Consider the following 112,883-nt stretch of genomic DNA (forward strand, 5'->3'; position numbering starts at 1 on the left):
AGTAAGGCAGTAGTAGCCAGCTTGCGCAGATGACGCTGTTTGTAGTGGCCGAAGGAAGAAACAGAAGACACAAAAGACACAAAAGACACAGAAGAAGGAGAGGAATAAGGCGTGCTAAACACTGGAATTACCTTTCTGAGAGACAGACTTTACATCACTACATTGTAATGTCAAACCAAATTAAATCGATAAAACAATTATGAATTATCGGTGTTGCGTTGCAGCAAGTCCAAAGATATCAAGATTGCACCTGCAAGGTTTTGACCACGCGCATCTCACCTTTTTCACCGGCACCAGAGCCGCTGTTCTTGCTTTCTTTTTTTGTGACAACCAGCCGGTCACCGCTGACGCCATACACCAGCTCTTCTTCATTTTTTGTTTCAAAGCTGATCACGACGAAAGCACGCCCTGAGATAGCCTGATGCATGCGGCTGGCAAGCGGGATACCATCCTGGCCTATCCAGACCTCCAGGCTGCCTTCGAATTTCTTGACGTATTTGCGGTCTTTTTCGCTGAGCTTTTCAACAGGTATCTCGAAACTCAGCAAGCGCGCGGGCTTGCCATTGTAGCTAGCATCGGCTTTTTCACTTTTGAATATGGCTTTCTCAAGAACCCGCGAAAGATTACCCACGGCAGAAACCATGGGGCGCAATTCGGATGAATTGACTTCCTTGATGGCAGCAATAGTGGGGGTTTTGGCTTTGGAGTCTTTTTCCTTGGCGCGCTCTTCGGTTTCGAGGCGCGTCAATAAATCCTTGCTGTACAAAATTTGCAAGCCACGCGGGCTGTCATCAAGGCTGATGCTAGCCTGGCCATTTTGTTCATCAGCGTCTTTACCTTCACCCTGGCGACTCCAGGTTTTGGCTTCAACGACAGCTTTTACTGGTGTTTGCCCTGGCAAGCGTACCAGGGAGGCTTTTAAATCTGCCAGACCATCTGCCTTTGCCGCCTGAGTAAACAAACTAAGCAAACTGAAACACATGCCCGCAAGCAGTAAAAGCATTTTCTTTTTGGCCAGCATACATCCCCTGTCAATATAGCTATCGTGAGCCATCTGACCGTCGGGACGTATTAAAGTTCAGCCTTGCTTTATCCTTGCTTTAGTGCCAGCCACTTTCTATAGACCAGCAATGCCACTTGCGCATCATTGGCGGCATACATGATTTGCCTGTCATTCAGAGCTGGGGTAGCCCAGTTGGAGGTCGAGGTTTTCTTGGATTTTTGCAGTTGCATACCAAAATATTTGGCGACCGCCGCTTTTGCGCCCATGTCGCGTTGCTTGCTCTCACGCATGGCGCGTGCGAGATCAAGCACATGCTGCGGCACAATGCCAAGTTTGATCTTCAGGCGTTTCATGTCATCGCTGAGTCCAAAGCCAACCTTGAGTATGTCTTTCGATTCCAGCAAGGCTTTCACGGCATCGGTATTTTGCACCTTGATCGTGGGGAAGAGATAAGCCTTGTTGTCGGTAGCCAGTTGTATCAGATGCGGGCCATCAGATTGCTGGCCCTTGAAGAATACTGGCTTGGATTCGGTATCGAAACCCAAAATATCGGCTGTCAGCATCTCTGCATAGGCCTGCTCTGCGTCTGCTGACGTCTGTACCAGCAGTATGTCTTTTTCCTGGATACCAGGATAAGGGGGGAGGAGAACTTCCTGATCTTCTGTCATGACAGCATGATAAGGGAAACAGGGTGGATATGTCAGGTGTTGACTTGCTAGCTTAGCTTGTGTGAGGTCAAAAACAGTGAAAATAAGCCACAAACTGCAAGCCTGCCTGATAAACGATATATTTTTAATATTATTTAGGCCTTGAGTTTGTCGGCATGCGTTTCCATCAGCTCAGTCAGCCACTCTACGAATACCCTGACCCTGGGCGATAACTGCCGGTGGTGAGGGTAAAGTATCGATACCGGCATAGGCGGTGGCCGCATCTCCGATAAAACCTCCTGCACGCTGCCAGCCGCCAGTTGGGCAGCAACGTGGAAGCGCGGCAGTTGTATCAGGCCATAACCTGCTTCTGCGCCAGCTACATAGGCATCGACGTCATTGACCGCCAGTTGCCCCTTTAATGGCAATGTCTGTGTTTTACCGTCGACGACAAATTCAAAGTCCATATTCCGGCCCGTCTGTGATGAGAAATAATTCACTGCCAGATGGGCAGGCAGATCATCCAGCGCCTTGGGCACGCCATGTTTTTGCAGGTAAGCGCTGCTGGCACAGGTAATTTGCGTCATCAGCGCTACCCGTTTGGCGATCATGCTGGAATCGCGCAACTCGCCACCACGCAAGACGCAATCGACGCCTTCCCTTACCAGATCAACCAGACGGTCGCTCATGCCGACTTCCAGCTCTATCAAAGGGTATCTGGCACTGAAGCCTGGCAGGGCCGGGACCACAAACGTTTTGCCCAGCGATCCTTGCAAATTAATCCTGAGCTTGCCACGCGGATTGAGCAGGCTGTGGCTGAATGCAGATTCAGTTTCTTCCAGATCAGCCAGCAGGCGCACGCAACGCTGATAGTAAGCATCGCCATCAGCCGTGGTGTTGACCTGGCGCGTGGTTCTTTGCAAGAGGCGCGTGCCTAGATGGGTTTCCAGTTGCTTGATGCTCAGGGTCACGCTGGCCCTGGGCATTTGCAATTGTTCAGCAGCGCGGGTAAAGCTGCTTTGCTCAACCACGGCGATAAAGACTTGCATAGCCTGGAATTTGTCCATAAGCCTCCCTACCCTGATTATTTAGATTTTCTGCATAGTAATGGCAATTTTAACGTATTTATCTAAAAATTCAGTCTAACTACAATGGCTACATCTTCAGCAACCTCGCTGAGGCAACAATGACGAAGGAGTTTCAGCATGGCACAGAACAAAATCGCAATACGTCAATTGGGCAAACAAGGCCCGGCAGTCTCAGCACTGGGTTTGGGTTGCATGGGTATGTCGGACTTATATGGCCCGGCTGACCGTGGCGAAAGCATCGCCACTATCCATGCGGCGCTGGATGCAGGAATAGACTTGCTCGACACAGGTGATTTTTATGGCATGGGCCATAATGAATTGCTGATACAGGAAGCACTGCAAAACCTGCCGCGTGAAAAGGTAAAGATCAGCGTCAAATTCGGCGCGTTGCGCGACCCGGCAGGCAACTGGATAGGCATGGATGGCAGGCCAGCAGCCGTCAAGAACGCCCTGGCTTATAGCCTGAAACGCCTGGGCACTGATCACATTGACGTCTATCGCCTGGCGCGCATAGACCCGCAAGTGCCGGTGGAAGACACCATAGGTGCGATTGCCGACATGGTGAAAGCTGGATATGTACGCCACGTTGGCATGTCGGAAGCTGGTGCTGCCAGCCTGCGCCGTGCGGCAGCAGTGCATGCCATCAGTGATTTGCAAATAGAGTATTCACTGTTTTCTCGCGGCATAGAAGCCGAAATTTTGCCGGTCTGCCGCGAACTGGGCATAGGCATCACAGCCTATGGCGTACTGTCACGTGGTTTACTTAGCGGTCACTGGAGCCCGGAACGCACTACTGGCACCAGGGATTTCCGCAGTGTCAGTCCACGTTTCCAGGATGGCAATCTGGAACGTAACCTGGCCCTGGTAGAAGCCTTGCGCGGCATCGCCAACAGCAAGGGCATCAGTGTGGCGCAGGCGGCAATTGCCTGGGTACTGGCGCAAGGCGAAGATATTATCCCTCTGGTAGGTGCGCGCCGTCGTGACCGTTTGACAGAAGCCCTGGGTGCACTCGACGTAAAACTGGATGCGGCAGATTTACAGGCAATAGCGGCGGCAGTTCCCAGCGATGCAGTAGCGGGTAATCGCTATAATGATCATGCCATGGCTTTGCTCGATAGTGAACATGCGCCTGGTCATTAAACTATTGAATCATTCAGCTTTTATCGATGACATCTGCAAGCTGACCTGACGACTCAACTTTCAGTGGATCAACCCGGCGGCGGCGTGGCCTGCCACTGGGCAGCGGTTCGATGATCAGGGCCTGACCATCGGGCAGGGAAATCGCCAGTTTTTCTTGCCCATCATGCTTGAAATGATAAACGGTCGCCGCGCCGATGGCGGCTGATTTTTCCAAGGTTGCGGCCATCAGCAATTCCGGGATTTCGCTTACCTTACCGGTGCGCCAGAGCAGCTTGTTCATGGTTTTACTCATCGCCTTATTCATTGATGTGCTCGCGATAGCGGGTAACAAAACCGACGGCATCCATAGGGCGGCCAAAATAATAACCCTGTACCTGGCTGCATCCCATTTTGCGCAACAGATCGGCCTGTTCTTTCTTTTCCACACCTTCGGCAACCACACTCAGGCTCAGGCTCAATGCCATGGCAATGATGGCGCTGGCAATTGCTGCATCGTCAGGATTTTCATGGATATCATTGATGAAAGATTTATCTATCTTGAGTTCATCAATGGGGAAGCGCCGCAAGTAGGAAAGACTGGAATAACCAGTGCCAAAATCATCGAGCGATATCGACAAACCCAGGTTTTTCAAAGCGCGCAATGCGACCAGTGTACTGTTGACATCCTGCATGACCATGCTCTCGGTCAGTTCCAGTGTGACATTCGATGGGTCGGCACCCGTCTCGGCAAAAATAGCCGCAACACGGTCAGACAAATCCTCTTGGCGGAACTGGCGAGGTGACATATTGATGGCAATCTTCAAATCAGCCATGCCAGATTTTTTCCAGCTGACTTGCTGGCGGCAAGCTTCAGCCAGTACCCATTCGCCCAGAGGCAGGATGAGGCCAGTTTCTTCTGCCAGCGGTATGAATTCTATGGGGTGTATCAAGCCTATCTGTGGGTGATGCCAGCGCACAAGTGCTTCTGCACCGACTATATGCCCCGTAGCGAGTTCTATCTTGGGCTGATAATGCAAGGTCAACTCGTGCCTTTCCAGCGCACGGCGCAATGCGCCTTCCATATTCAGGCGGCTGATGGCAGTAACGCCCATCTCGGGAATAAACTGGCGCACGCTATTGCGCCCATGTTCCTTGACGCGGTACATGGCAATGTCGGCATAACGCAATAATATTTCGCCATGGTCGCCATCACGCGGGTATAGCGAAATACCTATGCTGGCCGTGACAAACACATCATGGCCATTAATTTCAAACGGGCGGGCCAGCGCCGCCAGGATTTTTTCAGCGACGATATCAACATCGCCAGTCTCAGGTAAATCAGTCAGGATGATGACGAATTCATCGCCGCCCAGGCGCGCTACCGTATCGGTTTCACGCACACAATGACTGAGCCGGTTGGCTACCTGCTTCAACATTTCATCTCCGGCGCCATGACCAGAGGCATCATTGATGAGCTTGAAATGATCAAGATCAAGCAACATCAAACCCACCGACAAATCCTGGCGCTTGGCCCAGGCGATGGCCTGGGTGATGCGGTCATTCAGTAAATTGCGGTTCGCCAGTCCGGTCAGACTGTCATGGGTGGCCTGGTATTCCAGCTCTTTCTGATAATTGACACGCTCACTGACGTCATTGATAACGCTGACAAAATGTGTGGTGGAAGCACCCATCGCATCCTTGACGGGCGAGATATGCAATTCATTCCAGAATTGCGTGCCGTCCTTACGGTAATTGCGCAACAACGCGCAGCCTGATCTTTTTTCACGCAAGGCACTGCGGATTTCTTCCAGATCAGGTTGCGCCAGATCTTCCCTGACCAGGAAACGTCCTTCCCTGCCTATGACTTCCTGTGCTGTATAACCAGTGATACGCTCAAATGCAGGATTCACATAGACAATGGAATGATCGCTGTCATCACTACGGGTAATCATGATGCCGTTGCTGCTGGAGACCAGGGCTTGCTCACGCAAGAGAAGAGCTTGTTCGACTTCCTTCAACTGGAATTTGCTGTCGGTAATATCTTGTTTGACAGCGATCAGATGGGTAATCTGGCCATCTGCATTGCATAGCGGACTGACCATCTGTCTTTCCCAGTAGGCCGTACCGTCCTTGCGATGGCTGAGTACATCGCCCTGCCAGTGCTCTCCAACCTTGAGCGCCTTGATTATGCGCATGATTTTTTCATCAGCGGGATCACCAGAATTCCAGAACACATGCTTGCCCAGCACCTCGTTCAATGCATAGCCAGAAATACGGCAAAAGCTGTCATTGCCATATTCGAGTTCGCCATCTGCATTGGTGATGACTACCGCAAACGGGCTTTGCTGCACAGACAGTGCCAGCATGTCCATATTGTCTTGCAGATCATGGTGTTCATGGGTACTGCTGAGGGAATGGATGGCCTGCGCCAGTTCATTGGCAAAACGACTCAATATGTTGTATGCATCACCAGTTTCACTGAGATCAAAGTCGGCACCTACACGCAATTGTGCCAGCGCATAGCCATAACGCTGCAAGGGCAGAACCAGGTATTTTGTCTCTTTTCCAGCCTGCCTGTCCGCGCGAAAGCGGTAAACTTCTGACTTGTCACCCAGATCCAGTTCCACCTCGGCACACAGATAACCAGCACGCTGCACCAGGATACGACAGAAGCCACGCAGCATCTCAGGCAATTCTGCCGTGTACCACAGGCAATGGGAAAGCTCCCCCAACAAGAGGTACCACTCTTCCAGCCGATGCGACTCGGCATCCAAAGTCAGATCAGGATCAACGATAGCCATTGCTCTGCGGTCTCCGGTTAAACTCGCTATTGAGGGCTTACGCAAAACCGCCCCAGCTGCGTTGCAGCTCCTAGCCGTACTAAAGTACTGTCTTCGTCGCTACGCCTTGCTGGGACAATTTTGCGTAAGCCCTATTATTGGCAGGTGGATTTTTATACCGCGTCGCCAAACGAATTGCAACAAAAACCACCAGAGGCAAGCCGCCTATTTATGCTGCAATTGCGTTGCTGTAGAGGGAATATTTATAGAGAGTCATCAAAAATTTTACAAAAGAACAATTCCTCTAGATTCATCCTTTACTCAGGTTTTCTCCTGAATTTCTCGGTGTCTCGGTGCCTCTGTGGTTAATGGTCTTAAGATTTTCCCGATTTAAGCCGCAAAAATTAACAAAACAACATCAAGCAAATTCGCCTATCCTGCGCAAAAGCCGTTAAAATCTAAGGTTTGGCAAACTTTATTCATCGCTTCTTCAAGAAGTGACAAAGGCAGATAGCACGATGCTCACATTTCAACAAATTATCCTGACATTACAAGATTACTGGGACAAGCAAGGCTGCGCCCTGTTGCAACCTTACGATATGGAAGTGGGCGCGGGTACTTCGCATACCGGCACTTTCTTGCGGGCCATCGGGCCAGAGCCATGGCGTGCGGCTTATGTACAGCCATCACGCCGTCCAAAGGATGGCCGTTATGGCGAAAACCCTAACCGTCTGCAACACTATTATCAATATCAGGTAGTGTTGAAGCCTGCGCCGGAAAATATCCTCGACCTTTACCTGGGTTCATTGAAGGCCCTGGGCCTGGATTTGCAGCAAAACGACATACGCTTTGTGGAAGATGACTGGGAAAACCCTACCCTCGGGGCCTGGGGCCTGGGCTGGGAAGTCTGGCTGAATGGTATGGAAGTCACACAATTCACTTACTTCCAGCAAGTCGGTGGCCTGGATTGCAAACCTATCCTCGGTGAAATCACCTACGGACTGGAGCGTCTGGCCATGTATTTGCAAGGTGTGGACAACATCTATGACCTGGTCTGGACTGAGCGTGAAGAAAACGGCAAGACCGTGCGCCTGTCCTATGGCAATGTATTCCATCAAAATGAAGTTGAACAATCGACTTTCAGCTTTGAATATTCAAACACCGATTTCCTGTTCTCATTGTTCACCAATTACGAAGCAGAAGCCAAGCGCCTGCTGGAAGTGACAGAAAAATCCCTGGCCCTGCCTGCTTATGAAATGATCTTGAAGGCGGCGCATACGTTCAACTTGCTGGATGCGCGTGGTGCGATCTCGGTGACTGAGCGTGCTGCCTACATAGGCCGCATACGCAACCTGTCGCGTGCCGTAGCTGCGGCTTATTATGCATCGCGTGAAGCGCTGGGTTTCCCCATGTGCGCTGCGGATGACAAGCACAAGCCTGCTCCCGCTGCTGTTACTTCAGCATAAGTAATGCATAGCCAACAAGAACATCATTAAACAGATTCTGGCACTGCGCCGGAACGTAGGATAAGAAACATGAGCCAAACACTGTTAGTAGAATTATTTACCGAAGAGCTGCCTCCCAAGGCCCTTGCCAAGCTGGGTGAAGCATTTAGCGCCGGTATCGTCGCTGGTCTGAAGTCACGCGATTTCCTCGAAGCTGAATCTGTTGCCACCAGCTATGCCTCACCACGCCGTCTGGCTGTCAGCATCACTGGCGTACGCTCCACATCCCCTGACAAGCTGATGCGCGAAAAAGTCTTGCCGGTATCCGTGGCACTGGATGCAGCTGGCAATGCGACAGCACCGCTGGGCAAGAAACTGGCAGCCCTGGGCTTCCCTAACCTGCAGGTCAGTGACCTCGAACGTGCGGTGGATGGCAAGGCAGAGAGCTTCTTCTACAGCTATACAGCTGCTGGCACTGCCCTGGCACCGGCAGTGCAAACTGCGCTGGAAGAAACCATAGGCAAACTGCCTATTCCTAAAGTCATGAGCTATCAGCGTCCTGATGGCGAGACTGTGCATTTTGTGCGCCCTGTGCACAAAATCATCGCCTTGCATGGCGCTGAGATTGTGCCACTGTCCCTGCTGGGTCTGAACAGCGACCGCATTACCAAAGGCCACCGTTTCCTGTCCGCTGGTGAAGTCAGCATTGCCAAGGCTGAAGACTATGCCGCCAGCCTGAAAACCGAAGGCAAGGTCATCGCCAGCTTCAATGAACGTAAAGAACAGATACGTGCCGCCTTGCTGGGCAAAGCAGGTGCAGACCAGGTGTTGATGCCTGAATCCCTGCTGGATGAAGTGACCGCCCTGGTCGAATGGCCAGTGGTATATGAATGCAATTTCGAGCAAGAGTTTTTGGCCGTGCCGCAAGAGTGTCTGATCCTGACCATGCAGACCAATCAGAAATATTTTGCCCTGACGGATGCATCTGGCAAATTGCGTTCACGCTTTTTGATCGTCTCCAACCTCGAAACCAGCGACCCGCAATACATCATCCAGGGTAATGAGCGCGTCGTGCGCCCGCGTTTGTCGGATGCCAAATTCTTCTTTGAACAAGACAAGAAAAAGACCCTGGAATCACGCCTGCCCTTGCTGGCAAATGTGGTCTACCACAATAAATTGGGCAGTCAGGCAGAACGTACACAACGCGTTAAAAGCCTGGCAGGCCAGATCGCTGCCAGCCTGAACGGTGATGTCGCCCTGACTGAACGCGCTGCCCTGCTGGCCAAGACTGACCTGCTGACCGACATGGTGGGTGAATTCCCAGAGCTGCAAGGCATCATGGGTACTTATTATGCCCAGCATGATGGTGAGCACGCTGATGTGGCCGCTGCCGCGTCTGAACATTACCAGCCCCGTTTCGCTGGCGATGCATTGCCAGCGACACTGACAGGCACTGCCGTAGCACTGGCCGACAAACTGGAAACCCTGGTCGGTATCTGGGGGATAGGCTTGCAACCTACCGGTGACCGTGACCCGTTTGCCTTGCGCCGCCACGCCCTGGGTATCTTGCGCATGCTGGTTGAAAAACGCTTGCCGCTGTCGCTCAATACTTTGTTGAAGCAAGCGGTTGCACTTTTTGCTGGCAATGCCAATTTCACTGACCCGACCGCCGATGTGCTGAACTTCTTGTTCGACCGTCTGCGCGGCCAGTTGCGCGACAAGGGCTTTTCTCAAAATGAAGTCGAAGCTGTGGTTGCCCAGCAACCAGACACGCTCGATAACATCGTTGAACGCCTGCAGGCTGTACAAGCCTTTGCCGCCCTGCCAGAATCAGAAGCACTGGCTGCTGCCAACAAGCGTATTACCAATATCCTCAAAAAAGCCGAGGGTACGCCAGGTGAAGTCCAGCCAGCACTATTGCAGGAAGCTGCCGAGCAGGCATTAGCCAAGGCCATGGCTGACGTCAAACCGGAAGTGGATGCCGCATTTGCCAAAGGTGACTTCGCCAGCGCATTGAAAACCCTGGCAGCCCTGCGTGCAGCGGTCGACAGCTTCTTCAAGGACGTCATGGTAAATGCAGAAGACCTAGCCTTGCGGAATAACCGCCTGGCCTTGCTGGCCAGCCTGCATGGCATGATGAACCAGGTTGCCGACATTTCCAAGCTGGCAGCTTGAGGCAAGTTAAACAAGAGTGCACCACTAACCAGGATTGCAGATGAAACTCATCATCCTTGACCGCGATGGCGTTATCAACCAGGATTCGGACGACTTTATCAAGTCGCCCGAAGAATGGAAGCCGATACCGGGTTCACTGCAAGCCATCGCCCGCCTTAACCAGGCGGGCTATACGGTGGTGGTCGCAACCAACCAGTCTGGCATAGGCCGCAAACTGTTTGATATGGCCACGCTGAATGCTATTCATCAAAAAATGCATACCAGTGCCCAGCAAGTCGGTGCCACGATAGATGCGATTTTCTTTTGCCCGCACATGGCAGATGACAATTGCGATTGCCGCAAACCCAAGCCAGGCATGCTGCAAGAGATTGCCCGTCGCTATGACACCAATCTCAAGGGTGTGCATTGCGTGGGTGATTCCCTGCGCGACTTGCAGGCTGGCTTTGTTCTCGGTTGCAAGCCGCATCTGGTACTGACGGGCAAAGGCAGCAAGACCCAGGAAAAAGGTGGTTTGCCCCCCGGCACACAAGTTTTTGCTGACCTGGCCGCCATGGTCGACAAACTGGTGGAAAACTCGCCATCTGAATTTAATATCGCGATCTGAGTAAGTTAGCAAACTCAAACAGCATCGCTACAATGGAGACTACATGCTTAGCTTTACCCGTTTTATTCGTTCACTGATTTTCATAGTGGTGATGGCGATAGTCACTATTGTATGGGCGCCCATCAGCATGCTGTTCGCCTTCTTGCCGTACAACCAGCGCTATTACATTACCGCCCGCTGGAATGTCACCATCATCTGGGCAGCAAAAGTAATCTGCGGCATACGTTACCAGACCAAGGGATTTGAAAATTTTCCGGATGGCCCGGCCATCCTGTTGTCCAAACACCAGTCTGCCTGGGAAACCATTTTCCTGTTGATGGCGACACCACGCCCCCTGGTTTTTGTGTTCAAAAAAGAAATTACCTATATCCCCTTCTTTGGCTGGGCAATATCCATGCTGCGCATGATCCCTATCGACCGCAGCAAGGGCAAGGATGCTTTTGCTCACGTCGTCACGCAAGGCCGCAAGCGTCTGGCTGATGGACAATGGATCATCATGTTCCCTGAAGGTACGCGTATCGCTGTTGGCAAAAAAGGCCAGTACAAAGGCGGCGGCGCCCGCCTGGCAGTAGAAACCAATACACCCGTCGTGCCTATCGCGCTGAACTCTGGTGAATGCTGGCCAAAAAATTCCTTTACCAAACTGCCGGGTACCATTACCGTCTCTGTTGGAAAACCTATCCCACCGAACGGCATGAATGCGGTTGAACTGATGCAGGAAGTCGAGAAATGGATAGAAGCAGAAATGCGCGTGATTTCTCCGCAGGTTTATCAGTCTGAATCCAAGTAATCTCAGTCAAGGCAGCGGGCGATTTTCCAATATTTGTTCGCACTTGTCGGGATGTTTGAGGTAGTCATTAAGCCAGTCGAAAACCCGACTGGCTTGGTTTTTAATATCGTCCCCAAAACCGTAAGTGCCAAGTAAACGTATGCCATTCGGGTCAGCCAGGACACCCTCTTTCAATTGCAATTTGGATAGTTCACCCTGCTCTGCTGTCACACATAATGGCGTCAGATAAGCTGTCAATATAGGTGCGAGCACCAGATTGTGTGATGAAACGATCACCATGTTTGTACTGGCCAGGCTTTGCAATACTGCGGCAGCAGCCGAGATGGATTCCTGATGATTGGTGCCACGGAAGATTTCATCAATGATGAACACTGCTTGCGTATCGCTTTCTGCGATATCCAATAATTCTTTGGCACGCCTGAGTTCTGCCTGATACAGACTTTCATTTGCGATCAGAGAATCTTCACTCTGCAGGCTGGAAAACACCGCTGCCACCGGGACGCTGGCAGCGGCCGCATAACAAAAACCAAAGGCGCGGGCGACTATCAGATTCAAACCCAGGGTGCGCAACAAAGTACTCTTGCCTGTACCATTTTGTCCTGAAATAAACGCCCCCTTGCCTTCAAGTCTTATGTCCAGGGCTGTAGCCTGTGTTAACAAGGGATGCACAACTTGCTGCATGTGTAGTTGCTTCTTGCCTGCCACAGAGGGCCAGCAATATAGCGTCAGCGATTGCAAGTGCATGGCCAGTGCCAGATCAGCTTCCAGATTTGCCACATGCGTGTATGCCTTGCGCAGGAAACCTTGATTGTTACGGACAACAATACAGGTCTTGAAAAAATGCCTGACATTATCCAGCAAGAACCAATCCGTGTATTCGCGCATGCCTGGCAGAGCCACCAATCTATGCCTGCGCAATTCGGAATTGATTTTAGTCGCCGTTTGGCGAACTGCAGCAGAGGTTTGAGCATCCGGTGAATAATGCTCAGCCAGCAAATCAAAGCTCGTCAGCAAAGCTTGTAGCGCTTGTACTTTCTTTGCCCATCGTGTCACTGCATCATGGTAACGTGTCTGCACGGCCAGCAAGACCATCCATACAAGCAAGACGGCTATCCAGGCATAAGCCAGCGACGTCAGAGCAAGAACAATCAACATGCTAATGCTGACCGGTAACAGCCACATGAATTTATACCACGCCGCAGGAACCGGAATTGCGTCCGTGAAAATTTGTTCACTGACTTCCGCTTCCACGCCGCGCAAGGGCAGGCAGTGTAGCTGCAAGGTATCCAGCAATGCCGGGTCAGCCATCAAGCTCTGCAAGCGCTGCTTGTCTTGTTCGCCCCCGGCACCTTCACGCAACCGTTTATGCACGATCTGCTGAGCGAAGATACTGCTCCCTGCGGTCAGTTTGTCGGCATAGGTATCAAGAAGCATATCGCGGGCTGTATGTTCGTCAATGTGCTTAACAGCGTCCCCCTTTGCAATGCGATACAACATGGCGACGTCACTGCGAACGAAAGGAAAATCGACCGGCAAGTCGTACTCAGGACCGGGAATTTTGAAGAACGAGCCTATCTTTTTAGTCGTCCTGTTCCAGTGATTATGCAGCGATGTCAGCTTGTTCATCAGAGCCTGTTGAGTAGGTGGCGATTACGATATCCGTATAGACTATCTCTTGCTCAGCCAAGTTGAGCTAGTTGCAGAAAATTCAAGTGAGTTATTGAGAAGTTATAGAGAAATAAAGAAATGGCGATATTGAAAAAACCAGTTTCTGGAGGTAAAAACACGAACTGCAAAAAATAGGTCAAACTAGCGCAATTGCAGCCTGCAAAACCAGACTTCCTTACCTGGAATGTGTTGTACAAGCAGAGTACAAATCCCACTTGCTATTGAATCAGGATTCCCCAAGCATAAATGAAGCCCCGTATTCCCTCGATAGGCAAGGCCATACAAATGGCTTTGCAACTGGATTTATTCAGTGACTTTCTGGTGCCGGACAAACTGCGTCCTGTGCCTGCCAAGACGCCGGTGCCAGCAACAAGCCCGCTCAAAGATATCGTTCTGCGTGATGAACAGCGGCCCGCCGCACCACCCGCTCCCATACCACCATCGTCTGCACCACCACCATCTACCTTCGTCAATACCAGCAACAAGCGTCGTATCCTGATACAGGATTATTTGCTGGAATATGATTTGCAGCGCTCAAAGCGCCGCAGCATAGGTTTTTTGATCAATGAAGATGGCTTGCGTATCACGGCACCGCGCTGGGTAACGATTGCAGATATAGAAACAGCGATACAGGAAAAACAAGCCTGGATCTTGCGCAAACTGACTGAGCGGCGTGAGCGCACGCAGCGCCAGCTGGAACCCACCATGCATTGGCAGGATGGGGCGAAGCTACCTTATCTGGGCGGTGAGATTACCTTGCGGATTGCCCCAGCCTCGATCAGCGGCACGCATTTCCAGAGCGAGCAGGCTGAGTTGATTATCAACCTGCCAGCGGACGCTGGTGAGCAACAATTAAAAGACCGTGTACAAGCCTGGCTACAGCAAGAAGCCAAGCGGGTTTTCAATGAGCGACTGCCGGTATTTGCTGAAAAGCTCAATGTACGTTATCAAAGCATGGCCTTGTCGGCAGCAGCAACGCGCTGGGGCTCTTGCACGTCACAAGGCAAGATACGCCTGAACTGGCGCTTGATCCATTTCTCACCAATGATTATTGATTATGTGATCGCGCACGAGCTTGCGCATTTGCGTGAGATGAACCATAGCCCGCGTTTCTGGGCAACTGTGCAGTCGGTATTTCCTGACTTTGAAGTCGCACGTAATAACTTGCGTCAGCATGCCAGTGCTGATTTGCCGGTTTTCTAGAACTCATTTCATAAATAGGGATGAGTGCGAACAAGACGATTTGGGATGCAGTGCAAGGCGTGGCTTGCAGCTAAGGCTCATGCCTTAGCAAAGGACGCAACGCAGCAATGGCGCCCAAATCGTCAGTTCCCGAAGGGTTTGCCGCATAACACATATCAGATAGCATTGGATTTATTGAACATAGTGCCACTATTGACAACCGCATACGTAGTACTGATCCGTGTTATGAGGCAAACGCACCTCATTCATATTTATGAAATGAGTTCTACATTCAGTGGCAGAGCTTAAATGCAAAACAGGATTTGCCGCCAAGCCAAATCCTGTCTTTACCTCATTACTTCATTACCTTACTTCACAAATCAAACTACCTGACTTGCTCTCATTATTGGCATTATCCTGATTCAGGCTCACAGGGAAATTACCAGGTAGTGAAAACTGCATGCCGGGGTTGTTAGGCAAAAGAATTGGCGGTCTGGTGAAGCTGATCGCAAAACCAAATTGACCCGCGGTGACATCGAGGTTGCCCGCATCGTTTTTCAGGAAGACTGTGCCATCCAGGACTTGCACATACAAACCAGGCGCACGTGGCCCATTCCCTTGGGCGTCTGCAGCACCTGAGCCAGACTGGTTCGCGTCCTGAGGCACGAACTCTGCGATGAAGATAGTGCCGCGTATGCCTATCGATGCCGTTGGCGTATTCAGGCCAAATCTTTCTTTATTGCGCTTGCCGAGTAAACCGGTAACAGCGCGCAAGCCGCCCTTGATCAGGGTCATGGTAAAGCCATCATTATTGGGCTTGTCTTCTTCAAAAGAAAACTGGTCTATCTTGATCTGGGTACTTGGGCGCAAGACGATTTCACTATTATCAGCAAACTTGATGCGGGCATAAGTATCTTTCTCAGCAATCAGGGTGTCGCCCTGCTCTATGCCAGACTGCAGAGACAATACCTTGACCGTGCCATCTGCCTTCTTGGCGATCAATGGCCCGCTGAGATGGGTCACCGTGCCCGCGATTTGCGCAGCAAAACTCAGCGCGCAGCTCAGGCACAGTGCTGCAATAAAGAAAAACTTAATTGCAGTAGAGTTTTTTATCTGTAGCATTTTTTAATACTCCGTTATCCCTGATACCGCTAAAACTGCTTCTTTGCTCAAACCTGGTCTCTCTGCCGGAATCACTGCCACTATCGAAGAAACTGCCGGGATTGCTGATAGCGTTAGTGATGAACAAGGTAGAACTGACAAAGTTATTGAGCGCAAAATTAATCGTGTTGTTCAGGATATTGCCAGTCCTGAGATCACCGATGGGCAAGACCAGTGAACAACCCAGCAAGACTGGATTGATGGCGCACTGTGCCTGGGTTGGCAACACGGCAGCGCAACCTGGCAAACCCGGATTGGCGGCGCAACTGGCCATCGAAGGTAAAACGGCAGAGCAACCGGGCGTCGCTGGATTAGCAGTACATGCAGCGAGGCTAGGTAAGACCGCGCTGCAACCTGGCGTCGATGGTGAGCCTACGCAAATGGCAAGACCAGGCAACACCGCACTACAACCGGGCAGACCAGGATTGGTGGTACAGGCTGCCAGGCCAGGCAAGACGGCAGAACAACCCGCAGTGGATGGATTGGCGGTACATATTGCCAGCGTCGGCAATACCGCGCTGCAACCTGCCTGCGCTGGATTGGCAGTGCAACTTGCGAAGCTGGGCAAGACCGCTGAACAACCTGGCGCAGCCGGATTGGTAGTACATGCACTCAGGCTGGGCAAGACCACGCTACATCCTGGCAGCGTAGGTGTTGCTGTACAGGATGCCAGTGTAGGCAAGACATTGCTGCAACCAGCCAGCGCAGGTGTGGCAATGCAGGCGCTCAGGCTAGGCAAGACTACACTGCAGCCAGGCAGACTTGGAGTAGCCGCACATGCCGCAACCGATGGCAGCACAGATGAACAGCCTGCCAAACCAGGGTTGGCGATACAAGCTGTCAAGCTAGGCAGGATAGACGAGCAACCAGCCAGAGCCGGGTTGGCTGTACATGCTGCCAGCGTAGGCAAGACTACACTGCAACCCGACAGCGATGGGTTGGCAAGGCATGCTGTCAGCGTCGGCAACACATTGCTGCAACCTGCCAGCGTTGGTGTGGCAATACAGGCACTGAGGCTGGGCAAGACAGCGCTGCAACCTGGCAAGCTGGGGCTGGCGGTACATGCTGCCAGCGTCGGCAATACAGCAGCGCAACCAGCCAGGGACGGGTTGGCCACGCATGCTGTCAACGTCGGCAAGACACTGCTGCAACCTGCCAGCGTCGGTGTGGCGATACAGGATGCCAGCGTCGGCAATACAGCACTGCAACCAGCCTGGCTGCTGTTGGCAATACAGGCAGACAGACTGGGCAGGACCGCAGAACAGCCAGGCAAAGTCGGGCTGGCAGTACATGCCGCGACCGATGGCAAGACAGCCGAGCAGCCAGCGATGTTAGGCGAGACCAGGCAAGCTGCCAGTGCAGGCAAGACCACGCTGCAACCCTGGATACTGGGGTTGGCAGTACATTGTGTAAGGCTGGGCAACACTGCACTGCAACCCGGCTGGCTGGAATTGCTGATGCATGAACTCAGACTAGGCAAAATAGAGCTACAGCCAGGGATGGATGGGTTTGCCAGACATGAAGATAAGCTGGGCAATACAGCACTACAGCCAGCGATATTCGGGTTGGCCAGGCAGCTACTGAGGCTGGGCAGTACATTCGAGCAACCAAACAGAGAAGGATTGGCAATGCAGGAACTCAGGCTGGGCAAGACTACACTGCAACCTGCCAGCGTAGGGTTGGCCTGACAAGCTGCGACACTAGGCAAGACCACGCTGCAACCCGGCAAAGATGGATTGCTGACACAGGCAGCCAAGCTAGGCAGCACAGAGCTGCACCCTGGCGTAGAAGGGTTGGTAATACACTGGGGCAATGTAGGCAGCGAGCCCCCGTTCAGGAAAGCTTGCTGCGTCACGCTACCACCACTGACATTGCCTGAAATCAGGATCGCGTCGCCTGCCTTGAGCAAAATACTACCGCTGGTTGTAACTGAACCAGTGCTGCCTACCGTGAGTTTATCGGTAGTGCTGCCGCTGGCACCCGCTTCAAGGGTAATGTTACCGCCATTTGAACTGGCAACAGTGCCATTGACTGTTAATGGGCTATGTGCCACCAGGCTGATATTGCCCGCCTTGCTGCGAACCGCATCCGTGCTGTCCAGCGTGATCGCCCCAATATTGTCGATGAGGATATTGCCAGTACTGCCAGTGCCACTTTGCTGCACATTGCGGAGATTCAGGGCGCCGGTATTTTTGATGTTGATATCAGTGTTGGCACCCGTATTATTCGCCAGCAGAACAGGCACAGTGGTTTTCAAGCCGGTGCCATTTCCTATACCCCCATTGGCAGTCGCATCAAGGGCTCCACCAATGATGGTATTGCCAGCCACCTGAGTAATTGCCCCTGTAGGAGCGGCCAGAGTGACAGTGCCGCTACCACTGTTCACGTTGGCACCGAGCGCGATGTTGCCGGCATTGGCAGTCAAATACAAGTTACCGGTTGTAGCGATACCATCCAGACTATATGAGCCTGAGCCATTGGCGCCGCTTAATGTGCTGACATTAATGCCCTGGGTATTCACAAAGCTCATGCTGGTATTGCTCTTGGCCGCCAGATTGCTAATGACATTCGGGACGTTCAGGGTGATGCTGTTACCAGCGACCAGGCCAAGGTCTTGTACCGTAATCGAATTAGACTGTGTAATATCGCCACCTGTCAGCAAACCTATGCGCGTTGTTGTCAGATGCTTGATATCGGTAGCAGCACTGGTGTTGGTATCTGTGATGCTAACAACAGCAATAGAACCTGATGCATTGCCAGCATCAGCACTGCCAATCGAAATAGTGGGGGCAGTGACTTTATACAAATTGGTCACGCTCAGGCAAGGAGCCACGGCACATGTACCAGAGCCAATGGTAATGGCACGCCCGGTAGTAAATGGACGTACACCAAAATCACCGGCAGTGACGCCGCCAGGGCCGGAGAGGGAAAGTTGATCGGCGATGAAACCGACTTTGCCGGTACCTGCACTGACATTATTCGACAGCGACAATAAACCTGCACCAGTATTCAAGGTGACCGCCTGGTTATTGGTCGTAATACCGACGGTGGAAGAAACCGTGCTCACGGTCAAATTACCGGAAGTAACAGCTGTTAAACTACCGCTACCGAGGCCGCTCTGATTGAGGTCAGCTGCAATCGAGCTGAAGCTGTTACTTGTATTACTCAGATTAACCGAGCCTTTAGCTTGTACCGCCAGACCAGAAGTTGTGATCGCGCTGCCTGCTGCCTGTGTGATACCAGCATCAGAAGTCAGAACAACACTGGATGGCGCATTGATACCATTATAGGTATCTACCGTAGTCACATTGATGGGATTGACCGAGCGATACAAGAAACTGCCGGTACTGGAAGAACCTGAAATAACACCTATCGTATTGGCCTCGGTCAGGCTGACGCTATAACCACGCGCCTGGACCGAACTGGCACCATTGATAGTAGCGCCAGGTTGCTGGGAAATGGTATTGCCAGAATTTAAAGTCAGCGAGGTGCTGACGTTCTGCAAAGCACCACCAGCACCTGAGCCCATGGCACCTTTGATATCGATACTGGCACCAGACATGTTGCCGACTTTAAGGCGAGCCGCGGTAATATTATTCAACTCAGCAGCGGATAGTTCCAGCGTACCCGAATTCAGATTGGTAGCAACAGTTGCAAGATGAATAGTGCCGCCACCATTCATATCCAACGCCACACTACCGCTACCAGCGTTGACCGTGCCCAGCAAATCCATCTTGTCTGATTTGATAGAGACAGCAGCACCAGAGCTATTGATCTGTGTGCCCGATGCAGTACTGGTCATGGCATCAGCGTCAGTTGCCTGCAAAGTGATGGCGCCGCCACCGCTATTAATAGTGCCGCCAGCATTCAGATTGATACCACCCTGACCGCTCACATTAAGCAAGCCATTATTGGTCAGTAGAGGTGCGTTGATTTGCGTAGTAAAGCCGGTAGGAGAACTCAGGTAAATTGCGCCACCTGAAGTTTGCTGTTTAACGCCATAACCGGTTCCGCCAACATCATTGATGACCAGGTTGGCGCCATTGCTGGCGATGCGGATGTCACCACTGCCAGTATTAAGCGCATTCAGTTTGGCAGCCTGCACGCCCATGTTGTCAGTCGAGGTATTACCGTGCAAGCCAGTCACCGCGCTCAGCTTCAAATCTTTGGCATAGATGATGCTGCTGTTTTGCTGCGTGATATCGGCACCGGTAGTCACCGTGACATTGCCATTGGTTGAAGAATTGCCGCGGGCATCAATGCCGCCTGAACCAACATTCACATAGCCCGTACTGTTGATCAGGATATCGCCACCAACGCCAACTGTACCCGGTGTTGTTCGCATTGTTTTGAATATGGTGTTACCACTGGCACTGGTACTGATCTGGCTGCTGTTGCTGGTCAGCCTGGCGACCACGATATCGGCAGTTTGCGGTGAAGCGCCAGTACCTGTTTGCAAGGTAATGGTGCCTGTACCATTGGTCTTGATTTCCAGATTGGGGTCTGCACCCGTCAGGTTAATGCCGCGGGTAGCGCTGACATCGGTAGATGCATTGCGGGTTCTGAGCGTAATGTTGGAATTGGTGGGCAAGGATATCAAACCACCGAAAAAAGTACCACTGGTATTAATATAATTTGTCGCCTCAAGCACGATATTGGTGCCTGGTGTCAAGCCCTGCAATTCTGATTGATAGACAGTAGTCGGGCTACCATCTGCAAAATTGATTGTGCCTATCGCCGAGCCCTGGAAAGTGCTGCTACCGTCAGCTGCACCGTCGCCAGTGCCACCGGCTATCGTAATCGAAGACGGGTCCAGCAACAGGGTACCCGCCTTGCCGCGCGCCGCACCTACATTGACCTTGGCATGAAAGTCCAGGTTTTGCTTGCCCGAGGTTTCTACAAAACCGCCATTCCCACCCAAAGCCCCGCCCTGGGCAGAGATACTGCCATTGACCCTGGTGACTTCATCTGACCAGACAATGACTTTACCACCGTCACCATTCTTGACCGCATCTGCACTGATTTTGGCATCGCTGGAGACAAAGGCACGTTTGGCATTCGTGACAGAGGGATTATCGCCATGGTAATCACCGCCAACCAAAACCTGGCCACCACCTGTGTCGCCGCTGGCATCAACCTGGGCATTGCCGGCCAGCGCCACGCGTTGGCCGAGCACATGTATATCGCCGCCCTTGCCTTTGCCGGTTGACGTGGTTGTGCTGCCAGCATCGAGTATGGTATCTCCACTGGCCTTGAAATAAATCCTGCCGTTTTCACCTACAACGGCACTGTTGGCACTGACCAGGCCACGCTGGCTGATCAGGCCGCCATAAATCCCGACCTTGCCACCCTGGGCAATGACTTGCCCCAGGTTGACTGCCTGATCAGCATTGGCGCTGACTACCACGTGTACGTCCGGGTTGGCTGAATCGACCAGTTTCACCGAACGCCCTGCTGCCAGCAAGACCTCACCCTTGGGTGAGGTGATGATGCCGCTGTTTTCTACATCCGGTGCGATCAGGTAAACCTGACCACCAGACGGTGTTGTGATCGCGCCCTGGTTGCTGACCTTGCCTGCTACGGTACCGGCGTTGAAATTCAGTTTGCCAGCCTTGAAATCGGCATCACTCATGCCCAGGCTGGAAACTGTCAGGCCATTGACATCAACCTGCGCCCCCTTACCAAACAGGATGCCATTCGGGTTAATCAAAAACACCCGCCCATTTGACTGCAAAGTACCCAGGATTTGGGTGGGATTCTGGCCTATGATGCGGTTCAAGACCGTACTGTTGGCACTCTCTTGTATGAAGCGGGTAGTCTCACCGGCATTGATGAAAAAATCCTGCCAGTTGATGATTGCACCTGGTGTATTGGTGATGGTATAGACCTTGCCATCCTGATTGAAGATGACCTTGCCGTTGATGATCTGCGGCCCTACGGGATTTGCATGAGCCAGGCTGGTAATGAAACCCGTACCAAAACATGCTGCCAGCAAAACCGGCATAAGCCGGGGGAGCAGTCTCGGTAACGAGACCTGCTTCAAGTCCGATCGCAATACTGATACAGATTGAGCGAACATATCAATTTCTTTTCTCATGCTCTTCCTCATCCATCATTAATAGTTGATGCCCAGCCTGACATGCAAACGCCTGTCATCTTTGCTCAATTCATCCGGCGCATGCAGCGACTTGCCATAGTCCATCTGCAGCGACATCATGCGCGACATGGCCAGCCTGACACCTATGCCTACACTGGAAAGGGAAGCCGAACTCTGCTCGCCAGGCAGCGCCTTGTTACGCGACAGATGGGCAGCGTCATAAAAGCCAAGTAACTGGCACTGGGTAAAACTGGCACTGAAACCGGCACACAGATTAGGTGTATAAATTTCTGCGCTGATCAGAGTGCCATAGTCATTGGCCAGAGCCCGTTCAGTAAAGCCCCGCACACTGCTGGCACCACCGGCACCGAACTGCTCACCTGGAACCAGGCTGTCCCTCGTATATTGACCACTGAGCATGAGCTTCAATTGCCAGGCCGCTGGCAAGACTTTGCTATAACCAAAGCCATAGCGCAGGATGCTGTAGCCAGCAGTCGCGCCACTGCGCACTCGCTGAAAATCTTCGGTCTTGCCCTTTTCACCGCCGGGCAGGTTGTGCACTGCTGTCACATAGGCATTTGTCTCACCTGCCGTGGAATTCAGGCTGGCGACATAGCTGATACTGATGGGATGGACAGTGACATCATTACCCAGTTGTATGCCTTGCAGGGCCACATTGTTCTTGAATGCCTTGTAGTCCCAGCCCAGGCTCAGCCGAGAATCAAAATCTTCACTACGGCCCAGGTTGAAGTTATAACGCCCGCCTACGACAGAACCACGGCCACTGACATTGAGGTCAAAGATACCAGCCGAGACCGAGCCTGAATCGACATTCGAATAACTCGCATAGACATCCACACTGTCACCACGCTCATAAAGGGGTAAATGGTAACCAACACCAAACACCGCATACTTACTCGGTTTTTGCAGGGTGGTCGTATATTGCAGGCTCAGTACATCATCATGCCCGCTGACATTGGCATGCTGGAACAACAAGCCCAGATGTGACTTGCCGGTATTACTGTCACCGGCATTATCCACAGTTGCCCCAACTGTCCAGGGCTTGCTGTCGGTGACATTCAGGACTGCATTGACTTCGCCTTCCTGATTCGATGTTTCGAATTGCAAACTGGTTTTTTTGGCGGGATTTTCATTTGCTGTCTTCAGGCTCTCAGACAGTTTTTTAATATTGGGCGTATCAGCTGTGCGCAACTGGGGCAGGCTGCGTTTGATATTGTCACTGTCGAAATGACGGTTGCCCTTGACACTGACATTGGCAATGCGTGCCTGCACGACGATGAATTTAACAACGCCCTGGTTCAATTCCTGCTCAGGCAAGACCACCTGCACCAGACTATAACCTTTCTGGCGATAGGCTTTTTCCAGTGCTTCGAGCGCCCTTTGCACATCGGCAAAACTGCGGCCTTTGCCGGTATACGGTGCCAACAGGCTATCGAGTGCAGCAGCACTCAGCAAATTATTGCCTTTGACATCGTAACGGCTGATATCAAAACGCCCTATGACGCTATCGGTGTCCTGCGCTGCCAGTGGCTGGCTAAGCCCCAATGCCATGGCGAATAGCAGGCTGAGGCTAAAACGGGATTTGACGTGCTTGTTCTTCAACGGTCTCATACTAAGATTTCCCAGTTACTGAGTCGTGCTATACCAAATTTTTTGTGTGCGGAGCCTTGCCAGCCTCCGCGATGTACTGATTTATGCTAATTGTGCTGATATTGCTTGTCGACTTCTATTCTTATATCGAATTCTGTGCTGAAGATGCGCGCTAAAAACTGCGGCTGAAATGTCTGGTTACAAGTATCCTGCAATCCAATACGCACTACAAGCACTATGTTGTTAATTCAAACATGCTGTCTTATTTTGCATTCGGGAAATTTAAAACTGATGAGTTTAAGGCTTGTTTACAACGCAGAAATTTGAATGTGAGAGGTTTGAACCTCAGAAACTGGAAAGTGTGAAATTTGAACTTCGTGAAGTTAAACATCAAATTTATGGACGAGTAACACGGCGTGTCACTTTTGCGTCTTTGCTTTCTAGAATGTGATCAAATTCATCGACACTGAAACTGCGGGTGATCGTTAGAGACGGGCAACACATGGCATCACCTGAAGTCATTTCCTTGCCCTTCAGGATGACAGCGCCCTGCTTGATACTCAGGCTGTTAAAATCAAAAGAACGCCAGCCACGCTCACCCAACTTGGTAACTGCGACCAGCAGATAGGGCCGTGTATGTTTGCCAGCCACGTCGAATTGTTCCTGTTCGGTAAAAAACGCGATGAATTCTGCATGATGATTGCCGCCACCATATCCTTCGAGATTGAACAGGACAACGGCGTCATGTTGATGGTCGCCAAACAAATTTCCATAGGCGATACGGGCAGGATTTTCGCTGTAAGTTTCTGCAATGCCATCGCTAAACTGTGCGATCAGCCTGTCGAGCTCAAGCTGCATTGCTGCCTGTTGCGCTGATGACGCCACCACCGCCGCACGAACTGGCGTTGAGGCAGCCTGAACAGCTGTGCAGACAAGCAGCGTGAAGCTGTATAGCAAAGTGGAAAGAAAATACTTCATGCCATCATCAATCATCAATCATCAATCATCAAGCAACGCTGTCAGGCTTGAACTCTTGCCAGGATGGCAGCCCATGCTTGCGTTTGCCATGTGCATAATAGCTGGCCAGGGCCAGGCCAAACAGAACGCCGTCAATCACAGCCGAAGTCAGCATGTTTGTAACAGGAACAGGCGTTTTGGACCAGACAAAAAAGTACATCAATGCGCCCCATCCTGTGGCAAAAAAACAGCCAGAAAACAAGGCGTTTTGCCAGAACTGGGCAAAGTGTGGCGGTGGAACATCAAACCCCATGCGCCACAACAGCCGAAAGTAAGGCGGAGCATAATTGCTGCGCATGATGCCGGTCTTTTCCAGCAACTTTAAGGCTGCCTGGCGTTTGAGCTCTCTACTGTTTCCACGAATGTCTGATTCGGTGGTATTCATCTGTGTGCTTATCAAGAAAAACGATACAAGTGCGTAACTGACTTGTTTGACTCATAAAAACGCATACAATAAAACTGCACTTTAATGTTGGATTATATGCAACTTCAAGCTTGTCTGGAGCTTTTCCGGTATAGATAAACGACAAAAGAACAAATAGTTTTTTGCCTTGCTACCAGGCAGGCTGTTGAAAATATTGATTTACAGAAAGAAAACCAAAACCGGTAAAGGCAACGAATAACCCAGGCTTATATCTGATGAATAAAAAGTCAATCGCAGTTAACTGGTATTAGTGTCTATGATGTATGTAATCCTTCTTTCCTCGTTGGATTAACTCTCATGACTCCCCCAAGACGAACGAGATTTTCAAGGGCGCGCAAGCGCCCTTTTTTTCAGCTGGTGTTACCGATTGCGATGAATAGACCAAGACTACTGTCACTTGATGCATTTCGCGGCTTCACCATTGCCAGCATGTTCCTGGTGAATAATCCGGGTGACTGGGGACACTTGTACCCACCGCTTGAACATGCAGCCTGGTCAGGCTGGACTTTTACTGACTGTATTTTCCCTTATTTCCTGTTCATCGTTGGTGTATCGCTACACATATCCCTGCATCAAAAACTCATGGCTGGCTATGCCCAGTTGCAGTTACTCAGGCAAACCGCCAAACGGGCCTTATGGATATTCCTGATAGGCCTCACACTTAACCTCGTCCCCAGCTTTGATTTCCAGTCAGTTCGCATCCCTGGCGTCTTACAACGTATCGCCCTGTGTACTCTGCTGGCAGCGCCAATACTGATTTATTGTGACTGGAAATGGCAGGCAATCTGGGCTGGCATACTCTTCACTGTGTATTCCATACTCATGTTAGCCGTATCTGTACCGGATGTTGACGGTATCTGGGCACGAGCCGCACTGGAACCGGGGCGCGATGCCGGAGCGTGGCTGGACAGGCTCTTGCTCGACGGGCACTTATGGAAACGCGCAAAAACCTGGGACCCAGAGGGCGTGCTGAGTAGCCTGCCTGCCGTCTGCAGTGTAATCTTTGGTGCATGGGCCGGACGCTGGCTCAGCAGCAGGCAGGATGCGGCTACCAAAACTGCCTGGTTCTTTGTCGAAGGCATGGCTTGCCTGGCAATTGGTGTGGTACTGGATAGCTTGTTCATGCCCATCAATAAAAGCTTGTGGACACCGTCGTACAGCATCTTCATGACAGGCTGGGCACTGATCAGCTTTGCCTGTTTTTACTGGCTGCTGGATGGCAATCCCTCCGCCCTGCTAAAAAAATCCATGGCAAAGCTCTGCCATCCCTTTGTCATGTATGGCATGAATGCCCTGTTCCTGTTCACCCTGTCTGGCCTGATTGCCAAAATGCTGGGATTTATCCATGTAGATCAGGCTGATGGCACTAAGCCCAGTCTGCAGGCACTTATCTATGCGCCGATCAAGGCCCTGCCCATGAATGCAGTCAATGCCTCCCTGCTGTACGCAATACTGTTTAATCTGCTGATGTTGCTGATCGCCTGGGCAATGTGGAAGAAACGCTGGTTTGTCAAAGTGTAATGCAGTAGCATCTCAGGTCTTTCGCTCTTTATTGCATTATTAGTCCGGCTTATCCATGTTTTCGTTACCACCCTCGTCAAGACCTGCTTTTACTTTGTCTAATTTGAAAATTGCTCTTCAAGGTTTCAAGCTGCCTGCACTGGTCACATCTGCGTGTGCACTGATGCTTGCCTGCTCCACCGCAACGCCGCCAGTAAAGCCCCAGCCTAAACCTGTCGCAGTCGATCTGACCATCATCCCGCAAAATGCCTTGGTTAATTACCCTGTGCAAGTCAAAGATGCGCCGCCCTTGCCGCGTGAATTCCGCGCTGCCTGGGTATCAACAGTAGCGAATATAGACTGGCCCTCGCGCCGTGATCTCAGTACAGAAAAACAAAAGAACGAAGTCCTCACGATACTCGACAATGCGGTGCAGTTGAAACTGAATGCCATCGTCTTGCAGGTACGGCCAGCGGCGGATGCAATCTATCCGTCCATGTTAGAACCATGGTCAGAGTTTTTGACTGGTGAGCAAGGACGGCCACCGTCACCTTATTACGACCCTCTGCAATTCTGGGTGGAGCAAGCTCACGCACGCGGACTGGAATTACACGCGTGGTTCAACCCCTACCGTTCCCGCACCGCGCAATCCAAAATGGCGCTGGCGACCAACCACATCAGCAAGCTGGCACCGCAAGTTGTGAAGAATTATGGCGACCTGCAATGGATGGACCCGGGTGAACCGCTGGCAATGCAGCAAACCCTGAATGTCATCAGCGATGTTGTGCGCCGTTATGATGTCGATGGCATCCATATTGATGACTATTTCTACCCTTACCCAGTCAAGGGCAGCAATGGTGCAGAGCAGGATTTCCCCGATGACCCATCCTGGGTAGCTTACCTCCAGTCTGGCGGTAAACTGGCGCGTGCCGACTGGCGCCGTGACAATGTCAACCGTCTGGTAGAAGCAGTTAATCAGCGCGTGCACCTGGAAAAACCCTGGGTGAAATTTGGTATCAGCCCGTTTGGCATAGGCAGACCAGACCGCTTGCCGCCCGGCATTGCCGGTTTCAGCCAATATGACAAGCTGTATGCAGATGTGGAACTGTGGCTAGCCAAAGGCTGGCTCGATTACCTCGCTCCCCAGCTCTACTGGCCTATCAACCAGGGGCCGCAAGCTTTCAAGGTCTTGCATGATTACTGGCTGGCCCAGAACCCCACTGGTAAGCATATCTGGCCTGGTCTCTATACCAGCCGCATAGACAATACAGACAAATCCTGGCCTGCTGATGAAATCCTGAATCAGGTCGATGCGCTGCGTGAAAAAGCCGGGAACGGCCACGTACATTTCAGCATGGCAGCACTGAACCAGAACCGCAAAGACATACGCAAACGACTGGCGAGCGAGAAATACACTTCCCAGTCGCTGGTGCCTGCCAGCCCCTGGCTGGACAGCAGCCCACCTGCCAGCGCTGTGCTGGAAGCCAGCGCCGACAAGAAATCATTACGCGTGCAACTGAGCTATACCAGCAATACCCGCCTGCTGGCGATCTGGAAGCGCACAGACCAGCAATGGCTGTTCTCTGTGGTGCCTGCCCAGAACATGAGCATAGACATCAGCGATGATCCTCAGCTAGGGGCAATCAGGCAAGTCACGGTGTCAGCCATCAGCCGTACCGGTGTAGAGGGCGTGCGCGCAAGTTATAGTCTGCCCTGAAGTCAGGTTGACATAAATTCAAGCAGCAAGTGTGGTTTTTAGATACGTATGAACAGTCTTGTGCATACGTATTTTTCTTTGGCGTATGCGCTGTTTTTCCTCTGAAATCTGCATCCGCACTGGCTGACGGGCTGGTCATGGCAAACCCCATATCTTTTGGTTATCGCCCGTCATGATATTTTCATTTGTCACGTATTGTGACAAAACCCTAGTCTGGAACATATAAACATACACATAAAATTTATATCAATTCAAAGCAGCGACCAGAATTGAGCATAAACAAATACCGAGCTCACAATATCAATGTTGTACGACCCAAGGAGAGACCAGTGAAGTTAAAGACCATAGCCAGGTGCATCGCCCTGATAGGCATTTCTGCCGGTACCAGCGGATGGGTACAGGCGCAGGAACAGCCTGCTCCAGCACCGCAAAGGGTAGAAATTACCGGTAGTAGCATCAAGCGTATTGCCTCCGAAGGCGCTTTGCCGATAGAAGTCATTACCCGCAAGCAACTCGAAGCTGCGGGCATCGTCACTGCCGAACAATTTATTGCCAACCTGAATATCAATGGCAATGGCTCTGACAACCTGGCCAGTAATGCTGACGTTACCTCCGGTGCCCAGCGCGGCAATAACGGTGCATCTTCCGCAAACCTGCGTGGCCAGGGTGCTGACAGCACGCTGGTGTTATTGAATGGCCGTCGCGTTGCCACCCATGGCATGAAGGGCTCGGCAGTCGATCTGAATTCCATCCCCATGGCTGCGGTGGAGAGAATCGAAGTCTTGAAAGATGGCGCCTCAGCCATCTATGGTACAGATGCGATTGGTGGTGTCATCAACTTCATCCTGCGCAAGAATTACAATGGACTGGAAGCCCAGGCCTTTACCGATATCTCCCAGCAAGGTGGCGGCAATATCAAGCGCGTGTCCATAGTTGGTGGCTTTGGTGATCTGGAAAATGACCACTACAATGTCCTGCTGACGGCCACTCATAGCGAGAACGATGCATTGCGTGGCGACCAGCGTGATTTTGTAAATACCTTCCAGCCCAACCGTGGTTTGTCGGTAGATACCCGTGGTACGCCGAACGCGACTGTATTTGCCACTTCGCTGGCGAATACCATACTCAGCAACAAGAGCAATAATGGCCCGGTATTCCCAGGTACTACCCAAGTCATGAACGCCATCAATGTGCTGAACCTGCCGGGCGGTGCAGGTTGCGGCGCGGTAGATGGCATGGCAGCTTATGATGCCAAGCTGTGGGATGTAGCATCTTCCAAATATGCCTGCGCCTGGGACACAGGCCGCGCTGCAGTACTGCAACAGCCAGTCAAGAACGATAACTTTGTCGCACGTGCCACGTTCAAGATAGGCACACACCAGTTGTTTGCCGAAGCAGTTGGCTCTCAGGTTGAAGTATCCAAACGCTTTTCACCCAACCAGGTGTCGCCGGGCACCAACTTCCCTGCGTCTTCATTTTATCCAAGCACAGGTTCTGCCTATAACGATGTATTCAATGCCATCGTTGCAGTATTCCCGAGCATAGAAGCCAATCGCGGCGCACCTATCGCTTATCGCTGGCGTTGCATGGAATGCGGTAACCGTGAAATCTCTACCCGTACAGAAGCTGGACGCCTGCAACTGGGTGCCGATGGACAGATAGGAAAATGGGATTACCGCGTCGGCCTGTCACGTGCCTATAGTGAGTCTGAATCCAAACTGGGCACTGGTTATAACTACACTGTTGCACTGGCAAATGCCCTGGGTACCGGCATCATCAACCCTTTTCTCAAGCCTGGTGAAAAGCAATCGCAAGCTGCGCTTGACCTGATCAATAGCACTTCAGCAGCAGGCGTCACATTGTATGGTGGCAAGACCACGCTGACCCAGGCTGATGCCGCCTTGTCTGGCGAAATCTGGCAATTGCCTGCCGGTGCTGTCATGGCTGCAGTAGGTACTGACTTGCGCAAGGAAGAATATACCTTCAATGGTGATGCCAGGGCAGCCAGCGTACGGCCTGCCATCCTGAATGCGCCATTTGATGACAGCAATGCCTTGCCCAAGGTCAGCCGTGATATCCGCGCAGTATATGCCGAGGTACTGGTACCGGTCTTGAAATCACTGGAAGTCACCGTTGCAGGTCGCCAGGATCATTACTCTGGTTTTGGCAGCACTTTCAATCCCAAAGTAAGCTTCCGTTATACACCGACAGATACACTGCTGTTCCGTGGTTCATACAACACAGGCTTCCGTGCGCCTTCGTTCAACCAGTTGTTTAACGGCATTACCGACTCACCTTATGCTGGTAAAGACCTGGCCGATCCAGCGACTTGCCCGACTTTGAAGGTCGATAGCAGCAAACCTGGTTGTGCAGCCATCACGCCGAACATCCTGACGGGCGGCAAAACCACGCTGGGCCCTGAAAAAGCCAAGCAAGGTACGGTGGGCGTGGTGTGGGCACCAAGCAGCAATTTCAGTGCCAATGCTGATATCTGGGAAATCCGCAAGGAAAATTCCATCACCACCATAGACCTGACCACCATGCTGCAAAACTATGATCTGTTCAGGGATCAGTTCTTGCGTGACAATACTGGCGCTTTGATCTTCGTTGATCAACGCTGGGTCAATGCCGGTTCCAGCATCACCCGTGGTGTAGAAGTTGGCGCCAAAGCGAATGGCGGCATATTCAATGGCAAATGGGCTGCCGGCCTGGATGGTTCTTACCTGCTGGAGAAAAAATCCCGCCCTATGGCTAACGCACCTTATGGCGTAAGCGAAGTTGGCCGCTTCACCTTCACTGGTGACCTGGGTCTGAGATGGAAGCACACTGCTTTTGTCAACTACACCCAGGGTGACTGGACAGGTACTTTCACGCAGATTTACCGTGCTGGCTACAAGGATCAGGTCTTGCCGGGCGTACAAAGTGGCCTGGTCATGCCATCGAACTACAATCCTAACGTCAAAGCCTACATCATCTACAACATGAGTGTCACTTATAGCGGCATCAAGAACCTGACGCTGACTGCCGGTTTGAAAAACATCTTCAATACCGACCCGCCATTTGCCATCACTTATGACAGCAATACAGGTGCAGGCAGCTCCTGGGAACCACGTGTAGCTGATCCACGCGGGCGTGCATTTACTTTGCTGGCGAATTACAAGTTCAAATAAAACGAACAAGTAACGAGCTAAACAAAAAACCCTTGGCATTGATTGATGCCAAGGGTTTTTTTATGCACTGCAACTAAAACATCTATCGCTTAGCTTGCAGCAGGATTCATGAGCTTGCCCATGAAAATGATGAGGCCAGTCTGCCTGTCCCTGATCATGAACAGGAAAGGACGGTCCAGCGTCAGCTTCAAGGGTTGCGTCACATTAATACTGGTGACACCGATCAATACACCCGTAGCAGCGGCAGCTTCTGTTCCTTTCTCATCGACGTTGATGAAGGCTTTGTGCACGACACCAGAAATCGACAATTCGCGGTTACCGCTTATCCCGGAAAAATCTGCCTTGCTTGCATCAAAGGCAGCGCCCATGCCCAGAGTACTCAGACTGGAGTTCATCGCCGGGCTGGCACTGAAGTTAAACTTGGGCATGCTCAAGGCAATGTAATTGTCTTTCAAGCCTGCCGTGATGTCGCTGATGGTCGTACTGCTCAGGCCCTGGATAAAACTGTCAAACTTGCCCGCATCAGGCACGACGACCAGCATGGCCAGTTTGTTATCGATGTACGGCAGCTCCACCGCCTGATAGCCCTTGCCCTGCACATAAGGGAAATTGCTGGTCAGATTCATGAAGGGCAGATTTTTCACAGTGCCTTTACGGTCAGTAAAATCCTGGTTTTTTGTCGCCTCTTTGGTAAATGGCTGCGCCCAGTCTGACTTGAACCAGATCGCATTTGTCAGCACCACGCGGGTCTGTGGTGAAACACCACCGGCAGGTATCAAGTCCTTGATTTTTTGCTGGGTCTGGTCGGCCACCCAGTTATTGATTGTCAGGCGTGAGGGTTCTGCAGCACCAACAAAATCCTGCAAGTTCACGGCAGCGCCAAAATTCACGCTGAGTGCATCCAGGTAGCTGCTTTGCAGACTGTAACCCTGCTGTGCCCACAGGGCATTGGCAATATTCAAATTAGGCAATTGCGCATTTGGTTTGGCGGCAGTCGATGTCTTATCTGCCAGCAGTAAATCAAGGCGATTCAGGGCCGGTTGCAAACGGCTTTGCTGCAGTTGGAAAGCCAGGGCCTTTTCCATGCCAATGAGGGTATCGCCCTTGGCACCGGCTGCTGCCATCTCCAGCGCCAGTGTCAGGCTGTACGGTGAATAGACGAGGTTACTGTCGCCCTGCGCATCCAGCAAAGGCAGGATTTTGAGAGCAAATTCAGTATTTCCTGAAACGGCGGTGGCCAGATCGGCATCGCTGGCTTGTGGGGCAGAGTTACGTGCCAGCGTAGACTTGGCAGTGCTGACAGCTTGCGGTTTGGTTTCAATAGATGTGGCGGTGGCCGCGGTACCTGCGCCACCGCAGGCAGAAATGAGGCTAAGCAGCAAGCATGAGCATAATAATGTAGGGCGCATTTTGAGCTTTCAATTGAGCTGTCAGAATAGAAACACATGACCATCATACGCCCGGCCTTCTGCTGAATCAGCTCAAAAATGTACTCAAATTGTCATCAAATTGTAAATACTGAAAGATATTCTCAATTAAGCAATGTAAGCTCCTTCCCCTTCAAGGGGAAGGCTGGGATGGGGATGGGTTTCTAAAGCAAAATCATTTTCTTTGTCAATCGACTGAAACCCATCCCCACCCTAACCCTCCCCTTGAAAGGGAGGGAATTCATGAGTCGTTTTTGTGAAGCACCTTATTCTGGAAGCTATTGCTCAGGTTTTATTGGCAACTTCAAGCACATCCACCACCGCACCAACACCCACCCGCTCAAACAATTCAGCAATATCTACCGAGCGCATACGTATGCAGCCATAGCTGGCAGGCGTGCCCAGCAGGCTTTCCTGCGGCGTACCGTGGATATAGATAAAGCGTGGATAGGCATTGCGGTTGCGCACTTCGGTGCCCCGCAACCACAGTATACGCGTCACCACAGGATCACGCCCAGGTGCATCTGCAGCCACAATCTCGCCGGTAGGCTTGCGGTCTTTGAAAACTGAACCCAGCGGCACACCAGCGCCGATTTTCTCGGCAATCTGCATGCGGCCACCGGGTGTCATATAGCTGTCTGGCATGTCGCCTATACCGCGTTTGGCGGTAGAAATGACATAGGTCGCGACTGGCTTGCCATCTTCCAGCAACACCATTTTTTGTTCAGGAACTGAGATGAGTAATTGATGGCGGGTATCACCAGCTTGCAGCCAGCCCCACTGGCAGGCCGATAGCAGCAAGCTGGCGGCCAGCATCAATATCAAGTGACGGCGAAGAATTTGCATTGTTTATCTGTGCTTTAACGATAAGCCAGCATAAGCTGATCAAAGAGCATCTGCAAATAATTCATGCAGCCGCATGCATTACCTGAAGTTATGGGCCGGGTATCAGCTTTCATTTGTGCTCTGTCTTCAGAGGACATAAGGTAATGAGAGAAAAGGAATCAAGCCATGCTGAATACAGAAGCACCTAGCGTTAACCACACAGGACTGGATTTATACCCGACCACGCAACTGGTTGATGCCTTCATTGATGATCAGTTCAACGCCATACGTGCAGTCAGCCTGGCCGCGGCACAAATCGCGGCGGCTGTAGATGCCGCTGCGCAACGCATACTCGCGGGTGGTCGCCTGGTGTATGTGGGTGCCGGCACTTCTGGCCGCCTGGGTGTGCTCGATGGCGTCGAATTATTGCCGACCTTCTCTTGGCCAAATGAACGTGCTTTATCCCTGCTGGCAGGTGGCAAGCAAGCCATGTTTGTCGCAGTCGAAGGTGCAGAAGATGATGCTGACCAAGGCGCCAAAGAAATTCAGGAACTGGGTTTGACAGCCAATGATGTCGTGATGCTGATTGCCGCATCCGGTGCCACGCCTTATGTGCTGGGTGCCTTGCAGGCAGCACGCCAGACTGGTGCCTTGACCATAGGCTTTGCCAATAATCCTGGCGCACCTGTGACTTTGCAGGCCGAGATAGGTATCACCCTGGATACCGGTAGTGAAGTTATTTCCGGCAGTACCCGCCTGAAAGCAGGCACCTCACAAAAAGTCGCCCTGAACAGTTTTTCCAGCGCCTTGATGGTGCGCCTGCACAAGGTCTATGGTAACCTCATGGTGGATGTCAAACCGACTAATGTCAAACTGCTCAGGCGCACCGTTGCCCTGACCATGCATGCGACTGGCCGGGATGAAGCACATTGCCGCCGCATACTGGAAGAATGCGATTTCCACGTCAAGACGGCGATACTGGCTATCCTGAGCAACCTGAGCGTGACAGCAGCACATGCCAAATTGCTGGCCTGCGGTGACGACCTGCGCCTTGCCCTGCACAGCAGACCATAAAGCCACAAGCCGCAAGCCACAAACCGCGGCAATAAGCGCGACAACATCCCTAGTCAGGCGTTACAATCAAGCTCGATTTTTTGCTGAATGGATTTTCACCATGCGTTTGCGTCATATCGAAGTTTTTCATGCCATCATGCAGGCGGGCACGATCAGTGGTGCTGCACAATTGTTGAATATTTCACAGCCAGCCGCCACCAAGGTCTTGCAGCATTGTGAAATACAGCTGGGCCTGAAACTGTTCGAGCGCATCAAGGGCAAGCTTCACCCGACACCAGAAGCGCACAAGCTGTTTGCTGAAGTCGATAAACTCAACCGCGATTTGCAATCAGTACGCAGGCTGGCGAGTAATCTGAAAAACCATCCTGACGAAGCAGTCAGGCTGGCATCAACACCGACCCTGTCGATTACGGTAGTGCCTACCGCATTGGCCGCCTGGCGCAAAAAATTTGACAATGTGCATTGCACACTGGCGACCCATCACACCAGCGAGATTGTCAATGCCCTGTTGCTCGGCGACGTGGATTTTGCACTGTCATTGTACGATCCCTGCCACCCGAATATCGCGTCTGAACCCTTGATACGCGGCAGCATGACTGCCATCGCGCCACTGGGTAGCTGGGCAAAGAACCTGGATAATACTGCCCTGCCCGTTGCCGACCTGCCCAAGAACCTGATTGCACTGGATCTTGACGACCATCTCGTCAGCCGCGTCATGGATGCCTGTGAAGAACAGGGCCTGAGCTTTACTTCTTACACCGTGGTACAGACCTACTTGCTGGCTAGGACACTGGTGGAGCTGGGTGCTGGCGCAGCCGTCATCGACCCCTTTACTGCCGCCACATCTGACCATAGCAAAGTGCAATGCCGCCCCTTGTCACCGAATGTGCCTGTGGATTTGTATCTGCTGACAGTAAAATCAACGCCACTGTCACGCTCTGCGCGCGCTTTCGTCGAATGCATCAAGGAAGCCGGGGCTGAGTTTATTGCCCGTACCAGCTAAAACAGGGTGTAAAGCGATGTCTGTATCTGCTCTTCCCAGATACTAAGGCTGGAATAGACACCGGGATTTTTTTCCGGGTCAGCCGCAACACCGCCTATGACATAGATAATGCCATTCCGTGTTGCCGGGTCAAACAGGAAAGCGGATTGCAAACCATAGGCAAAGCCCAGATGACCAACCGGTTTGAAGGCAGGCCGGGCCTGTACCAGCCTGTCGCCAGAATGCGCAGCGCTGGTGTCAGTGAAACGCTGAAAACCCAGCCCCCAGGACAAAAACAGGCCATGGTAATCATCCCCATTGTGAGTCTTTGCATCGTAACGCCATTGCTCTGCAGTCAAAGCCCTGACGCTGGCAGGTTTTAGCAAACGCACGCCATCAAGCTCACCTTCGTTCATCAGCATCTGCATGATGCGGCTCAAACCCTGTACGCTGATGCGCAAGCCACCTTGCGGGCTGGACAAGGTAGCATTTGTACCTGGCCGGTAGTTTTCCAGTTGTCTTTTAAGCAGAGGTTTATTGCGAAAATCATCTGTCTGCGCCACCCACGGGCCTTGCGCATTCCACACTTCATTGGCCTGCTTGCGGTACAAGACAGACAACCGCGACAAGGCATCTGCCGATAAAAGTTCAGGGTGATATGCACCTTCTATCTGCAAGGGTTGCAAGACCAGATTTTGCATGAGCACATCAAAGCGCTGGCCACTGACGGCTTCCATGACGGTGCCCAGCACGCCCCAGTTCAAATTCACATAATGAAAATAAAGACCAGGAGCAAAGTTCTCTCCCGGTTTGGCCTTTGCCGGATCAGCCCATTGCTCACCTTGCGCAAAGTTTTTGCCACCAGGCTGCAGGAAACTTTGCATAGTGACTTCTGCCGGGAAGTTATAGCCACCGTCATCCCGCAGGGATGAAGTATGACTCAGCAGCATGCGGGTAGTGATCACTTGATCTGGATAATGCGGGTTCCTGAGTTTGAAACCCAGGTAGTTGCTGATATCGGCATCCAGATCCAGCTTGCCCTGCTCTACCAGACACATGGCACCTATGGTAGCCACCATCTTGGAGACCGAGGCGACGCGAAACAGGGTTATCTTGTCGGCGGGAAGGTTATTGGCGGGGTTTTGCAGGTCTATATAGCGCTGACCGAACTGTTGCTGATAAACGACTTTACCAGACTTGATTGCAAGTACGGACAGGCTGGAAAGCGCTTTATCAGGCTGCATGACAATCGTAGCTAATTGCTGCGTCACCAGCTGTTCAGTTGTCGGATTGACTTGCGCCATGGCCGTGCTTGCCATCAAGGATAAAAACAATAGCACGTATCGGACAGGATAAGACTTCATCCTCAGTCTATGCGCAAATAAGTTTCACGCACGACCACCGGGTCGCCACAATTGAAATGCCACCATTCGCTATTGATACCTCTGAAACCACCATGCGCCATTGCTGCCCGCAATATGCCACGCTGGTCCAACTGGTGCTGGGTGAGCTGCCCTTCCGCCAGCATTCTTTGTTCCAATGCCGGATGGGATTTTTCTTCGAGGGCGTCAAAGCCACTGCCCATGTCCAGTTCCTTGTCATCAGCATCGATAAGCGTGACATCCACCGCCATGCCAAAGGAGTGGATAGAACCGCGTGCCGGGTCAGCGACATACATGCGCAAGGGTGTGCCATCCAGGTGCTGCCACAGCATTTCCTGCACGCGGTGCGGGCGCAGGGCATCCAGTACCAGGATGCGCAAGTCAGGGTGATGTTCGTGCAACCAGTCTGCCGCAGCCTGCAGCGCCGCTACCGCTTCGCGATGTAGCCAGCTACAGTCAAGATCACCATATAACTCACGGCCGACAAAATTGTCGGCGCCGACATAACGTAAATCGATAACTATGCCGCTGACGGTGTCGAGCCGGCAAAAATCAGGATGATCTGCAATCAATTCACAACGCACACATTCTCCACACAACAGAGTTTTTCATAATCGCAGCATAGGGTGAGTCACCTGCACCTGCCAATGAAAACTTACCGATGACATATAACCAGATGGAATGATCAAGCATTGAACTTCCATCAGGTAATCAATACAAATTATTTTAATACTTTATTACGGGCTGCAACATCCACATCAACATAGCGCCAGCTTGTGAAATCCACCGGATGTCTGTAGAAGTTTTGTAGCCAGGGCTGGGATAAATCTGCCGTTACCGGATGTATGCGCGGCACCCAGGGGCTGTAACCATGCATGAGCTGTGCCATTTGCCGGTAAATAGCCGTTCTCTCCGGGCTATCGCTCAGACGCATGGCTTCTTCATGCAACTTGTTAAAAGCTGGCAGGTTGAAGCGCGAATAATTGGCACGACCAGCATTGGGGCCATACAGGAGCTGATAAAAATTCTCGGCATCGGGAAAATCGGCAATCCAGTTGGCCTCGGTCATCTGCACCTTGCCCAGGCGGGCAGCACGCAAGATTTCAGAATGCTTGTCAGTCTTGAAGCTGACGTGAATGCCAATTGCATCCAGGTTCTTGCGCCAGACTTCATCGCGCAGTCGGCCAGTCGTGCTGGCCAGGCTATGCATTTGCAGATGCAGGGGCTGACCATCAGGCAGATTGCGGTAACCATCTGCCGCGCGCTTATAGCCAAACTTGTCGAGCAAGGCATTGGCCAGCTTCACATCATATTGCACCGGAGTTTTATAATTGGCGTCGTAACCCAGCACATTTGGCGGCAAAGGGGATTGCGCCTGTATCGCCAGTCCCTTCTCCATCAGGGCGATGTCTTCCTTGCTGTCATAACTGAGGGCAATGGCGCGGCGCAGGGCGATTTTCTCCGGGGTATAGCCGCCTATCACCGGGTCTTCCATATTCATCCACATATAAGAAGTTTGCAGCGGCGTGAACAGCGACAGGCGCACCCCCTGCTGCTGCAATGCAGGCTTGAGCTTGCCATCATCGAGCACCATGTTTGACAGTGGTGGTGGCACTTGTTCCAGATAATCGAATTCGTGGTTCAGAAAACCTAGCACGCGCGACTGCTGCTCTTCCATGATCTTGATTTCTACCTTGCTGACACGTGGCAAAGTCTGCCCCGTCAGATTGGCGGCGATTTTCCTGGTGATCTCATCCGTGCCCTGGTCATTGAATACGACTTTGCGGTATTGTGGATTCGCCAGTAACTCTATACGAAAACTGCGTTGCCATTGCCCTAGTATGAAAGGGCCGGTTCCTATGGGGTGATTGCCGACCTGGTTGCCATAAGCCTCGACCACTTCCCTTGCCATGGCACCCGTAGCGGTAGTCGCCAGGATGAACAAAAAATTACTGTCAGGTGCATTCAGGCGCACGCGCAGGGTGTATTTATCCACCGCTTGCAAACCTGGTATGCTGGTTTGCAGATTGAACTCCTGGCCCTTGCCATCTTTGGTGGGCTTGAGTTTTTCATCACCGAGCAACTTGCCTTCAAACATGAACAGCCACGGCGACTTGACCGCAGGGTCATAAATACGCTTGATGCTGTAGATGTAATCTTCTGCCGTTAACTCCCTGGGCTTTCCCTTGAATGCGGGATCAGGTGTAAACATGATACCGGGTTGCAGATGCAGGACATAGGTTTTACCTTGATCCAGTATTTCTGGCATGCTTTTCAGGGTATTTGGCTTGAGTTTGACAGGTCGCGCTAGGTAGTCATAGAGCAGCATGGGTTCAAAAATATTCTCATTGATACTGACGGAGGGTACGTCAGATGCCACTGCCGGGTCGAGGCTGCTCTCTGGTGTCGTCACCAGCACGCGCAAGACTTTTTCAGTGCTGGCTGCAGCATGTACAGGCATCACGCTGACCAGGGCAGACACACCCAGCAATGCGGCACAAAGGAAACGCAAACTCATGCTATCGACTTTCCAGGTTCGGCCAGGGCCAGTCGGGGGTTGGGTTTGGTCAGGTAAAACCATTCTTCACCAGCACTGGCACCTGCGTCAGGGAAGATGATGCGGCCATCCTGATCTGCCCTGACTTCACTACCATCGGCGCGCTTGCCTATCAGCTCGCCTTGTTTCAATTCATCAAAGCTGCGCCACTCGCGCACGAAACTATCGCCATCATGCAATTTGTCGATGACATCATAGATGCGCAGGGCTTCCATCTCTGTCACAGGTTCTGGCGCTGTACCGGCGATCACACCCAGATGGCGCAGGCTGTTGACGATGGCGGCATAAGCCACCGCTGGTGCTTGCGGGTCGAGATGCTGGCCGCATTCCAGCGTCATCGCATAGCCGCCGACTGAGCGCATGTATTCTGTGGTACCCACACCGAACTGTGTATTAGCATTTGCCACGGTTTTGGCATCCGCATCATGCGCCAGCCTCTCCTGTCGGCGTTGCACGCCACGCGCATAAGTGCCCAGCCAGCCATCGACCAGGCGATGTACACCGAGGCGCATGGCCATCGCCAGTTCCTGTTTTTCATGGCTGAATGATTCTATGGGGCCGCGATTATTTTCTGGCCCTATCAGGACAAAGGGCTCACCCTGTCCACGGAAAGAATGCAGATCCAGCAAGACATCATGCTGGGCCATCAGCGGGCACAACCAGTTTGCTACATGGTCTTCAAATTCCTGCACATCTGCTGTCGGTATCAGGCGGCGGTTCAGGTTGCGCTCACCTTCTCTTTGCCCCAGTTTGTAGGCCAGCGGATTGCATACTGGTACCAGCGTCACACGGCCAGCCAGCAATTGCAGACTGCCATCTTCGAGTTCTGCAATGACGCGGCGGATGGCCTGCGTGCCGCAGGTTTCATTGCCATGTACTGCACCAGTGATAATGACACTGCTGCCAGGCTGTGGTGATCTGTAGCTGTTGCTTTGAAAATGATAGGGGTAAGCGGTTTTGTTCATATTTTTTCAGCCTCTATTCAGTTTTTTTGCCAAAGGCCGGATCTACTTTAATGAGGGCGGTCACAACAAAGGTAGGAACGGCAGCGATACATATCCAGACAAAGAAATGGGCATAGCCCAAGTTCTCTTGCAAGCGGCCACTGAACATCCCTGGCAACATCATGCTCAGCGCCATGAAACCCGTACAAATAGCATAATGCGCGGTCTTGTGTTCGCCATCAGCAATCATGATCATATACAGCACATAGGCTGTAAAGCCAAAACCATAACCCATTTGCTCTATAGCGACAGCAGCACCAATCAGATAGATATTGTCTGGCTGCACAAAGGCCAGATAGACATACACCAGATGCGGCACATTGATCGCCAGTGCCATCGGCCACAACATGCGTTTCAAACCAAAACGCGAGATCAGCGCACCACCGGCGAGACCACCTATGGTCAGCGCTATCATGCCCATGGTGCCATACACGATACCAACCGCCTGGGTAGAAAGACCAAGGCCGCCTTTATCGACACTGTCGAGCAAGAACGGTGGTGCCATCTTGACCAGTTGCGCTTCACCAAAGCGATACAACAAAAGGAAAGCTATCGTCAGCAGTATGTTTTTCTTTTTGATGAACTTGCCAAAGATCGTAAAGAAAGTGGCCACTACCTGATTCGGGTCACCATGCGCCGTATCACTGGCAGGACGTGGCAAGGCCCATTTATGGTAGGCAGACAGGCTGATGAACATCACCGCCAGCACGCAAAAGACCACGACCCAGCCAAACCTGGCATCGCCTGTCATGTCACGCAACGTACCAGCCAGATAAACCAGAGCGCCCTGCCCGGTCAGCATGGATATTCTGAAAAACATGCTGCGTACGCCAACAAAAGCCGCCTGCTGATACTGTTCCAGCGCCAGCATATAAAAACCATCCGAGCTGATATCATGCGTGGCCGCACTGAACGCCAGCAACCAGAACACCAGCAGCGTCGCCTGGAAAAAACCTGGCATGGGTATGGTCAGGGCCACCAGCCCAAACATCGCACCTATGACGAGCTCCAGCGTAACAATCCAGAAGCGCTTGGTCTTGAACATATCGACAAAGGGTGACCAGAACGGCTTGATCACAAAAGGCAGATATAACCAGCTTGTATATAATGCAATGTCCGAATTGGAAATATCCAGATTTTTGTACATAATGACGGAAAGTGTCATTACCACGACGTAAGGAATCCCCTGGCTGAAATACAATGAGGGTATCCAGCGCCAGACCCCGCCCGCAGGAACTTCAGGTTTTTTGACTGCAGTAACTGTCTCGCTTGTCATTTTTATCTTTTTCTTGAATGGTAAGGCCTGGATCATCTTCCCAGTAAAATACCGGGATTACGATTGAAATTTTGCTGCTGCTTCATAGCAAAAAGTTATAAGCCGGATGCATCTTTTCATTCGCTGCCAGCGCCAGAAGCGCCCTATGATAAACGAACAACTGCCAGTTATTGCAATTCAGCTCGACGATGTTTCACCAAAATCAACAGAAACCTGTATTCATGTCACCTGACCAGCAAGCGACCTTGGCCCAACAAACCACAGACATTGCGCTAGGCATAGATGCAGGCGGCACACAGACACGCTGGGCTTTGGCGACCCAGGATGAGCAGATCCTTGCCAGCGGCACGGCCGCAGGCCTGACCGCGCTGCAAACAAACAGCCCGGAAGGAAGAGAAGCCGTGCACCAGATATTTGCCAGTCTCGCAGCTGCCACCGGCAGCCATGGCCAGGTAGGCAGCATACGCGCAGGCATCACCGGTTTTGGTGGCGATTCACAAACCCTGCCAGATATGCTGGCTGAGTGCTTTGACTTGAAAAAGCAACATATCCTGGTCAGCAATGATATAGAAATTGCCTATCTTGATATTTTCAAACCCGGCACTGGCTATCTGATCTATGCAGGTACCGGCTCTATCGCGGCGTATATTGATGCCGATGGTGAATTTCATCGGGCTGGTGGCCGTGGTTACCTGCTTGATGATGCCGGAGGCGGCTTCTGGATAGCACGCGAAGCCATCAGCAAGCTCTGGCGTGCCGAAGATGAAAATCCCGGCCAGTGGAAAAATTCAGAAATGGCGATACGTATTTTCAAACTCATCGGCGGCAATGACTGGAATATATCGCGTGACTTTATCTACCATCGCAGCCGTGGTGACATAGGCAAGCTCGCGCTGGCCGTCGCCTCTGCTGCCTACAGTGACCCCGTTGCCATGTCCATCTTGCAAAATGCAGGCAAGGAGCTGGCCCGCCTGGGCATGGCCATGTGTGCCCGTTTTGGCCATAAGCCCATCGCACTTGGTGGCCGTGTGCAAGACCTGCATCCCGCTATCGTAGAATCCCTGCGCCAGAATTTAGCACCCGATATCTCCTTGCGCCAAAGTACTTGCCAGGCACATTTTTCCGCAGCACGGCTCGCTGCCCGACACCTCAAAAACCTACCATGAAAAAAATCACGCTATATAGTTTGTTTACTGCAGTCAGTCTCTTCATCAGTGGCTGTGCCACGGTAGGCCCCATGGGCAAGCTCGATACCACTATTTCTGCCAAGAGCCAGGAAGAACGCGTGCAATTCATCATCCTGCACTACACCGCGCTGGATGAGCCTACCTCCCTCCGGGTGCTCAGCCAGCAAGCTGTCAGCGCCAATTACCTGGTTGGTGATCAAGCCCCAATCAGAGTCTGGCAACTGGTACCGGAAAATCACATGGCCTATCACGCCGGTCTCAGTGAATGGAAAGGCTATAGCCGTCTGAATGCCAGTTCCATAGGCATAGAAATCGTCAATCTCGGTTTCAAGGATACGCCAGAAGGCAGGATTTACTTCCCCTTCCCGCAAGCCCAGATAGACCGCGTGATCGCCCTCGTCAAGGACATCTCGGCACGCTACCAGATACGCCCTGAATACATACTTGGCCATTCCGACATCGCCCCGATGCGCAAGTCAGACCCTGGCCCGCTCTTCCCATGGAAGCAACTGGCCGATGCTGGCCTGATCCCCTGGCCCAAGGCAGACGAAGTTGCACAACGCATGACAGCTTATGAGTTGCAGCTACCGGACATCAAATGGTTCCAGCAAAAGCTTGCGCAATACGGCTATGGCATCCCACAAACCGGACTGCTCGATGAAACCACCCGCAGTGTGCTGGTGGCATTCCAGACCAAGTACAGGCCAGCAAAATTTGACGGCATGCCGGATGCAGAAACCGCCGCCATGCTCGATACCCTGCTTGCTAATCTGAAGGCAAAATAAACATGGTCGTCAGCCAGGCTGCAAACTTCATCATCCCACCGCAACTGCTGGAACAGCGCGGCCTGCTATTGCAGCAAGAAGCCATAGAACTGGTACTGGCAGAAAATGGCGAAGATGGCAGGCAATACCTGCTGACACCTGCCACCAATCTGGCCTGGCAAGCCATGAAGGCTGCCGCCAGCGAGGATGGAATAGCACTGCTGATGATCTCCGCCTTCCGCAGCATCGCCAGACAAACTGAGATCATCAGCGACAAACTGGCTGAGGGTCAGCAACTGCAAGACATATTACTGGTCTGCGCCCCACCCGGCTACAGCGAACACCACACTGGCCGCGCGATAGACATCGCCACCCCAGAAGACCCGGAGCTGGAAATTTCTTTTGACACCACGGCAGCATTTGCGTGGCTGCAAAATAATGCAGGGCGATTTGGCTTTCACATGTCTTACCCGCCAGGGAATACCAGCGGGTTTCAGTATGAGCCCTGGCATTGGTGTTTTCAATCTTAATCCAAAGTCTGCCTGTACCTCTTCAAAGCCACAAACCCCGCCAGCAGCAAGAACACCAGCATCGGCCACAATTCTGGCGTGAGCTGGCCTGCGGTATTGCCTTTCAATAAAATACCCCGCACGATGCGCAGGAAATGCGTCAATGGCAGGGCTTCGCCTATGGCTTGTGCCCATTCCGGCATGGCGCGGAAAGGGAACATGAAACCGGACAGCAGCATCGATGGCAGGAAGAAAAAGAAGGTCATCTGCATCGCTTGCAACTGGTTCTTCGCTATCGTCGAAAAGGTAAAACCGACTGCGAGATTGGCGAGGATGAAAACGCCTATCATGCTCATGAGCAGGCTGAAGCTGCCCATCATGGGCACTTCAAATAACAGAAAGGCGGCGCTGATGATGACACTGAGTTGTATGTAACCGATCAGCACATAGGGCAGGATTTTGCCGACCATGACTTCTGCCGGGCGCACTGGCGTTGCCAGCAGGTTTTCCATGGTGCCGCGCTCACGTTCACGTGTCATGGCCAGTGATGTCAGCATGACCATGGTCATGGTGAGTATGGTGCCGATCAGGCCGGGCACGATGTTATAGCGTGACAGGCCCTCGGGATTATAGCGACGGTGCACGCGCACCTCATAAGCTGGCGTGGCGGTTTGCAGGTATTGCAAAGGGCCTTTGAGATCGTGATGCAAGGCCTGGGTGGCGATGACATTCAGAGCGGCAATCGCATTGCCGGAAGCTGAAGGATCGGTCGCATCAACGGAGATCAGCAAGGCTGGTTTTTCGCCGCGCACCAGTTGCTGGGTGAATTGTGGCGGTATCACCAGCATGAATTGTATTTTGCCGGTTTCGAGCAAAGTCTCTGCCTCTTGTTCACTCTGGCCTACCGAGTCGATACGGAAGTAGCCTGTATTTTGCATGGCAACGACAAAGCTGCGTGCCATGGGGCTGTTGTCTGTACTGACTACGGCAGTTGGCAAACCTTTGGGGTCGGTATTAATCGCATAGCCAAACAGGATGAGTTGCAGGATAGGGATGCCGACTGCCATTGCAAAGGTCAGACGGTCGCGCAACATTTGCTGGAATTCTTTGATAAAGATGGCGAACATGCGGGCCAGCGAAAACTGCTTCATGCCTTCACCTTTTGACGTATTTTCTGTATTTGCTGAATATCATCTTTAGAAAAATTATCAGGTGCACTGGCGATCAGGCTGATGAAGACATCTTCCAGATTCGCAGCACTCGGCGTGATCTGTATATTGGCTTGATGCCTTATGCCGTCGAGTGCCTGCAAGACCAAGTCCTCGTCCAGCCCGGCGACGTGGACGGCATTGCCGAATGCGGCGACACTCAATACCCCAGGTGCCGACTTCAATGGCTCAAGTAAAGTACCCAGTTGCTCACCTTGCAGGGTCCAGACCTTGAGTTTGGAGTCACGTATGATTTCTGCCTCGGTGCCACGAGCCAGTATTTTGCCGTAGGCGATATAGCAAAGTTCATGGCAGCGTTCTGCTTCATCCATGTAATGGGTGGACACCAGCACTGTGATGCCCTGGTCAGCCAGCAAATGAATCTGGTCCCAAAAATCGCGACGCGCCTTGGGATCAACGCCAGCCGTTGGTTCATCCAGCAAGAGCAGACGTGGTTCATGAATCAGGCAGGCAGCCAGTGCCAGTCGCTGCTTCCAGCCACCAGACAATGATCCTGCCAGTTGCTGCTGCCGAGCTGTCAGGCCCAGCCTTTCAAGAGAAAGATCAACTGCATTTTTCCTGTTGGACAGCTCAAACAGGCGCGCCACGAAATCGAGGTTCTGGCGTATCGACAGATCATCATACAGACCAAACTTTTGCGTCATATAACCGACCTGGCGCTTGATCTGTTCTGCCTGTTTGATGATATCCAGACCAAGGCAGGAGCCCGTACCAGCATCGGGCGTCAGCAAGCCACAGAGCATGCGTATGGTGGTGGTCTTGCCGCTGCCGTTTGGCCCCAGAAAACCGCAGATACGGCCTTTGGCAACTTGCAGTTCGACCTTATCGACCACCGCACGACCACCATAGAATTTGCTCAGGCCATGGACATTGATGGCCAGATTTCCCGTATCAACGCCGGTATTCATTGCGGCATTCACTGTGTTTTTCCTGCGCCTGTTACCGCAGACAATAGCGACACGTCCAGAGGCTGACCGGGATGTAGCAAGAGTTTGCCGGGCTGATCAGGCTTGGCCTCGACCATGAATACCAGTTTGGCTCTTTGTGCATTTGAATAAATCACGGGCGGTGTGTATTCAGCCTGGCTGGCGATGCGGGAGATGTGGGCAGGTACAGATGCTGAGCAACCATCGCAATGCAGGCTGACTGCCTGACCAACAGCGATCTTGCCCAACTCAGCTTCCGGCACAAAGAACCGGGCTTTGCGGTTTTCTGGCGGTAGCAGCGACAATACCGGCTGGCCCGCTTGTACATATTCGCCCTGACGGAAAAACACTTCTGCCACCTGCGCATTTGCAGGTGCGTTTTGTGATTTTTGTGCTGAGCGCCAGGTCGTCTGGCGCAAGGCTTCTTTTGCGGCATCGGCACTGGCCTGGGCAGCGGCGCGTTCATCTACGCGTGCTGGCAGCTTGGCGACAATCAATGCGGCGTTCAGTTCTGCTACGCGGGCTTCCGCGAGTTTGACATTGGTTTGCGCATCGTCCATGCGGGATTTGGAGACAAAGCCCTGCCCCACCAGTTGCTGCTGGCGTGCCAGTTCCTGTCTTGCCAGAGCGGCTTGTGCCTGCGCACTTGTCAATTGTGCCTGGGTGACTGCGATCTCTTCTGCGCGCCTGCCTTTTTCTGTATTGCTGGCCTGTGCCTGTGCGCTCGTAAGTCGGGCACTGGCTTCGTCATGGGCAGCATTTTCAGCTTCGGCATCAAGGGCAAACAGCGGGCTATCCTTGTTGACTTGCTGGCCTGCCTGTACTTTGATGCTGTCGAGTTTGCCGCCCAACGGTGCAGAGATATAGACATACTCGCCTTCTGCATAGCCTGACCAGGCGGTGGAGGTATTTTCATTGCAGGCTGCCAGCATGAATACCACTGCAAGTGTCAATGACAATACTGCTGCGGGTTTGCATTTTTTATACACGGCGTAACTCCTCATTCGTTGCAGCCAGGGCATACAGGGCACGATTGACGCGGTCGGCAATGGCGGCATCGCTTAATACCTGGCTTAAAGGTTCTTGCAGCATGGCTGGCACAAAGCCCATATCCAGAGCACGCGGAACGATCACCATGGGCGCGGCAACACTGGCCATCAAGAACGCCAGGGCATGGGTGGGCGGCGCCATGGCAATCTCGCCAGCCTGCATGGCCTGCATCAGCAAACCGGTAATCAGCAATACATGACGAGAACCATTTTTTTCGAGAAACTGCCTGGCGACTTTTTCGCCCATGGCAGCATCGGCCCAGACCCGGCCTATCCAGCCACCATGTTCACGCAATAAACGACCCAGCAAATACAACGCCTCACGCAGAAGCTGTACGGGCGAACCTTCATGGTTCACCTCAGCCTGCAATTGCACAAACACTTCGTCGTACATGGTTTGCAGCAACTGCGTCAAGAAATTATCTTTATTCTTGAAGTGATAATGGAACATGCCTACGTTCACGCCTGCATGCTCCGCCAGCATGCGCAGGGACAAGCCGCCACAGCCATGCTGAGCAAACAGCGTGCGCCCGCTTTGCAATAAAACTTCGTCAAGTTGTTGTGAAGGACGTGCCATATTTCTGTTCGCCAATAATTATTATGCAGTTGACTAATAATTGAAGTTTGCAGGCGCACGAACGCCAAGTCAAGCGTTTTTTGGGCGTTGGCAAATGCTTATTTTTAAATGAGCAAGAAATGTGAGGTCTGAGCAGTGCGATGCGCGGCGATCAATATCTCCCTCGATTCATCGCCTGCAAACGCATTCCGATACTAGAAAATTGCACTTCGTCGCCTGCTACTGGCGGCCAATATGGCGACGGCCTAAAGTGCAATCACTCCCACCCGAATTGAAAGGAAATATCATGAACATCACAGCAAACATGGACGGCGTCGTCATCGCCACTATCGCTCTGGTTATCCTGAGCAGCCTGTTGCGCGCCATCATCGCTTAAGGAAAAATGATGCTAGGCTTTTTGATCTGGATTATCTTGTTTGTACTTTGCTGGCCGCTTGCCATACTGGCCCTGGTGTTGTACCCACTGGTGTGGCTAGTGTTGCTGCCCTTCAGAATATTAGGCATAGCGGTGACTGGCGTATTTGAGTTATTGCGGGCTATCTTTATGTTGCCGGCCAACCTGTTAAAAAGCCGTCCATGAGCGGACGGCTTTTAGCTGGTAAATGAGCAAGCTGCCAACTGTTAGCAGTTAATGCAGGCTAATGCGCATGGTTGAATAATTCGTGCAACTCTTCAAACCTGTCTTCGACTTCATCGGCAGACAAGCCCAAAAATTCACAGGCAGCTGCGCCACCTTTTTCCCACTCACAAGAAAATTCTTGCCCATGGTATTTTTGTATTCCATATTCGGCAAGCAGGGCCAGGGCGATCAGGCTTTTGACTGAATCTTCGGTATTGGCGTCATGCAAAACACTATAGTCATGATGCAAAAGTATCGCCAAAGATACGCTCTCAGGCAAACCCCAGGTACGCGCCATCAGAGAACCTATGGCTGTATGCGAGGTGGTATGACGCTGTTCTTCGATGACAGTAAAGGCTTCGCGTGTTTCCTGATTTGCCAGATCCAGAGTCTCGTTGTAATCAGGGAAACGTTCCAGCAACAAGGGTATGCCTATGTCGCAAAACAGGCCAAAGGTATGGGCCTGATCAGGCGGGCAAACACGCATGCGCCTGGCCAGTTGTGTCATGGCTTGCGCACGCTTGGTAGAAAAATCCCAGAATTTGACGAGGGAGATTTTCTCAACCTGTATGCTTTGCCGGGCAATAATGCCCGTCATCAAATTACCGCACTGGGTAATACCCAACAGATTGACAGCATGCTCGACCGATTTTGCTTTGAGGCGCAAGCCAAAGAAAGACGAATTGGCGAGCTTCAATAATGATGCAGACATCGCCACATCATTGGCAATGATGCCAGTCAATTTGCGAGGGTCAGGATCATTGGCGGCAAGCTCTGCCTGCACGTCGGCCAGCAAGCTGGGACGTGGCGGTATGCGTATCGTCTTGACGAGCGCATCAACGGATTGTTCAGTGGTCAGCCTGGGGGCTGCAGCAGAGCTTGTCATAATAATACGGTTGATACACCAGGAAGAGATAAGACTTACAGGCTGCTATTGTAAGCGTAAATCATTGCTGGATAGAAAAACCCAAACATTTTTTACATATCAAGCCCTGTCTGCTTTCCAGACATACTTCCCGGAATCCCGGACTATTTGACAGGGATGGGTGTACTGCGATCTACTGGAACAGCCGTCACACTATTCTTCGGTGAGCCATCTATCAGTTTGTCGGAATAAGTCAGATACACCAGCGCATTGCGCTTTTGATCGACCATGCGGACTATGCGCAGCTTTTTGAACAGGATAGACAGGCTTTGACTAAAGACTTCATCCTGCTGCTTAAGCTGACCATTAAAACTGATGGGACCAACCTGGCGGCAGGCAATCGAGGCTTCAGATTTGTCTTCTGCCAGGCCCAGGCCGCCGGAAATACCACCCGTTTTGGCGCGTGAGATATAGCAGGTGACACCATTTACTTTAGGATCATCATAAGCCTCCACCACGACCTTATGGTCAGGGCCGATGAGTTTGAAGGCCGTATCGACACTGCCGACGTTTTCTGCCGAGGCAACGGCACTGCATGCGGAGAAAGCGGTAAAGGTAGCTACAGCGGCAAAACTTAAAGATGGCAGTTTCATAATCTCGCTCTTTTCCTGAAGACGCCACAAACCGGGCGCCTCAGGAATATCAGGCTTATTGCTGTTTATTCAAGTGTGAATGGGCTCTGCTGTACAGGAAATAGATCACGATCGCGACCGCCATCCAGATAAAGAACACATGGTAAGTCGTTGCCGACAAATCTTTGAGGATATACAGGCAAGCCATTATGCTCATGCCCGGTATCAGATAAGGGCCGAAAGGCACGCGGAAACCGCCCGCTTCGTCACCCAGCTTTTGCCTGCGTATCACAGGCACGGCAACCGAAACCACCATGAAGGCGACCAGGGTACCCATACTGACCATATCCCACAGGAAGGTCGAATCAACCAGACCAGCCACGATACCTACCAAGACACACACCATGATGGTATTGCTGACAGGTGTACGGGTGCGCGCATGCACACGCTGGAAGGAGCTTGGGATCAAGCCATCTTTACTGATCGCAAACAAGATCCGGCTCTGGCCATAAATAGTCACCAGGGTCACGCTGAATACCGAGATCACAGCACCAGCAGACAATATCAATGCAGGCCAGGCTTTGCCCGTGACGTTTTGCAAGATCACTGCCAGACCAGCTTCCTGGCCTTCAAACATTTTGGCAGGTTGGGCACCAACCGCGGCGACTGCCACCAGCAAATAAAATACCGTCACGACGACCAGCGCCGCCATGATACCGAGCGGAACATTACGCTTGGGGTTCTTGACCTCAGCACCAGCAGTTGCCACCGTATCAAGACCGATAAAGGAAAAGAATACCGTACCGGCAGCAGCCGTTACGCCAGCCATACCGGCCAGCCCCTTGCTGTTGTCAGTATTAAAGAAAGGTGTGAAATGCTCGGCATTAAAACCGGAGAATGCCACGATGGCAAAGAAAGTCAGAATCACCAGCTTGATCATGACCATGACGGCATTTACCGTCGCAGATTCCTTGGCACCGCGTAGCAAGAGTACGCAGCAAATCGCCACCAGCACCATCGGTGGCAGATTAAATTGTCCTGCATGAAACTCGACGCCATTGGCACCCGCAACAATCATGGGTGAACGCAGCATTTCAGGTATCTGCCAGCCAAGGGCATTGGTCAGGAAATTATTCAGATAGGCAGACCAGCCTATCGCCGTGGCACTGGCTGCCAGGCCATATTCCAGCAATAAACAGGCGGCAACAATGAAGGCACCAAATTCACCAACCGTTGCATAAGCATAAGAATACGAAGAACCGGAAGCCGGGATGCGGGAAGACAACTCGGAATAGCACAGTGCAGTCAAGCCGGCTGTAATCGCCGCGATGATGAAAGACAAAATGACCGAGGGACCAGCCTTGGGCACCGCCTCTACCATAGTAAAGAAAATACCTGTACCGATGGTAGAACCCACACCTATCATGGTCAGGGAAAACAAACCCAGTGAGCGATGCAGGCTATGGCCCTGATCGTCCGTCACTTGTTCGCTATGGTCTATGGGCTTGGTGCGGGTCAGTTGCTGACCCAGGCTAACTTGTCTCAAGATCTATCCTTCTGCTTATGCCAAATACCTGTTGAGTAAAGGAGCTGATGCCTGGCTATCATCCGGACCAAGGTCCAGGTTCAGCTGTCTGCCATTGTGCGGCCCAGGCCAGGCTTGCCCCGAAAAACGCCATGATAGCCCCAAATTTGCCTGCCTTGATGTCAGTCTGCTTATTTTTCCTGACTTCCAACAGCAGATTTATAGCAGAACAGAAGGGTGGTACAATTCCGCCCCATGTCCGCCCAACATATTTCCCTGTCGTGTTTTCGCCACCTGGTACGCGCAGTACTTCTTATGTATGTACTGACGCTGGGTGTCGCCATGGCATCTTCTGTGGTGAAATCCGGTCAGCAGGGCATGAATCTGATCTGTACCAGTACCGGCTATAAATTCATCAAAGCGGACGGCAGCGGTGTCAAAGAGACTGGCAAGAGCATGACGCACATGCTTGATTGCTCCATGTGTCTGGCAGCCAGTTTGCCTGCCAGCTTCCCGCAAACCACGGTTTTTGCTGCACCCCACGCTCTTTCCTACGCTACCCGCTCCATACCCGCTGCACGCCTGGCATCAATTGTTGCAGCACCTTTACCTGCACGCGGGCCGCCTGCTATCTAAAAAATTGAATTAGTTCAAACCGGCCATGCCTCCTGCACTGGCAAGTTTGCTTTGCGCATTTACATGCGCGTTCCAATTTTTAGATTATCATATATGTCTCCTTTACGCCCTTTGCGCTTGCGCGCATTGACAGCGGCGCTGACTGCCGCCTTCCCTTTGTCTTTATCTTTATTACCAGCTACTGCCTTCGCAATTGAAGCAATAGAAAATGCCACCCAGGCCGAACGCGTCATCATCAATGGTGACCGCCCATCCTCACTGCCCAAGGAAATCCCTACCACCATAGAAGGCATCAATGCCAAAACCATGGAGCAGACCATCAATGCCATCGATGCAGAAGATGCCCTGAAATACCTGCCCAGCCTGCTGGTGCGCAAACGTTATGTGGGCGACTACAACCATGCTGTACTGGCGACCCGGGCATCCGGGACAGGCAATAGTGCGCGCTCCATGGTGTATGCCGATGGCATCTTGCTGTCTAACCTGCTGGGCAATGGTGCAGCATTCACGCCACGCTGGGGCCTCGTGACACCGGAAGAAATCGAGCGCGTGGATGTGCTGTACGGCCCCTTCTCCGCTGCCTATGCCGGTAACTCTGCCGGTGCCGTAGTCGATTATGTGACGCGCATGCCCAAGCAATTTGAAGCCCATGCCAAACTGGTAGGTTTTAGCGAGAACTTCCAGCAATATGGCACCGACAAAAGCTATAGTGGCAAGCAGCTCAGCGCCAGTCTTGGTAATAAACAGGGGGCATTTTCCTGGTGGCTGAATGTGAACCAGCTTGATAGCGATGGCCACCCTATCGCCTTTGCCAACAAACTGACCTCAACTGGCGTCAGCAGCAACGCAGGCACAGCCGTGACGGGTGCCATTGCCGACAAGAACCCGCAAGGTCTGGACTGGTGGATACTGGGTGCGACAGGTCAATACCACACCACGCAAGACCATGCCAAGATCAAACTGGCATACGACTTTAGCCCGACTCTGCGTGCGAGTTACACCTTTGGCTACTGGCGCAACAATATGAACAGCGGCGTAGAAAGCTATTTGCGCGATGCTGCAGGCAATGCGGTATATAGCGGCGACATCAATATCGCAGGTAAAAAATATACCCTGGCCCCTACCGATATGTCGAACAGCAAAAACCAGCTTGAACATATCACCCATGGCCTGAACCTCAGGAGCAATACCAAAGGCGAGTTTGACTGGGAAGTGGCAGCCAGCCTGTATGACTACAACAAGGACATCGTCCGCGCACCGACAGTGGCGATCCCGCAGGCCAACGGCGGTGGCAATGGCCGGATTACAGATGGAGCAGGCACAGGCTGGAACACCCTGGCATTGAAAGGCATCTGGCGACCGACAGCAGAACACACTGCCGAATTTGGCTACCAGCGCGAGGCTTATCAAATGCGTACCCTGGTGTCGGATACGGATGACTGGATCAATGGCGCTGCAGCCAAACGCTTCTCTGCCTTCCAGGGCAATACCCAATTGCAAAGCCTGTATGCGCAAGATGCCTGGCGTATCAATCCGCAATGGAAAGCCATTGTTGGCGGCCGCTTGGAGCAATGGCAGGCAGATCGTGGAGCCATTTCATCAGCGACCAGCACCCTGCCCTTTGCTGAACGTAAGGAAAATTATTTCTCGCCCAAGGCAGCAATCGCCTTCAAAGCCAATGATGACTGGACCCTGAAGGCATCAGCAGGTCGTGCGGTGCGCATGCCTACCGTCTCTGAACTTTACCAGGGCAGCATTTCCACCACTGCCATCGTCAACAATGACCCCAACCTGAAACCAGAAAAATCCTGGACTACGGAATGGACGGCAGAACGGACGCTGAATGATGGCAAAGGTTTTCTGCGTACTACCCTGTTCCATGAAAGAACCAGGGATGCGCTGTATTCACAAGTGAACACCCTGGTCACGCCGAATGTGACGAATATCCAGAACGTCGATGAAATCCATACGACAGGGCTGGAGCTCGCCTACCAGGCTAGCGATGTATTTACCCGTGGGCTGGATTTGATAGCCAGCCTCACGTATGCCAATTCTGAAATAACGCGTAATGACAAGTTCCCCGCCAGCGTTGGTAAATGGCAGCCGCGCGTGCCAGCCTGGCGCGCCAATTTTGTCATCAGCTACCGCCCTGACGACAAGCTCAGCACCACGCTGGGTTTGCGCTACAGCGGCAAGCAATATGGCTCACTCGATAACAGCGACAGCAATGCCTTTACTTATCAGGGCTTTTCCAGTTTTGTGGTCGCTGATGTGCGCGTGCGCTATCAATTGGCCAGGCAATGGGTGGCCTCGGTTGGCATAGATAATTTGAATAATAAAAAATACTGGGCCTTTCACCCCTACACGCAACGCAGTGTCGTAGGTGAATTGAAGTTTGATTTTTAAACTGAATTAAACCAAAGGCGCTGTGGCTTTATGCTATGGCAATGATGGCCTTATCAATTAGTCAAATGCGCCTTTGCATAAGTTTCCTTGTCAATTTCCAGTACCTCAACACAAAGCTGCACATCCAGCCCATGCGGCCAGGCTTGTGCAGCCTGGATGACGGCCAGCACACGCTCTGACAATTCACATTTAACTTCGGTGCTGCGCCCTTTCAATATCGCCAGCTTGGCATGCAAGAAAGCCCGCGCAGCAGGCGCGGTGCCAATGACCACCTCATCAAAGCGGATTGCCCGGCTCTTGATATCGATCTCCTTGAAATGCCCTGTCTCTGCTAATGAAGTATTGATTTGCAACAGTAATTCCCTGGCTTGCAAGGGCAGATTACTGGAATATTCTACGGTCAGATGAGGCATGTTTTCTTTCTGTTGATAGGAGAAAATGTGGCTGAATTTTATAATGTGACCTGCATGAGCAGATAAGAATTCCTGATACCGGTCTGCACAAAACCGCAGGAAACATACATGCCAGCAGCCGGGTTTTGTGGATGTACAGTAAGAGAAACCTGCTCTATGCCACGCAGGCGTGCTGCATCCAATGCTGCCAGCATCATTAATTTGCCATAACCCTTGTGCTGAAATGCGGGCAAAAGTGCGATGCCGAGTTGCGGTGTATGTTCATTGATATATGCCAGCCCCATGCGGTCTGGCACGAGACGCATCCAGCACGCACCTATGGGAATATCTTCGCCCTCAATGTTGGCAATGATGCCGATATCGCTGGCACGCCCCCAGTCTTCTGCATAGATGCGTACATGGGGCAGTTGCAGGGTTTCCAGCGGACGCAAACCCGCAGGCGGCGGGTCCCAAAGGGCAACGTGCAGAAAATTCCAGAGCAAGTCCTGATGTTCAGGAAGTAAGGGGGAAAAGCGGATGCTCACAAGTGCCAAGCCTGAGTGTGGATTGCTTACGGATTGCTATTTTAAGCAAATACCCGGCTTCTTGCACTTAAGTCCATGCCATGTCTGCAAAATTTTATGAACGAGATACGGCAATCCCGGCAGAAGCACTGGCTTTCTTCAATTCTTCTTCAGCGTTACATCCGCCTACCTGCTCAGTATCGAAGATACGCGGTTCCCATTTACTTTCCATCAGGGATATTTTCTTGGCTGTGAGGTAGTAGCGGGTGCATGGCTGCACATCGAGAGCCAGTGTCTTCTGGGTCGGCACACGTGAACTGGAATGGCGAAGCTCCAGCGTCACCAGATGCTTGCCGGGTGTCACCGACACCGGCCCCTGGAAGTAATAAGTCTGATCGACAGCCACAATACGAACCCGGTATTCATGATCAATCAAAGGGCGGTCAGGTTTGCCGCTCAGATAAGAAAGAGGAGCCGTTGTCTCACAGGCCGCAAGCAAAGTCAGGACTGCTACAGCGGCAAATTTACATAAGGAGTTCATCTATTTTCTGCCACGGAATTGCTGTAAATTACAGTGTAAGAACATTGTAGGCCATGCTGCCATCGCCAGCCATGAACAAAAAGTATCAATTTGTACTTCAAAGCCTGGTCTGACAGTCGCGGTAGCCGGATTTCTGATGCATAATCACTAGCCCAATGACTAGGAGTATTCATGAGCATCACGATGATCATATTTTTCAAGGCCCTGATCGTAGTACCGATCACCTTGCTGCCCATCCTGAACCCCATTGCCATTGCCCCTATCTTCTTGTCCATGACAGGACCGATCGAGCCGCCACTGGCTAACCGGCTGGCAAAACGCATAGCCCTGAATTGTTTTTTCCTGCTCATGGGCGCTATCTTCATAGGCTCTTACGTACTGGATTTTTTTGGCATCTCCCTGCCCATCGTCCGGGTCGCCGGTGGCATCGTGGTTGCCATGGCTGGCTGGAAACTGCTGAACGATCAGGGCCAGGATAATTTGCGTAACTCTGTCGCCGCATCCCATGGTGGCAGCTGGACCCGTGAAGAATTGCGCCGCCGCAGTTTTTATCCTTTCAGCTTCCCCTTGACCGTGGGGCCAGGCACCATCGCCGCTTCAGTCACGCTGGGTACGCAGATGCCGCATAAGCCTGTGGATTGGATCATTACCGGCATCGCCTCACTGATAGGCGTCTTGCTGACCAGTCTGGTCATTTACCTGTGTTATCGCTTTGCCCGCAATATGGAGAGAATACTCGGCGATGTCGGCGCTATCGTATTGCTGCGCCTGTCTGCGTTTATTTTGCTCTGTATAGGCATAGAAATTGGCTGGGCTGGTATTTCTGATTTACTGGGAGATTTGAAGCACTGAGCAGTAACAGAGCACATGACAGGCATCAAGCCAGTCATGTGCTATTGACTTTCCTTTGAACAGTGGGCGGGACTTACTTATTCCGCGTTGGAGACCGGCTCGTTGAGCATCAGGGCATGCTCGACTATCTCGGTTTCGTCACCAATACGGCTATTCCAGGCGCGTACAAAATAATTCTTTTCGGCCTGTGTAGGCGCATCGTACCAGATCACCATCAGCGTGCCTTTGTGATCATGTATCTTGGCCAGCTTGGTAATACACACGGTATTGCCATCAATATCTGCCAGCCCCATCGCATAACCATAGACACGGCTCAGGCGCTCTATACGGTCTGGTTCGGTTTCGCTATTGGTGGCAGAAATTTTTGGGTGGTCCAGATACATGGCGCGTCTCCGTCTTCTGATAATCGTTTTTCATTCTAACTGATAGACAGCACTGTCGCTACCGGGATTTAAGCGCATCGCCCTGCCAGCCTGAAAAACTCAGGGCTTGTTGCGTTTTTCCCATTTGCACTCCTGCCTTGCCAGGACTTTGGACTCAGGATCAACCGTTTCCAGATACACATCAAAACCCCACAATCTGGCCACGTGCTTGAGCATTTCGCCTGTTTGCGGGCTCAGTGGGCGGCGCAGGTATTGGGTATGGCGCAGGGTCAGGGCCCGGTCTCCCTGCATATCGACAGACCAGACCTGGATATTGGGTTCACGGTTGCCGAGATTATATTGCCCAGCCAGTTGCTCGCGCAGATAACGGTAACCATGCTCATCATGAATGGCAGAAATCAGCAATTTATCCTTGCTGTCATCATCAAGAATGGAAAAGAAATGAAAGTCACGCATCAGCTTCGGTGACAGGAACTGGGCAATAAAGCTTTCATCCTTGAAATTGCGCATCGCAAACTGCAAAGTCTTTTGCCAGTCAGAACCGGCAAAGTCTGGGAACCATTCCCGGTCTTCCGCGGTTGGGTCTTCACAGATGCGGCGTATATCGCGCATCATGGCAAAGCCCAGTGCATACGGATTGATGCCGTTAAAGTAGCGGCTGCCTACCGGCGGCTGATAAACCACATTGGTATGACTCTGCAAGAACTCCATCATGAAGCCGTCACCAACGACGCCTTCTTCATACAGTTGTTGCAGTATGGTGTAATGCCAGAAGGTGGCCCAGCCCTCATTCATGACCTGGGTCTGACGCTGCGGATAAAAATATTGCGACACCTTGCGTATGATGCGCACAATCTCACGTTGCCAGGGTTCCAGCAGCGGAGAATATTTTTCTATGAAATACAAGAGATTTTCTTGCGGCTCGACCGGAAAACGCTGCTTGACCATACTCTCAGGTGCTTCATTGCGCCGTGGTATGGTGCGCCACAAATCATTGACCTGAGACTGCATGTACTTCTCACGCTCTTCCTGACGTTCCCGCTCTTCAGCCAGGGAAATACGGGCCGGGCGTTTATAACGATCTACGCCATAATTCTGCAAGGCATGGCAGGAATCGATGATGAGTTCCACCGCTTCCATACCATAACGCTGTTCGCAGTCGGCAACGTAATTCTTGGCGAACAGCATGTAATCAATAATGGCCTCGGCATCCGTCCAGGTACGGAACAGGTAATTCCCTTTAAAAAAGGAATTATGTCCGTAAGCTGCATGCGCGATGACCAATGCCTGCATGGTCAGGCTATTCTCTTCCATGAGGTAGGAAATGCAGGGATTGGAATTGATGACTATCTCATAGGCCAAGCCCATTTGCCCACGCTTGTAACTTTTTTCTGTCGATAAGAAATGCTTGCCGAAAGACCAATGGTTATAGGATACCGGCATGCCGACTGAGGCATAGGCATCCATCATCTGTTCAGCGGTAATGATTTCCAGCTGATTGGGATAGGTATCAAGGCCAAATTGCCCTGCTACGCGGCGTATTTCTTCGTGCGCCTGCTCTATCAGTTCGAAAGTCCATTCTGATTGTTCGGGCAAGGCGCGGGCATGTTTTTTCCTGGGGCTGACATGGTCGTTTTCCATGGATTACCTCATTTCGGCTGCTTCTTGAACAGTTCCCGAAAAACCGGATAAATATCCGCCGGCGTTTCTATTTTTTGCATCGCAAAGTGCGCACTTTGCTCGGCCACTTTTTCATATTCCAGCCACAGGTTTTGCGGCTGACCATCGGTAATTTCTACATAAGCATAATATTGCACCAGAGGCATGATGCTATTGAGGAGCAATTGCTTGCAAGTGGCGGAATCATTGTCCCAGTTATCACCATCCGAGGCCTGGGCCACATATACATTCCAGTCCGATGCGGCATAACGTTCACGCACAATTTGCGAGAGCAGGTTCAGAGCTGAAGAAACGATGGTGCCACCCGATTCACGCGAATGGAAAAAAGCATCTTCATCTACTTCCAGCGCTGTCGTGTGATGACGTATAAAGACAACTTCTATTTTTTCATAGGCGCGTGTCAGGAACAGGTAGAGCAAGATGAAGAAGCGTTTTGCCGTATCTTTTTTTTGCTCATCCATGGAACCGGACACATCCAGCAGGCAAAACATCACACACTGGCTGGCGGGCTTAGGCACCTTGACGCGGTTGCTGTAACGCAGATCAAATGGATCAAGAAAAGGGATGGCCAGCAGACGCATGCGCAGATGATGTATTTCCTCTTTCAGCGCAACGAAGTGAGGCTCTTTGGGATCTACACCTACTTCCAGCAAGACTGTCATTTCTTGTTCAGCATCTTTGAGCCTGCGGGCAGACTTGCCACCCATCGCTATACGCCGGCCCATAGCACCGCGCAAGGAGCGCAGCACATGCAGGCTGGACGCCGTACCCGAGGTTTTGTAACCTGCACGCTGGCTCTTGAAATCGGTCGTTGAAGTGAGCTGGGTCTTGACCATGTTGGGCAATTCCAGATCTTCGAAAAAGTAATTCATGAATTCTTCGCGTGACAATTGAAAAACAAAATCGTCTTCGCTGGGGTCTTCACTATTGCCGCCCTGCCCTTTGCCAGAGCCACCACTACCGCCTTTGGGCCTGGCTACCTGGTCACCGCGCTGATATTGCTCATTACCTGGCTGCACACCTTCCCAGACACCGCCATGGGCATGACCAAAAGTCGGTTCACTGACATCCTTGACGGGGATGGAAATGCGCTCACCACTTTCTATATCAGTGATAGAACGACCTTTAACTGCTCTGGCAACAGCATCCTTGATCTGTCCCTTATAGCGACGTAAAAAGCGTTCGCGATTCGGGGCAGACTTGTTTTTTCCCTGGACACGCCGGTCAATCAGATGAACCAAAATGCTCTCCCGTTTGCCCTGAAATTTCCTGTTTCACTCTTCTATTCATGCTGCGATCAAGAAGATTTCCTTACCCGCAGATACCATTCGCATAACAGGCGCACCTGCTTGGCGGTGTAGCCTTTGGCGACCATGCGTTCAACAAATTCCTGGTGCTTGTTCGAATCGTCGGCACTGGCTTTGGCATTGAAGGAAATGACAGGCAATAATTCTTCTGTATTCGAGAACATTTTTTTCTCGATGACCGTACGCAGTTTTTCATAACTGGTCCAGGCAGGATTTTTACCTGCATTCTGTGCCCTCGCCCTCAGCACGAAATTAACGATTTCGTTGCGGAAGTCTTTTGGGTTGGAAATACCTGCCGGTTTTTCTATTTTCTCCAGTTCATTGTTCAGGGCATCGCGGTCAAAACTCTCGCCGGTATCGGGATCGCGGAATTCCTGATCCTGTATCCAGAAATCGGCGAAGGTCACATAGCGGTCAAAGATGTTCTGGCCATATTCGGAATAGCTTTCCAGATAGGCCGTCTGGATTTCCTTGCCTATGAATTCAGCATAGCGTTGCGCCAGATATTCCTTGATGTACGACACATATTTTTGCTCAATCTCCGGCGCAAATTGCTCGCGTTCTATTTGCTGCTCCAGCACATATAGCAGATGAACGGGGTTGGCCGCCACTTCGGTATTATCGAAGTTAAACACCTTGGACAGAATCTTGAAGGCGAAGCGTGTAGAAAGACCATTCATGCCCTCATCGACACCGGCATAATCAGCATATTCCTGACGTGACTTGGCCTTGGGATCAGTATCCTTGAGGTTCTCGCCATCATAGACTTGCATCTTGCTGAAGATACTGGAATTTTCTGGTTCCTTCAGACGTGACAGCACGGCAAATTGCGCCATCATTTTCAAGGTACCGGGCGCACATGGTGCGGCTGCCAATGAGGAAGTACGTACCAGTTTGTCGTAGATTTTAATTTCATCATTGACACGCAGGCAATACGGTACTTTGACGATATAAATACGGTCGAGGAAGGCTTCATTATTCTTATTGTTCTTGAAGGTTTTCCATTCTGACTCATTTGAGTGAGCCAGTATGATGCCTTCAAACGGTATCGCGCCAAAACCCTCTGTACCTTTGAAATTGCCTTCCTGCGTGGCAGTCAACAACGGATGCAAGACCTTGATAGGCGCCTTGAACATTTCCACGAATTCCATCAAGCCCTGATTCGCCAGGCACAGGCCACCTGAGTAGCTGTAGGCATCAGGATCATCCTGCGCATATTCTTCGAGCTTGCGGATATCGACCTTGCCCACGAGGGAAGAAATATCCTGATTATTTTCGTCACCTGGCTCAGTTTTGGAAACTGCAATCTGCTTCAATACCGAGGGGTAGCGTTTAACCACACGGAACTGGTTGATATCGCCATTGAACTCATGCAAGCGCTTGACCGCCCATGGGCTGGGTATATTTTTCAGGTAACGGCGTGGGATACCAAAATCTTCTTCGAGCAAAATCCCGTCTTCATCTTCGTTGAACAAACCGAGAGGCGATTCATTGACGGGTGAACCCTTGATGCAGTAAAAGGGTATCTTCTCCATCAGCGATTTCAGCCTTTCGGCGATGGATGATTTACCGCCACCGACAGGACCCAGCAGATACAGGATTTGCTTGCGCTCTTCCAGACCTTGTGCGGCATGGCGGAAGTAGGAAACGACTTGTTCTATGACTTCTTCCATGCCGTAAAATTCACGGAAGGCAGGATAGATCTTGATGACTTTATTTGAGAAGATGCGTGAAAGCCGCGAGTCATGCCGGGTATCAACCAGCTCAGGCTCACCGATGGCAGCCAACATGCGCTCCGAAGCGCTAGCATATACCAGCCTGTCCTTCTTACAAAGATCCAGGTATTCCTGCATGGAATACTCTTCTTCACGAGTACGTTCGTACCGCGCGGTGTAGTTGTCAAAGATATTCATCCCGACCTCCATGGATAAGCAGAAAACTTGCAAATACCGAACCGGGCTAGTGACAATTCAAATCAAACTGATCACATCAAATTAATTGCCAGCCAGCACACTACAACTTTAGTGTAGTTGAAATTATCAAAACGTGCAGACGAAATTGTTACTCTGTGCAAAATGTTGGAAATAAGCAAAACGAATTCAGTTACGCTAATTTTGTTAAATGAATTAAGTAAAGCGAATTAGGTTAAACGAATTAAGTTAAACCTGCGCTTGAACATGATCACACACAAAGCATCAATCTACACTATCCAACGCAATTGCGTGGATGACGTTGACAGCGAATGTTAATTTATGTGATGAACAATTCCGCAGATGCACAAATTTTTCTGCGCATTCCATCGCAAATCATTGATGCATATGCGAGAAATATGACATGAAGAATATCAGGCAAGTTTGAATTTATAAGATGGCGCAGCTTCTTTGGCTGGCATTTCAGTGAGCAGCAACTCCAGTGCCGAGACTTCGAGTGGCCTGTAATAATAATATCCCTGGAAGTAATCGCAGCCTATCTCTTTGAGGAATCGTTCCTGCTCTTCGTTTTCGACACCCTCGGCCACCGTGTGACAAGACAGGATATTGGCCAACGAGATAATCGCCTTGATGATCATTTCGCTCTTCTTGTTATTGCCTATCTGGGCAACAAAGGAACGGTCAATCTTGACGCTCTGTGCCGGGAAATGGCTGAGCTTGGACAGCGATGAATAACCGGTACCAAAGTCATCAATCGCGATATTGAAACCACGCGCCTTGAGTTCATCAAGATGGTGTATGGTCAGGGCCTCATTCGCGATCAAGCCGGTCTCGGTAATTTCAAATTCGATATACGAAGGAGCAATATCATAACGGTTGCAACAATTGTCTATCAGTTGCAGCAAGTCATTGCGGGCGATATCTGTGGCTGACAAATTCAGCGCAATCACGGGGCAATCAGCAAAGCGGTTTAGCCAGTCCCTGACCTGGCAACACACCTGGTTCATGACATAGTTGCTGATCAGGCGTATCAGGCCTGCGCGCTCGGCAATCGGAATAAATTCTGCCGGTGCGACATTGCCCAGGCTGGGTGATTCCCAGCGCAGCAAGGCTTCCAGGCCTGCGATCTTGCCATGCTTATCGACCTTGGGTTGATATACCAGACGGAATTCATCTTGCTTGAGACCATTGACGATACCGACTTCAATCTCGACACTGCGACGTATTTGCAGGGCATCTTCTTCATCGAACAAGGTGACACTCTGGTCACTGGAGCGGCGGGCGGTATCAAGCGCCACTTCGCTACGGCGTATCAGGTCATCTGGATCAACATCTTCTGACCTCACCAGGGCGATACCGGCCGAGAACTGTATCAACAAATTCTCACCATTGATTTCCAGCTCTTTGGGTAAATTATTCCTGACTTTCTCTACCAGTTTGATAATTTCACCTGGGGTACGCGAATTCTCGACGACAAATGAAAACACGATGCTGCGCAGGCGTGCGCAAAAACAATTTTTGGGCAAGGCCCGTGACAATTCTTCAGCAAAACGGCGCAGCAGGATATCGCCAGTATGAGCACCAAACTGCTGATTGGCATGACGTATGCTGTTCAGCCGGAAAGACACCAGGGCAGTGACTTTGGTCTCATCATTATTGGCAAACACGCCTTGTAGTTGGCTGCGCAACATGTCACGGTTGGGGAGATTGGTCAGGGCATCATGACGGCTCAGGTAATCTTCACGTTGCAAGCTCAGTTGCAGCGCATGGTGCATGGAATGCAGGCCAGAAACATCGCGCAAGGCAACGATGTAGTGATCGGTAGAAGTCTGAGAAATATTTTCCAGTGCAACCAGCTTGCCATCACGCGTGCGGTAAGCCGACATGCGCATGTTTTCTGATTCTTCGGCGTTCGGGCTTTTCAAGCGCACACTGTTATCCAGCGACAACCAGCCAAACAAGGCGCGGTCGCCATCATCATCTGCCTCTCGTCCAAGCAAATTATTGGCTAGCTGATTCGCCTGCAGGATTTGCCCACTCGCATCAGTTAGCAACAAAGCTGTGCCGGCGTTCTGGAATACTTCTTCATATTGCGCATGGCTTACTTCCAGCGCTGCACTGGCCTGGCGATAGCGCAATGCTGATACGTCGAGTTCGTGCAAAACCCTGAACACAGCCAGCGGTACGCAGGTATTAAAGAACAGGAATAACAGAGACTGTATATAGGTATTACTGGCAGGCAGGGTCACATCAAAACCTGGCACATTGAACAGGGGACGGTTCAGCAACAGTAAAAGAAAAGGCAATACATTGAATGCCATGAGACCCAAGGCGAGCCGGGTACCAAAGAACAGCCTGGCAATAATCGGGGTGGTATAGATGAAGATATAGCCAAACTTGGCTATTTCGAACTGATCGACGAGACAAACAATGGCGAATGCAGACGCGTATACCGTGCCTATCAGTATAGCGGCACCAGCGCGCAGATGACGGGATGAATAGTACAGCCCCAATGCCAGCACAGCATAGAAAAAGCCAACTACCCACAACACCCGATAAGCACCAACTGCGATTGCGTCCAGGGAACTGTGAATCGCTACTGCCGCCTCCAGCACAAAGCCAGACATCAAAATGATACGTAGTGCACTTAATTTCCATGCAGCGTGCTCGGCAGGCGTTAATGCACTTTCATTAAGAAAAAGCCAGCGAAACATGTCATGCAATCAATATAAAAAGCCAGAACCTGTTGCGCATTCATGGAAAAAATACCTGCATTCTTGCGGCAAAACAATTATTTGCCCTGAGGTATCCCTGACCACATTCACATCAACAAATCCCTATGAATCTGTAAAAAAATGTTTCCAAAACAATTAGGCATTCTCTCATAGATTTAATTGATTTCCGCACATATTGTCACAATTAGCCGCATTAAAAATGAAAACTATTTTTCATTTGGTGAATTGAACGGATACTTATATTTCATATTGCGGTTCTTTTGAGGACAAAACATTCCAAACATTGCATTTAGATAATTAATTGCATGGGCTACAAATAAAATGCAGAAACGCCATTTCATTGCCAGAAAATAATGAAATGGCGGCGGCGACGGAGTTTCTGCATGCGGGTGGTTTTAAAGAAACTAAAAACCACCGCTCCCAGCAAATACTGCATTCAGGCAAGTTCAGGCAGCATCATGCACAGGATGTGATTGGCGGTGATACAAAAACTCCAGTACTTCAGTGCGGTAAGCTGCATATTGTGGGTTTTGCGCGAGTGCCACGCGGTCACGTGGCCTGTCCAGATCGACTTTCAAGATTTCACCTATAGTCGCTGCCGGGCCATTGGTCAGCATGACGATGCGGTCTGACAATAACACCGCCTCATCCACATCATGCGTCACCATAACCACGGTGGATTGCGTCTTGGCGACGATCTTCAGCAATTCATCTTGCAGATGAGCCCGCGTGAGGGCATCAAGCGCACCGAAGGGCTCATCCATGAGCAAGACTTTTGGTTCTATCGCCAGCGCGCGGGCTATACCTACACGCTGCTTCATGCCACCGGAAATTTCATTCGGACGTTTTTTCTCGGCATGCGTGAGACCCACCAGTGACAGCGCTTGCATGGTGCGCTTTTGCAACTTGGTCCCATTCTCGGTTGCGCCAAATACCCGCTCCACCGCCAGAAAGACATTTTCATAGCAGGTCAGCCAGGGCAACAAGGAATGATTCTGGAATACCACGCCGCGTTCTGGTGATGGGCCAGAAATTTCCCTGTGCGCGCACAGCAAGGTACCGGCACTGGCATTCGTCAAGCCAGCAATCAAATTCAACAGCGTCGATTTGCCGCAGCCGGAGTGACCGATCAGGGTGATGAACTCGCCCTTTTTGACATTCAGATTGATATCGCGCAATGCATGAAAACTGCCCTTCCTGGTATTGAAGACCATCTCTACCTGATTGATCTCTATGTACTTGTTGTCGATTTCATTCATGATCATGTCCCCACATCTTCATAAGTAAAGGCGCGTGCGATTGCCACCAGGATTTGTTCGAGTATCAGCCCCACCATGCCGATGACGACGATAGCGATGATGATGTGTGGTACGTTCAGATTATTCCATTCGTCCCATACCCAGAAGCCTATGCCTATCCCACCGGTCAGCATTTCTGCCGCAACGATGACCAGCCAGGCCGTGCCTATCGCCAGCCTAACGCCGGTCAGCATATAGGGCAGAACCGAAGGCAGGAGAATGCGGGTGATGATTTTCCATTCAGACAAATTGAGTACGCGGGCGACATTCATATAATCTTGCGGCACACGCTGTACACCGATTGCAGTATTGATGATCATGGGCCAGATTGAACAAATAAAAATAGACCAGATCGCCGCCGGATGAGCCGACTTGAATACCAGCAAACCTATAGGCAGCCAGGCCAGCGGCGAGACCGGCTTCAACAGACTGATGATGGGATTAAACATGCCGGACAAAAACTTGAAACGACCTATCAAAAACCCCAACGGTATGCCTACCGCTGCAGCCAAGCCAAAGCCAACTGCAACCCGTTTGAGCGAAGCAAAAATATTCCAGCCTATACCCTGGTCATTTGGCCCTTTTTGATAAAAGGGATCAGAGAATACCTTGATGGCTTCCTGCAAAGTCACCCATGGTGACGGAAAAGTCGTGTTCTTGATTGCAATGATTTCCCAGATCAAGATCAGCATGCCAACACCAAATAATGGTGGCAACACACTCAGAAAAAATGGCCGGAAAGAACGTGGTTTTTTTTCTGTTTTGGTTTTGATCTCCTTTGCCACGTTAACTTCCGTGACTGTAGTTGCTGCGCTGCTGGTATCACCTGCGGCAGACATTGCACCATGTACCAAGGTATTCATGACGACTCCTCAAGCCTTGATTTTGAAAGAAGCTGCGTAGGCAGCCGGGTTCTTGCCATCCCAGACTGTACCGTCCATGAACTTGCTGCTGCGCATGGGGTCTTTTGGTACGGATACCTTAGCCATGGTCGCGGCGTCCTTGTAGATGTCGATGCGGTTAACCGCTTTTGCCACTGCTAGGTAATCCGGGTCAGCTTTCAGCATACCCCAGCGTTTGTGCTGAGTCAGGAACCACATGCCGTCTGACAGGTAAGGGAAATTCACTGCACCATCATTAAAGAATTTCATGTAGTTGGGATCATCCCAGGTCTTGCCCAGGCCATTTTGATAGCGCCCCAAAATACGCTGATTGATGACATCAACCGAGGTATTGACATAGGACTTATCGGCAATGGTTTCTGCCATCTTGGTCTTATTGGACAGGGACGCATCTATCCAGCGGCTGGCATCAAGGATCGCAGCTACCATGGCACGTGCCGTGTTTGGATATTTCTGTACGAATTCAGAAGTGGTACCCAAAACTTTTTCTGGATGATCTTTCCAGATGTCCTGTGTCGTTACTGCCGTAATGCCTATGCCGTCTGCAATTGCCCTGTGGTTCCAGGGTTCACCTACACAATAACCATCCATATTACCAACCCGCATATTTGCCACCATTTGTGGTGGTGGTACGGTAATGACCTTGGCATCTTTCATGGGGTTGATACCGTGGGCAGCCAGCCAGTAATACAACCACATTGCATGGGTACCGGTAGGAAAAGTCTGGGCAAAAGTGTATTCGCGCTTGTCGGTTTGCATGAGCTTGGCCAAACCTGCGCCATCTACAGCGCCCTTCTCTGCCAGCTTCTTCGACAAGGTAATCGCCTGCCCGTTATTGTTCAACGTCATCAGCACGGCCATGTCTTTTTTATTGCCGCCTACCCCAAGCTGTACGCCGTAGATCAAACCATATAAAACATGGGCAGCATCGAGTTCACCATTGACGAGTTTGTCACGCACGCTGGCCCAGGAAGATTCTTTGCTCGGGATAATCTTGATACCGTATTTTTTATCAAAACCCAGCACTGATGCCATCACGACGGAAGCACAATCGGTCAGAGGAATAAAGCCTATGTGCACCTCTTCTTTTTCTGGTTTGTCTGATCCCGCTGCCCATACCCCACCTGTACTCAAGCCCATGATGCCTGCCCCGCTTGCCAGTGCAGCAGTTTGCAAGAAACTGCGACGATTGAAATTAGGTTCATTTTCTTCCTGGGTCTTGATGAGGTTGTTAGAAGATTCCTGATTTGACATGTCTGCACTCCAGCTAAATTAATTTCTATTAGGACTTACGCAAAACCGCCCTAGCTGCGTTGTTAGCTCCTAGCCGTACTAAAGTACTGTCTTCGTCGCTACGCCTTGCCAGGACAATTTTGCGTAAGTCCCGTCGATAATAAAAAAGGTGTCGTCCCACCACGGATAAACCGTATGGAAAGACACCTTTGTCTTGTGAGGTGACCGCCGTTAGTCAGACTCACATTTTTTCTTAAGCACCAGCTTTGGCACTTTCTTTAACCATAGCAATTGCCGTGCCAGCTCAAATTAAAGGCCTTGGCTCCTCATGCCAATACTATGAAGCGAAATCCTCTTAAAAATACCAGTTGCTGCGCACTCAAATGACGCAACGCACCATTTGCATGCACAAGCTTGGCTCAGCCACCGAGCAAATCCGCCACATCCAGCATGCGCTGCGCCAGATCGACCAGCTTCAGGTTCTTTTCCATGGCTTGCTTACGCATTTTTTGATAGGCCTCGTTTTCTGAGAGATGATGGCGTTCCATCAGCAAACCCTTGGCACGTTCTATGGTTTTGCGCTCTTGCAGCTTGGCCTTGGTATCGGATAATTCGCTACGCAGCTTTTGATCTGCATTGAAGCGCGCCATGGCGACATCGAGCACAGGCTTGATGCGCTCAGACTGCAAACCGGCAACCACATAGGCCGAGACGCCAGCTTCCATGGCCGCGGCCATATTGGATTGATTGCCATCTTCAGTGAACAAAACGATGGGACGCGGCGCATCGCGAGTCAGCATGACCATATGTTCCAGCACATCACGCGAATCAGACTCGGCATCAATAATGATCATCTCGGGCTGCAACTGGGCGATGCGCTCGCTCATATAGATATCGCCAGGGATAACGGCGATGATGTTATAACCCGCTTGCAGCAAGCCTATGCGCAAGGCGCGTGAGCGGGCCAGCTGTGCCTGGGCATGCTCCTGCAATTCGTCTTCGCGCTGAATGACCGTGTTCACCACCACAATCCGCAGACTGGGTGATACTGGTGTTGTCGCTTCGTCAGTATTTGCTTTGCCGCGCATTGATGGCCTATGCCAGATATAATTACGTTTACCAGCAATAGCAAGAATCACACCAATCCCTGCACTGGAATACAGGCGGCCAATCACTTGCATTCTTGCCATGCCTATGTCATTCGCTTGCTTTTCCCTTAATTAGAAACAGATATGATAGTTCTCGGCGTTGAATCCTCCTGTGACGAAACCGGTCTGGCCCTGTATGACACAGAGCGCGGCCTGCTTGCCCATGCACTGCATTCGCAAATCGCCATGCACCAGGAATATGGTGGTGTCGTGCCCGAACTGGCTTCGCGCGACCATATACGCCGCGCCCTGCCCCTGCTGACCGAAGTGTTGACTAAGTCTGGCACAGAAAAACAGGCCATAGATGCGATTGCCTATACCCAGGGACCTGGTCTGGCGGGTGCCTTGCTGGTTGGTGCCTCGGTTGCCTGTGGCCTGGGCATGGCACTGGATAAGCCCGTGCTCGGTGTCCATCACCTGGAAGGCCATTTGCTGTCTCCCCTGCTGGCCAGCAAGCCACCGGAGTTCCCATTTATCGCCCTGCTGGTCTCCGGTGGGCATACCCAGTTGATGCGGGTGGATGGCGTCGGTCGTTACCAGCTATTGGGAGAAACCCTGGACGATGCTGCGGGTGAAGCCTTTGACAAGTCAGCCAAATTGCTGGGTCTGTCTTATCCCGGTGGACCGGCTATCTCGCGCATGGCAGAGTTTGGTGACCCGACTGCCTACCAGTTCCCGCGTCCCATGCTGCATTCCAAGGACTTGAACTTCAGTTTCTCTGGTTTGAAGACAGCGGTACTGACGGTTGTTAAAAACCACCCGGCAAACATCTGTGAGCAAGACAAGGCAAATATTGCGCGTGGCTTTGTTGATGCTATCGTCGCCGTGCTGACCGCCAAGTGCGTCACCGCGATGAAAGAAAGTGGACTGAAGCGTCTGGTGATCGCTGGTGGCGTTGGTGCCAACCAGCAGTTGCGCGCATCCCTGAATGCGGCAGCGGCAAAGAAGCGCTTCCAGGTATATTACCCTGAGCTGGAATTTTGTACCGACAATGGCGCAATGATCGCCTTTGCCGGCGCCATGCGCCTCAAAAACAATCCTGGCCTGGCGACCAGGGATTACGGTTTTAATGTGAAGCCGCGCTGGCCTTTACAGGAATTGATTGCCGCCTGATTTTATCCACGGCAGGGCTATTTATAGATGCCACAGCCGACGATCACATTCTCGAATTTTTCCACATACATGGACTTGGGTTCGATCTGCTTGGTCGTGGGATTAATGAATTTATAATCCTGCCAGGCCTTACCCTTGGCTTTGACCAGTTCTATACGCTCGCGTATAAAAAATTTGCCATCGATATCGGTGAGGTCAAACATTTCCTTGCCTACCATCTTGGGATTCAGGTGAGCGAGATTTTTGCCACTCATGTCATAGACAACGACATATAAGTCACGGTCCTGGTACTGACCATCGCGCTTGTTAATCTCGGCTACAGTCGCCTCGACACCATGCTTTTTCATCGCATCGATGGCTTTTTGCACCATGGCCTTGGCCTCATTGGCGCTGCCATGCTCTGCTGCCTGGGCCGGAAAACTCATCAAGCCCAGAGTGAACAAGCCTGCCATCCAAAGTTTCACAAATCGCGTCAGCATATGCAACCCCTCATTTATGAATAAAAAAGCACGGCGCTTTTTAAGCATAAATGAGGGGTAGCGAATAATCTAGATTTATTTACAATATTTAAGACTTATTTTTTCTTGTCCTGCTTTTTATCTTCTTTCTTGTCGTCTTTCACTGTCGTCTTCTTGCTACCCAGACGGCTTTCCTTGCCTGCAATCAGGTTCGCGATATTCTGACTATGGCGATACACCAGCAAGGCGCTCATGATGGCAATTGCCAGCATTTTGACATCCGGGCCAAACAGCAGGCCATAATAAAAAGGCGCAAATATCGCTGCGACCAAGGCAGCCAGCGAAGAATAACGAAAAGCAAACGCCACCATCAGCCAGCTCGCCAGCGTTGCCACACCCAGCCAGATATCGATGCCGATCAATATACCGGCTGCCGTCGCCACGCCTTTGCCGCCAACGAACTTGAAAAATACTGGCCACAAATGACCGATGAACACTGCTAGAGCAACGATGGCAACGCCGGTGTCACCAAGATCAAACTGATCCTGGTAGTGAATTGCCAGCCATACCGCCAACCAGCCCTTGAAAGCATCGCCTAATAATGTCAACACCGCTGCAGCCTTGTTCCCACTACGCAGTACATTAGTCGCGCCCGGGTTTTTTGAACCATAAGTGCGCGGATCGGCCAGACCAAACAGCTTGCTGACCACCACTGCAAACGACAGTGAACCGATCAGGTAAGCGGCAACTGCCGCCAGTATTGTATTCATCTTATTCCTTCATTTCTTTAAGCTTCGCAAGTATAAGCCAGGCTAGTAGCAGAATGAGCCAGCCTCGCAAAATTCTTGAAACCGGATTCATTCGTCGATGGCACAATCGACTGGCCGTGCCTGCAACAGACTTTCCAGCAAGCCGGGAGCTATACCTATCAGATAGCCGCGCTGGCCACCATTGATATAAATCTTTGGCAGCGCCAGTATGCTGCGCTCCACATAAACGGGCATGGCCTTTTTAGTGCCAAAGGGGGACGTGCCACCAACCAGATAACCAGAATGTTTTTGCGCATTTTCAGGCTTGCAGGGTTCGACTGACTTGCAGCCTATCTGCCGAGCCAGGTTTTTGGTAGAAACCTTTTTGTCCCCATGCATGAGCACGATCATGGGCTTGGCAGCTTCATCCTGCATGACCAGGGTTTTCACAACGTGGTGCTCATCCACACCGAGTTCACGGGCGGACACTGAAGTGCCGCCATGTTCTTCATACGCATACGGGTGCTCGGTAAATTCCACCTTGTGCTTGCGCAGCAACTGAGTTGCCTGGGTTACTGATACATGTTCTTTTTTGGCCAAATTACACTCTCAAAAAACTGGATTTGTAAAAAACAGGCACAGATTATATCGCCTCAGGATGTCTGGCTGGGACGCAAGTGCGTGTTCAACATCATTTAATTTGGGCTCCTGGCAAGAATGAACTTGCAAATCCAGGTATCGATTACGTCGAATGCAAACATTAAAAACGCTCCTGAACACACTTCAGGCAAGCGAGAAACATATTTAAACTACAAAAATTCAATTTCATCAAGATACAAGATGACAAATAAAAAAAGCACAAAATAATGTCAGGAAAATATGGAAATTTTCGAATTCTCAAGCCTCAAATAATGATTTACAAAATTTCATATTTATTAAATGCATAATATTTATTTCCGTAGTTTGCAAGCAACAATTATTAACAATCCTGTTACATCCCATTACATAATACCGCGCAAGCCAGATGGTCACTCTGGCTTTGCCTGCATGGCTAAAAAAATATAACAGGCCATGCAGTTAGCTCTATCGGCGCTGACCAAACCGACCATACAACAGCAAAACGGTTTGATTGCCGCCGATAAAATTAATAACAACTTAAGGTGGAAGTGAAAATATATGTACCTGAAAGAAAAAAAAGCTTCTCAATTGGTGCGTACTGCCCTGTGCCTGATGGCCGGCTCTATGCTCACCATGAACGGTTACGCGCAAGCCGTTACAGAGGAACCTGCAAAACTGCAAAAAATTGAAATTACCGGTTCAAACATTAAACGTGTGCAGACCGAAGGTGCCTCACCGGTACAGATCATTACCAGGGCAGAGCTGGAAAAAACAGGTGCCACCAGTTTGTCATCCGTTATTCAAAATCTTTCTTCAAACAATGCCGGTGCCCTGACCGGTGTTGAATACAACGGTTTCTCTCCAGGCGCAACGACTGCATCACTGCGTGGTCTGGGTAGCGGCGCCACTCTGGTACTGGTCAATGGCCGCCGTATTGCACAATATGGTATTACCGGCTTCCAGTCACAGTTTGCCAATCTTGACGCGATACCTGTGGGTGCCGTTGATCATATCGACGTCTTGCTCGATGGCGCATCCGCAATCTATGGTTCGGAAGCGATCGCAGGCGTAATCAATATCTGGCTGAGAAAAGACTACACTGGCAGCGAAGTCAAAGTCAGTGGCGGCACAACCTCTCACGGCAAGGCAAAATCCAAAGACTTCAATCTCTCCTATGGCATGGGCGATATTGCAGCAGACAAGTTTAATCTGATGGGCTTTTTTGAGCATCACGACTCTGATGCCCTATCCATGCGCGACATCAATGCCTATAACAGCCAGGATTACCGTGGCTTTGGCATTACCAAAGGCGATCGCCGCACAGCTTACTCAGTACCCGGTAATGTCCTGATCAATAACGTCATTACTGCCCTGCCAGGATGCCCTACTGCTAACCTGGCACCAAACGGCCGCTGCCTGCTGGATCGTTTTGACTGGACTGATGCGGTTCCTAAACGCTCCAACGACTCCTTCTTCGCCCGTGGCGAATATCAATTCAGCGCGAATCACAGCTTCTTCATCGAAGCTGGAGTCACACAAATCAAAACCAATTTGCGTTTTGATCCGCAGTTTTATGCGAACGATGATACTGGTACTTTCACGGTAGCTGGCGGCAAGAATTACCTGGTGCGTACTGGCGACCTGGGTGCCCGCACTATCGATGTCAAGGATACTGAAACACGTGTCATCGGCGGTTTCAAAGGCGCATTGGGGGGGTGGGAATACGACACTTCCGTCGGCTATCTACAAAGTAAAGTCAACGTAGATCAACGCGGATTCATCATCACCGATCAGATGGAAGCCGCACTGGCAAATGGCACTTATGTGCCTGGCGCCGCCAACAATGCAGCCGACGTGCGTGCCAGAATCTCCCCTATGTTAAGACGCCAGGGCGAGAATAAAACCTGGTTTGCTGATCTGAAAGTCAGTAATTCTGAATTGTTTGAATTGCCAGGTGGCTTTGCCGGTGGTGCTGCCGGTATTGAATACCGCCGCGAATCCACCAGTGACGTCGATGACCAGTACTTCCTGGATCAACGCGTTTATTCCATCGGTGGTTTGCCAAAGTTGCCATTCTCCAGCCGTAATGTCGCATCTGCGTATGGCGAACTGAACCTGCCTGTATTGAAATCCCTGGAATTATCTACTGCGGTGCGTGCAGATAATTACAGTGTTGGTGGCAACTCCCTGACACCGAAGATAGGTGCAAAATGGAGTGTGCTTCCAACTGTAGTGTTGCGCGGCACGATTGCAAAAGGCTTCCGTGCGCCTAACTTCCGTGAAATTTCTCCATCTGTCTCCGTTGGTTTCTACAACGGTCAGCAAGATCCGGTACTGTGCCAGACTGGTGAAGAACCAGACTGCAATATCTCGCTGAAGGCAAACATTTCTGGTAATGCCAACCTCAAGCCAGAAAAATCCACCAGCAACACCATCGGTATCGTTTGGGAACCTGTCAAGGACTATAGCGTCACCCTAGACTATTACAAGATAGAACGTCGTGATGAAATCAGCTCTCTGGACATCACCTATTTGCTGTCGAACCAGAAAGACCCTAACTTCGCGAAATACATTACCCGCGATAAAGGTGGTCATATCACTGAAGTAAGCCTGCCATACATCAATATCGGCAAGACCCAGGTCAGCGGCTTTGATCTGGACTTCAAGGGCAAACAGAATCTGGGCGAATACGGCAAATTGAACTTCCGTTCAAAAATGTCCTTGACCAGGGAATATCTGACAACGCCATTCCCGGATAGCGAAACTGTCGACTACAACAAGACTTATAGCCAACCTGAATTCCGTGGCTCCCTCGCAGTTGGCTGGGAAAAAGGACCATGGTCACATGAAGCGTCTGGTAACTATATCTCTGGTTATGACTATGTTGGTACACCGGCAGACAGCTGCAAGATCGACATCATCTATGGCGCTCCTGCTTCCTACTGCCGCGTAGCTTCCACAACAACCTGGAACTGGTTTACAGGTTACAAGGGCTTCAAAAACATGGAACTGGCATTGAACATCTCCAACCTGTTCGATACCAAGCCACCATTTGATGCCCGTAGCGCGCTGAATAATGGTTCATTCCCATACAACTCAGGTTATAACAGTCCATTTGGCCGTCGTTTCCAATTCTCTGTTAAGTACGCGTTCAAATAATCAAAGCGATTATTGAAAAAACACGCAGCATTGCATCCATGTACAAGTAAATACAGGATCAAATTTTTGGGGGCCTAGTGCCCCCATTTTTAGGAGTAAACATGAAATTTCGTACAACGCTGCAACATGTGATCGTTGCCGCTTTTGCTGCCTTGCCTATCTACGCTGCACATGCCGGAGCCCCAGCAGAAACCAAGGCGTATCAGAGTGCTGCTGAAATACCGGTAGAAGTTTTCTTCAAGCTGACTGATTACCGTGACTTGTCGATGTCACCAGATGGAAAAACCATCGCCGCCATCGTGCCACTGAATGGCCGTGGCAATTTGGTATTGATAGATCTTGCCTCGCGCAAAGCCAAAGTCATCACTTCATCTCCCCGCTTTGACGTTGCCGAGAGTCGCTGGGTAGGTAATAAATATCTGTTCTATCGCACTGCCGACGGACAAGAAGCAAGGGGCCGTTTTGTCTATAAAGGTTCCTACTACTACGATATAGACAATGATAAAAGCATGGAGCTGGAAAATACGAATGAACGCAAGAAAGGCGACATTCATATTGACAGCATCATCATGGCAGAAGGTAATGATTCGCCAGAAGCCTATGTTTCCATGCGCGGAAGAAGCAAGGAATATGCGGATGTCTATAAATTCAACTTCAAAACCAGGCGCTCGCAATTATTGACGTTTGAATCGCCAGGCCGTACAGAAGGCTGGGAACTGGATACTCACAAACGTCCACGCATCGCACAAAGAGGTGAAATCCGTCCTGCAGCCGGCCAGCCGCAAATGACTGCTTACTATCACCGCCCCATCGACAGCGACAAATGGGAAAAGATATTCGAGCAGTCGAGCTACAACGATGGCACGATGTACGACGTGCTGGGCTTTGACAACGATGACCGCACCTTGTATGTCTCGACCAACAAAGATGGCCTGGATAAAATGGCCGTGTTCAAGTATGACACTGTCACTAAGAAATTTGGTGAACTGGTGCATGCGGACCCTATATTTGATATCAATGGCCAGGGTGCCAGCGCACGCTTGATACGCGAAAGCGATGACGAGAATGGCAAGGTCGTCGGCTTGTATTATGATGCAGCTAAACCAACGCGCATCTGGTTTGGCAATAGCGCGAGAAAATCCCTGTCTGAGCAAATCGATGCCTCCCTGCCGACAACCTACAATGCCTTCAGGCTGTCTTCTGATGGAAGCAAGGCTTTGGTCCATGCCACCTCAGATATTCAGTCTGGCATTTACTATTTGTTTGACACACAAAAGAAAACCCTGGAACCCATAGTGCAAGACCGGGAGTGGGCAAATCCGGCCTTGATGGCAGAGCGCAAATATATAGGCTTCAAGGCACGTGACGGCTTGCCTGTGTATGGCTACCTGACCTTGCCTAAAGGCACTGAAGCCAAGAACCTGCCATTGATCATGAATATTCATGGTGGCCCTATGGTGCGTGGCTATCACTTCTCTTCCTGGGGTCGTTGGCCTGAAGCGCAATTCTTTGCCTCGCGTGGCTATGCCGTCCTGGAACTGGAACCACGCGGTTCTGAAGGTTATGGTCGCAACCATTATGTCAAGGCTTGGAAGCAATGGGGCGGCACCATGCAGGATGATATCAATGATGGTGCCATGTTCCTGGTACAGGAAGGCATCGTCGATAAAAAACGCATGGCGCTGATGGGTGGTAGTTACGGTGGCTACGCATCCCTGCAAGGCATGACCAGAGACCCTGATTTGTGGCGCTGCGCCAGTTCTGTCGTGGCTGTCAGTGATCTCGGTCTCTTACAGAATGTTTCCTGGTCAGATACCTCTGAAAACGCAGATGCTGCAACGGGCGGCTACCTGAACAATGAGTTCAAACTCTGGGTAGGCGATTCCAAAGCCGATGCAGCCTTGTTTGAATTGCGCTCACCAGCCAGGAATGCCGCCAATGTCAAGGGCCCCATCATGCTGACCATGGGCTCCGATGACAAGCGTGTTCCTTTGATTCATGGTGAAAAAATGCGTGATGCCTTGTTGAAAGCTGGTAAAACCCTGGATTACAAGGTCTATCCAGAAGAAGGACATGGTTTTAACAAAGACGTTAACGTATTTGACTTGTACAACCGTAGCGAGAAATTCTTTGCTCAGTGTTTGAAGAAATAATGTTGATTCTTTAGGCAATCCTAGCCAAGTTCACTATGCAAGGCAAAAAATCCCCTGTGATTTCAGGGGATTTTTTTTGTTCTGTCATTTCCTGAAAAAATGAAGCAGGAAGGCACAGTGAATAAAAAAGCGCCAAGAAACTTGGCGCTTTTTCAAGAATCTAGCTCATGCTCACTCTATTTTAGTGATAGGTGGCTGATAAGGAGTAGGGATCGCTCCATTAGGGCGGGGTGGATTTCCTGGCGCCACGACTTCTATCGGGACACTACCAACAATCTCAACTGGTGAGGCAATGATTGGATTATCTGGACTTTCACCGTCACCGCCGGCAATCAGGCTCAATTCTTCATTTGAAATCAAACGCATTTGACACTACTCCATTGTAGGTAAATAAATCATGTCTGTTCAGACATGAGCATTTGCACCATTCCCGGCTTTTTGTGCCTGGAACAGCATCCTGACACGGGACTATGCACTTTCATGCATACAATCACATGCCTGAATTCTTTTTCCGCACTTCTTCACCCAGCCACATATCCAACTGCACAGGCAAATAAAGGCTGCTTTAACTTTAAAAAAGCAACAAGAAACACATATCGATAGCACACTTCTAAGTCAGCATAAGTTGCCAAATTATATTTTATAAAATATCACACAATAAATACTACATCAACAATAAATGGATAAATTTTTTCCCATTTATACATGCATTTGATATCAGAGTAAATCAGCAATGCAATTGAAAAATGCGTTCAATTTAAAACTTGGCATGCATTACTTACTCAGCTTGAGTAAAGGGCAAAACAGTCGCTCGCTATTCTATTTTTTTTCAGCAAACATGAAAAAAGCCCCGTGCTTTTACACGGGGCTTTCCAGCTTGCCAGAAGTCAGTATTTGAAAATGATGCTAATACTGGATGCTGCAAAAAATGACTACATTAAACGACTGGATCAAACGCCAGCCCTTACCAGTGAAGCCTTCAATACTTCATTCAAGGTTGCCAGACTTTCAGACAAATGCGCACGGGATTCCGGGCTCATAGGCTTGCCGACTGCACCACGGATAGCTACCAGCAACTGGTTTGCCTGCTCTCTTTGCAAACTGCGGGCATCAGCCGGGGCAGTGGCAGACGGTTTCAGCAAGGCATTCGACAAACGCTTCAGGTGTTCACGTTGCAGATTGCGGCGGGCCGAACTGATATCTGTACCACTTGCCAGCTCACTCCAGATATTCGATTGCAGGTTTCCGTACAGCTCATGCAGGGACAATACCTTTTTAGGGTCGCGCAATTTCTCTGCATTATTGAGCATGCGTTGTGCCACCAAATCCGACATCAATTGATCCAGAGCCCCAGTTTGCAGGCTCAGCAAACGTGCAGATATTGACACGTCATTACGATTGGCACGCTGGAAGTGATCAACACCCAGGCGACTCAGGAGCTCTGGTGTAAATACAAAACTCTTGGCCGTGAACAGGCTGTCAGAGACCAGCTTCAAAGCCTGGCGCTGACGTTCTACCGCGATAGGCGTGAAAGTGGCGCGGCCAGTACCAGCGTGGTCACGCAAGAAAGTGGTACCGCCGACATATTTCGTCGCCAGAGGTACGGTACGGGCAAACTGGCCAAAACCGTATTCAAAACTACGGCGCAGGGTTTCATAGCTGTCACCCGCTTTTAACTGACGTGTTTGCAACCTGTCCCACAATTCGCGTGAAATCGTCAAACGTTTTTGTATATAGACCAGAGGGTCAGAGCCCAGATCAAACACATTGACGTCAGGATCAGAAACCATGGTACCTGCAGAATCTTCGTCCGTACCATATGCCAGCAAAGGCTCGGTAGAGCGTGAAGCAATGCGGGTCAGCTCATCTTTTTCTTTGTCGGCATCGATAGGCTTGTAAGCGTATTCAATTGCCCAGTAATCATAAGGGCCAAGAGAGGACATGACGTATTCGCCCTGAGGCTCACCCTTGGTCGCCAGGTTGAAAGGCACATAGTCCATAACTGAGCCAGCCATGCCATTGACTTTGGTGAACGCCGGGTCTTGCAATTGCTTCAGGGTATAGATCGTGGAAGAACGGAAGTTATGACGCAAGCCCAGAGTGTGGCCAATTTCATGCATGATGACGTCTTTAACATACGCTTGTGCCAGTGCTTCGGCTTTTGGGCTGTCCATGTCCATTTCACCACGGGCATCCAGCAAGTCCATGGCGAAACCCATTTCCATTGACGCTTCGTGGGCAAAATTACAGTCACCCTGGGCATGCAGCGCATGTGTCTGCGCATCTTCACCTATCATGCGGCGGGCACCGCGGGCGAAGACATCCGACATACCGATATCTGCATCCAGAATTTCGCCGCTGCGCTCATCGACACGTGACGGGCCAATCGCGAAGCCGACGTCTGCACCGACAAACCAGCGTATCGAGGCATGACGAGAATCCATGGTATCAAAAGCGTCTTTTTCAGTTTGCTGTTTGACGACCACGGCGTTTTTGAAGCCTATCTTTTCAAAAGCCTTGTTCCATTCGAGCACGCCTTCAGTGATCGATTTACGATATTTCTCTGGTACGTTCTTATCCAGCCAATACACGATAGGCTGTTTTGGTTCTGACAGTGCTGCTGTCGGGTCTTGCTTTTCCAGGCGCCAGCGATTCACGTAATAACGCGAAGTCTTGGGTTTGAGGTCTTCGGTGAAATCGTAGCTGGTCGTCACAAAATGTCCCAACCTGTCATCTGCGAGGCGTGGTCGCATGGCTTCAGTTGGCAGCGCTGAGAAATTAAAATAAAAACCTACGAAAAAGCTGCGCGGATCAGGTGTCGTTTGTGGGGGCGTAGGCAGAGCTACTGGCGGTGGCACCAATGGAGAAGCAGCAATGCGTGGTGTCATGAAATGTGCATTCACAAACAGGCCTGCCAGAGACTCATCCGTATTCAGCTTGCCGAAGCTGGTATTGGCCTTGTCCAGGATATACATGGTGCGGTAGGCATATTCCAGGCTCGTTGAATAACCGGGGATATCATTAAACAGCAAGGCACTGGCATCGACCAGTATGCCTTTCGACTCTGAATTGGGCGTACTCAATACGCTGGCGCTGGCTAGCAGACTATCTGAAAACGCTTGTGAAACAGCGAGCGCCTGTGGCGTGCCTGGGGTGGCATAAAACTGGGTATTCTTGGCCAGAAGCTGTACCTGGTTACCAATTTTCTTGAACACGGCCTGATATCCACGCCCCATCTGGCTGCCATACAAACCACGCTCACCTATGCTATTCGGGATGTTGTAAGTAAACAGGAATGGTTTATCAAATTGCTCGGGGCGAATTTCCAGCCAGACTTTGTCGTCTTTCTGGTACAAATTAAAAAACCCCTTGAGCTCCTTGGCGTCTTTGATAACATCCTTAAAAGGACGCAATCCAACAGGAGGTGCTGCTGCAGGAGCTGGTGCAACTACTGGTGTAGCTGCCGCGGTGCCATTTGCAACAGGCGCAGCGGCCGGGGTCGCGGGAGGTGTCTGGGCAAGGGCTGCCTCACTCAGTGCACATAACAAAAGGAGTAAGGTCTTTTTCTTAAAATGTACTTCTTTTGACAATTTCATATTTTTTCCTGGTTAGATGAATTGGCCGCAAACTACTCACTGAGCATGGCTTTGCTCTGTTCATAGACCTTGTTTTTCGTTACAAGTTCTTACATATCGCAGGAACTTATTAGCAGGTCAGATTTTTGCAGAAATTCGGAAATTTGAAAATTTTTTCGCATTTCCTGAGTTTATATTAAACCGCTAAATGACGCCAAATCCATCATATTTTCTTGAAACTGATACCTTTTTCCAGTTTTTATAAGCATATAACTGGAATTTATATGAAAATAAATGAATTTCCAAAAAGATACCGAAAATCCAATTTCATGGAAAATTAGAAATTAAATTTTCATTTCTTGTCGTTGTCAAACAACAAGCACTCAAAAAAAAGTAACAAATGCTTTCCCGTAAAGGTATTTTATTTACATAATAAAGTTCTGTTTGATTCATTGCCTTTCACTTCCCGCACGCATTTATAAAGAGGATGGATTTGGCAGCATTTCATCAGGTAGCAGTACAGGATTGTTTGTAAATTTACAAAATTTTAGAACTAAACCTGTCTGCCAAACGGATCCGGCACCCGATTGCATCTGGTCTATCAACAAAGAGGGAACAATAATGATATTTAAAGAAAAAGTAGGCGTGCAGTCCGTGCGCCTGGCGCTCAGCGTATTTGCTGGCTCCATGCTGATCGGGGGTTTTGCCCACGCTCAGACTGAAGCACCACAACGTATTGAAATTACCGGCTCTAACATCAAGCGCACGGATAAAGAAGGTACGTCTCCAGTACAAATTATTACTGCAAAAGAAATCCGTGAAAGCGGTGCTGCGACCGTTTCCGACTTCCTGAAGAAGATCCCTGCGATCGGCACAGGCGGCGCGCTTGACAACGTCGATGGTGGTTTCTCCAAAGGTGTGGCAACAGCATCCTTGCGTGGACTGGGTTCTTCGTCCACTCTGATCCTGTTGAATGGCCGCCGCATGACGCCAGCAGCGTATGCCAATCCAAACGACGGTCAATCCACACTGTATGACTTGAATTCGATCCCTATCTCTGCGCTTGAGCGTATTGATATTTTCAAAGATGGCGCATCTGCGGTGTATGGCTCTGATGCTATTGCCGGGGTCATCAACTTTATTACCAAACAGGATTACCAGGGTGCGCAAGCTTCTGCCTCCGTATCTTCTGATGCACACAGCAAATTTGGCCGTCAAAAAGCCAATATATTCGGCGGCATAGGTAATTTCTCTAACGATGGCTACAATGTTTTTGCAACATTGGATATCTCCAAGCGCGACAGCACCAAACTGCAAGATGCTACCGGTTGGGAAAAAGCAATGTATCAGGACATCAATGCGACATTGATTCCTTACTACAGCTCGATCAGCGCCAGCCCAATCTTCTTCAGAGAACGTACGCCTGGCAGCAATTCCTTCTTCACCAGTGGCGCATTCCCTAATGCGAATATCGTCAATGCGCTGAACTGCCCTACTTCCCAGCAACTGGTGGGTGGCCCTCAGTACAACCTGGCAGCGACCAGCTATCTGACAGGCCGTACATTCTGTAACTATAACGGTAACCAATACCTTGAATCTCAAGGCGCAGCTCAGGATATTAACTTCCTGTCCCGCGGCCAATTGCGCATCAATGACAATATCAGCGCCTTTGGTGAATTCGCTTACTCCAAAACAGAACGCAAATACACTGGCGTATCACGTACTATCGACGGCCGTACAGCAGCGTCTGCGTTCCCACAACTGGGTGCAGCTGCAAGCTTCCAGGCGATCTTGCCTGTTGGCCATCCTGACAATCCGTTCCCTACTTCCCGTGCAGCGATTTTGTACCGCTTTGAAAATATTCCTGGCGGCTCAAAAAATGAAAATGATGCAGCACGTCTGGTAGCCGGTATCAAAGGCAGCAATTTCAACTGGGATTGGGAAACAGCAATTCTCTGGAATAAAGTCAAACGTGAAGAAACCTTGAATGGCTTCATTCAGTTAGACGCTGTTCAAAAACTGATCACGCAAAATAAATCGATTGCTCAAGTAGCTGCTGACCCATCCGTCAGCCGTCCACTGGTCAATCACAATTCCTCTGAAATTACTCAGTGGGATGCTAAAGCCAGTACTGAAATCGGCCAATTGGCTGGTGGTGCAATTGGCCTGGCGACAGGTTTTGAATTGCGCAAAGAAAAAATGCAATTGACGCCTGACCCTGCAACATCTAGCGGTAACGTTCTGGGTCTGGTCAATCAGTTTCTGACAGGTGAGCGTAACGTCAGCTCAGCTTTCGTAGAATTGCGTACACCATTCAGCAAAACTTTCGAAATGGATTTCGCTGGTCGTTACGACAAGTATCCAAATCTGAAAGGTTCTTTCGTACCAAAAGTTGGCGCTAAATGGACTCCAAACGACAGCATTTCTTTCCGTGGTACTTATGCTGAAGGTTTCCGTGCACCGGCATTGAATCAAGTTGTTAAAGGTGGTACTCAGTACTTCACAACAACATCTGATCCTATCCGTTGCCCAGATGGCGTAACAGCGGTAACTGGTGCAGATCAGTCTGATTGCAGCAAGAGCATTTCCGGTGTTGCCGGTTCCAGCCCTGACCTGAAACCAGAAACATCCAAGAGCTTGAGCTTCGGTTTGATCCTAGCACCAACGAAGAATTTTGACGTTGCACTGGATTTCTACAAAATCAGGAAAGAAGGCGAAGTCGCGTTGCTGAGTTCAGATGTCGTGATTCAAAATCCAGCCAAATATCCTGGTCTGGTGATTCGCGATACCAATCCAGGTACATGGATCAAGGATGCAAACGGCAACACAATTCCAAATTCGGGCCCATTGTTCTCTGTATTTACACCTTATATCAACCAAGGTAGTACAGAAACAACCGGTGTGGATATCGATACGACTTTGCGTACCTCCTTGGGTGCCTACGGCAATCTGACAACCAGACTGAACCTGAACTATATCTTCTCTTACAGAAGTGCACTTCAGGAGGGTGAAGCAGAGTACAACGTAGCAGGCGGCGTTACCAACATTACTAACTGGTCATTGAGTAAAAGCTCGATTCCAAAGCTGAAAGCTTCTTTGAGCACAGCATGGACCAATGGCGCGCACGCAGTTAGTGGTACGGTCAACTTCGTTGATTCAGTTTCCTACCTGCGTCGTTATGACGGTAATGTTGAATACCCTGTACCATATTGCTATTATGGTACAGGCCAACCTTCCACAGCGTATAGCCTTGGTGGTCTGCCTAAGTACAGCAATTACAAGATGGATTGCAAAATCGCAAGCTGGACAACCATTGACGTCAACTATACTTACACTGGCATCAAAAACCTGACCGTCAGCGGCAACATCCAGAATCTGTTTGATTCCAAAGCGCCGTATGATCCGGGTGCAGGTACAGTTGGTTACAACCAGTCTCTGCATAACCCGCTGGGTCGCTACCTCACAGTTAGCGCGAATTACAAATTCTGGTAATTATCAGCGAAATGAGAAGCAAACGCAGTCTGTTTGCTTCTCGCTTGCAGGATTAAAAACGCCTCGGTCTGCCGAGGCGTTTTTTTTAAGTCCTGCCATCCAAATACAATACTTTCAAATCTGGAGAAAATATGCGGTCCATCTATTTGCGCATCACTCAACCAGTCATCAAGTTGATGCTTGCCTTGACATGGTCATTGGCTTCCCTGCAAGCAGCACAAGCCGGGGAAACCCCGATTCCGGTAGAAAAATTCTTCAAAAATGCCCAATTCAAGGATGCTCAATTATCCCCGAATGCCGAGTTGATCGCTTTCCTGGCGGCAGACAATGACAACCGCAGCATGCTGGTCATCATGAATTCAAAAGGTGACGCTACCCCAACCGCGATTGCGCGCTACAGCAACCTGGATGTCATTTTTTTTCATTGGGTCAATAACGAGCGTTTAGTCTATGGAATATCAGAAAAAGACTTGGGAGCAGGCGAAAAAAATTCGGGTTCCGGATTATTTGCAATAGACAAAGATGGTAAAAATTCACGTCAGCTAATTGATCGTTTTGTCAAAGCCGGCGCACCAAAATTTCGTCTGCTACCTGCCAGAACCAGGTTTATCAGTACAACTGGCAATGAAAGCTCAGACGACATCTATGTCGGACAAGATTCCACCGAACGCATGAATGCAGGTATCAATTTATTCAGGCTCAACACCAGAACAGGGCAAACAGAGATAGTTGCCGTGCCTCCGCATTCCATTGATTTTCTATTCGATCCATCTGGACAGGTACGTATTGCCACTGCCAGCAAAAACGGCATCACCAGTGTCCATTACAAGGAAAATAAAAATACTGAATGGGTGCAACTTTATCAATTTGATGACACTGTCGAAGATGGTTATTCACCTGTATTTATCAGTACTTCAGGCCAGTTTTATGTGACGGCCCGGAATGGCAAGGACACGGCTGCACTTTATCAATACGATACCAAGTCCAAATCCCTGATACCCAATCCTTTACTGGCGCTGGATGGTTTTGATTTCGATGGTGACATTCTGTTTGACAATCAGAAAAACAAGCCTGCAGGCATACGCTATGAAACTGATGCTCACGCAAGTGTCTGGTTTGATGAGAAAGATAAAAAAATCCAGAGCCAGATTGATGCCCTGTTGCCCAACATGGTTAACCTTGTTGATAAGGGAAGAAGTCAGGATGCCAATGTCCGGCTAGTCAAATCATTCTCGGATACGCATCCGGGAAATTATTCACTGTTCAATGTAGATACGTCCAAACTGACGCAACTGGGCGTAGTCAATCCGGACATTGATCCTGCCAAAATGGCTTACAGGGATTTCGTCCGCTACAAAGCACGCGATGGTCTTGAAATACCAGCCTACATCACTCTGCCCAAAGGCCGTCCGGCGAAAAATCTTCCTCTGATCGTGATGGTGCATGGCGGCCCTTTTCTGAGAGGTGGTCACTGGAACTGGACACCTGCCGTACAATTTCTGGCATCCCGTGGCTATGCAGTCATAGAGCCGGATTTTCGTGGCAGCACAGGCTATGGTAAAAAACTGCACGAGGCTGGCTGGAAACAATGGGGCCTCGCAATGCAGGACGATTTAGCGGACGCTCGCGAGTGGGCGATCAAACAGGGTTATGCGGATCCAAAACGCGTCTGTATTGCAGGCGCAAGTTATGGGGGCTACGCTGTGCTGATGGGATTGATCAAAGAACCCGATTTGTATCGTTGTGGCATTAGCTGGGTAGGCGTATCAGACATCAATTTGCTGTATGACGTTTCCTGGAGTGATACGGCAGGCAACGCTTGGACCAAATTCGGCATGCCCAAGCTCATTGGTGACCAACAAAAAGATGCTGAACAACTGCAGCGCACATCGCCATTGCAACAAGCTTCCCGGCTTAAAAGTCCATTGATACTGGCTTATGGAGGAGCAGATGCACGCGTCCCCATTATTCACGGTACCAAGTTTTACGACGCAGTCAAAGCGCACAACAAAAAAGTGGAATGGATAGTTTATCCAGAAGAAGCGCATGGCTGGGGTTTATTGAAAAACAATGTCGATTTCTGGAGCAGGGTAGAAAAATTCCTGGATGAGAATACGGCAATAAAATAAATCAATACGCTTCATTTAAAAAATCCACGCCGATCAGCGTGGATTTTTTTCTGCCACAAATTTGCTCAGCCACGCGGATGATGTATCGCATGCAACTTTTTCAGACGTTCACGTGCCACATGCGTATAAATCTGCGTCGTTGAAATATCCGCATGACCCAGCAATAACTGCACTACTCGCAAATCGGCACCATGGTTCAACAGGTGTGTCGCAAAAGCATGGCGCAAGGTGTGTGGTGACAAATGGGTAGTGATATCTGCCTGCATCGCATACTTCTTGATAAGTATCCAGAACATTTGCCGGGTCATGGCACCACCGCGGGCTGTGACGAACAAGGCATCGTCTATCTGCCCATTCAGTATGGCTGGCCTGCCTTCACGCAGATAGCGTTCCAGCCAGGCACGGGCTACTTCGCCAAACGGCACCAGCCTGGTTTTGTCGCCTTTGCCGGTGATACGCAGCACGCCTTCGTTCAAGCCGACTTCTATGGAGCGCAAACCCACCAGCTCACTGACACGCAAGCCACAGGCATACAATAGTTCCAGCATGGTCTTGTCGCGCAAGCCGTGGGGATTGGTCTCATCCGGTGCCTGCAGCAAGGCAACGACCTGGGCTTCGCTCAGGGTTTTGGGCAAACGCTGTCCCTGTTTGGCCGAGCGCAATTTGGTGCAAGGATTGACACTGATCAGGTTTTGACGGAATGCCAGCAAATAAAATCGCTTTAGTACGCTCATGCGCCGGTTAGCAGAACTGGCTTTGGATGTACCGTGTTTGGCTGCAATGTAATTGCCTATGTCAGCATGATTGACTTCGTACAGATGTTTGCCTTGATCTGTGTGCAAATACTCGGCAAACAGGCGCATGTCGCGACGGTAAGCCTCTATGGTATTTTTTGCCAGCCCGTCTTCCAGCCATAGTGCGTCGCAAAACTGATCGATTTGTGACGTCAATTTTTCCGGCAAGATGACAGGTAGCGGTTTTACTTCCACAATTTTTCCTGGGTAAAGCGGGCCACGCCCTCATGTGTCAGCAGCCAGCGCTTTACACCAAGGTGGAATCCGGTTTCATCATCATTGTGGGCAAAGCCCCCCAGGCCACCAGCAGCAGTCACGCGGTGACATGGGATAACCAGCGGGTACCAGTTGGCACCGCAGGCCTGGCCAACCGCACGTGGTGCCGAGCGTATATGCTTGGCAATCTGGCCGTAGGTCAGCACCTGGCCGCGCGGTATGGAAGAAATAGCATGCCACACCTTGCGCTGAAATGCCGTGCCGGCCTCTTTCAAAGGCAGGTCAAATTGAAAGTCGGGATTTTCCAGATAAGCCGCTATTTGACTGGCGGCTTTTTCAGCCACTTTGTCTGATGGCGCTTTTTCCTGGAAACGTGGCGGCAAGTAAACCAGTTCACTGATTTTCTGGTCTTCGCAACGTATACCAACGGCCCCAAAAGGGGCTTCGACGATGGCCGAGAAAAAGCCCGTTTCCCTGGATTCCTTAGCTTCTATATTCGACATGGTTTTCCTTTTTGGCAAAAGAAAAAAGGCGCATCATCCGATGCGCCCTTAAAACATCTTTCGCGTTTTCGGCTGTTTAGCGTATGCGATTTTTTTTAATTTATCACATCCACTCAGCTTGTAGTAAAAACGCGCGTCTCCTCAGTGTGTACGGTATCGTTACCGTTATTTTGCACTACCGCCTTTTAAACCTGTGTGCCTTTTTCTTCTTGATCTTAGTCTTGCAAAAATCTGAACTGCCGTGAATATAGCATGACAAGTTTTGGCTTTCAAAACAAAAATGATACAAAACGGTGCATTGTTGCAGATATGTGAAAAACGATCATAAACCTAAAAAATGTGCTAGGCAACACCAATTTAAATTCTGCCAAAATAAAAATTGCCGTATTTCCTTGCGGGAAACACGGCAATTTCTTTTAAACTTTGGTCAGTTTACTTTGTTTAACTTATTTGTAAATCAAATTTGGCAACCACATTGTGATTTGCGGTACGTAGGTAATCAACAAAAGGAAGCCTATCATCGTCAGCAACCATGGCAAAACGGCCACAGTTAACTCTGTAATCCCCATTTTGGTGATTCCTGATGCCACATACAGGTTCAGGCCAACTGGTGGGTGGCACATCCCCACTTCCATATTGACCACCATGATGATGCCGAAATGTACAGGGTCAATGCCCAGTTTCATCGCAACTGGGAACAGGATAGGAGCCATGATCAGTACGATTGATGACGGCTCCATCACATTACCAGCCAGCAGCAAGAGGATATTCACAACCAGTAAGAAACTGATGACGCCAAAACCTTTGTCCATGATCCAGCCAGCCATGGCTTGCGGGATATTTTCGCTGGTCATCAGGAAAGAGAACAAAACAGCATTGGTGATGATGTACAACAGCATCGCTGACATCGCGGCAGAATCCAGCAAGACCTTGGGCACTTTCTTGATGGTCATGTCCTTGTACACAAACACGGCGACAACGAAGGCATATACAGCAGATACTGCAGCCGCTTCCGTAGGCGTGAACATACCGGTATAGATACCACCCATGACGATGACTATCAGCAGCAAACCCCAAGCGCTCTTGCGGAATGCAGCCCAGCGTTCTGCCCAACTTGCTTTTGGCATGCGTGGATAATTATGTTTTTTCGCCAGGAACCAGGTCGTCAGTCCCAAAAAGAAAGCCAGCAACAATCCTGGCACGACACCAGCCATGAACAACTGTCCTACTGATGTATTAGTAGAGACTGAATACATCACCATGACAATAGATGGTGGTATCAGAATACCCAACGCACCTGAGGTAGTAATCACGCCAGCCCCAAAGCCTTTTGGATAACCCTGCTTCACCATCGCAGGCAAAATGATGGAACCAATCGCCACCACGGTTGCCGGAGAAGATCCAGAGACTGCAGCAAACAATGCACAGGCCATGACGCCAGCCAACGCCAGGCCACCATGCCAGTGCCCTACCATAGAGGCCGCAAAGTTAATCATGCGCCGCGCCACACCACCATGTGTGAGGAAATTACCTGCAAGAATGAAGAATGGAATCGCCATGATTTCAAACTTCTCGATTCCGGTAAATAATTTCAGAGCTACCGACTCAATAGGTACCTGGGTCATGGTGAACAGGAAAGTCAGCACTGTCAGGCCCAACGATATTGAAATCGGCATGCCTGTCAGCATGAGGACTAACAACAGGATAAATATAATCGCGGCGTTCATGCTTTCACCTCTTCATCCAGACCTTCAACATGGGCGTGATCGTGCTTGGGCAACTCACCAGTTTTAATGAAATTCCATGTCACTTGCAGGAAGCGGAAACACATCAGATAAGAGCCCAGCGGTATCGCCAGATATACCCACCACATCGGGATCTCCATATCAGCCGATGTCTGGTCTGTATGCGCCATTTCCCAGACAAAACTTGCACCCAGGGTGCCAACGATACCCGTGAACAAGGCACCAGACAGCAAACCAAGTATGACGAACTTGTTACGCCATTGCGGATTCATTTTATTGATGAGCACGTCAACGCCAACGTGGATACCGGTGCGGACGCCGTAGGCTGCACCAAACTTTGCCATCCACACAAACATATAGATGGTCAGTTCCTGGGCCCAACTGGTGTTGAGTGTCAGCAAATAATCCTGCACAACAGGTATAGCGAAGCCTGACAGGTAGCGGTGTACTACCGCAATAAAAATAACAATGGTGGCCGCGCCCATGAGGGTCGCGATCAGCCATTCTTCAAGGTGATCCAGAAATTTCATATAAGCTCCTGAACTGGGTAGCAGAACGCTGACCCGGAACCATGCGCGGACGCGCAGACTGTAGAAGGTGCCACCACGACCATGTCATGGTGGCAGGCAGAATATTATTTGAAGCCGAGTTTGACGGCTTCTTTATTCACGTTGGCAATCAAGTCTTTGCCTATGCGACCTTCCATATCTTTTTGCACTGGCAACAGGGATTTGCGCCATTCGGCCTTTTCCTTGTCAGTCAACACATAGACTGTAGTTTTGCCTGATTTTTTGACTGCTTCCAGTGAATTGTCGTTTTCTTGCTGGGCAATGGCATTGGCGTACTTGGTTGCCGATTTCATTGCTTCATCCAGTTGTGCACGAACATCTGCTGGCAAGCCATCCCAGAATTTTTTGTTGACGATAACGGCATATCCCAGGTAACCGTGATTGGTCACCGTTACATGCTTTTGCACTTCATGCATCTTTTGGGTATACAGATTGGATGGCGGGTTCTCTGTACCATCAACCACGCCTGTTTGCAGTGCCTGATACACTTCAGAGAAAGCCAGCACCTGTGGGTTGGCACCCAACGCGCGCATTTGCGCATCCAATACCTTGGATGACTGTATGCGCAGTTTTTGACCTTTCATGTCCGCAGGCAAGTGCATAGGCTTGTTGGAAGACATGACCTTGAAGCCATTGTCCCAGAATGCCAGACCAGTAATACCCTTGGGCTCCAGCTTTTTCATCAAATCCTTGCCGATTGCACCTTCAGTCACCGCATAAAGCACATCTTTGGATGGGAAAATATAAGGCAAATCAAAGACTTCGAATTCTTTTACGCCCAAAGGACCAAACTTGGCCAGAGAAGGTGCCAGCATCTGCACGGCACCCAGTTGCAGGGCTTCCAGTTCTTCTTTATCCTTGTACAAGGTGCTGTTAGGATACAGCTCAACCTTGACACGGCCTTTGGTAGCCTTTTCAGCCAGTTCCTTGAAACGCTCAGCAGCCTTCCCTTTTGGTGTGTCATTTGCTACAACATGACTGAATTTAATAACAATAGGAGCCTGTGCAAATGCAGCACCACTCACCAAAGAGGCTGCCACCAGAGTAAACAGCAGGGATTTCAATTTCATCTAAGTCTCCAATCGTTATAAGGGTTATTGCACAGATTATTCCAAGCACAGCATCATCTTGCAACTGTGGAAAACCACAAGGCTTAATTATTGTGCGATGGTTGTGTAATGATTATGCAGTGTTTGTGCGATGTATTTGTCGATAAATCACGCTCTGAAGTAAACTAGGGTCATGAAAAGCCTTCACCGTTCCCAATCCTGGCCCAATCAAAAGTGGCGCTGGATTATTCCCATCTTGCTGTTGTTGTTATTCTTGTCCACGCTGATCTGGCTGCCGTGGCAGGCGCAGCGCATGGAAGCCAATGAGCGTCAGGAGCAACTGATCGCTGATTCGCTATGGGTAGAGCAGGCCATACAATTCCAGCTCAACCGCAATGACGAAGTCTTGCGCCAGATAGGCAATGAAATCAAATCGGCCAAGTTGCAAAAAGATGCCGTGCTTGATCGCTTTCGCACCATACTCAAGAACAATCGAGAAATCCAGCGCATCGCCTGGTATGACACCAACAATAAATTGCTGGTCGATACCCGCGAGGTCATACCGGCAAATAATGACAGAGTGCCCCTGCCCAAGTTTGAATTTGGCGAACTTGATGTCACTGAAGAAACGGTGTGCATGAAGCCGGTTTTGGAAATCAATGCCAAGAATGCCTATCTCATGCATTGCCAGATCCCCCTGATCAAAGACGATCACCGGGTAGGCAGCATCATGATCAGTTACCGCATGAATGCCATTCTGGAAGAACTGGTGCCCTGGTGGTTTGCCCAGGATAACCAGATCACCATCACCGACATTGACGACCGCATCCTGGCGGAGCGGAGCGCCGGTGGTAGCGGCAAAAACGTGTATACCCACAGCCGTGCCTGGGAATTGCCCAGCCTGACCCTCGTCTTGCGCACCAATAGCATCAAGACCGAACCCAAGCTTTTGTCGAACTTGCTGGTATTGTCGGTCATCCTGCTTTCTATCGGCCTGATCTGGAGCCTGCTGGCCCTGTGGCGCGATATCAACCGCAGGCTGGCGGCAGAGGGGGCGCTGCGCAAGCAGGTCACCTTCCGCGCCGCCATGGAAAACTCCCTGGTCACCGGTTTGCGCGCGCGTGACATGGAAGGCCGCCTGACTTATGTGAATCCGGCTTTTTGCCGCATGGTGGGTTTCCCGGCAGAAGAAATCATAGGCATGGTGCCACCCATGCCTTACTGGGCACCGGAAGCCATAGAAGAATACCAGCAGCGCTTTACCCAGTTACTGGCGGGTACCGTGCCGTCCGAAGGTTTCGAGACGACATACCAGCATGCCAGCGGCGAGCGCATCCCGGTACTGATCTATGAATCTGCCCTCATTGATGAACAGGGAAAACAGGCTGGCTGGATGAGCTCCATCCTCGACATTTCTGAGCTCAGGCGGGCCCAGGAACTGACGCGTCAGCAAGAAGAAAAGCTGCACACCAGTGCCAAACTGGCGACCATGGGTGAAATTGCTTCGATGCTGGCGCATGAACTGAACCAGCCACTGGCCGCCATATCGAGTTACACCACAGGAGCAGTCAACCTTTTGCAGGCGGGCATGATAGACCGCAGCCTGTTCCAGAGTGCGCTCGAAAAAGTCAATGCCCAGGCGCAGCGTGCAGGGCAAATCATACGCAGCGTGCACGAGTTCGTAAAAAAACGCGAAGCTGCCCGTGAGCCCCTGCAAATTGCCGACCTCATACAAAGTGCCATGCCGCTGGTGGAACTACAGGCGCAGGCCAGCCATGTCGCCCTGCAATGGAAGGTAAGGCCCAAACTGCCACTGGTGCTGGCAGACAGGGTATTGCTGGAGCAAGTCTTGCTGAACCTGACCAGGAATGCCATCGAGGCCATGCAAAGCACGGCACCTGAAAAACGCATACTGCGGGTAGAAGCTGCGCTGGATGAGGCCGCCAAGCAAGTGATCGTCAGCGTGACCGACCGCGGCCACGGCATACCGGCAGAGGTGGCCGAGAAACTGTTCTCGCCATTTTTCACTACCAAGTCTGCAGGCATGGGCATGGGTTTGAACATTTGCCGCACTGCCATAGAATTCCACGGCGGCAAGCTCTCACATCATGAAAACCCTGCCGGTGGTACTATTTTCCAATTCGCTATACCTATACAAGACTATCCGAGCGCATCAAGTTAACAAGAAATACATAATGCGCCACACAAAAAACGGGAGATACCATGCTACATATTATTGACGATGAAGAGGTCATACGTGACTCTTTATCATGGCTGGCCAGGTCCAGGCAAATTGCCGCACACAGCTATGAAAGCGCAGAAAAATTCCTGCTGGCTCTCGACAAACCCCTGATCTTTGACAGCCAGGGTGACTGCATCCTGCTGGACGTGCGCATGCCCGGCCTGACCGGCATCAACCTGTTTGAAATGCTGGCAGCCCGGCAATTGACCAAACGCCTGCCCGTGATTTTCCTGACTGGCCATGGCGATGTACCGATGGCAGTAGATACACTGAAGCGTGGTGCCTTTGATTTTTTTGAAAAACCCTTTAATGACAACAAGCTCATGGACAGAGTGCAAGAAGCCCTGGCCATCTCGCGCCAGGCAGGTTCTGCCGCGCTGGTCCATGACCGTCTTGCCAGCCTGTCTGCCCGGGAAAAAGAAGTACTGGACCTGATCCTGCTCGGAAAAATGAACAAGGTCATCGCCGACCAGCTCGGTATCAGCATGCGCACGGTGGAAGTACACCGTGCCCATATCTTTGACAAGATGCAGGTCAAGACTGCGGTAGAGCTGGCGGGCTTGCTCAAGTAAATAATTGAAGTAAAGCCGATGTCCATCTTCACCCTGCTCTTTCCCGACTTCAGCCTGATATTGATCGGTTTTCTGCTGGCACGTCATGCGCACTGGGGTGGACATTTTTGGGCCGGGGTGGAAAAGATTGTTTATTTCATCATGTTTCCGGCGCTGCTGTTTTATACCACCTCGCGCACCCGTTTTGATTTTCATTCAACGGGGCACTTGCTACAGGTCGCTGTCATCACTACCGGCTGTGGCATGCTGCTGGGCTGGCTGGCCAAGTTCATGTTTACCACAGCGCCCAGGATATTTGAATCAGGCGTGCAAACCGCATTTCGTTTTAATTCCTATATCGCGCTGGCGATTGCCTCACGTCTCGCAGGTGATGAAGGTACAGCACTGATGGCCTTGTTGATAGGCTTTCTGGTACCGCTCTGTAATATGGGTGCGGTATATGCGCTGGCCCATAATAGCGGCAGGCTAATGAAAGAAATCGCCAGCAACCCGCTGGTCGTTGGTACCGCCAGCGGTGTCTTGTTCAGTGTGCTGGAAATACCCATGCCTGAAGGTATTGCCGCTACCCTGTCGCGGCTGGGCAATGCCTCAATTGCGCTGGGCTTGCTGGCAGTGGGTGCCGGGATGCGCCTGTCTGGCTTGCGCGAGGCCAAGGGTATAGCCGCCTATTTTTTATCGGTGAAACTGCTGGCCCTGCCGTTCATCGCCCTGCTGCTCGGTCGCTGGCTGGAACTGCCGCCGCTGCAATTGCAAATCGCCGTCGTCTTTTGCGCTCTGCCTACCGCATCCAGTGCTTATGTGCTCGCAGCACGCATGGGCGGCAACGGGCCATTCGTGGCATTTCTGATTTCTGCCAGCACGGTGTTGTCGGTGCTGACTTTGCCGGTGTGGTTGAGTTTGGTGCGGTGATCGTCAAGGATAAATGAAAGCAACAATATAGCGAGCGGTCGCTTTGACGTTGCCGTTGACTTTGGGGTTGCTGTTGACTTTCAGCAGTTCCCATGTGTAGCCGCCATTTGTGCAGTACAGAAAATGGAATAAGAAGAGCCGCTGTTTGAGCCGCAGGCGAGTTTCGGATCTTCCCATTTTTTGTACTGCACAAATGGGCACCCCGAAGGGGCGGTTACGCCTGGGTCGCCTTTCTTTGAATTCTTTCTTTGGCGACGCAAAGAAAGAATTTCGGCCGCCGGGCCGAGACCCGGCTTGTATCCACGAAGGGCAATCGCTTTAATCAAAGTACGGCAAAACAACGAACGCCGCTGGGCTCCAGCGTTCGCTGGAGCGACGAAATTAAGGACACGGTTTATCAATCTGCATTCGATGAACTCACGGAATCCGAAAAACTAAACCGCCTCCACTCCATGCCTCCCCAAAGCCCAAACCACATGCTCCCTCACCATCTCAGAAGAATGCCCCAGCCGTGCCTGTAAAGCTGCCACGATTTCAGCATCTCCCCGCATGCTGACCGCCGCATTTCCCAGCCCAACTGCAATATTCCGCAACCACCTCTCATGCCCTATGCGCCGTATCGGGCTGCCCTCCAGCACGCGCAGGAATTGCTCTTCAGTCCATGCAAACAAGTGCACCATGCGGGCATTGTCGAGGCCATTGCGGACAGAAAAATCATCCACGGCTGCCGCCTGGGCAAATTTGTTCCAGGGGCACACCAACTGGCAATCATCGCAGCCATATACCCGATTACCTATCAGGGGACGCAATTCCACCGGTATGCTGCCGTGCAATTCTATGGTCAGGTACGACACGCACAAACGCGCATCGACGGTATAAGGTGCGACTATCGCCTTGGTCGGGCAAACATCCATACAGGCGCTGCACTGGCCGCAGTGCTGGCCGACTGGTTCATCAACAGGCAAGGGAATGTCAATCAGGATTTCACCGAGAAAGAACATTGAACCAGCCTCGCGACTGAGTAACAGACTATGTTTTCCGCGCCAGCCCAGGCCAGCCTTGGCTGCCAGCGCCACTTCCATGACGGGGGCAGAATCGGTAAAGACCCGGTAACCGAACGGGCCTATGGCTTTTTCTATGCGTTCGGCCAGTTGTTGCAGGCGGGTACGCAAGACTTTATGGTAGTCGCGGCCACGCGCATACAGGGAGATCACAGCCTTGTCTGCCGCCTGCCCCTGCTCTTCAGCACGCCAGCTGTCAGTCTTGGGCAGATAATTCATACGGGCAGAAATCACCCTGACCGTGCCCGGCACCAGCTCAGCCGGACGGGTGCGTTTGGTACCGTGGCTGGCCATGTACGCCATTTCGCCGTGGTAACCGGCATCCAGCCAGGCCTGGAAGCTGCCTTCTATATGCGACAGATCGACGTCACCTATGCGCAGCTCTGCAAAGCCCAGCTCCTTGCCCCACAGGCGTATTTGCCCCGCCAGGTCGGCCAGGGCTGTACTGTCCAGACTCACGTGCCCGCCCCTCTGTAGTACACAGATTGAGGGTGTTGTGCTATGTTAGGCAGATTCATGAATAGGAACTTTGCAGGAAATGTCACATTATAAGACCACACTCGCCGATGAAGCAGCTACCCAGGCACTGGGTAAATGCCTGGCGCATGCGCTGACGCCGGGCATGAGTATCTTTTTGCATGGCGACCTGGGTGCAGGCAAGACCGCCCTGACCCGCGCCATGATTCATGCCGCAGGCCATAGCGGCAACGTCAAAAGCCCTACCTATACCCTGGCCGAACCTTACCAGGTCAGCATCAAGGGTCAGGCTGTCACCATCATGCATTTTGACCTGTATCGCATGATCAGTGCAGATGAATTTGCCGAAGCGGGCTTCCGCGAAGAGTTTAATGACAGCAATATCTGCGTCGTGGAGTGGCCAGAGAAAGCCGATGGTGTGCTGCCAGAACCTGATTTGAATGTATTTTTGCGCGTCGCCGGCGACGGTCGTGAGGTAGAATTGCACGCGTTGTCTGCTAAAGGTATCGCATGTCTCGCATCACTCAAGTTCGCCCCGAATCTGTAAACGCTGAAAAACCTGAAAGTACGTCTGGTACTGATACAGCGCGCACCCAAAAACGCCGCGTCCTGCTCAAGGCAGGCGGTACCCTGCTGCTCTCTGTCCTGGCACCTGCTGCCAGGGCGGCGCAGATACTTGCCGTGCGCGTCTGGCCAGCAGAAGACTATACCCGCGTCACGCTGGAAAATGACAGTGAGCTCAAAACCAATCACTTCGTACTGAAAGACCCGTATCGCCTGTTTGTCGATATCGAGGGCCTGGAGCTGAATGCAAAGCTCAAGGAACTGGTCGCCAAGATCAAGTCAAACGACCCCTACATCAAGCAGGTACGCGTAGGCCAGAACCGCCCCAACGTCGTGCGCCTGGTGTTCGACCTCAAAGAAGAAGTCAGCCCGCAGGTATTTACCCTGCCACCGGTAGGCAATTACAAGCACAGGCTGGTATTCGATCTTTACCCCGCCAATCCAACAGACCCGCTCGCTGCCTTGATAGAAAAAGGCGAATGGAACAAGGAACCCGGTGCCATCAACCAGGCACCGGTAGCTACGGCAAACCCTGCCGATATACTCGCGGGCAAAACCGAACCCAAACCAGAGCCCAAGCCAGAAATCAAGCTTGATCCGCAACCAGAAGTCAAACCCGGTGCGCCTGCCATAGAAAAGCAGGAAAAACCGGTACAGCTGACGCGCATGATCACCATCGCCATTGACCCTGGTCATGGCGGTGAAGACCCAGGTGCCATAGGCCGTGGCGGCAGCCGTGAAAAAGATGTGGTGCTGGCAATTGCAAAACGCCTCAAGGCCAAGATAGAGCAGCATCCGAATATGCGCGTCATGCTGACCCGTGACTCTGATTATTTTGTGCCTTTGAATGTCCGGGTGCAAAAAGCCCGCGCAGTGCAGGCTGATCTGTTCATGTCGGTGCATGCAGATGCCTTTGTCAATTCCAGCGCACGCGGCTCATCTGTATTTATCCTGTCAGAAAAAGGGGCGAGTTCGACTGCCGCACGCTGGCTGGCAGACAAAGAAAATGCTGCCGACCTGATTGGTGGCGTCAATATCAAGACCCATGACAAACAGTTGGCTAGCGTCTTGCTCGATTTATCGACCACCGCACAAATCAATGACAGCCTCAAGCTGGGCAAGGTCGTGCTCAGTGAGATCAGCGGCATCAACAGACTGCACAAGGGCTCAGTTGAACAGGCTGGCTTTGCGGTATTGAAAGCACCTGACATCCCCAGCATCTTGATAGAAACCGCCTTCATCTCCAACCCGGAAGAAGAAGCCAAGCTGACCGACAATGCCTACCAGGATCAACTGGCAGATGCAGTCATGAAGGGTATCAAGAAATATTTTTCCAAGAACCCGCCGCTGGCTAAAAACCGTATGACCTGAGAATATCCATGGGTGAAAACAATTGAAATCACTTATTCTGTCCGTGCTGATGTTGGCAATTGCTGCACCTGGCCGGGCCGAAGATATAGCCAACATTCCCGCTTATGTGGAAATGAAAGTTCTCAGTTGCTCCTCGGCCCTGCCATTGATAGAGCAAAAGGTAAAAGGAGAGGGTTATTCCGCAAAAGAACTGGAAGAAACCCGCATCTCGGCCAAGTATTTTAGTCTGTTCACTGCCCAGCCCTTACAGGAAGTCGAATACATACGATCCTACTATGATCATGGTGTAGACACTTACAAAGGACGGATAAAAACCCTGGACAAGGCAGTTGTGCGCCAATTCATGTCACCGGGGCATGATCTCGATTTTTGCAATACCTACTATCTTGGCAAGACGCAGGTTTTTGAGACCACTAAAGGCCTGTCCTGCGGTGAAACCAAAGCCAGTCAAAAACATGTCACTGTCGCGCAATGTCTGACCGACTTACCAACAGGACATGGTCTGCAAGTGAAAATTAGCGATATGAAGAAGTTCCCGGCACGCTGAATCACACATGGCGAACGTGCTTGGAACTCACTAAGGCCAGCATGCCTCATTTATCTTTGTCAGTACCTGTTCAAGTACATCCAGCGGAACCGATCCTATCGCCAGCCGCAAAGCCTGTGGCGCAGTTTTTCCAGCGTTAAAAGCATCGGCGGTTGCCACCATAATGCCCTGCTCTGCCAACGCTGTGGCGACTTGTTCCGCTCTCAAAGTATCAGGCAAACTCAACCACAAATAATAAGAAGAGGGATGGGCTGTCAGCATGCAAGCATGCAGCGCTGCTCGCGCCAGCTTCTGCCTTTGCCTGGCATCCTTGCGCTTTCTTGTTTCCAGTTCATCGACAACACCAGATTCTATCCAACGGCAAGCCAGGGCGATCATCAATGAGGGTGTATTACCTGAGCTGACACGTATCGCTGTTTCCAGCGCTGGTATCAACGCTGGCGGCGCAGCCAGCATGCCTATGCGCAAACCCGATGCCACACTTTTTGACAGGCCGGAAATATACACCGTCTGTTCAGGCGCATAGGTAAACACCGGCTTGGGTGCAGGTTCTGCCAGAAAGGCATAGGCCCCATCTTCGATGATCAGGAATTGATGTTTTTTTGCCAGTTGCGCGAGTTGCTGGCGCTCTGTATCTGTCATCACCGTACCCATGGGATTATGCATGGTGGGCATCACATACACGGCACGCACTGGCCGTCGTTTGCACAGCGCAGCCAGGGCTGGCAAGTTCAATTTGCCTTCTGCCAGTGGCAAGGCTTCCACGTCCAGCCGCGCTGATTGCGCCAGGGTTTTCATGCCGGGGAAAGTCAGCGCATCCATGACCAGAATATCGCCGGGTGCCAGCAAGGCCAGCACCGTCACCGCCAGCGCCTGCTGTGCACCATTGACGATCAGTACCTGCTCAGCAGGCAGGCGCAAACCACGATTGCGCAGATGCCGGGCAATGATTTGCCGCTCATGCGGACGGCCACCTTGTGGCGCTGCATGGAGCAAGGCATCCAGGTCACCCGAGCTGGCGATTGCACGCAAGCCTTCGCGCAGCATTTCATCCTGACCTGGCAGACAGGGATAATTGAAAATCAAATCTACCGCACCAGTTTGCAAAGTCTGCTGTTCCAGCCCCAGGCGACGCGGCAAGCTGGTGTCGCGTACAAAAGTCCCGCGCCCCATCTCGCAAGCTACCAGGCCATGCGCTTCCAGTTCTATATAAACGCGTGAAGCTGTCGCCAGGGCAATACCATGTTCCTGCATGAGCTTGCGCAAGGTTGGCAACTGCATACCAGGCCGCAATTTGCCACTGCGTATGCGGGCAGCATAATCATCAACGATGGATTTATAACGGGCGAAAGCCATAAGATAGTATCTAGAACAATTTTTTTACTGTATCAGGTCAAGAGACTACACTGCCTGCATCTTTTCAGCAATCACCAGGAAGCCACCATGATCAGCCTGAGTACTTTCGCCACCTTCAGCATTGCTGTCTTGCTGCTGCTATGCTCACCCGGCCCTAACATGGCCTTTGTCATGACTTGCGGCATGCAATACGGTGTACGTGGCGGCGCTGCTGCCGCCCTGGGCATAGGTGCAGCTGACATCCTCCTGACGCTGCTGACTGCCTGCGGCATCACCGCCATCATCACAGCATGGCCACCATCGTTTGACTTGATACGCTATGCGGGCGCAATGTATTTGCTGTGGATGGCTTACAAGGCCCTGCGTAATCCTGCTTCAGCAATACCAGCTACGGCTCAGGCAGTGGCGTTACGCACAGTTTTTGCCCGGTCTTGCCTGAACAGCCTGCTCAATCCCAAGGCCTTGTTATTCTTCATGGTGTTCTTGCCGCAATTTGTCGATGTACAAGCAGGGATGGTCACGCAGCAATTATTGCTACTGGGTTCGACACTGACCATCATCAGCACTGTCTTTCATACCCTGCTAAGCAGTTTTGGCCATGTGATACGCCAGACCCTGATGCGCCATGCCAAAGTCGCCAAATTGCAGGCGCGCATACTGGCGGCGATATTGTCCCTGCTGGCCTTGCGTTTATTGCTGATGACACGCTAGTGGCAAAGCATTTCAGGGGGCACTGTTATCTGTATGCTATGATTTACCGCCATAGACTAACCAATGAGGGCAATTCTCGCCCTCTTACAGGAAATATCCGCCCCTGTGGCAATCAAAACCATCTTGAATGTAAGCGCCCTGGCTGGCGTAAAGATCACTTCCCGCCTCATAGGATACACAGCATTCGGCGTATTTCTGAACCTGGTTTTATTGCTGTTTTTTACCAGCTGGGCTGGCAGGGGTCACAGTGGCCTGCCCCTGCTTGTGCTGTGCGTAGTGACCTTACTGGCACCCATTTTGTATTTTTTGATGGGTAAAAAACAGGGCATAGCCGCAGCCCTGCACTTTTTGGCAGAGCGCCATGGCTCTGACCTGAGCCAGTTTGTCGTCAGCAAACTGACTGACAACTACCCACAACTGCTGGACAAGGCCCACTCCGCTGGCAGCACCAGCGCCGTCATCCATGAAAAAATTAGCGCGCAACTCAATAAGATGAGCGAGCAATCCACCGTCAACAAAATGGTGTTTGGCACTCTGCTGCAAAAGTTTGATTTTATTTCTGTGATAAGCCGGGTATTGGAAAACAATCCCGCCGCAGGCTCAGAAAGCCGTGAAGAAACTGCAGACAGGATAGCCAGGGCCCTGCAAGAAAAATTGAATGCCAATGATTTGAAACCGGATTTACAGGCACCAGCCAGGCTGGTCGCTGGCAATATTGCAGCGGCATTGTTTTGTGCGAGTATATTGCCTGTTATATTCAGGTAGGGAGTGAAGAGCTTGGATAGTGCGTAGGTTGGGCCGGATTCGTAGGTTGGGCTACGCTTCACCAGCCCAACACTGGGCGATTAAATAACGTATGCGTTTATGGAAGCCGAGTGTTGGGCTGATACCCCGTAGCCCAACCTACAATCCGTAGTCCAACAACATGGCCCAACCCATAATATTACCCACCCACACTCGCATCCGAATCACAAGCCGTGCCCGCCGCTATCCAGCGTTTTACCCGTCTCGCAAACCAGCTCTGCCACGAAATCGGCAGCAAACGCACATAATTCGCAGGCTGCACTAACATCCCGCAGCGATATTGCTGCACATCCGCATGCCACTCCAGCGCCTGGCAACTGCCACGAAATTGCAATAAGAACACCCGCGCCACCGGGCAAGGCTCAGCCGCGCAGCACACCCCACAACCATTGCAAGACTGACCCAGGGCAGGCTTGGCTGGTGCACTGGCTTGCAACCAGATAACCGTGGATGAAGTCTGCCGGGGCTTCAAGATAAGAACCCGCTTTCAAGAAGGTTTGCGTTTGCCCCTGAAGAGTCGCCACAGGCCACCCAGCACGACCGGGATGACTGCAGCACCAACGCCAACCAGGACTACCGTATTCAAATGGTCACGCAGAATAGGAATATTACCAAAATAATAACCAGCAAGCACCACACTGAACACCCACAGCAAGGCACCCAGCACATTGTAGAGCTGGAAAGTCTTGTGCGTCATCTCGGAGAAACCTGCCACAAAAGGCGCAAAGGTACGTACCAGAGGAATAAAACGTGCCAGCACCACCGTCTTGCCGCCATGCTTTTCATAAAACATATGCGTTTTCATCAAGGCATTGCGGTCTATCCAGCGGAAATCTTTTTCCATGACCTTGTGCCCCAGCAGGCTGCCTATCCAGTAATTGATGGAGTTACCAGTGATGGAGGCAATCACCAGCAAGGCGATCAGCACCCAGACATTGATGGGGGCATCGGGCGCGGCGCACAGAGCACCGGCGATGAACAACAGCGAATCCCCTGGCAGGAAAGGGAAAACAACAAAAGCCGTTTCACAAAATACGATGGCAAACAAAATGACATACACCAGTGCGCCATACTGCGTAACGAAAGTGCCCAGCATTTTATCGACATGCAAGATCACGTCGAGGAGTTGCATAAAATCCATTATTGTCCCAGGGTCTAGATAGTCTGTACATAAAGCCGCCGCAATCATACACCAGACGGCAATGTCTGAGACGCCTGACAGGTATAATCATGGCATGAATTCGAACCCTGCTACCCATCGCCCCATACAGGCACTGCCCGACAACCTGATCTCACAGATCGCCGCTGGCGAAGTCGTGGAACGGCCCTCTGCCGTCGTCAAGGAAGTACTGGAAAACGCCCTCGATGCCGGTGCCAGCAATGTTGTCATCCGCCTGGAAGAAGGCGGCGTCAAGCGCATTGCCATCACCGACAATGGCCGCGGCATACCGCCAGACCAGTTAACACTGGCCGTAGCCCGCCATGCCACCTCCAAGATCGCCAGCCTTGATGAGCTTGAGCATGTTGCCACTCTGGGCTTTCGCGGTGAGGCTTTAGCCTCCATCGCCTCGGTATCCCTGCTGACGCTGACCACCCGCACCGTAGATGCACCCCATGCCTGGCAGATAGAAAACGGCAAGGTCTCACCCGCCTCCGGCGCGCAAGGCACGACCGTGGACGTGCAAGACCTGTATTACAACACCCCGGCCAGGCGCAAGTTTTTAAAGTCTGAGCAGACAGAATTTGGCCATTGCGCCGAGATCGTGCGCCGCATCGCCCTGGCCAGACCCGATGTCTCGTTTTCACTGAGCCACAATGGCAAGGCCGTCGATCACTGGAATGTCAGCGCCATCGACAAGCGCAGTGCGCAAATTCTGGGCGAAGCATTCTCGAATGCCCGCCTGTCACTCGATGAAAGTGCAGGCCCCTTGCGCATACACGGCTTTGTTGGTCTACCTACAGCATCCAAGGCCCGCGCCGATGCGCAGTTCTTTTACGTCAATGGCCGCTTCGTGCGCGACAAACTGCTGACGCATGCCGTGCGTGCTGCTTATCAGGACGTATTGCACGGTGACCGTTATCCATCCTATGTACTGGGGTTGGATCTGGACCCCGCGCTGGTCGATGTGAATGTGCACCCATCCAAGATAGAAGTACGCTTCCGCGACAGCCGCTCTGTGCATCAGTTTGTCTTCCATGCAGTCAGCCGCGCCTTGGCGCAAACATCGGCGACTGCATTTGGTACTGTACCCGGCCCCATGTCTGCTGTCTCTGGCATCGCTGCACCTGCAAATGGAGGTACGCCTTGGATAGCCGGTGAGCAAACCACCTTTGCAGCGCAGTTTGCCAACCCATCCCCCTATGCTGGTGGTGGAGGTGGCGCAAGTAGCGGCAGCGGCTACGGCAATGCCTACCAAAACCCCTACCGCCCACAGCCAAATGGCGGCGTCACCCAAAGCATGGAAAGCTATGGCGCCTTCTTCCGCCCCAATGCAAATAGTGGCGTCAACGAGACCAGTGCCAGCTATGCCCCTGCCAACCAGGTTGCCAACAGCCTGCCAGATGACGACTACCCCCTGGGTTTCGCCCTCGCCCAATTACATGGCGTGTACGTGCTGGCACAAAACAGCAAGGGTCTGGTATTGGTCGATATGCATGCCGCCCATGAACGCATACTCTACGAACAATTAAAAAACGCCCTGGATGAAAACAGCATGCCGGTGCAACCCATGCTGATCCCCATCACCTTCTTTGCCGATGCAGTAGAAGTCGGCACGGTAGAAGAACATCAGGACACCTTGAAAGCCCTGGGTTTTGACATGGCCGCCATCTCGCCAACTACGCTGGCCGTACGCGCCGTGCCAGCGCTCCTGAAGAATGCCGATGCCCAGTCACTGGCGCGTGATGTCTTGCGTGAAGTGCGCGAATTTGGCGGCTCCCGCGTGTTGATAGACAGGCGCAATGAATTGCTCGGCACCCTGGCCTGCCACACCGCCGTGCGCGCCAACCGCAGCCTGACCGTACCAGAAATGAATGCCCTGCTGCGCCAGATGGAACATACAGAACGCTCAGACCAGTGCAACCACGGTCGCCCGACCTGGGTGCAACTGGGTTTGAATGATCTCGACAAGATGTTCTTGCGTGGTCAATGACGTGCCCAAAAGCGTGATCAATACCGTGCAGACATCCAAAGCATCCGGGAAACAGACAGCCCAGGCCATCACCCAGTTCTCGACAGCGCCCCTGTTCTTTTTGATTGCCGCATTTTTGATGCTGCAACCCTTAAGCACTGACCTGTATCTGGCATCGCTGCCCAGCCTGGCGGCAGTGTTTGATGTGCCTGCCTCAACAGTACAACTGACGCTGTCCATCTTTGTCGCTGGCTTTGGTGGCGCACAGTTAATCATAGGCCCTTTGTCTGACCGCTTTGGCCGTCGCCCTGTGGTGATAACGGGGCTGAGTCTCTACCTGCTCGCCAGCCTCTTGTGTGCCGCATCGCAAAGCATGGGCATGCTCATCATTGCGCGCTTTTTGCAGGCGCTGGGCTGCTGCTCTGCCGTCATCATTGCGCGTGCGATAGTGCGAGATGCTTATGATCCGCAAGATAGTATCAAGGTCATTTCCAAGGCCAGTAGCTGGGTATCTGCCGCGCCTTTGCTGGGGCCTATCCTGGGTTCATTTTTGCAAGTCAATCTGGGCTGGCGTGCAGCGTTTTTTGTACATGCCTTGCTGGCAGCGGCCTTGCTCATCATGGTCATCTTGCGCCTGCCAGAAACCAATCTGTATAAAGACGCCAAAGCCACCAATGTCAGCGGCTTGCTGCGCAATTACCGCATCGTGCTGGGTGCGCCTGTGTTCTGGGTATATGCCTTGCCGGGTGCATTGTCGTATGGATCAATTTTTGTCTTTATCTCTGGCGCATCCTTTGTACTGATCAAGGTGCTGCTTTTGCCTACAGCCTGGTTTGGTTATTGTTTTGCCTTTGGTGTATCTGGCTACCTCAGTGGCACCGTGGTATGCCGCCGCCTGCATGCGCGCTTTGGCACCAAAATCACCATGCGCATAGGCAGCAGCCTGTCTCTCGCTGCTGGTGCGACCTTTCTGGCAATGACACTGGCAGGTGTGCAGCACTGGACCATGATACCGCCCATCATGTTCATGACCATGGGTGCGCATGGCATCAACTTCCCTATTTCGCAATCCAATTCGGTCTCGCCTTTCCCGCAACAGGCAGGCACTGCCGCTGGCCTCATGGGTGCGCTGTATATGGTGGTCGCCTTTATCGTCGGCAGCATCGTTGGTGCCACGCATAATGGCACGGTCTATCCGCTCGCCATCATCGCCTGCAGCATGGGCAGCCTTATTTTTATCGCCGCCCGTGTCTTACCAGCACTGATCCCGGCAGAACAACCTGTATGAATATCCACACAACTACGTCAGTACAAAAAGTCATCGCCATCATGGGGCCTACCGCCTCAGGCAAAACCGCTGCCGCGCTGGAAATTGCGCGCCACTACCCGGCAGAAATCATCTCCGTCGATTCTGCCCTTGTTTACCGCGACATGAACATAGGCACGGCCAAACCCAATGCAGCAGAACTGGCCGCCGTACCCCACCACCTCATCGACATCATCGACCCGGCAGAATCCTACTCGGTAGCGCAATTTCGCAAAGACACGCAAAGACTGGTCAGCGAGATACAAGCCAGGGGCAAACTGCCCCTGCTGGTAGGCGGCACCATGATGTATTTCAAAGCCCTGATGGATGGCCTGGACGACCTGCCCGGCGCAGACCCCGCCATACGTGCAGAACTCGATGCAGAAGCCGCCCGCATAGGCGTACCCGGCCTGCACGCCAGACTGACAACGCTCGACCCCGAAACCGCGGCAAGGCTCAAACCACAAGACAGCCAACGCATACAACGCGCCCTCGAAATCATTGCCATCACCGGGCAGCCCATGTCCGCCCTGCTGGCCAAACAGGAACGCGCCGCCCCGCCCTTTGACATGCACGCCATCTCGCTGGAACCATCCGACCGTAGCGTACTGCACCAGCGCATCGCCCTGCGCTTTGACACCATGCTAAAGCAAGGCTTTATCGATGAAGTCAAAGCCCTAAAACAAAGACCAGACCTGCACGCCAACCTGCCATCCATACGCTGCGTAGGCTACCGCCAGGCCTGGGATTATCTCGATGGCATAACCACCCTGGCAGAAATGCGCGAACTAGGCATCATCGCCACCCGCCAACTCGCCAAACGCCAGGTCACCTGGCTAAGATCCATGCCAAACCGCATTATCATCGACTGCCTGGCAACCGATGCACAGGCACAAATCATGGACAGCGTCAGACAGGCACTAGCAATCCCAGAGTGAACCCCAGTCAAGCTCACTACGAGCTTTGCTGGGAACCTCAGTACGAACCTCATTTTTAACAATACGCAGCGTAATTCAGACACAAAACCAGAAATGCTTTGCTTTTTAGGCAAAAATAGCCGCAGTTTCCATCAAAATCTGGTTTTGCATATTGACAGTCAAAAGCCAAACTGACATAATCGCAGGCTTCTTGGTGATATAGCTCAGTTGGTTAGAGCACAGCACTCATAATGCTGGGGTCGGTGGTTCAAGTCCACCTATCACCACCAGAATTTTCTTGCAGAGCGATCTGCCAGATGCAAAGAACCCGCTTTTAGCCTTGTGCTTGAGCGGGTTTTTTGTTTGCTTCGCGCCCTAATCTTCATAAGAACTAACGAAGATATTTAAAGTTGGCAGTATTTTCTTATTTGCTATTTTAAATGGGTATTTAAACAATCAGATAAGTTAATATCTCTTTGATAAAATATATGCCACTAGATTAGATACTTCGTACGCTTTCACTATTAATAAACCTCATGAGAGACTTGCCAATGATCAATAACGATTTTTCTGGATCGGCCGAGATCAATGATGAAGGCATCAAGAAGCATTTTAAAAACTATGATTCGTGGCAAGCAATCTTTGAATTAATTTGGAATGGATTTGATGCTAACGCAAAATCTGTAACCGTTTCAGTTGAGGAAAATGAGCTTGGGTCCACAGAGTTAGTTTGGATAATTGACGATGGTGATGGGATTGATTTTTTACATCCTGAAAATAATTTTAAAAAATTTAACGACTCTTTAAAAAAAGAAGACGCTGACCAGCACGGATCACATGGTAGGGGGCGGCTTGCATTTCACAAACTCTGCCACAAAGCAACATGGCATACTCGTTTTAACGGCGCTGATGCACAAATCAGCATAAACGAAAGTAGTATTAAAAAATTTTCCGGCATAAAAATTGACTCAAAAATTCAACATCCAAAATTAAAATTTTCAAATAGTGGGACGTGTGTAGAACTATCAAATATTCATCAGAACTTGCCAGCGATTGAGAAATTGATAGAGCACTTAGCAAACGAATTTGGATGGTATTTGGCTCTGAATCCTAGCCGAAGCATTACAGTAAATGGCAATAAAATTCCCGTGCCAGCCCATGAAATTTTCTCAAAAAAAATTAACGCAAAAGATATTGCTTTTGAAATTAAAGTGATTTGCTGGGATCAAAAGCCAAGCTCAGAGAAATCCTACACTTATCTCTTAAATAGTAACAATAAAGTGGTGCACCGGGAATTAAGTAGTTTAAATAACAAAGCCAACTTTTTTACTAGTGTCTATGTTTCATCGTCATGGGCAGATCATTTCTGCACTAAGAAAAATGACCTATTTACGGTATCAGAAAACAATCCAGAATCACAGATTTGGAAAATTTTAAGTAAGGAATTAGGTGAATTTACACAATCTGTGTATGACGCGTTCCTACGAAAATTTGTCGATTTTGAAATTGAAAAATTTAGCAATGACGGAGTATTTCCTGAATACAAAGGAGAAGATCCTTCTTACGCAAAATGGAAACTCAGCAATACAAAAGAATTGGTAAAAACAATTTTTTTGGCAGATCCGTCAGTATTCTCCTCATTAAATAAGAAGCAACGGAAAATCATTGTTCGATTCTTGGACAAGCTAGCTGTTTCAAATGAAAACGATAGCTTATTTGAAGTCTTAGATAGCGTCCTTGATTTAGATTCAAGCGCGTTAAATACATTAGCGTACCAACTAAAGCGAACAAAGCTTGAAAATATAATTGCGACGATTGAAGTGCTTCAAAGACGCCAGCAAGCGGTAGACAAACTTCGTGAAATAATGAATTTCAAATATAAGGATGTTTTAGAAACACCTGACTTACAGAAAATTATAGAAAACAACACATGGCTTTTCGGACCAAAGTACGAAACAATTGGAGCAGAAGAGGATAGCTTTACAAAAATAGTAAAAGATTTGCGCAACGCATTAAAAGACATTAATCAAATTTCAAATAATGATCTTGAAGACGGGGCTACTATAGAAGGTGCGAAACGCCAAGTAGATTTATTCCTGGCGAGAAAAATGCCAACCCTAGATTCTGCGGGAAATAAAATTTTTAAGTGCGTGATTATAGAAATTAAAAGGCCCAGTGTTGCACTCAATGTTACACATCTTCGACAACTAGACGACTACGCAGCAATTCTAAAAAAATATCCCGCTTTTAGTAGCGAAAAAATACATTTCGAGTTGATTTTGGTGGGTAGAAAAATTTCAAATGCAGATACTGAAATTGGAAGTCGTCTAAGCAATCTCATTCACAAAGGTGAATTAGGCTTAGTTACTGATGATGGATCATCAAAACGTTACGTCAAAAACTGGTTCACAATTCTAGATGAATTTGATCTTTCCAATGGGTTCATGCTCCAAAATCTCAAACTGCAAAGAGATAGTTATACAGAAGTTTCAGAGACACAGCTAATCGATGAGTTACAAACTATTCCAAATTGAAGTGGCTACCGACGAAGAGTTTAATGGCCATAATGGGGCCGATTGCCCAGCATGTTTGCCAGCCGGACTACGTCGCGCTATGGTTTGACAACGCCCATGTTTTACCTGCAGGCGCTGATGTTTGTCGATTACCTTAAGGCCAATAATCACACGGCATTTAGCAAGGCATTGCATGATATTGCCATTGGCAAGGATTTTCCAGAGCAGTCTCAAGTCGGCTTACAAGGTATCGGTTGTGTCATACTAGCCCGCATTTATCGCGTCAGTCGGCTCCATCATGTCGCTGGCAGAAGAAGGTAAGATGGCAGTCACGGACAATATCAACATTTACCTGTCTACTCCACACAAGGCAAGCAGATCAATATAGAAAACCCGCTGACACACTCCAAGAAATGCTTGAATCGACTGCTTTAAAAGTAATGCTTAACTCGCTATGCACCAACAACATCCTGTGAATTTTCGTGATGTCAGCGATGCCTTGGGGCTTTGGCTTGATGATGTGCCGTTTCCAATTGGGCGCTTAATTCGTGGCGGTAAGTTTGACACCATATCTACACTCGCAGATTTGGGGTCTCCCAAGACAATTATCAATTTGCGGCAAGGGCCCGACCCACAACATCTCGACGCAAAACTGATACACCTTCCTGCTACTGATTCAGTTGAGAATTACGACACCAGTCATTCAAAGGTACGTCGTTGGATTGCCACGGTCCTGGAAGCCTTAGTTGATCCCGCAACTCAATGGCCGGTCTATATTCATTGCACCTCGGGGCGGGATCGTACTGGTGTCGTAGTTGCTGCCACATTGTTACTCATAGGCATCCCCAGAGAAGTCGTTGTTGAGGAATTTTTATTGAGCAGCGATGCCGAACGCGAATCTGTTTTGCAGGCAATTGATGGATTGTGCAATCGTTCACATGATCCGCTGGTCGATCCACAAAGACTGAAGCAAGCACTTTTTGGCATTTAGTGACGCACTTTGCTAGATTATTTGCGTCTGTGCGACCCACGTTTAGAGCCCAATCCTATTTAGTAGCAGTCAACGACAGGAGTGATTGTCGAGGTAAAGCCAGGCATTATTCAACACACACCAAACGTAGTAGCTCGCCAAGGCTTACTGACATAGCGTTGCGCAACAATTTCAAGAGCTAGGGTAGTTTATTATCGGGCAGCTGACAAAACTGATAAGAAGGTATCAGCTTATCCACATTATCCGGTATCGACACAAGGCTTTCTTGTCTGTATCTTGATAATGCGCTCAATTGGCGCATTTCATAACCTGTCGAGGAAGACGATCATGTTGAAAATAGTAGTTGCCATGTTGATGCTATTGGCTATCCCTGTGTTTGCTCTAGAAGTGACTGAAAGCGCACTTAAAGGTAGCTGAAGAATTGTTTCGTTTAACGGCACTCTCAATGAAGATGATGACAGATGGGAATATAACGCACATCACATGACACAAGTGACCTATTCAACGAGCGGCAAGATTCATATGATGAGTCCATCGGTATATTACATCACGGACGGTCATTTGCTGGCGTTCGATTTTGGAATCCTGAAAATAAGTCAATTCGACAATAAGACCATGAAAGCCAGCGTCAGTGGAACAGACTTTGTATTTGAAAAAGCCAGTGATGATGTGTATGTGAAGCCAAAGGCGAAAGAAAAAACAATATCCAAAGAAGTCGTTGACATGGCGTCTAGCATGGCGAAAGCACTATTTGGCCAGGGTGAAGAAAATGCCGAAGCATTGAATTGCTCCAAAGCTGTCAAAGACAGCTGGCGTTTTCTGGATCAATCAATATTGCAAGGAAAAGTCAATTTTAACGATGGTTATCTCAGTAGCCAGGAACTTGCCAACACTAGCAAAAAAATCAACGCCGTTCGCGATGCGATTGACATAAATTCGTGTGAGGCTTCGCACGGGAAAACGAAAGAATTCTATCTTTGTCTTAGCAATCCGAAAAACATCATTTTGTATTGCGCAGAAAAATATCAATTCAACGCAAGTCCCAATGCATCTCTCGCCAAGTGAGCGTCACCTGTTTCAGACCTCATCTCAAAAGAGTGACGCCCTGATGATACCTGTAGTACCGCCATGCACTCAGAATATGTATGTTTCTCTGAGAACTTTTGACGTTTCTACTACGCTCTCGTTCAGAAGACACGATTTTCCTGGAATGAGTATCACCCGAGGGCGATGTTGAAGTAAGGTATCAGGTTTTGCCCACCAAGATCGACGCAACAGGTTCGGCGTTGAGCTGATTGATGTGACTTAGGTAGGAAAAGACGCTTACCCCATGAGCACATAGCATCGTTTAATATGTCACATATAGCCAACTCATTGCCTGCAATCGCGAGCCTGTAAAAAAATCTGTGTAAGTTCTCCCGGAACTATTGGTGAGCGTTGATGCGCTCCCCAAATTCTATATCAAAGCGATTCAATGCCTGTCGCCAGTGTTGTATAGGCATGGTCCATTTCTT

Annotated in this window: 90 protein-coding genes and 1 tRNA gene (1 of these 91 cut by a window edge); 39 read left to right on the forward strand and 52 right to left on the reverse strand. The window is 50.8% G+C overall.

Annotated elements, in window-relative coordinates; all coding sequences use genetic code 11:
* From ACO0LN_RS16030 to ACO0LN_RS16045, 4 genes are all read right to left on the reverse strand, one after another.
* Positions 1–71: the beginning of a prolyl oligopeptidase family serine peptidase gene (locus ACO0LN_RS16030; protein WP_422975475.1), read on the reverse strand. The gene continues 3,019 nt to the left of window position 1, outside the view; 71 of the gene's 3,090 nt are visible here — the first part of the coding sequence; its start codon is at positions 69–71; its stop codon lies off the left edge, out of view.
* 167 nt (positions 72–238) lie between these two features.
* Positions 239–1,003: a hypothetical protein gene (locus ACO0LN_RS16035; protein WP_422975477.1), complete on the reverse strand. Its 765-nt coding sequence runs from the start codon at positions 1,001–1,003 to the stop codon at positions 239–241.
* An 86-nt stretch (positions 1,004–1,089) separates the two neighbouring features.
* Positions 1,090–1,671: a 3'-5' exonuclease gene (locus ACO0LN_RS16040; RefSeq protein WP_422975478.1), complete on the reverse strand. Its 582-nt coding sequence runs from the start codon at positions 1,669–1,671 to the stop codon at positions 1,090–1,092.
* Positions 1,672–1,805: 134 nt separating this feature from the next.
* Positions 1,806–2,717 carry a LysR family transcriptional regulator gene (locus tag ACO0LN_RS16045; RefSeq protein ID WP_422975480.1) on the reverse strand — a complete coding sequence of 304 codons (912 nt, stop codon included), beginning with the start codon at positions 2,715–2,717 and terminating at the stop codon, positions 1,806–1,808.
* Positions 2,718–2,855: 138 nt separating this feature from the next.
* Between ACO0LN_RS16045 and ACO0LN_RS16050 the strand changes: the two genes are divergently transcribed.
* Positions 2,856–3,878, forward strand: coding sequence for an aldo/keto reductase (locus ACO0LN_RS16050; RefSeq protein WP_422975482.1), 1,023 nt, complete (start codon positions 2,856–2,858; stop codon positions 3,876–3,878).
* A 13-nt stretch (positions 3,879–3,891) separates the two neighbouring features.
* On the opposite strand, the gene ACO0LN_RS16055 is transcribed toward ACO0LN_RS16050, so the two are convergent.
* Both ACO0LN_RS16055 and ACO0LN_RS16060 read right to left on the reverse strand, forming a co-directional pair.
* Positions 3,892–4,158, reverse strand: coding sequence for a hypothetical protein (locus ACO0LN_RS16055; protein ID WP_422975484.1), 267 nt, complete (start codon positions 4,156–4,158; stop codon positions 3,892–3,894).
* A 16-nt stretch (positions 4,159–4,174) separates the two neighbouring features.
* A complete protein-coding gene (locus tag ACO0LN_RS16060; RefSeq protein WP_422975486.1) occupies positions 4,175–6,658 on the reverse strand; it encodes an EAL domain-containing protein in 2,484 nt (827 codons plus the stop codon).
* Between the two features lie 497 nt (positions 6,659–7,155).
* Here ACO0LN_RS16060 and glyQ point away from each other — a divergent pair, with 497 nt between their 5' ends.
* The 4 genes from glyQ to ACO0LN_RS16080 all read left to right on the forward strand — a co-directional run bounded on the left by glyQ (position 7,156) and on the right by ACO0LN_RS16080 (position 11,651).
* Complete coding sequence (gene glyQ, locus ACO0LN_RS16065; protein ID WP_422975488.1) at positions 7,156–8,103, forward strand: glycine--tRNA ligase subunit alpha; 948 nt, start codon at positions 7,156–7,158, stop codon at positions 8,101–8,103.
* Between the two features lie 69 nt (positions 8,104–8,172).
* Positions 8,173–10,257, forward strand: a complete 2,085-nt coding sequence (glyS, locus tag ACO0LN_RS16070) for a glycine--tRNA ligase subunit beta (RefSeq protein ID WP_422975490.1) — start codon at positions 8,173–8,175, stop codon at positions 10,255–10,257.
* A 40-nt stretch (positions 10,258–10,297) separates the two neighbouring features.
* The gene (gene gmhB, locus ACO0LN_RS16075) at positions 10,298–10,861 is read left to right on the forward strand and encodes a D-glycero-beta-D-manno-heptose 1,7-bisphosphate 7-phosphatase (protein ID WP_110255684.1); all 564 of its coding nucleotides are present in this window, start codon (positions 10,298–10,300) and stop codon (positions 10,859–10,861) included.
* Positions 10,862–10,904: 43 nt separating this feature from the next.
* Positions 10,905–11,651 carry a lysophospholipid acyltransferase family protein gene (locus ACO0LN_RS16080; protein WP_422975492.1) on the forward strand — a complete coding sequence of 249 codons (747 nt, stop codon included), beginning with the start codon at positions 10,905–10,907 and terminating at the stop codon, positions 11,649–11,651.
* A gap of 6 nt (positions 11,652–11,657) precedes the next feature.
* Here the strand turns inward: ACO0LN_RS16080 and ACO0LN_RS16085 are convergent, their stop codons facing one another.
* A complete protein-coding gene (locus ACO0LN_RS16085) occupies positions 11,658–13,277 on the reverse strand; it encodes a MutS-related protein (RefSeq protein WP_422975495.1) in 1,620 nt (539 codons plus the stop codon).
* Between the two features lie 288 nt (positions 13,278–13,565).
* On the opposite strand from ACO0LN_RS16085, the gene ACO0LN_RS16090 reads away from it, so the two are divergent.
* Positions 13,566–14,522: a M48 family metallopeptidase gene (locus ACO0LN_RS16090; protein WP_422975497.1), complete on the forward strand. Its 957-nt coding sequence runs from the start codon at positions 13,566–13,568 to the stop codon at positions 14,520–14,522.
* A gap of 342 nt (positions 14,523–14,864) precedes the next feature.
* Here the strand turns inward: ACO0LN_RS16090 and ACO0LN_RS16095 are convergent, their stop codons facing one another.
* The 5 genes from ACO0LN_RS16095 to ACO0LN_RS16115 form a co-directional block, all read right to left on the reverse strand.
* Positions 14,865–15,623 carry a FecR family protein gene (locus tag ACO0LN_RS16095; protein ID WP_422975499.1) on the reverse strand — a complete coding sequence of 253 codons (759 nt, stop codon included), beginning with the start codon at positions 15,621–15,623 and terminating at the stop codon, positions 14,865–14,867.
* A complete protein-coding gene (locus tag ACO0LN_RS16100) occupies positions 15,592–21,759 on the reverse strand; it encodes a filamentous hemagglutinin N-terminal domain-containing protein (RefSeq protein ID WP_422975501.1) in 6,168 nt (2,055 codons plus the stop codon). Before ACO0LN_RS16100 ends, ACO0LN_RS16095 begins: the two co-directional genes overlap by 32 nt.
* Positions 21,760–21,777: 18 nt before the next feature.
* Positions 21,778–23,391: a ShlB/FhaC/HecB family hemolysin secretion/activation protein gene (locus ACO0LN_RS16105; RefSeq protein ID WP_422975503.1), complete on the reverse strand. Its 1,614-nt coding sequence runs from the start codon at positions 23,389–23,391 to the stop codon at positions 21,778–21,780.
* Between the two features lie 375 nt (positions 23,392–23,766).
* A complete protein-coding gene (locus ACO0LN_RS16110) occupies positions 23,767–24,348 on the reverse strand; it encodes a hypothetical protein (protein WP_422975505.1) in 582 nt (193 codons plus the stop codon).
* Between the two features lie 28 nt (positions 24,349–24,376).
* Entirely contained in the window at positions 24,377–24,772 is a 396-nt protein-coding gene (locus tag ACO0LN_RS16115; protein WP_422975507.1) for a DUF6404 family protein, read from the reverse strand.
* A 411-nt stretch (positions 24,773–25,183) separates the two neighbouring features.
* On the opposite strand from ACO0LN_RS16115, the gene ACO0LN_RS16120 reads away from it, so the two are divergent.
* The 3 genes from ACO0LN_RS16120 to ACO0LN_RS16130 all read left to right on the forward strand — a co-directional run bounded on the left by ACO0LN_RS16120 (position 25,184) and on the right by ACO0LN_RS16130 (position 31,198).
* Positions 25,184–26,332 carry an acyltransferase family protein gene (locus tag ACO0LN_RS16120; protein ID WP_422975509.1) on the forward strand — a complete coding sequence of 383 codons (1,149 nt, stop codon included), beginning with the start codon at positions 25,184–25,186 and terminating at the stop codon, positions 26,330–26,332.
* A 103-nt stretch (positions 26,333–26,435) separates the two neighbouring features.
* Positions 26,436–28,028: a glycoside hydrolase family 10 protein gene (locus ACO0LN_RS16125; RefSeq protein WP_422975511.1), complete on the forward strand. Its 1,593-nt coding sequence runs from the start codon at positions 26,436–26,438 to the stop codon at positions 28,026–28,028.
* Between the two features lie 329 nt (positions 28,029–28,357).
* Positions 28,358–31,198, forward strand: coding sequence for a TonB-dependent receptor domain-containing protein (locus tag ACO0LN_RS16130; RefSeq protein ID WP_422975513.1), 2,841 nt, complete (start codon positions 28,358–28,360; stop codon positions 31,196–31,198).
* 89 nt (positions 31,199–31,287) lie between these two features.
* Here ACO0LN_RS16130 and ACO0LN_RS16135 read toward each other — a convergent pair whose 3' ends face one another.
* Entirely contained in the window at positions 31,288–32,607 is a 1,320-nt protein-coding gene (locus tag ACO0LN_RS16135) for a serpin family protein (protein ID WP_422975515.1), read from the reverse strand.
* Positions 32,608–32,910: 303 nt separating this feature from the next.
* Positions 32,911–33,471, reverse strand: a complete 561-nt coding sequence (locus ACO0LN_RS16140; protein WP_422975517.1) for a L,D-transpeptidase family protein — start codon at positions 33,469–33,471, stop codon at positions 32,911–32,913.
* 165 nt (positions 33,472–33,636) lie between these two features.
* On the opposite strand from ACO0LN_RS16140, the gene ACO0LN_RS16145 reads away from it, so the two are divergent.
* Both ACO0LN_RS16145 and ACO0LN_RS16150 read left to right on the forward strand, forming a co-directional pair.
* Positions 33,637–34,524, forward strand: a complete 888-nt coding sequence (locus ACO0LN_RS16145) for an N-acetylmuramic acid 6-phosphate etherase (RefSeq protein WP_422975519.1) — start codon at positions 33,637–33,639, stop codon at positions 34,522–34,524.
* A gap of 100 nt (positions 34,525–34,624) precedes the next feature.
* A complete protein-coding gene (locus ACO0LN_RS16150; RefSeq protein ID WP_422975521.1) occupies positions 34,625–35,527 on the forward strand; it encodes a LysR family transcriptional regulator in 903 nt (300 codons plus the stop codon).
* Here ACO0LN_RS16150 and ACO0LN_RS16155 read toward each other — a convergent pair.
* The 5 genes from ACO0LN_RS16155 to ACO0LN_RS16175 all read right to left on the reverse strand — a co-directional run bounded on the left by ACO0LN_RS16155 (position 35,524) and on the right by ACO0LN_RS16175 (position 41,725).
* Positions 35,524–36,825, reverse strand: a complete 1,302-nt coding sequence (locus ACO0LN_RS16155) for a serine hydrolase domain-containing protein (protein WP_422975523.1) — start codon at positions 36,823–36,825, stop codon at positions 35,524–35,526. The two genes, ACO0LN_RS16150 and ACO0LN_RS16155, sit on opposite strands and share 4 nt — an antisense overlap.
* 47 nt (positions 36,826–36,872) lie before the next feature.
* A complete protein-coding gene (locus ACO0LN_RS16160; RefSeq protein WP_422975525.1) occupies positions 36,873–37,472 on the reverse strand; it encodes a M15 family metallopeptidase in 600 nt (199 codons plus the stop codon).
* Between the two features lie 137 nt (positions 37,473–37,609).
* Positions 37,610–39,406, reverse strand: coding sequence for an ABC transporter substrate-binding protein (locus ACO0LN_RS16165; protein ID WP_422975527.1), 1,797 nt, complete (start codon positions 39,404–39,406; stop codon positions 37,610–37,612).
* Positions 39,403–40,410 carry a succinylglutamate desuccinylase/aspartoacylase family protein gene (locus tag ACO0LN_RS16170; RefSeq protein WP_422975529.1) on the reverse strand — a complete coding sequence of 336 codons (1,008 nt, stop codon included), beginning with the start codon at positions 40,408–40,410 and terminating at the stop codon, positions 39,403–39,405. The genes ACO0LN_RS16165 and ACO0LN_RS16170 overlap by 4 nt, the downstream gene beginning before the upstream one ends.
* A gap of 13 nt (positions 40,411–40,423) precedes the next feature.
* Entirely contained in the window at positions 40,424–41,725 is a 1,302-nt protein-coding gene (locus tag ACO0LN_RS16175; RefSeq protein WP_422975531.1) for an AmpG family muropeptide MFS transporter, read from the reverse strand.
* A 221-nt stretch (positions 41,726–41,946) separates the two neighbouring features.
* Here ACO0LN_RS16175 and ACO0LN_RS16180 point away from each other — a divergent pair, with 221 nt between their 5' ends.
* Genes ACO0LN_RS16180 through ACO0LN_RS16190 form a run of 3 tightly spaced genes read left to right on the forward strand, consistent with a single transcriptional unit; the run spans position 41,947 to position 44,206 of the window.
* Complete coding sequence (locus ACO0LN_RS16180) at positions 41,947–42,891, forward strand: N-acetylglucosamine kinase (protein ID WP_422975533.1); 945 nt, start codon at positions 41,947–41,949, stop codon at positions 42,889–42,891.
* Entirely contained in the window at positions 42,888–43,697 is an 810-nt protein-coding gene (locus tag ACO0LN_RS16185) for an N-acetylmuramoyl-L-alanine amidase (protein ID WP_422975534.1), read from the forward strand. Before ACO0LN_RS16180 ends, ACO0LN_RS16185 begins: the two co-directional genes overlap by 4 nt.
* A gap of 2 nt (positions 43,698–43,699) precedes the next feature.
* Positions 43,700–44,206 (forward strand): M15 family metallopeptidase, encoded by a 507-nt coding sequence (locus ACO0LN_RS16190; protein WP_422975536.1) that lies wholly within the window; start codon positions 43,700–43,702, stop codon positions 44,204–44,206.
* Here the strand turns inward: ACO0LN_RS16190 and ACO0LN_RS16195 are convergent.
* From ACO0LN_RS16195 to ACO0LN_RS16210, 4 genes are read right to left on the reverse strand one after another with little or no spacing between them, the layout of a single operon-like run.
* The gene (locus ACO0LN_RS16195) at positions 44,203–45,336 is read right to left on the reverse strand and encodes an ABC transporter permease (RefSeq protein WP_422975538.1); all 1,134 of its coding nucleotides are present in this window, start codon (positions 45,334–45,336) and stop codon (positions 44,203–44,205) included. The genes ACO0LN_RS16190 and ACO0LN_RS16195 overlap by 4 nt on opposite strands.
* On the reverse strand, positions 45,333–46,322 hold the full coding sequence (locus ACO0LN_RS16200; protein WP_422975540.1) for an ABC transporter ATP-binding protein: 990 nt from the start codon (positions 46,320–46,322) through the stop codon (positions 45,333–45,335). Before ACO0LN_RS16200 ends, ACO0LN_RS16195 begins: the two co-directional genes overlap by 4 nt.
* A gap of 8 nt (positions 46,323–46,330) precedes the next feature.
* Positions 46,331–47,329: an HlyD family secretion protein gene (locus ACO0LN_RS16205; protein WP_422975542.1), complete on the reverse strand. Its 999-nt coding sequence runs from the start codon at positions 47,327–47,329 to the stop codon at positions 46,331–46,333.
* The gene (locus tag ACO0LN_RS16210; RefSeq protein WP_422975544.1) at positions 47,322–47,966 is read right to left on the reverse strand and encodes a TetR/AcrR family transcriptional regulator; all 645 of its coding nucleotides are present in this window, start codon (positions 47,964–47,966) and stop codon (positions 47,322–47,324) included. The genes ACO0LN_RS16205 and ACO0LN_RS16210 overlap by 8 nt, the downstream gene beginning before the upstream one ends.
* A gap of 385 nt (positions 47,967–48,351) precedes the next feature.
* Between ACO0LN_RS16210 and ACO0LN_RS16215 the strand changes: the two genes are divergently transcribed.
* Positions 48,352–48,546 (forward strand): hypothetical protein, encoded by a 195-nt coding sequence (locus tag ACO0LN_RS16215; RefSeq protein ID WP_422951800.1) that lies wholly within the window; start codon positions 48,352–48,354, stop codon positions 48,544–48,546.
* Positions 48,547–48,604: 58 nt separating this feature from the next.
* On the opposite strand, the gene ACO0LN_RS16220 is transcribed toward ACO0LN_RS16215, so the two are convergent.
* The 3 genes from ACO0LN_RS16220 to ACO0LN_RS16230 form a co-directional block, all read right to left on the reverse strand.
* Entirely contained in the window at positions 48,605–49,471 is an 867-nt protein-coding gene (locus tag ACO0LN_RS16220; RefSeq protein ID WP_422975546.1) for an HDOD domain-containing protein, read from the reverse strand.
* 143 nt (positions 49,472–49,614) lie between these two features.
* Positions 49,615–50,103 (reverse strand): CreA family protein, encoded by a 489-nt coding sequence (locus tag ACO0LN_RS16225; protein ID WP_422975548.1) that lies wholly within the window; start codon positions 50,101–50,103, stop codon positions 49,615–49,617.
* Between the two features lie 55 nt (positions 50,104–50,158).
* Positions 50,159–51,628: an APC family permease gene (locus ACO0LN_RS16230; RefSeq protein ID WP_422975550.1), complete on the reverse strand. Its 1,470-nt coding sequence runs from the start codon at positions 51,626–51,628 to the stop codon at positions 50,159–50,161.
* Positions 51,629–51,862: 234 nt separating this feature from the next.
* Here ACO0LN_RS16230 and ACO0LN_RS16235 point away from each other — a divergent pair, with 234 nt between their 5' ends.
* Both ACO0LN_RS16235 and ACO0LN_RS16240 read left to right on the forward strand, forming a co-directional pair.
* The gene (locus ACO0LN_RS16235; RefSeq protein ID WP_422975552.1) at positions 51,863–52,243 is read left to right on the forward strand and encodes a DUF2946 family protein; all 381 of its coding nucleotides are present in this window, start codon (positions 51,863–51,865) and stop codon (positions 52,241–52,243) included.
* Positions 52,244–52,336: 93 nt separating this feature from the next.
* Entirely contained in the window at positions 52,337–54,649 is a 2,313-nt protein-coding gene (locus ACO0LN_RS16240; RefSeq protein ID WP_422975554.1) for a TonB-dependent receptor, read from the forward strand.
* Positions 54,650–54,702: 53 nt separating this feature from the next.
* On the opposite strand, the gene ACO0LN_RS16245 is transcribed toward ACO0LN_RS16240, so the two are convergent.
* From ACO0LN_RS16245 to ACO0LN_RS16255, 3 genes are all read right to left on the reverse strand, one after another.
* Complete coding sequence (locus ACO0LN_RS16245) at positions 54,703–55,062, reverse strand: 5-carboxymethyl-2-hydroxymuconate Delta-isomerase (RefSeq protein ID WP_422975556.1); 360 nt, start codon at positions 55,060–55,062, stop codon at positions 54,703–54,705.
* Positions 55,063–55,100: 38 nt separating this feature from the next.
* Positions 55,101–55,586: a GNAT family N-acetyltransferase gene (locus tag ACO0LN_RS16250; RefSeq protein WP_422975558.1), complete on the reverse strand. Its 486-nt coding sequence runs from the start codon at positions 55,584–55,586 to the stop codon at positions 55,101–55,103.
* Between the two features lie 94 nt (positions 55,587–55,680).
* Positions 55,681–56,106, reverse strand: a complete 426-nt coding sequence (locus tag ACO0LN_RS16255; protein ID WP_422975560.1) for a hypothetical protein — start codon at positions 56,104–56,106, stop codon at positions 55,681–55,683.
* A 171-nt stretch (positions 56,107–56,277) separates the two neighbouring features.
* Between ACO0LN_RS16255 and ACO0LN_RS16260 the strand changes: the two genes are divergently transcribed.
* Positions 56,278–56,958: a MarC family protein gene (locus ACO0LN_RS16260; protein WP_232063727.1), complete on the forward strand. Its 681-nt coding sequence runs from the start codon at positions 56,278–56,280 to the stop codon at positions 56,956–56,958.
* 77 nt (positions 56,959–57,035) lie between these two features.
* Here ACO0LN_RS16260 and ACO0LN_RS16265 read toward each other — a convergent pair whose 3' ends face one another.
* The 9 genes from ACO0LN_RS16265 to ACO0LN_RS16305 all read right to left on the reverse strand — a co-directional run bounded on the left by ACO0LN_RS16265 (position 57,036) and on the right by ACO0LN_RS16305 (position 69,515).
* On the reverse strand, positions 57,036–57,341 hold the full coding sequence (locus ACO0LN_RS16265; RefSeq protein ID WP_162040187.1) for a hypothetical protein: 306 nt from the start codon (positions 57,339–57,341) through the stop codon (positions 57,036–57,038).
* 99 nt (positions 57,342–57,440) lie between these two features.
* On the reverse strand, positions 57,441–58,982 hold the full coding sequence (locus ACO0LN_RS16270) for a SpoVR family protein (protein WP_422975562.1): 1,542 nt from the start codon (positions 58,980–58,982) through the stop codon (positions 57,441–57,443).
* Positions 58,983–58,990: 8 nt separating this feature from the next.
* Complete coding sequence (locus ACO0LN_RS16275) at positions 58,991–60,262, reverse strand: YeaH/YhbH family protein (RefSeq protein ID WP_422975564.1); 1,272 nt, start codon at positions 60,260–60,262, stop codon at positions 58,991–58,993.
* Between the two features lie 56 nt (positions 60,263–60,318).
* Positions 60,319–62,241, reverse strand: a complete 1,923-nt coding sequence (locus ACO0LN_RS16280) for a PrkA family serine protein kinase (RefSeq protein WP_422951789.1) — start codon at positions 62,239–62,241, stop codon at positions 60,319–60,321.
* Between the two features lie 431 nt (positions 62,242–62,672).
* Entirely contained in the window at positions 62,673–64,973 is a 2,301-nt protein-coding gene (locus ACO0LN_RS16285; protein WP_422975566.1) for a putative bifunctional diguanylate cyclase/phosphodiesterase, read from the reverse strand.
* A gap of 467 nt (positions 64,974–65,440) precedes the next feature.
* Entirely contained in the window at positions 65,441–66,253 is an 813-nt protein-coding gene (locus tag ACO0LN_RS16290; protein ID WP_422975568.1) for an ABC transporter ATP-binding protein, read from the reverse strand.
* Positions 66,254–66,255: 2 nt separating this feature from the next.
* A complete protein-coding gene (gene ntrB, locus ACO0LN_RS16295) occupies positions 66,256–67,155 on the reverse strand; it encodes a nitrate ABC transporter permease (protein WP_422975570.1) in 900 nt (299 codons plus the stop codon).
* Between the two features lie 9 nt (positions 67,156–67,164).
* On the reverse strand, positions 67,165–68,334 hold the full coding sequence (locus ACO0LN_RS16300; protein WP_422975632.1) for a CmpA/NrtA family ABC transporter substrate-binding protein: 1,170 nt from the start codon (positions 68,332–68,334) through the stop codon (positions 67,165–67,167).
* Positions 68,335–68,846: 512 nt separating this feature from the next.
* Positions 68,847–69,515 carry an ANTAR domain-containing response regulator gene (locus tag ACO0LN_RS16305; protein WP_422975634.1) on the reverse strand — a complete coding sequence of 223 codons (669 nt, stop codon included), beginning with the start codon at positions 69,513–69,515 and terminating at the stop codon, positions 68,847–68,849.
* A gap of 144 nt (positions 69,516–69,659) precedes the next feature.
* On the opposite strand from ACO0LN_RS16305, the gene tsaD reads away from it, so the two are divergent.
* A complete protein-coding gene (gene tsaD / locus ACO0LN_RS16310) occupies positions 69,660–70,688 on the forward strand; it encodes a tRNA (adenosine(37)-N6)-threonylcarbamoyltransferase complex transferase subunit TsaD (protein WP_422975572.1) in 1,029 nt (342 codons plus the stop codon).
* 17 nt (positions 70,689–70,705) lie between these two features.
* Here the strand turns inward: tsaD and ACO0LN_RS16315 are convergent, their stop codons facing one another.
* From ACO0LN_RS16315 to ybaK, 3 genes are all read right to left on the reverse strand, one after another.
* A complete protein-coding gene (locus ACO0LN_RS16315) occupies positions 70,706–71,167 on the reverse strand; it encodes a cache domain-containing protein (RefSeq protein ID WP_422975574.1) in 462 nt (153 codons plus the stop codon).
* Positions 71,168–71,262: 95 nt separating this feature from the next.
* Positions 71,263–71,916 carry a glycerol-3-phosphate 1-O-acyltransferase PlsY gene (gene plsY, locus ACO0LN_RS16320; RefSeq protein WP_422975576.1) on the reverse strand — a complete coding sequence of 218 codons (654 nt, stop codon included), beginning with the start codon at positions 71,914–71,916 and terminating at the stop codon, positions 71,263–71,265.
* An 87-nt stretch (positions 71,917–72,003) separates the two neighbouring features.
* Entirely contained in the window at positions 72,004–72,495 is a 492-nt protein-coding gene (ybaK, locus tag ACO0LN_RS16325; protein ID WP_422975578.1) for a Cys-tRNA(Pro) deacylase, read from the reverse strand.
* Positions 72,496–73,071: 576 nt separating this feature from the next.
* Here ybaK and ACO0LN_RS16330 point away from each other — a divergent pair.
* Together ACO0LN_RS16330 and ACO0LN_RS16335 are read left to right on the forward strand one after the other, a co-directional pair.
* Entirely contained in the window at positions 73,072–75,672 is a 2,601-nt protein-coding gene (locus tag ACO0LN_RS16330; protein ID WP_422975580.1) for a TonB-dependent receptor plug domain-containing protein, read from the forward strand.
* Between the two features lie 101 nt (positions 75,673–75,773).
* Positions 75,774–77,825: a prolyl oligopeptidase family serine peptidase gene (locus ACO0LN_RS16335; RefSeq protein ID WP_422975582.1), complete on the forward strand. Its 2,052-nt coding sequence runs from the start codon at positions 75,774–75,776 to the stop codon at positions 77,823–77,825.
* 171 nt (positions 77,826–77,996) lie between these two features.
* Here ACO0LN_RS16335 and ACO0LN_RS16340 read toward each other — a convergent pair whose 3' ends face one another.
* Together ACO0LN_RS16340 and ACO0LN_RS16345 are read right to left on the reverse strand one after the other, a co-directional pair.
* Positions 77,997–78,191 (reverse strand): hypothetical protein, encoded by a 195-nt coding sequence (locus ACO0LN_RS16340; RefSeq protein ID WP_422975584.1) that lies wholly within the window; start codon positions 78,189–78,191, stop codon positions 77,997–77,999.
* Positions 78,192–78,775: 584 nt separating this feature from the next.
* Complete coding sequence (locus tag ACO0LN_RS16345; RefSeq protein WP_422975586.1) at positions 78,776–81,421, reverse strand: zinc-dependent metalloprotease; 2,646 nt, start codon at positions 81,419–81,421, stop codon at positions 78,776–78,778.
* Between the two features lie 600 nt (positions 81,422–82,021).
* Here ACO0LN_RS16345 and ACO0LN_RS16350 point away from each other — a divergent pair.
* Entirely contained in the window at positions 82,022–84,892 is a 2,871-nt protein-coding gene (locus tag ACO0LN_RS16350; protein ID WP_422975588.1) for a TonB-dependent receptor domain-containing protein, read from the forward strand.
* Between the two features lie 131 nt (positions 84,893–85,023).
* On the forward strand, positions 85,024–87,021 hold the full coding sequence (locus ACO0LN_RS16355) for an alpha/beta hydrolase family protein (protein WP_422975590.1): 1,998 nt from the start codon (positions 85,024–85,026) through the stop codon (positions 87,019–87,021).
* A 65-nt stretch (positions 87,022–87,086) separates the two neighbouring features.
* Here ACO0LN_RS16355 and xerD read toward each other — a convergent pair whose 3' ends face one another.
* The 5 genes from xerD to ACO0LN_RS16380 all read right to left on the reverse strand — a co-directional run bounded on the left by xerD (position 87,087) and on the right by ACO0LN_RS16380 (position 91,918).
* On the reverse strand, positions 87,087–88,010 hold the full coding sequence (gene xerD, locus ACO0LN_RS16360) for a site-specific tyrosine recombinase XerD (protein ID WP_422975592.1): 924 nt from the start codon (positions 88,008–88,010) through the stop codon (positions 87,087–87,089).
* The gene (locus tag ACO0LN_RS16365; protein ID WP_422975594.1) at positions 88,001–88,534 is read right to left on the reverse strand and encodes a methylated-DNA--[protein]-cysteine S-methyltransferase; all 534 of its coding nucleotides are present in this window, start codon (positions 88,532–88,534) and stop codon (positions 88,001–88,003) included. Before ACO0LN_RS16365 ends, xerD begins: the two co-directional genes overlap by 10 nt.
* 446 nt (positions 88,535–88,980) lie before the next feature.
* Positions 88,981–90,261, reverse strand: coding sequence for a TRAP transporter large permease (locus tag ACO0LN_RS16370; RefSeq protein ID WP_422975596.1), 1,281 nt, complete (start codon positions 90,259–90,261; stop codon positions 88,981–88,983).
* Entirely contained in the window at positions 90,258–90,809 is a 552-nt protein-coding gene (locus ACO0LN_RS16375) for a TRAP transporter small permease (protein WP_422975598.1), read from the reverse strand. The genes ACO0LN_RS16370 and ACO0LN_RS16375 overlap by 4 nt, the downstream gene beginning before the upstream one ends.
* A 104-nt stretch (positions 90,810–90,913) precedes the next feature.
* A complete protein-coding gene (locus ACO0LN_RS16380; RefSeq protein ID WP_422975600.1) occupies positions 90,914–91,918 on the reverse strand; it encodes a TRAP transporter substrate-binding protein in 1,005 nt (334 codons plus the stop codon).
* 172 nt (positions 91,919–92,090) lie between these two features.
* Here ACO0LN_RS16380 and ACO0LN_RS16385 point away from each other — a divergent pair, with 172 nt between their 5' ends.
* Genes ACO0LN_RS16385 through ACO0LN_RS16395 form a run of 3 tightly spaced genes read left to right on the forward strand, consistent with a single transcriptional unit; the run spans position 92,091 to position 95,620 of the window.
* On the forward strand, positions 92,091–94,079 hold the full coding sequence (locus ACO0LN_RS16385; protein WP_422975602.1) for a sensor histidine kinase: 1,989 nt from the start codon (positions 92,091–92,093) through the stop codon (positions 94,077–94,079).
* A 41-nt stretch (positions 94,080–94,120) separates the two neighbouring features.
* Positions 94,121–94,711: a response regulator transcription factor gene (locus ACO0LN_RS16390; protein WP_162040165.1), complete on the forward strand. Its 591-nt coding sequence runs from the start codon at positions 94,121–94,123 to the stop codon at positions 94,709–94,711.
* Between the two features lie 18 nt (positions 94,712–94,729).
* Positions 94,730–95,620, forward strand: coding sequence for an AEC family transporter (locus ACO0LN_RS16395; RefSeq protein WP_422975604.1), 891 nt, complete (start codon positions 94,730–94,732; stop codon positions 95,618–95,620).
* Positions 95,621–96,054: 434 nt separating this feature from the next.
* Here ACO0LN_RS16395 and queG read toward each other — a convergent pair whose 3' ends face one another.
* Entirely contained in the window at positions 96,055–97,140 is a 1,086-nt protein-coding gene (gene queG, locus ACO0LN_RS16400; RefSeq protein WP_422975606.1) for a tRNA epoxyqueuosine(34) reductase QueG, read from the reverse strand.
* A gap of 79 nt (positions 97,141–97,219) precedes the next feature.
* Between queG and tsaE the strand changes: the two genes are divergently transcribed.
* From tsaE to ACO0LN_RS16415, 3 genes are read left to right on the forward strand one after another with little or no spacing between them, the layout of a single operon-like run.
* On the forward strand, positions 97,220–97,705 hold the full coding sequence (tsaE, locus tag ACO0LN_RS16405) for a tRNA (adenosine(37)-N6)-threonylcarbamoyltransferase complex ATPase subunit type 1 TsaE (protein ID WP_422953594.1): 486 nt from the start codon (positions 97,220–97,222) through the stop codon (positions 97,703–97,705).
* Complete coding sequence (locus ACO0LN_RS16410) at positions 97,669–99,093, forward strand: N-acetylmuramoyl-L-alanine amidase (protein ID WP_422975608.1); 1,425 nt, start codon at positions 97,669–97,671, stop codon at positions 99,091–99,093. Before tsaE ends, ACO0LN_RS16410 begins: the two co-directional genes overlap by 37 nt.
* Positions 99,094–99,115: 22 nt before the next feature.
* Positions 99,116–99,640, forward strand: a complete 525-nt coding sequence (locus ACO0LN_RS16415; RefSeq protein WP_422975610.1) for a hypothetical protein — start codon at positions 99,116–99,118, stop codon at positions 99,638–99,640.
* Positions 99,641–99,670: 30 nt separating this feature from the next.
* On the opposite strand, the gene ACO0LN_RS16420 is transcribed toward ACO0LN_RS16415, so the two are convergent.
* Positions 99,671–100,996 carry a PLP-dependent aminotransferase family protein gene (locus ACO0LN_RS16420; protein ID WP_422975612.1) on the reverse strand — a complete coding sequence of 442 codons (1,326 nt, stop codon included), beginning with the start codon at positions 100,994–100,996 and terminating at the stop codon, positions 99,671–99,673.
* Positions 100,997–101,083: 87 nt separating this feature from the next.
* Here ACO0LN_RS16420 and ACO0LN_RS16425 point away from each other — a divergent pair, with 87 nt between their 5' ends.
* The gene (locus ACO0LN_RS16425) at positions 101,084–101,707 is read left to right on the forward strand and encodes a LysE family translocator (protein WP_422975614.1); all 624 of its coding nucleotides are present in this window, start codon (positions 101,084–101,086) and stop codon (positions 101,705–101,707) included.
* Between the two features lie 105 nt (positions 101,708–101,812).
* The gene (locus ACO0LN_RS16430; RefSeq protein ID WP_422975616.1) at positions 101,813–102,472 is read left to right on the forward strand and encodes a hypothetical protein; all 660 of its coding nucleotides are present in this window, start codon (positions 101,813–101,815) and stop codon (positions 102,470–102,472) included.
* 178 nt (positions 102,473–102,650) lie between these two features.
* Here the strand turns inward: ACO0LN_RS16430 and ACO0LN_RS16435 are convergent, their stop codons facing one another.
* Together ACO0LN_RS16435 and ACO0LN_RS16440 are read right to left on the reverse strand one after the other, a co-directional pair.
* On the reverse strand, positions 102,651–102,983 hold the full coding sequence (locus ACO0LN_RS16435) for a hypothetical protein (protein ID WP_174247570.1): 333 nt from the start codon (positions 102,981–102,983) through the stop codon (positions 102,651–102,653).
* Between the two features lie 15 nt (positions 102,984–102,998).
* The gene (locus tag ACO0LN_RS16440; protein ID WP_162040155.1) at positions 102,999–103,652 is read right to left on the reverse strand and encodes a DedA family protein; all 654 of its coding nucleotides are present in this window, start codon (positions 103,650–103,652) and stop codon (positions 102,999–103,001) included.
* A gap of 94 nt (positions 103,653–103,746) precedes the next feature.
* Here ACO0LN_RS16440 and mutL point away from each other — a divergent pair, with 94 nt between their 5' ends.
* The 8 genes from mutL to ACO0LN_RS16480 all read left to right on the forward strand — a co-directional run bounded on the left by mutL (position 103,747) and on the right by ACO0LN_RS16480 (position 112,434).
* The gene (gene mutL / locus ACO0LN_RS16445) at positions 103,747–105,663 is read left to right on the forward strand and encodes a DNA mismatch repair endonuclease MutL (protein ID WP_422975618.1); all 1,917 of its coding nucleotides are present in this window, start codon (positions 103,747–103,749) and stop codon (positions 105,661–105,663) included.
* Position 105,664: 1 nt separating this feature from the next.
* On the forward strand, positions 105,665–106,930 hold the full coding sequence (locus ACO0LN_RS16450; protein WP_422975620.1) for a multidrug effflux MFS transporter: 1,266 nt from the start codon (positions 105,665–105,667) through the stop codon (positions 106,928–106,930).
* On the forward strand, positions 106,927–107,886 hold the full coding sequence (gene miaA / locus ACO0LN_RS16455; RefSeq protein ID WP_422975622.1) for a tRNA (adenosine(37)-N6)-dimethylallyltransferase MiaA: 960 nt from the start codon (positions 106,927–106,929) through the stop codon (positions 107,884–107,886). The genes ACO0LN_RS16450 and miaA overlap by 4 nt, the downstream gene beginning before the upstream one ends.
* 192 nt (positions 107,887–108,078) lie before the next feature.
* Positions 108,079–108,155 (forward strand) — tRNA-Met (locus ACO0LN_RS16460).
* A gap of 246 nt (positions 108,156–108,401) precedes the next feature.
* The gene (locus ACO0LN_RS16465) at positions 108,402–110,399 is read left to right on the forward strand and encodes an ATP-binding protein (RefSeq protein WP_422975624.1); all 1,998 of its coding nucleotides are present in this window, start codon (positions 108,402–108,404) and stop codon (positions 110,397–110,399) included.
* Between the two features lie 96 nt (positions 110,400–110,495).
* On the forward strand, positions 110,496–110,699 hold the full coding sequence (locus tag ACO0LN_RS16470; protein ID WP_422975626.1) for a hypothetical protein: 204 nt from the start codon (positions 110,496–110,498) through the stop codon (positions 110,697–110,699).
* Between the two features lie 133 nt (positions 110,700–110,832).
* On the forward strand, positions 110,833–111,369 hold the full coding sequence (locus tag ACO0LN_RS16475) for a tyrosine-protein phosphatase (protein ID WP_422975628.1): 537 nt from the start codon (positions 110,833–110,835) through the stop codon (positions 111,367–111,369).
* A 483-nt stretch (positions 111,370–111,852) separates the two neighbouring features.
* Complete coding sequence (locus ACO0LN_RS16480; protein WP_422975630.1) at positions 111,853–112,434, forward strand: hypothetical protein; 582 nt, start codon at positions 111,853–111,855, stop codon at positions 112,432–112,434.
* The last annotated feature ends 449 nt before the right edge of the window (positions 112,435–112,883 follow it).

This window comes from Undibacterium sp. TC9W, assembly GCF_049339865.1.
Lineage (GTDB): Bacteria > Pseudomonadota > Gammaproteobacteria > Burkholderiales > Burkholderiaceae_D > Undibacterium.

Bases quoted from the DNA above. Each gene is read 5' to 3' on its own strand.
- ACO0LN_RS16035 (WP_422975477.1), bottom strand. From the start codon at position 1,003: ATGCTTTTACTGCTTGCGGGCATGTGTTTCAGTTTGCTTAGTTTGTTT.
- ACO0LN_RS16040 (WP_422975478.1), bottom strand. From the start codon at position 1,671: ATGACAGAAGATCAGGAAGTTCTCCTCCCCCCTTATCCTGGTATCCAG.
- ACO0LN_RS16045 (WP_422975480.1), bottom strand. From the start codon at position 2,717: ATGGACAAATTCCAGGCTATGCAAGTCTTTATCGCCGTGGTTGAGCAA.
- ACO0LN_RS16050 (WP_422975482.1), top strand. From the start codon at position 2,856: ATGGCACAGAACAAAATCGCAATACGTCAATTGGGCAAACAAGGCCCG.
- ACO0LN_RS16055 (WP_422975484.1), bottom strand. From the start codon at position 4,158: ATGAACAAGCTGCTCTGGCGCACCGGTAAGGTAAGCGAAATCCCGGAA.
- ACO0LN_RS16060 (WP_422975486.1), bottom strand. From the start codon at position 6,658: ATGGCTATCGTTGATCCTGATCTGACTTTGGATGCCGAGTCGCATCGG.
- glyQ (WP_422975488.1), top strand. From the start codon at position 7,156: ATGCTCACATTTCAACAAATTATCCTGACATTACAAGATTACTGGGAC.
- glyS (WP_422975490.1), top strand. From the start codon at position 8,173: ATGAGCCAAACACTGTTAGTAGAATTATTTACCGAAGAGCTGCCTCCC.
- gmhB (WP_110255684.1), top strand. From the start codon at position 10,298: ATGAAACTCATCATCCTTGACCGCGATGGCGTTATCAACCAGGATTCG.
- ACO0LN_RS16080 (WP_422975492.1), top strand. From the start codon at position 10,905: ATGCTTAGCTTTACCCGTTTTATTCGTTCACTGATTTTCATAGTGGTG.
- ACO0LN_RS16085 (WP_422975495.1), bottom strand. From the start codon at position 13,277: ATGAACAAGCTGACATCGCTGCATAATCACTGGAACAGGACGACTAAA.
- ACO0LN_RS16090 (WP_422975497.1), top strand. From the start codon at position 13,566: ATGAAGCCCCGTATTCCCTCGATAGGCAAGGCCATACAAATGGCTTTG.
- ACO0LN_RS16095 (WP_422975499.1), bottom strand. From the start codon at position 15,623: ATGCTACAGATAAAAAACTCTACTGCAATTAAGTTTTTCTTTATTGCA.
- ACO0LN_RS16100 (WP_422975501.1), bottom strand. From the start codon at position 21,759: ATGAGAAAAGAAATTGATATGTTCGCTCAATCTGTATCAGTATTGCGA.
- ACO0LN_RS16105 (WP_422975503.1), bottom strand. From the start codon at position 23,391: ATGAGACCGTTGAAGAACAAGCACGTCAAATCCCGTTTTAGCCTCAGC.
- ACO0LN_RS16110 (WP_422975505.1), bottom strand. From the start codon at position 24,348: ATGAAGTATTTTCTTTCCACTTTGCTATACAGCTTCACGCTGCTTGTC.
- ACO0LN_RS16115 (WP_422975507.1), bottom strand. From the start codon at position 24,772: ATGAATACCACCGAATCAGACATTCGTGGAAACAGTAGAGAGCTCAAA.
- ACO0LN_RS16120 (WP_422975509.1), top strand. From the start codon at position 25,184: ATGAATAGACCAAGACTACTGTCACTTGATGCATTTCGCGGCTTCACC.
- ACO0LN_RS16135 (WP_422975515.1), bottom strand. From the start codon at position 32,607: ATGCGCCCTACATTATTATGCTCATGCTTGCTGCTTAGCCTCATTTCT.
- ACO0LN_RS16140 (WP_422975517.1), bottom strand. From the start codon at position 33,471: ATGCAAATTCTTCGCCGTCACTTGATATTGATGCTGGCCGCCAGCTTG.
- ACO0LN_RS16145 (WP_422975519.1), top strand. From the start codon at position 33,637: ATGCTGAATACAGAAGCACCTAGCGTTAACCACACAGGACTGGATTTA.
- ACO0LN_RS16150 (WP_422975521.1), top strand. From the start codon at position 34,625: ATGCGTTTGCGTCATATCGAAGTTTTTCATGCCATCATGCAGGCGGGC.
- ACO0LN_RS16155 (WP_422975523.1), bottom strand. From the start codon at position 36,825: ATGGCAAGCACGGCCATGGCGCAAGTCAATCCGACAACTGAACAGCTG.
- ACO0LN_RS16165 (WP_422975527.1), bottom strand. From the start codon at position 39,406: ATGAGTTTGCGTTTCCTTTGTGCCGCATTGCTGGGTGTGTCTGCCCTG.
- ACO0LN_RS16170 (WP_422975529.1), bottom strand. From the start codon at position 40,410: ATGAACAAAACCGCTTACCCCTATCATTTTCAAAGCAACAGCTACAGA.
- ACO0LN_RS16175 (WP_422975531.1), bottom strand. From the start codon at position 41,725: ATGACAAGCGAGACAGTTACTGCAGTCAAAAAACCTGAAGTTCCTGCG.
- ACO0LN_RS16180 (WP_422975533.1), top strand. From the start codon at position 41,947: ATGTCACCTGACCAGCAAGCGACCTTGGCCCAACAAACCACAGACATT.
- ACO0LN_RS16185 (WP_422975534.1), top strand. From the start codon at position 42,888: ATGAAAAAAATCACGCTATATAGTTTGTTTACTGCAGTCAGTCTCTTC.
- ACO0LN_RS16190 (WP_422975536.1), top strand. From the start codon at position 43,700: ATGGTCGTCAGCCAGGCTGCAAACTTCATCATCCCACCGCAACTGCTG.
- ACO0LN_RS16195 (WP_422975538.1), bottom strand. From the start codon at position 45,336: ATGAAGCAGTTTTCGCTGGCCCGCATGTTCGCCATCTTTATCAAAGAA.
- ACO0LN_RS16200 (WP_422975540.1), bottom strand. From the start codon at position 46,322: ATGAATACCGGCGTTGATACGGGAAATCTGGCCATCAATGTCCATGGC.
- ACO0LN_RS16210 (WP_422975544.1), bottom strand. From the start codon at position 47,966: ATGGCACGTCCTTCACAACAACTTGACGAAGTTTTATTGCAAAGCGGG.
- ACO0LN_RS16215 (WP_422951800.1), top strand. From the start codon at position 48,352: ATGCTAGGCTTTTTGATCTGGATTATCTTGTTTGTACTTTGCTGGCCG.
- ACO0LN_RS16220 (WP_422975546.1), bottom strand. From the start codon at position 49,471: ATGACAAGCTCTGCTGCAGCCCCCAGGCTGACCACTGAACAATCCGTT.
- ACO0LN_RS16225 (WP_422975548.1), bottom strand. From the start codon at position 50,103: ATGAAACTGCCATCTTTAAGTTTTGCCGCTGTAGCTACCTTTACCGCT.
- ACO0LN_RS16235 (WP_422975552.1), top strand. From the start codon at position 51,863: ATGTCCGCCCAACATATTTCCCTGTCGTGTTTTCGCCACCTGGTACGC.
- ACO0LN_RS16240 (WP_422975554.1), top strand. From the start codon at position 52,337: ATGTCTCCTTTACGCCCTTTGCGCTTGCGCGCATTGACAGCGGCGCTG.
- ACO0LN_RS16245 (WP_422975556.1), bottom strand. From the start codon at position 55,062: ATGCCTCATCTGACCGTAGAATATTCCAGTAATCTGCCCTTGCAAGCC.
- ACO0LN_RS16255 (WP_422975560.1), bottom strand. From the start codon at position 56,106: ATGAACTCCTTATGTAAATTTGCCGCTGTAGCAGTCCTGACTTTGCTT.
- ACO0LN_RS16260 (WP_232063727.1), top strand. From the start codon at position 56,278: ATGAGCATCACGATGATCATATTTTTCAAGGCCCTGATCGTAGTACCG.
- ACO0LN_RS16265 (WP_162040187.1), bottom strand. From the start codon at position 57,341: ATGTATCTGGACCACCCAAAAATTTCTGCCACCAATAGCGAAACCGAA.
- ACO0LN_RS16270 (WP_422975562.1), bottom strand. From the start codon at position 58,982: ATGGAAAACGACCATGTCAGCCCCAGGAAAAAACATGCCCGCGCCTTG.
- ACO0LN_RS16280 (WP_422951789.1), bottom strand. From the start codon at position 62,241: ATGAATATCTTTGACAACTACACCGCGCGGTACGAACGTACTCGTGAA.
- ACO0LN_RS16285 (WP_422975566.1), bottom strand. From the start codon at position 64,973: ATGTTTCGCTGGCTTTTTCTTAATGAAAGTGCATTAACGCCTGCCGAG.
- ACO0LN_RS16290 (WP_422975568.1), bottom strand. From the start codon at position 66,253: ATGAATGAAATCGACAACAAGTACATAGAGATCAATCAGGTAGAGATG.
- ntrB (WP_422975570.1), bottom strand. From the start codon at position 67,155: ATGAATACCTTGGTACATGGTGCAATGTCTGCCGCAGGTGATACCAGC.
- ACO0LN_RS16300 (WP_422975632.1), bottom strand. From the start codon at position 68,334: ATGGGCTTGAGTACAGGTGGGGTATGGGCAGCGGGATCAGACAAACCA.
- ACO0LN_RS16305 (WP_422975634.1), bottom strand. From the start codon at position 69,515: ATGCGCGGCAAAGCAAATACTGACGAAGCGACAACACCAGTATCACCC.
- tsaD (WP_422975572.1), top strand. From the start codon at position 69,660: ATGATAGTTCTCGGCGTTGAATCCTCCTGTGACGAAACCGGTCTGGCC.
- ACO0LN_RS16315 (WP_422975574.1), bottom strand. From the start codon at position 71,167: ATGCTGACGCGATTTGTGAAACTTTGGATGGCAGGCTTGTTCACTCTG.
- plsY (WP_422975576.1), bottom strand. From the start codon at position 71,916: ATGAATACAATACTGGCGGCAGTTGCCGCTTACCTGATCGGTTCACTG.
- ACO0LN_RS16330 (WP_422975580.1), top strand. From the start codon at position 73,072: ATGTACCTGAAAGAAAAAAAAGCTTCTCAATTGGTGCGTACTGCCCTG.
- ACO0LN_RS16335 (WP_422975582.1), top strand. From the start codon at position 75,774: ATGAAATTTCGTACAACGCTGCAACATGTGATCGTTGCCGCTTTTGCT.
- ACO0LN_RS16340 (WP_422975584.1), bottom strand. From the start codon at position 78,191: ATGCGTTTGATTTCAAATGAAGAATTGAGCCTGATTGCCGGCGGTGAC.
- ACO0LN_RS16345 (WP_422975586.1), bottom strand. From the start codon at position 81,421: ATGAAATTGTCAAAAGAAGTACATTTTAAGAAAAAGACCTTACTCCTT.
- ACO0LN_RS16350 (WP_422975588.1), top strand. From the start codon at position 82,022: ATGATATTTAAAGAAAAAGTAGGCGTGCAGTCCGTGCGCCTGGCGCTC.
- ACO0LN_RS16355 (WP_422975590.1), top strand. From the start codon at position 85,024: ATGCGGTCCATCTATTTGCGCATCACTCAACCAGTCATCAAGTTGATG.
- ACO0LN_RS16365 (WP_422975594.1), bottom strand. From the start codon at position 88,534: ATGTCGAATATAGAAGCTAAGGAATCCAGGGAAACGGGCTTTTTCTCG.
- ACO0LN_RS16370 (WP_422975596.1), bottom strand. From the start codon at position 90,261: ATGAACGCCGCGATTATATTTATCCTGTTGTTAGTCCTCATGCTGACA.
- ACO0LN_RS16375 (WP_422975598.1), bottom strand. From the start codon at position 90,809: ATGAAATTTCTGGATCACCTTGAAGAATGGCTGATCGCGACCCTCATG.
- ACO0LN_RS16380 (WP_422975600.1), bottom strand. From the start codon at position 91,918: ATGAAATTGAAATCCCTGCTGTTTACTCTGGTGGCAGCCTCTTTGGTG.
- ACO0LN_RS16385 (WP_422975602.1), top strand. From the start codon at position 92,091: ATGAAAAGCCTTCACCGTTCCCAATCCTGGCCCAATCAAAAGTGGCGC.
- ACO0LN_RS16390 (WP_162040165.1), top strand. From the start codon at position 94,121: ATGCTACATATTATTGACGATGAAGAGGTCATACGTGACTCTTTATCA.
- ACO0LN_RS16395 (WP_422975604.1), top strand. From the start codon at position 94,730: ATGTCCATCTTCACCCTGCTCTTTCCCGACTTCAGCCTGATATTGATC.
- tsaE (WP_422953594.1), top strand. From the start codon at position 97,220: ATGTCACATTATAAGACCACACTCGCCGATGAAGCAGCTACCCAGGCA.
- ACO0LN_RS16410 (WP_422975608.1), top strand. From the start codon at position 97,669: ATGTCTCGCATCACTCAAGTTCGCCCCGAATCTGTAAACGCTGAAAAA.
- ACO0LN_RS16420 (WP_422975612.1), bottom strand. From the start codon at position 100,996: ATGGCTTTCGCCCGTTATAAATCCATCGTTGATGATTATGCTGCCCGC.
- ACO0LN_RS16425 (WP_422975614.1), top strand. From the start codon at position 101,084: ATGATCAGCCTGAGTACTTTCGCCACCTTCAGCATTGCTGTCTTGCTG.
- ACO0LN_RS16440 (WP_162040155.1), bottom strand. From the start codon at position 103,652: ATGGATTTTATGCAACTCCTCGACGTGATCTTGCATGTCGATAAAATG.
- mutL (WP_422975618.1), top strand. From the start codon at position 103,747: ATGAATTCGAACCCTGCTACCCATCGCCCCATACAGGCACTGCCCGAC.
- miaA (WP_422975622.1), top strand. From the start codon at position 106,927: ATGAATATCCACACAACTACGTCAGTACAAAAAGTCATCGCCATCATG.
- ACO0LN_RS16465 (WP_422975624.1), top strand. From the start codon at position 108,402: ATGAGAGACTTGCCAATGATCAATAACGATTTTTCTGGATCGGCCGAG.
- ACO0LN_RS16470 (WP_422975626.1), top strand. From the start codon at position 110,496: ATGTTTTACCTGCAGGCGCTGATGTTTGTCGATTACCTTAAGGCCAAT.
- ACO0LN_RS16475 (WP_422975628.1), top strand. From the start codon at position 110,833: ATGCACCAACAACATCCTGTGAATTTTCGTGATGTCAGCGATGCCTTG.
- ACO0LN_RS16480 (WP_422975630.1), top strand. From the start codon at position 111,853: ATGACACAAGTGACCTATTCAACGAGCGGCAAGATTCATATGATGAGT.